Genomic DNA, 112920 nt, shown 5'->3' with positions numbered 1-112920 from the left:
GCCCGCGTCCTGCACCGACCAGCCGCCGACCTGGCTGCCGCCGGAGAGGACCGGCGTCTGGCCGGCGGCGGCCTGCCAGGTGACGGTGTGTCCGTTCTGCCCCGAGTCGGCGCTGGTGAAGCGCAGCGGGGCGGACAGCCGGTAGGTCCCGCCGGCCAGCTGCACGACGACGTCGTTGCCGGCCGACTGGGCGCGGGCCAGCTCCTGGGCCTTCGCCGGGGTGGCGACCGGCTGGTCGGGGGTCCCGGGGTTGGCGTCGTTGCCGTTCGGGGCGACGGCGATGGTGACGGTCGCGGCCTGGGCGGACGGGGTGGCGATGGCGGTCACCACGAGAGCGGTGACGAGCGCGGCGGCGATGCGCGACGGCATGGGCGGGGACCTCTCCGGAACGAGGCGGCGGTCGGGGGCGCCCAACCGTCCACTGTGTACTGATCACCGGCACCGGCACCCGGCACCCGGCGGTCAGCCGCCCGCGGCGCGGTGCCGGGGCCGGCCTCCGTCCGGTGGCGGACCGGGCAGGATGTGTCCGACTCATTCGACGCGGCAAGGCTCGGACCGCGATCGAAAGTTTCGACGTGACTCAGGGAGTTTCCGTTGGTGTGTCGGTGATCCATGAGAACAGTGCGCCTGCCCGGCGTCAAGCGAGGAGGCGGCCCATTGCTCCGTATCGCCCCTGCGCCCGGCGCTGTGGATGTAACTTTCAATCCGCTCTGACAAAGATTGACCGGGTGGTGGGTTGGCGAGGTAAGGTGCTGCCCGGAGTTACTGAGTCATACTCATTGCGTGACCCGTGACGAGGAAGTAGCACCGCCTGTCCCGTACCGCCCCGGCTACGAAGTCGTGGCGGAGCAGATCCTCCGGCTGATCGCCGAACTGGAACTGCGGCCCGGCGACCGGATGCCGACCGAGAACGAGCTGGCGGCGCGGATGGGAACCAGCCGGACCATGGTGCGGGAGGCCGTCAAGATCCTCTCGGCCATCGGCCGGGTGCGAGCGCACAAAGGACGTGGGCTGTATGTCTCCGATGACGAGGGCATGCTCGGCGGATCCCGGTGGGGCGCGTTCTTCATGCCCGCCGATCTCGACCACGTCTACATGCTCTTCGAGTTCCGCCGGATCCAGGAGACCGCGGCGAGCCGCCTGGCGGCGGCCAACGCCACTCCCGCGGAGCTGCGCGCGATCGAGGCCGCCGCCGAAACCTGCCGGCACGGCCACCTGACCGGTCAGTACTCGCTGTTCGACCGGGGCGACGACGACTTCCACGCCGGGATCGCCGCCGCGTCGCACAACCAGTTCCTCGTCGCGTCCGTGCGCGAAGCCCGCCGCCTGCAACGCCAGTCGAACATCATCGGGATGTCCGGCGCGATCGGCGGGCACGCGGCGGGCGCGATCGACGAGCACACCGCGATCTACCGGGCGATCCGGGACGGCGACCCGGACGCGGCGGCCCACGCCGCCGGCGTCCACCTGGACAACACCCTGGAGGACTACCGCCGGGAGATCCAGCGCCGGCTCTTCGGCCGGTGAACGCACTCGCTAGACATTCCATTGTGGACTTATACGCTCCCGGGATCTTCCCCGGCCCGGGAGGACGACGACGACGTCCGTAGACAGAGGGAGCCCCTGTGATGGTGAAGAGATCCCTGTTCGCCTCCGCCGTGATCGGAGCCGTGCTCGCCTTGCTGGCAGGCGGGACAGCGCAGGCCGCCCCGCCCGCCGCGGCGGCCCCGGCCACCGCGGCCGCCGGCACCGCGGGGTGCGGGAAGGCGCCCGGGCTGGCGAGCGGCAACCACACGATCTCCAGCGGCGGCCAGAACCGCAGCTACATCCTGCGGGTCCCGGCCAACTACGACAACAACCACTCCTACCGGTTGTTCGTCGGCCTGCACTGGCGGGGCGGGACGATGAACGACGTCGACTCGGGCGGGACCGACGGCTACAACTGGTCCTACTACGGGCTCCGGCGGCTGGCCGACAGCTCGGGCAACAACACGATCTTCGTGGCCCCGCAGGGCAACGGCAACGGCTGGGCCAACCCCGGCGGCCAGGACGTCACCTTCATCGACGACCTGCTGAAGCAGCTCGAAAGCGCCCTGTGCGTCGACACTTCGCAGGTCTTCGCCGGTGGCTTCAGCTACGGCGCCGCCATGAGCTACGCCCTCGCCTGCGCCCGGCCGACGGTGTTCCGCGCGGTCGCCGTCTACTCCGGCGCGAACCTCAGCGGGTGCAGCGGCGGCACCCAGCCGGTCGCCTACATCGGCATGCACGGCATCGGCGACAACGTCCTGCCCATCTCCTCCGGTCGCCAGCTGCGCGACCAGTTCGTCCGGAACAACGGCTGCACCCCGCAGAACCCGCCGGAGCCCGCCAGTGGCAGCCGCACCCACATCGTCACCGCCTACTCCGGCTGCCGGGCCGGGTACCCGGTCGTCTGGGCCGCCTTCGACGGCGGGCACGACCCGGGCCCGCGCGACGGTGGCGGCAGCGGCTGGCAGACCTGGACCTCCGGTGAGGTGTGGAAGTTCATCACGCAGTTCGACTCCTCCACCCAGCCGCCGAACCCGCCGGTCCAGACCGGCGTGAACTACAAGCTGGTGGCCCAGCACAGCAGCAAGCTCGTCGGGATCACCGGCGCCTCGACGGCGGCCGGCGCGCTCATCGAGCAGGAGTCGGCCAACGGCGGGCTCGGCCAGCAGTTCGACTTCGTCGATTCCGGTGACGGCTACTACCGGGTCCGGGCGCGCAACAGCGGACTCGTGCTGCAGGCGGCGAACGCCAACAGCGGCGCGGACATCAGCCAGCAGGCCGACACCAACTCCACCGCCCAGCAGTGGCGGGTGGTCGACCAGGGCAGCGGCGCGGTGAGCCTGGTGAACCGGTTGAGCGGCCTCGCGATGGACGTCTGGGGAGTTTCGACCGCCGACGGCGCGCGGATCTCGCAGTGGACGTTCACCGGGAACCCCAACCAGCGGTTCCAGCTCCAGCGCGCCTGAGCCCGTGTCCATCGTCGAACCGTCGGGGTTCCGGCCCACCCTGGCCGACGTCGCGCGGGCGGCCGGGGTGTCCATCGCCACGGCCTCCCGCGTGCTCAACGGCTTCCCGAGGGTGAGCCCGGAACGCCGCAAACAGGTGGAATCCGCGATGCAGGCGCTCGGTTACGCGCGGCAGCGGGCGGCGAAGGCGAGCAGTGCGCGGCACACCGGCTCGATCGCCCTGGTGGTCTGCGAGGAAGTGCCGCGGTTGTTCACCGACCCGTACTTCCCGCGGATCGCCGCGGGGGTCGGGCGGGAGCTGACCGCGGTGGGCGTGCAGCTCGTGCTGCTCACCGTGCCGGCCGCCGACGACTACCAGTCGCCGGTGGTGCGGTACCTCGACGGCGGGCACGTCGACGGCGCCCTCGTCGTCGGCATGCACGGCCGCCGCCCGCTCGACCTGGACTGGCTCGGCATCCCGGTGGTGTTCGGCGGCCGGCCGGTCCAGGCCGGCCGCACGGGCCGGCTGCCGTACGTCGACGCCGACAACCAGGGCGGGGCGCGGCTGGCGACCCAGCGGCTGCTCGACGGCGGCCGCCAGGTCGTGGCGACCGTCGCCGGGCCGCAGGACATGACCGCGGGCGCCGACCGGCTGCTCGGGTACCGGCAGGCGATGACCCGGGCCGGCCGGTACGACGAGAGCCTCGTGGTGTGCGGCGACTTCGGGCAGGCCTCCGGCGAGTACGCGGCGGCCCGGCTGCTCAGCCGCCGTCCGGACGTCGACGGGATCTTCGCGGCCTCGGACATGATGGCGGTCGGGGCGTTGCGCGCGCTCCGCCGCGCGGGCCGGAAGGTGCCCGAGGACGTCGCCCTCGTCGGGTTCGACGACCTGCCGATCAGCTGCTGGACGGACCCGCCGCTCACCACCGTGCGCCAGCCGGTCGAGGAGATGGGCGCCCGGATGACCGCCGAACTGCTGGCGATGATCGACGGCGCGGCCCCGCGCCGGAGCACGGTGCTCGACACCGAGCTGGTGCCGCGCAAGTCGGCGTGACGCCGCTGCTGTCTGTACAAGACGAGGAGGAATCGTGCGCGTGTTCGTGGTGGTGGCCGCGATGGTGGTGACGGCGCTGGCCGGGGCGATACCCGCTTCGGCCGCGCCGGCGCCCCTGGTGAGCGCGGCGTCGGGACGGTGCCTGAACGTCAAGGGCGGCGCCGACACCCAGGGAGCGACGCTGGAGATCCAGGACTGCACCGGCGCGGCCGGGCAGGCCTACGAGTTCACCGCGGCGGGCGAGCTGCGGACGATGAACGGCACGCGGTGCGTGGACGCCTCCGGTGGTGGGACGTCGCCCGGCACGGCCGCCATCATCTGGTCGTGCCACGGCGGGGCGAACCAGCAGTGGCGGCAGAACGCCGACGGCACGGTCAGCGGCGTCCAGTCGGGGCTGTGCCTGGACGTGACCGGCGCCGGCACGGCCAACGGCACCGCGGTCGTCCTGTGGACCTGCCACGGCCGCAGCAACCAGCAGTGGACCGGCGGGACGACCCCGCCGGACCCGTCCGGCACGGCGCCGTGCGACATCTACGCTTCCGGCGGCACGCCGTGCGTCGCCGCGCACAGCACGGCCCGGGCGCTCTACGGCACCTACGCCGGCAACCTGTACCAGGTCCGGCGCTCGTCCGACAACACGACCCGGAACATCGGTGTCCGGGCGGCGGGCGGCACCGCCGACGCGGCCGCCCAGGATTCCTTCTGCACCGGCACATCCTGCGTGATCACCGTGGTCTACGACCAGTCCGGGCGCGGGAACGACCTGTGGTACCAGGGATCGACCGTGGTCCCGGGGTCCAACCAGAGCAGTCCGGCGAAGGCCACGTCGGAGTCGCTCACGGTCGGCGGCGCGAAGGCGTACTCGCTGTACATCAACCCCGGCAACAGCTACTGGCGCGACGGCCACGCGACCGGGGTGCCGACCGGCAGCGCTCCCGAGGGCATGTACATGGTGACCAGCGGGACGCACGTCAACAGCGGCTGCTGCTTCGACTACGGCAACAGCGAAACGACCCGGAAGGCCGACGCGGCCGGCGCGATGGACGCGATCAACTTCGGCACGGAGTGCTGGTTCGGCGGCTGCCAGGGTTCGGGCCCGTGGGTACAGGCCGACCTCGAGTGGGGGCTGTACCCCGGCGGCAGCCAGCAGTGGAACCCGAACCAGCGGGCGCTGCCGAGCAAGTTCGTCACCGCGATGCTGAAGAACAACGGCACGTCCCGCTTCGCGCTCAAGGGCAGCAACGCCCAGTCGGGCAGCCTCACGACGATGTGGGACGGCGGCCTCCCCGGCGGCTACAGCCCGATGAAGAAGCAGGGCGCGATCATCCTGGGCAGCGGCGGCGACTGCTGCAAGCCCGGCGGCGGGGCGAACCTGAGCGCGGGGACGTTCTACGAAGGTGCGATGGTCGCGGGCTACCCATCGGACGCGACCGAGAACGCGGTGCAGGCGAACGTCGTGGCCGCCGGGTACCGGTAAGCCGCTGGAGCGGACGGAAGGGGCTTTCCCCGCGGCTTGGCGACGCGGGGAAAGCCCCTTCCGGTGAACCGCCACCCCGAAGCTGGATTGTGACTACGGACGGCGGTGGCGGGGGAGGTCTGGGTGGGTCGTGGGCTACCCGTCGGACGCGACCGAGAGCGCGGTGCAGGCGAACGTGGTGGCCGCCGGGCGCCGCTGAGCCGGCTGCGGCAGGGAGCGAACGTCGCGAATGACTCATTCGGGACCCCCGAGGTCGCGAATGAGTCATTCGCGACCTCGCGGACCGTCGCCGAACCGGTTCGCCTCCATTTGGCCGATTGTCGGTGAATTGCCTGCGGCGTACGTTCCTTGGTGGTCGAACCGGTTCGATGACCGGGGTCGTCCTCCGCACGTCCACCGCCAAAGGAGTCGTCTGTGGACCTCTCGCGTCAGCGGCCCCGCGTTCGCCGTGGCCTGGCCGCCCTCCTGATCACCGGTGCGCTGACCGGTGCTTCCGCCGTGGCCCTCCCCGCGCCGGCCCAGGCCGCGGACGAGTCGGTCTCGGTCGACTTCTCCGCCGTCGGCGGCTCGCCCACGTACCGGGCCTCCGGGTGGATCTACGGCATGACCGAGAACGCGGCGGGTCCGCCCGACCACTTCTACCGGGACGTGAACTTCCAGGCGATGCGGGCCGGGGGTGCGCAGCTCGACAGCCCGGGCGGCTGGGTGTCGGGCAAGTACGACCGGCGGTGGAACGCCACCCGCGCCCAGCTGCTGCGCACCCGCTCGCTCGGCGGGCAGTTCGTCCTGCTCGTGCACGACCTCTGGGGCGCCGACGGCTACCCGATTTCCCGGTTCCCCGGCGACAACGGCGACTGGACCGACTACGACAACTTCCTCACCCGCCTGATCGGCGACGTGCGGGCGACGGGTGCCCCGGTGGAGTGGGACATCTGGAACGAGCCCAACATCTCGCTGTTCTGGAACCGGCCGCAGAGCCAGTACTTCGCCATGTGGCAGCGCGCCTACCAGCGGATCCGGGCGGCCTTCCCGGCGCAGGCGATCGTCGGCCCCAGCCTGGCCGGGGTCCCGTCCACTTCGGGCAGCTGGTGGACGCAGTACCTCGACTTCGTGCGCGGTTCGAACACGGTGCCGGACATCGTCAGCTGGCACTCGCTGCCGGGTGACCCGGTGGCGAACGTCGCCGCGGCCGACGCGTCACTCGGCTCGCGCGGCATCCCGCACCCGAAGCCCTACCAGATCAACGAATACGGGGCGTCGAACGAGCAGAACCCCGGGGACGGCGCCTGGTACATCGCCCGGCTCGAACGCGCCGGCGCCGACGGGCTGCGCGCCAACTGGGCGAGCGGCGGCAACCTGCACAACGACCTCGGCAACCTGCTCGTCCGCAACTCAGCGGGCCGGTACCAGCCCAAGGGCGAGTGGTGGGCCTACCGCTTCTACGCCTCGCAGACCGGTCAGCTCGTGGCCACCAAACCCAGCCCGGGCTACGATCCCTTCGCCACGAAGGCGGCCGGGGTGGCGAAGATCCTGGTCGGCGGCGGGGGCACGACCGGGAACGTCGCGGTCGCCCTGCAGCGGCTGGACACCACCGCCGGCGTCGTCCAGAACAACCAGGTGCGGGTGATCGTCCAGCGGATCCCCTACAACGGCGGGGCCGCGGTCCAGAGCCCCGTCACCATCCAGGACTCCGTGGCCACGGTTTCCGGCAACGCCCTGACCGTGAACCTGCCGCACACCACGGTCGACGACGCGTTGAGCATCACCCTGCTGCCCCCGTCGGACAGCGGCTTCCAGTCCGTCGCGGTCGCCCAGCATTCCCAGCAGTGCCTGGACAACACCGACCTGGGCACCGCCGACGGCAACCGGCAGCAGCAGGACGTCTGCGACGGCGGAGCCCAGCAGCAGTGGAACTTCCGGCCGGTGGCCGGCGCCGCGGGCACCTACACCGTCGTCAACCAGCAGAGCGGCAAGTGCCTCGAAGTCGCCGGTGCCTCGGCCGCCGACGGTGCCGCCGTCCAGCAGCGCACCTGCACCGACGGGGCGACGAACCAGCAGTTCTCGCCGCGGCGGGTCACCTACGGCGGCAACGACTCCCACGACTACCAGCTCGTCGCCCGGCACAGCGGCAAGTGCGTCGACGTCAACGGTGTTTCCACCGCCGCGCGCGCCCAGGTGATCCAGTGGACGTGCAAGCCGGTCACCCAGAACAGCCCGCTCAACCAGACCTGGCGGCTGTGGGGCCGGGGACCGGCCTGACCTCCGGCACCGGGCCGGCGCTTCTCAGGCGCCGGGCCGGTTGCCGGTGGGGATCGTGATGGGCGTGCTCGTCGAAGACGTGCCCTTGTTGAGGAACAGCATGGCGAGCGCGCGGATGAACTGGTCGAAGAGGTAGAAGCCCGCCGGGGCGATGGGCAGCAAGCCTTCCCGGAAGGCGATGTACGCGGGCCACCCGGTGCGGATCAGGGTGGCCGCCGCGTAGTCGCGCGGCAGGCCGAGCCAGTCGCCGACTTCGTTGCTGAGCACGTACCGCACGAACTCGTTCAGGAAGCCGCGGGTGACGCCCAGGTCGATCTGGGCGGTCAGCCCGAGCAGGTCCGCGGCCAGTTCCTTGCCTTCGGGCGTCGGGGCGAGCAGCGGCGTGAGCACCTGGGCCGACTGCGTGTCCGCCTCGGCCCACGTCTTCGGGATGAACTCGTCCCGGACACCGAGCAGGTGGATGGCGACCTGCCACTGGTGCAGGAAGGCGTCCTCGTCCGCGGCGGACATCGGGACGTGCCACTCCTTGAGCTTCCGGTGCACGAAGGTGCCGAGGCTGTGGAAGGTGACCAGGATGTCGCCGTTGCTGATCGGCACCCGCTCGTCGGCGACCGCCCGCCAGTGCGGTGACTGCGGCAGCAGGTGGCGCACGGCGGCGTGCACCAGGCGCGTCTTGTTGGCCGTGACCACGAACTGGCCCGAGGGCTCGAACGCGTGCGCCTCGCTCAGGTCGTAGCCGAAGGTGAACGTCTTGGCCGCGCGGTCCTGCATGGCGGCGCCGCCCGCGGACCAGTAGACCGACCGGGCCTCCCGCGGGATCACCGTGCTCATGATGCCGCTGCCGAGGCCGTAGAGCACGAACAGGTAGGTGTCCTTGCGCCGGTTGAAGTCGGCGGCGCGGCGCAATTTGGCGGGGTCGGCCCAGGACGGCAGCCGGTTGACACCCTGGAGCCAGGCGGCGACGTCGGCGGGCAGGCCGGCGGGCAGCGGGTCGGCGTTGTCCACCCACGACCGCAGGGCGGTGTTGACCGCGGGGACTCGGCCGCCGTCGACGAGCCCCGCCATCAGGCTGTCCACCTCGTCGTCCCAGACCCACCACGGGTCGGCCCCGGCCGCCGAGGCCCAGGCCGGGACGACGCTCGCCGCGCCCACCAGGCCCAGCGCCACGCCGAGCGAAAGGGCATTCCTCCTGCTGAGATTGCTCATTTACTTACCTAGCTTCCTTGGTAGGCAGTAGCCGGTCAGACTGGGTATGAGCGGTGCTTGAGAGGAGATTCCTCATTAACATAGGAGCTGATTTGCGCCTCGGCAAGACCCGGCGGCCCTGTGGTTGACTGACACGCATGGCCCGATGCCCGCGTACCCCGGCTCGGTGGCCGCGGTGACCGCCGAGCCGGCCGCGGCCGTCCGGCCCCGCAACCGGCGGCAGCTCATCGTCGAGGCGGGCGCCGCGGTGTTCAGCGAGCGCGGCTACCACGCGGCGTCCATGGAGGAGATCGCGGCGCGCGTGGGCATCACCGCGGCCGCCCTGTACCGGCACTTCCCGAACAAGTACGCGCTCTTCGCCGAGTGCGCGAACGTCATGGCGGACCGGCTCGTCGCCGCCCTCGCCGAGGTGGCTCCGGACGCGGCCCTCGCGGAGGTCTTCGCCGCCGTCACCCGGGTGACCGTCGCCCACCGGGAAACCGGGGGCGTGTACCGGTGGGAGGCCCGGTACCTCGAGCGCGAAGACCGCCGGCTGCTCGCGGGGAAGTTCGCGCGGGTCGTCGAGCGCGTGGCGGAGGCAGTGCGGCGCGAGCACCCGTGGCCCGGCGAGCACCTGCGGGCCGTGGCGGCGCTCGGGGCCATCGGGTCGGTCACGACCCACCACAACTCGATCGGCCGGCGCCGGGTCGGGGAACTGCTGCAGGCCGCGGCCCGGCGGGTGGCCGCCACCGGCCCCGCCGCGGCGCACGCGCCCTTCGTCGAGATCCCCGCCCCGCCGGTGCCCCGGACCCGGCGTTCGGAGATCCTCGCGGCCGCCGTCCCGCTGTTCGAACGGGACGGGTTCGCCACCGTGACGAACGGCCGGATCGCCGAGGCGGTGGGCCTGGTGCCGTCCGCGCTCTACCGGTACTTCCCGGGCAAGGCCGACATCCTGGCGGCGGCCTGCCTGCAAGCCGCGGGGCTGCTGGCCCAGGCCGTCGAGCACAACCTGCGCGGGACGACCGATCCGCACGGCGCCTTGAGCGCCCTGACGGCGACGTACGTGGCCTACAGCTTCGAGCACAGTGCCCTCAACAGCGTGGCCAACGCGGAAATCGCCGGCTTGCCCGACGCCCTGCGCCGCCCGCTGGTCGCCGCGCAGCGCGAGCACATCGCCGTGTGGGAACAGCACCTGCGCGAAGCCCGCCCGGAACTCGATGCCCGCCAGGCCCGGGTGCTGGTGCACGCGGGCTTCGGCGTGGTCGTCGAGGCCGGCCGCCGGCTGCGGTGGGCGGACAGTCCCGAGCACCGGGCCGCGGTGGCCGCCCTGCTCGTGAGCGCCCTCGGGCTGTGATCTCCGGCCGGCTGACAACTTTCCGCCCCGGGAGCACATCGCGGAGTTCACCGGCGACCAGGCCGTGGCCGACCGTCCGGCGACGTGATCCGGCGCGACGGGTACGTGCCGGGGCGCTGCCGCCGCACGAGCGACCTCGCGTTCCTGCCGCGGACGCCCGACCTGGTGAGAACGGTCAACACCCCGCAGGTCCCGGCCGGGTTCACCAAGGCCGCGGAGGCGAACACCGGCCCGGGACACGGCGGCTGACCATCACCTCGCGGGTTTGGTTTCGCACCGCACCTGCGGTGCCGCCTCGGTCCCGGAGGCCACGCAGTCGACGACCCGGCCGGGTGCGGGAACGGGGTAGCTGAAGACGATCGGCCCGTCGGAGTCCGGCCCGGCCGAGAACTTGACGACCGTGGCCTTCCGGTTTCCGCTGCCGTGCAGGGTCTTCGAGTAGTAGGTGGTGTGCGGCCCGATGGCGGTGGTCATGCCGTCGCCGTCGTCGTCGAGTTCGTGCACGTTGAGCACGTAGTCGCCGGTGGTGTACTTGCCTTCGTTCTCGTGCCCGGCATCGGCGGGGGTCGTGCTGCTGATTTCGGGCGCGACGGGATCGGCGGCGGTGGCGATGACGGTGGCCCCGACGGCGACCACGGCGGCCCCGGCCACGGCCGCGGTGACGACGACTCGCTTGGCGGTGAACTTCATGGTCCCCTCCTCCCCGCCTGACGATCAAGCTAGGGGAGGGAACGGGCAGGTCACCTCGGCCGAAGGGGCGGTTCGACCGCCGCGGGCTCGTCCTTTCGGCCGATGTCCGGCGGCACCTCGCGACCGGAGACTGGCGGAGCGGGTTCTGGGCGTTCCTGATCGCGCCCCTCCTGGCGTGCTCGAGAAGCTCCGCCGGGCTGTTCTCGATGCGGGCTGCCGACGAGTGGAAGGGCTTCCAGCCCGTCAAGCTCCGGCGCGCCCGCGGTGGTGCCCGGCCGGGCTGAGCCCGGTCACGCCCGCGCTCGCCGCCACACCGCCAGCGCCGTCGCGGCCAAGGCACTCCCCGCTGCGGCGAGGGCACCGTGGTGCCGGCTCGCCCACAGCTGCACGCTCCTCGGCGTCGCCTTGTCGTCGAACTGGCCGTGCGCACCGAAATCCCGCGCGCGATCCGCGGGCGACCACAGGTTCTCCGGCTGGTCGGCGGGCTTCTTCGCCCCCGTCTGCTGGGACCGGTACCCGGTCCGGGCGAGGTAGCGATCGAGGACACCCGGCGCGACGGCGTTCGCGATCAACGTTCCGGCGGTGCTGCCGCCGACCCAGTACTCCCGGCGACGCGGGTGATCGGCCGCGTGCAACACCGCGCGGGCCGCCACCTCCGGCTGGTAGATCGGGGGCACCGGCTGGGCCTGGTGCGGCAGCTTGGACCGCACCCAGGAGAACTGCGGCGTGTTGACCGCCGGCATCTGCACCATCGTCGTGCGGACGTGGCTGCCGTCGTGCAGCAGTTCGCAGCGCAGGGCCTCGTTGAACCCCTGGATCGCGTGCTTCGCACCGCAATACGCGCTCTGCAACGGGATTCCGCGGTACGCCAGCGCCGAGCCGACCTGCACGATCGTGCCGCGGTCGCGCGGCTTCATCCGGCGCAGGGCGGCCATCGTGCCGTGGACGTAGCCGAGGTAGCTCACGTCGGTGACGCGGCGGAACTCGTCCGGCTCGATCTCCGCGAACGGTGCGAACACCGACGTGAACGCCACGTTCACCCACACGTCGATCGGGCCGAGTTCCCGCTCGACCCGGGTGGCGGCGGCGTCGACCTGGTCGAAATCGGCGACGTCGGTGGGGATGGCGAGCGCCGTCCCCCCGCTTCGGGTGACGTCTTCCGCGGCGGCTTCGAGGCCTTCCTTCCCGCGGGCCAGCAGGGCGACCCGGGCCTGCCGGGCCCCGAACGCCCGCGCGACGGCGCGGCCGATACCGCCACTGGCTCCGGTCACGACGACGACCTGGTTCATGCTTGCCTCCGTTCTCCGGTACGGGCCGCGCGGGCCCAGGCGGCCGCGACCACCGCGTTCGCCAGCGCCGCGGTCCGCCACCGGCGGGACACCGCGGCCAAGCCGAGCATGCTGGCGCTGTGCGCCACGTCGAGCGTCCAGCCCCAGCGGGCGACCACCCCGTCCGGCCGCCGCAACTCGGCCGTGGCCTGCGCCAGGTGACGGATCCCCAACGCCAGCGCCACTTTCCGCGGAATCGGCAGGGAGCGTGAAGCGGCCAGGATCCCGCCGCCCCACACCGCCCGCGCCGCCGCGACCCCACGCGTCACCGGATCCTCCGCGCCGCCGCCCGGGCACCGACCCGCTCGATCGTGGTCACCGGTTCTTGCCGGGCAGGAACTCCTGCAGCTTCGTCTTGACGCCCTGCGCCACGAGGTGGAAGGCGTCGGGGTCGCCCTTCAGCACCGCCTGAGCGGCCGACTTCACCTGCTCGAAGGTGGCGTGCGGCGGGATCGGCGGCACGTCCGGGTCGCAGCGGACGTCCAGCACCGCCGGCTTGCCCGCGGTGAGCACCGTGTCCCAGGCCGAAGCGAGCTGGTCGGGCTTGTCGACCGTGACGGCGGCGAGGCCGAGGGACAGCGCGAACCCGGCGTAGTCGACGTCCGGCAGGCTCTGGGACTCCTCGAACTTGGGCGCGCCGCCCATCGCGCGCAGCTCCCAGGTCACCTGGTTGAGGTCGTTGTTGTGGAAGACGCAGATCACGCAGGTCGGGTCGTTCCACAGGGTGTGGTAGCGGGCGATGGTGATCAGCTCGGCGAGGCCGTTCATCTGCATGGCGCCGTCGCCGACGAGGGCGATCACCGGCCGGTCGGGGTGGGCGAACTTGGCGCCGATGGCGTACGGCACGGCCGGGCCCATCGTGGCCAGGGTGCCCGACAGCGACCCGCGGATGTCGCCGCGGATCCGGAGGTTGCGGGCGTACCAGTTGGTGGAGGAGCCGGAGTCCGCGGTGACGATGGCGTTCTCCGGGATCCGCTTCGACAGCTCGGACACGATCGCCATCGGGTTCACCGGGTCGGCGTCGACGGCGGCTTCCCTCTCGACGGTCTCCCACCAGGAGGCGACGTTCTTTTCGATCGTCTCGCGCCACGCCCGGTCCGGCTTGCTGGTCAGCTTCGGCAGGAGCGCGCGCAGCGTGGCCGCGCTGTCGCCGACGAGGTTGACCTCGGTCGGGTAGCGCATCCCGATCAGCCGGCCGTCCAGGTCGATCTGCACGGCCCGCGCCTGGCCGAAGTCCGGCAGGAACTGGCTGTACGGGAAGTTCGAGCCGACGATCAGCAGCGTGTCGCAGTCGCGCATCAGCTCGTAGCTCGGGCGGGTGCCGAGCAGCCCGATCGAGCCGGTCACCCACGGCAGGTCGTCGGGCAGGACGTCCTTGCCCAGCAACGCCTTCGCCACGCCCGCGCCGGTGATCCCGGCGACCTCGCGGACCTCCTCGGCCGCGCCGCGCGCGCCCTGCCCGACCAGGATGGCGACCTTCTCGCCGGCGTTGAGCACCTCGGCCGCCGCGTCGATGTCGGCCTCGGCCGGCACCGGCCGCGACCACGACGTGCTCGGCGGGCTGGACGGAACCTGCTTGAACGCGTGCTGCGGCGGCGAGTACGCCTCCTCCTGCAGGTCCGCGGGGATGATCAGGGCGGTCGGACAGCGGGACGACTCGGCCGTCCGGATCGCCCGGTCGAGCGCGTTCGGCAGCTGCTCGGGGACGTTGACCTCGACGAGGTACTCGCTCGCGACGTCCTTGAAGAGCGCCTGCAGGTCGACCTCCTGCTGGTAGCTGCCGCCCATCGCGCTGCGCGCGGTCTGCCCGACGATCGCGACCACCGGCACGTGGTCGAGCTTCGCGTCGTAGAGCCCGTTGAGCAGGTGGATCGCGCCCGGGCCGGAGGTGGCCATGCAGACGCCGACCTTGCCGCTGAACTTCGCGTAGCCGACGGCCGAGAAGGCGGCCATCTCCTCGTGCCGGGCCTGCACGAACCGGGGCTGGTTGTCCGCTTTGCCGAACGAGGCGACGAGCCCGTTGATGCCGTCGCCCGGATAGGCGAAGACCTGGTCCACGCCCCACTCGCGCAGGCGCTGGAGCAGGTAGTCACCGACTGTCTGGCTCATGAGTACTCCCTTTGGCGTGCGGTGCCGCTTCGGTGAGCGCCTCGTGGACCCGGCGGGCGACCACCGCGGGCCGCGGCCGCACCGGTTCGGGCCACCGGACCAGGACCGCGGGCTCTTCGGCGCCGTCCGGTTCCACGGCCAGGCACCACCCGCCGCCGTCGGTCCACGACAACATCAGGAACCGGTCCGCGTGCCGGCCGGCCAGCGCGATGTAGGCGGTGGACGGGCTGCCGTGTTCGCTCCACGACGCGGCCGGTTCGACGCGCAGCAGCTCGGCGACGGTCTCGACGTAGTTGCGCAGGGCGGCGGCCTCGACGTGCCCGGGATCCGGTTTCACGGCGCGGACGCCTCCTTTCGTGGTCCCGTCGGCGCTCACGGAATCGCTGTACCCGCTTTCGCCCGCTATCATACTTGCGTGACGCAAACGTGGCAGGAGCACGACGGCGCCGACGCGGCTTTGGCGGCGTTGCGGGCGATGGTGCTGATCGCCGACTCGACCGTCGAGCGGAACACCGAGCAGCTGACGCTGACCCAGTTCCGCGCGCTGCGGGTGGTGGTCGACCGGACGCCGGTCACGATGGGCCGGGTGGCGCGCGAGCTGGCGATGAACCCGTCGTCGGTCACCCGGGCGTGTGATCGGCTGGTCGCGCTGAACCTGCTGGAAAAGGCCCCCAACCCGCTGAACCGGCGCGAAACGCTGCTCGCGCCGACCGGGCCGGGGCGTCAGCTCGTGGACCGCGTCGACCGCGATCGCCGCCGGGTGCTGACGGGTGTCCTGAGCCGGCTCGACCCCACGACGCGGGCGGCCGCGATCGTCGCGTTCGAGCGGTTCGCCGGAGCGGTCGAAGCGGACGAATCGGATTCGCGCTCACTTTTGCGTCGCGCAAACTAAACCGGACAGAACGAAGTTTGGCCACGGGGATCGCGGGTACCCCCCGCGCCGGCCGGGTCGTGATCGGAGGTCCTTGCGATGCGTAAGCGCGACGGAATCACCGAGCCCTGGGGGACCAGAACGCCGTACGGGCCGGGGGAACCGTGGCCGGTGCGGGTGGACAGCCGCCTCGCCGACGGCCTGCGGCCGGACGACGTCGACCGCTGGGTCCGCAGCGCCGCGGTGCTGCACTCCAACGGCGACGGGCTCGACATCGCGGTGAAGGACGGCCGGATCGCCGGCGTCCGCGGCCGGGCCGACGACCGCGTCAACCACGGCCGGCTCGATCCGAAGGACCTCTTCGGCTGGCAGGCGAACTCTTCGCCGGACCGCCTGACGACGCCGCTGGTGCGCAAGGACGGCGAGCTCGTCGAGGCGAGCTGGGACGAGGCGATGGACCTGGTCGTCCGGCGCAGCAAGGAACTCCTGGACGAACAGGGTCCCGGCGCGCTCGGGTTCTACACCAGCGGCCAGCTGTTCGCCGAGGAGTACTACACGCTCGCCGCGATCGCCCGCGGCGGGCTGGGCACCCACCACCTCGACGGCAACACCCGGCTCTGCACGGCGACCGCGGCCGCGGCGCTGAAGGAATCCTTCGGCTGCGACGGCCAGCCGGCGTCCTACACCGACGTCGACCACGCCGACGTCATCGCCCTCTTCGGGCACAACATGGCCGAAACGCAGGCCGTCCTGTGGTCGCGCGTGCTCGACCGGCTCGCCGGGCCGAACCCGCCCGCGGTGCTGTGCGCCGACCCGCGGGACACCCCGGTCGCCCGGGCGGCGACGCTGCACCTGGCGCCGCTGCCCGGGACCAACCTCGCCCTGATGAACGGGCTGCTGCACGAGATCATCGAGCACGGGTGGGTCGATCGCGAGTACGTCGGCCGCTGCACGGTGGGCTACGACGACCTCGCGGCGGTGGTCGCCGACTACCCGCCCGAGCGCGCCGCGCGGATCTGCGGCGTCGACGCCGGGCAGCTCCGCGAGGCGGCCCGGCTGCTCGGCTCGGCGGAGCGGCTGCTGTGCACGGTGCTGCAGGGTTTCTACCAGTCGCACCAGGCGTCCGCGGCCGCGGTGCAGGTCAACAACCTCGTACTGCTGCGCGGCATGCTGGGCCGTCCCGGCGCCGGCGTGCTGCAGATGAACGGCCAGCCCACCGCGGAGAACACCCGCGAATGTGGCGCCGACGGCGACCTGACCGGGTTCCGGAACTGGGCCAACGACGCGCACGTCGCCGAGCTGGCCTCGCTGTGGAACGTCGACGTCGGCAAGATCCCGCACTACGGGCCGCCGACGCACCTCATGCAGATGCTGCGCTACGCCGAAACCGGCACCTTGCGGTTCTTGTGGGTGTCGGCCACCAATCCGGCGGTCTCCTTGCCCGAGCTGCACCGCATCCGGTCCATCCTGGACTCGTCGCGGCTGTTCCTGGTCGTGCAGGACGCCTTCCGCACCGAGACGGCCGAATTCGCCGACGTCGTGCTGCCCGCGGCGATCTGGGGCGAGAAGACCGGCACGTTCACCAACGCCGACCGTACGGTGCACCTGTCGGAGAAGGCGGTCGACCCGCCCGGGCGGGCGCGTCCCGACCTCGACATCTTCCTCGACTACGCGCGGCGGATGGACTTCCGGGGCAACGACGGCGAACCGTTCCCGCAGTGGCACGACGCCGAAACGGCGTTCGAGGCGTGGAAGCGCGCGTCGGCGGGGCGGCCGTGCGACTACAGCGGCTTGAGTTACGCGAAGCTGCGTGAGGTCAGCGGTGTCCAGTGGCCGTGCACTTCGGACAGTCCGGACGGGACAGAGCGGCTGTACGCCGACGGGAAGTTCTTCGCCCAGCCCGGCTATTGCGAGAGCTACGGCCGCGACCTCGTCACCGGGGCGCCCGTGGAACCCGCCGAGTACCGGGCGATGAACCCGGACGGCAAGGCCATGCTGAAGGCGGCCGAGTACGTTCCGCCGCACGAAGCGCCGAGCGAGGACCACCCGTTCTTCCTGATCAACGGCCGGACGATCCACCACTTCCACACCCGCACGAAGACCGGCCGGGCACCGGAGCTGCGCGCGGCCGCGCCGGAGGTGTGGCTCGAGGTGTCCGAACGCGACGCGGCCGCCGCCGGGCTCGCCGAAGGCGACCTCGCGGAGGTCTCGACACCCCGCGGGGCGGTCCGCGCCCGGGTCCGCGTCGGTGGCATCCGCGACGGCGTGCTGTTCCTGCCGTTCCACTACGGTTACTGGGACGTCGAGCACCCGGCGGACAAGGACGGCGACCGCGCGGCCAACGAGCTGACGTTCACCGACTGGGACCCGGTGTCCAAGCAGCCTCTGTTCAAGACGGCCGCGGCCGCGCTGCGCAAGGTCGCCGCCGTGGCGGCCCCGCGGCCGGAGCCGGTGCCCGCGGCCGTCGACGAGGAGGTCGTCCGATGAAGCTCGGACTGGTGCTGCGCGAACTGCACCGAGCGGAGACCCACCTGGCCAAGGACCTGGTGAAGACGGCCGACCGGCACCACGCGGAGCACGAGGTCCACCACGTCGCCCGCGACCTGGCGGCCTGGTCGGCGGCGCACGTCCGCGACATCGCCCGCGCCGGCCGGGCCCACGACCTGGACCTCGGCGAGGACGTTCCCGGTCCCGGCCCGCTGGAGCCGTTGCGGACGGCACTGGCGGAACTGGGCGGCCGCCGCCCGGAGCCGGGCCTCCTCCTGCTCGCGGACCTGCGCCGCCTTCACCGCCGGGCGGCGGGCGTGTCGCTCGACTGGGAACTGCTCGCCCAGGGCGCCCAGGCGGCGAAGGACGGCGGGCTGCTCGAGCTGGCGACCCGCTGCCACCCGCAGACGCTGCGGCAGCTGAAGTGGACGAACGCGATGCTCAAGGTGCTGTCGCCGCAGATCCTGACCAGCTAGCGGGGCCGGCGGATCGGCGGGAAGCACCGCTGAGGCACGGCCGGACCAAGGCTCGGGTGCCGCCGGCCGGAAGGTGCGGTGAAGGATCGAGCTGCCGGCTTGCCGCCGCTTGCGTCAGCCGCCGGACTCGCTGTTCTTGTCGTCGCCGCCGGGCCGGTGCTGGTCGGCGATTTGCCGCAAGAACGCCACCGGGTCTTCGTCGAGGCTGGTGAGGCTCCGGTGGCGGATCACCGCCGTCACCGCGGCTGTTCCCACCGCCCACACCGCGATCACCAGCACCACCGCCGGGGCCGGCAGCACGCGGTCCAGGAACGCCAGGTTCACCGTCACCGCCAGGGCCGCCACCCGGGCCAGCGCGAAGTACCAGCGGTGCGACCCTGCCGCGAAGACCCTCGTGCCGGCCAGGTACATCGCCAGGCCCGCCGTCGTGAACCACACCGCCGCCTGCGGCGGGGACTCGTGCAGGGACAGGTTCACCCCCGCCGCCATCAGCACCAGCGCGAAGGCCGGCATCAGGTGCCCGCCCGCGTACAGCGAATACGCCAGCGCCGGGTTGCCGCCCGAGAAGCCCAGCATGCGCTCGTAGATCTCCACCGCCGAGGAGAAGTACACCCACCAGAGCGCCCCCGCCAGGACGAGCCCGCCGGCCAGGGCCAGCCAGTACCCGAGGTCGTCGGCCGGCCGCTCCAGCGCCGCCGTGCCCACCGTGATCACCAGCTCGCCGAGCAGCAGGATCATGAACAGCCCGAACCGCTCCGCGAGGTGCGCCGAGTCGATCGCCAGGTTGGGGTCGCGCGGCGGCGCCAGCATGATCCGCCACCGGGCTTCGCGCGTGGGCCGCTCGCCGCGACGCCGTTCGTGCCGGTCGCCGAGCAGCAGGAATCCGGCTTCCTGCAGGAGCGCGACCGCCCACAGCACCCACGAGTGCGGGATGACGGCCGAGACGCCGAACAAGACGGCCGAAACCGTGTAGCCCACGCTGATCCGCCGCTGGTCGATCCCGTCGCGCGGCCACCGGTGCGCGGCCGCCAGGATCAGCCGGACCCCGGCCATCGCCGCGGCGAAGATCGCCGGGTGCCCTTCGAAGACGTGGTGCGCCTGCGTCGCGGCGATCCCGCAGGGGATCGTGCCGGCGAGGACGAACAGCCGGTCGGCGACGCGGCTGTCGTCGCCGCGGCGGTTGTACAGCACGGCGAAGCCGATCCACGTCCACCAGAGCGTCGCGAACAGGCCGAGCGCCGCGGCCGCGCGCGCCCAGTGCGGGTCCGCGACGATGCCGTGCGCCACCTGTCCCACCGCGAACACGAAGACCAGGTCGAAGTACAGCTCGACCCAGCCGACCCGCTTGCCGCCTTCGTCCACATCGGTCACGGGGAATTAATAACACACCGTCCGAACAATGCCGGAATTCGCCCCACCCGTTCCTGTGGGTAATTCTGCCGCCAGCGCGAAGCCGCATCTCGTTTTGCCGCCTCGGTGGGCCCGGAGCTGCGCGAACACGCTTGAACAGTGTGCAAGCAGCGACCGTCGGAACACAATCCGTGAGACGGGGAAATAATTGGATCTCGGCGTTCCGAAACGCCGCCGGGCAGGGTTGACAAGCACGCAGCGGGTGATGTCTTCTGCTGATCGGCTCGATCAACGCCACGTCTTCCCCTGGGGTTCCTCGTCCTGTCCGAGTTCGACATCGGCCGTACCCGCGGCTGGGAATCGAGCGATTCCGCCATGCACGAAAGCAGATCCACGCTCCGCCGCCCGGCGGACGCCGCGTGGTGGCCGGCGCACTGGAGCGTCCGCACCAAGATCAGCGTCGTCCTGCTGCTGCCGGTCCTGGTGGCGGTGGCGCTCGCGGAAGTCCGGATCCAGGGCGAACTCGACCGGGCGACGGCGCTCAGCGCGGCCCGCGACCGGCTGCCGGTGCTGCACGACACGATCGACCTGACCGCCTCGCTGGGCGAGGAAATGGTGGCCGCGGTCGCGGTTCCGGCGGGCGCGCCGGACACGTTGACCGCGGCTGTCGACGCGAAGGTGGCCGCGGTCCAGCGCGACGCCGGTTTCGCGCCGCTGCCGGGCGACACCGGCCGGGCGCTGAACACCGCGCTGGGCAAGCTCGCCGGGATCCGCGCGGCCGGCGCCGGCGGGGGTGACGTCCGCACGAAAGCCGGCGGCTACAACGACATCATCGCCACCCTCGGCGACCTCGTGCCCGCCTTCGTCCCGGCCGACGCCGGTGCCGAAACCGCGGCCGGCGCCGAAACCGCCCGGCTGCTGGTGCACCTGCGGGCCGAGCTGGCCACCGAGGAGACCTACGCGCGGGCGGCCCGGAACAGCCCGGACGACGCTTCGCTGCGCCCGGCCGTCGTGCAGACCGCGGCCGAGCAGGAGGTGCTCGGCGAGCAGGCCGAACACCAGCTCTCGGGGGATCTCCTGGCCCGGTTCAAGGCGGCGGCGAGTTCCGCCGAGGCCCGCCTCGACGCCCTGCAGGAGAGCGGGAGCAATGCGCCGCTCGCGTCGTTCACGCCCTCGATCGCCGCGGAGACGACCGGCGTGACGGCCGTGCTGAACGACGTCGCGGCGAAGCTGGCGGGCGACGTCTCGGCCGCGGCCGACCGGGCCCGCGCGGATTCGCTGCGCGACGCGGCCTTGGTGCTCGGTTCGCTGCTCGGCGCGCTCGCGATCGCGCTGCTGGTGGTGCGCTCGCTGGTCACGCCGGTGCGCCGGCTGCGCGCGGCCGCCCTGCGCGCGGCGAACGAGCAGCTCCCGGAGACCGTCCGGCAGATCCGCGAGGGGCACGAGGTCGACTGGCGCGCGGTGCCCGGCAGCGGGGCCCGGACCGACGAGGAGATCGGGCAGCTGGCGCGCGCGTTCGACGACATGCACCGCCAGGCGGTCCGGCTCGCCGTCGAACAGGCCGAGCTGCGCAAGCAGGTCAGCGAGATGTTCATGACGCTGTCGCGGCGGAGCCAGTCGCTGGTCGAGCAGCAGCTGTCGATCATCGAAGACCTCGAGGCGGGCGAGGACAACCCGCGCCGGCTCGACGAGCTGTTCCGCATCGACCACATCGCGACCCGGCTGCGCCGCAACGGGGAGAACCTGCACGTCCTGGCGGGCGGCCGCCCGGTCCGCCACGGCCGCGAACCGGTGCCGACGCGTGATCTTCTGCGCGCGGCGACGTCGGAGGTCAAGGACTACCGCCGGGTGGCGCTGGGCAACGCGCCGCGCAGTTCGGTCCAGCCCGAGGCGGCGGCGGACGTGGTGCACATCCTCGCCGAGCTGCTGGAGAACGCGACGCGCTTTTCGCCGCCGGAGCACAAGGTGGCGCTGACGGCCGACCGCGGCGCCGACGGCGGGCTGCTCATCGAGGTGGTCGACCAGGGGCTGGGCATGACCCCGGAGGAGCTGGCGACGGTGAACGCCCGGCTGGCGGCGGCCGGCACGGTCGGCCCGGAGACGACGCGCCGGATGGGCCTGTTCGTGGTCGGCAGGCTGGCGGCGTTGCACGGGGTGACGGTGCGCTTGCGGGCTACAGGAGCGGCGGCCCGCCACGCCGGGGTGACGGCGAGCGTCCACGTCCCGGGCGCACTGGTGCTGGCGGACCTGGCCCGCCCGATCGGCGCGGGCCGCCGAGCCCCGGCGGGCCGCAACGGCCACCCGCGGCCGCCGGTGGCCCCGGTGGTGCCGGCCCAGGCTTCGACGCCGATCTTCGAGCAGGTGGTGACGAGCTGGTTCACCGAGCCGCCGGCCAAGCCGGTGGTCCGCCGCAACGGAGCAAAGGGTCCGATCCAGTGGCCGGCGGCGGGGGAGCGGACGGCGGACGCAGAGCCCGAGGAAGGCTCCGAGCGTCCCGCCGCCCACCGGGCACCGGCGGACTCGGCGGACTCGGTGGCCACGGCGGAATCCGCGGCGGACCGGATCGCCTCGCTCGAGGCGGGCCGTGCCGAGGCGGGGTGGGCGGCCCGTGCGGAGACTGCCGCAGCGCATGGCGCCGTTTCGGCGGAGCCGGTGGGCTCGGTGGACGGGATGGCTTCGGTCGAGACGCCCCGTGCCGAGGCTTCCACCGCACGTGGAGCCGAGTCGGTGGACCGGGTGGCTTCGGTTGAGGCTGGACGGGCGGGCCGTGCCGAGGCTGCCGCGGCGCACCGAGCCGATCCGGCGGATCGGATGGCGCCGGTCGAGCCTGGGTGGGCGGGCCATGCTGGAGCTTCTGCGGCGCAGGGAGCGACTTCGGCGGAGCCGGGGGATCGGATCGCTTCAGCCGAGGTGGGCCGCGCCGAGACTCCCGCGGCGCAGGGAGCGGTTTCGGCGGAGCCGGCGGACCGGATCGCCCCAGCCGAGGCAGGGTGGGCGGCCCGTGCCGAAACGACCGCGGCGCACCGGGCCGCTCCGGCCGAGCAGACCTCTTTCGCCGAAGCGGCAAGCCGGCCCAGCCGAGCCGAAACCCATGCCGCCGATCCCGCCACCCGTCCCGCGCCGGCCCCCGTCGGCGACTGGGACACCCCGGCCGATCGCACGCGGCAAGCCGCCGAAAGCGCTCTCAAGCCTCCCGCCGCGCGGAACCTCACCGATGCCGGCCTGCCCACCCGGCGGCCCGGGGCGCAGCTCGCTCCCGGTGCCGTCGTTCCTCGCGCGCGCGAGGAGGCCGGTGGGACTTTCCGCGACGCCGCCGCCGTGCGCAGCAGTCTTTCGCGGCACTACCAAGGCATGCGCGCCGCCCGGATGGAAAGCGCCGCGCGTGCCGAACAATCCGGAAAGGACGAAGTGGATCCGCGATGACGGAACTGCACCCCCGGCGCTCCGCCACCCAGCAGGCGGCCCGCTCCCTCAGCGGGACGCTCCCCGCGCCGCCCGAACGGTCCACGACGCTGAACTGGCTCGTCAACGGGTTCGTCCAGGACGTCTCGGGAGTCGCGCACGCCGTGCTGGTCTCCGCCGACGGCCTGCTCGTGGCGGCCGACGACACCCTGCCCCGGGAACGCGGCGACCAGCTCGCGGCCATCGCGGCCGGCCTGTCCAGCCTGTCCCTCGGCACCGCCGAGCTGTTCACCGCCGGCCGCGTCGTGCAGTCGGTGATCGAGATGGAGCAGGGGTTCCTGCTGCTGATGAGCGTCGGCGACGGCTCGAACCTCGTCGTGCTCGCCTCGACCGGCTGCGACATCGGGCTGGTCGGCTACGAGATGACGATGCTGGTCGAGCGGGTGGGGCAGAAGGTCGACGTGCCCGCGCGCGAGATACCGGTGGCCCAGGACCACCGGTGACCGACGATCCGCCCGGGGACGAGCCGCGCCGCAGCCCGGCGCTGGCCCGCCCCTACGCGTGGACCGAAGGCCGGACGGCCCCGGCCGTCGAAATCGCCGTCGAAGCGCTGGTCGAGACCACCGCCGACGGCCGGGCCGAGGCCGTCTACCAGACGTCGAGCGCGCTGTCGGAAGTGCTCGAGCTGTGCGTCCGGCCGCGGTCGCTGATGGAGATCGCCGCGCTGCTGGGCCTGCCGCTCGGCGTGGTCCGCGTGCTCGTGTCGGACCTGATGCAGGACTACCTGGTGATCGTTCGCGACACGCTGTCGGACACGGCCACCTGGGACGAGCGCCACGACCTGATGGAACGCGTGCTGCACGGGCTGCGCGACCTGTAGAGAGGACTTCGCCATGGAGCATTTCGCGCTGGGGCACTGGCTGCTCGTGCTCGCGTACCTGACGTCGGTGGTCGGCTGCGCGCTCGGGCTGGCGTGCGCGGTCCAAGCCCGCCACGCGGCCGATCCCCGCCACCGCGTGCGGTGGCTGGTGCTGGCCGCCGTTTCGATCGGCGGCGTCGGCATCTGGCTGATGCACTTCGTGGCCATGCTCGGCTTCAGCACCCCGGGCATGCCGGTCCGCTACGACATCTTCCGCACGGTCCTGTCGGCGATCCTGTCGGTGGCGGCGGTGTTCGCGGGGCTCGTGGTGGTGGGCGGCCGCGCGAAGTTCGGCTGGTGGCGCCTGGCCCTCGGCGGCGTCATCACCGGCCTGGCGGTGAATGTCATGCACTACACGGGGATGTCGGCGCTGCGGGTGAAGGGCGACTTCGGCTACGACGGCGGCCTGGTGGCCCTCTCGGTGGTGATCGCGGTGGTGGCGGCGACCGCCGCGCTGTGGTTCGCGGTCTTCCTCGACCGCCTTCCGCTGCGGCTGCTGGCCGGCTTCGTGATGGGCGCGGCGGTGACGGGCATGCACTACACGGGCATGGCGGCGGTCCGGATGACGATGGACCCGAACGCCCCGGACCCGGCGGGCGCGGAGGTGTTCTCCTTCCTGTTCCCGGTCTTCGTGCTGGCGGCGATCGCGATGGCCGTGCCGCTGTGCGCGGTCCTGATGGCGCCGGCGGTCCCGGCGGAAACCGCCGAGACCGTCGTGGAAGACGCCGTCACGGTGTGAGCCGGCCCGCGGAGCACGTCCGCGGGCCGGCGATCTCACCTCCTCACAGGCTGCACAGCAGCGAGCAGGCCTTGGCCGACGACCAGTCCGTCGTGGACGGAGGTGTCCCCGGCGGGACGTTCACCGGTACGTAGGTCACCTTCGCCTTGTTGGTGATCGGGAACAGGTTCAGCAGCGCGTACGTGGCGCAGTACACCTGCTTCGTCTGGCCCGCCGCCAGTGCGAACGGCCCCGTCTGGCACGTCGGCTCGACGGTGTCCACGACCTGCGCGGACGTGATCCCCACCGGACCCTGGTTGGTCACCGTGATCCGCCAGTACGCCGACGCCGCGAGCACCCCGAGCAGGCCCACCGGGGCCTGTTTCGCCCACGGCCCGGCGCCGCCCGGGCCGCACTGGGCCGGGTGGATCGCCGTGCAGATCTCCTTCTCCACGGTCACCTTCGGGGTGCACGACGCGCCCGGGGCGACCGGGAGCGTCACCGTGTTGGAACTGAACGAACCCGTCGAATCCGTGCCCGTCGCCGTGTTCGCCACCGACGTCACCGTGCAGTCCGCCGAGATCGTCGTGCGGAAGCACACCTGGGGTGCGTCGCCGGCGAAGTCCACCACCAGCGAACCGCTGAAGCCCGCCGCGCTGTGGAGCACCAGGGTCGTCGTCACGGTGATCGACGGGTGTGCCGCCACCGAGACGCCGCTGAGGTCGACCGAGCCGTCCGGGGCGAAGCCCGGGGTCGGCACCACCGCGTTGTCCTGGTCGACGACCGTCACCCGCGACGCCGCGAAGTCGACGTTCGCCGGGTCGACGCCCGTCAGCCGCGCGGACGTGTAGCCCTGGACGTGACTTCCGCCGTCACAGTAGAAATCACCCGGCCGCAGGGTCACCTGCCCGCCGGAGCGGACACACGGCGTGGCACCGGTGATCGGGTCCATCGAGAACAGCACACCCGCGTCGCCGAGGCCGATCAGGCAGCCCGACGGCGGGTCGTACGCGTAGCCGTAGTCCCGCGTCGCGCCCCCGTTCACCGACGGGTGGGTGATCCGGGCGGGCAGTCCCGCGCACGCCGCCCCCGTCGTCCAGTCGTGGCACACCGCCGCACCCGCGATACCGCCGTTCCAGACCGGGAGGTAGCTGCGCACGTGGCCGCTCGGGTCGGTGACGACCTCCGGGTTGAAGACGTACGTCCCGTTCGGCAGCGCGGCCGCGCCCGGTGGCGCGGGCAGCGCCGACCCGTCGAGCGCGTAGCACGTCGTGACGTTGCTGCCGCCGGTCGTCGACGAGCACACCCCCACCGGGGCACCGGTCGCGCCGAACGCCGTGTAGGCGTTGTAGGTGAAGTTCCCCGCCGGTCCGGTCGGCCGCCAGGAAGCCCAGCCGGCGCACGCCGCGGTCGTCGCCGGGTCGAAACAGCCGAGTGAGGGCTGCTGACCGGTGTTGGGGTCCGACGACGACGCGAACACCTTGCCCGCCACGACGTCCAGCGCGCCGTAGACGTACGAGTTCACCCCGATGGGCGGCGCGATCGGCGCGTACGGCTGGCCGCCGCAGGCGCTCTGGGTGGCGATGGTCCAGCAGACCACCGCGCCGCTGCTGATCAGGCCGTACAGGTTGCCGCCGGTCTCCACGAGCCCGGTGATGCCGCTGACCGCGGGCGACCCACCGGTGGGGGCCAGCGCCCAGTACCCGCAGTTGGCGGAGGCGGCCATGTCGAGGCAGGCGACGCCGACGGAAGCCGCCGTGACGGCGGGGTAGTAGACCTTTGCCGGCGACGCGGGATCGCGGACGTACTGCTCGACCATGGTGGTGGCGATGTCCCCGCCCCCCAGCGTGCCGAGCGGGCCGGGCGCGGTGTTGAGCACCTTCGGCCACGGGCCGCCCGGGCACCGCGTGCCGGTGGCGAGCTCGGTGCAGACCACCTTCGGCGACGTGGCCCCCAGGTGGTGGTAGATGTTCCAGGCCTGCAGCGAGCCGCTCGGCGTGCGGTACAGGATCGGCGAGAAGCCGTCGCCGCCGGTCGCGGTGGTGACCGCCTGCACGGGCGGGGTGAGGGCGCCGGTCAGCTGGGTCGCGTCGGGACCGACGGCGGGGTTCGTCGCGCGGACGGCGGTGACGCCGGACGCCGGTTCGGCACCGGTGAACGTGCTGCCGTCGGTGGACCACTCCGGCGTCCAGCCGGGCGGGACGTGCAGCGACCCGGACTGGTAGGCCAGGCCGGCGCCGACGGCGTCGGTGATGGCGGCGGCGCCGGTCGTGGTCGCGTGGTCTTCGTAGCCGACGACCCAGTTCGCGGTCGCGCCGTGGGCGGCCGGGGAACCGGTGCCCTGCACGGACTTCGTCAGCGCCGAGACCGCCGGGGCGGGGTCGGCGGCCGCGGGCAGCGGGACGACGGTGGCCGTCGCGAGCGCCAGGGGCAGGACCGCCCCCAGCATGCGTCTTCGCATGGTTGGTCCTCGATTCCGGAAAGGGGTGAAATGCGTCAGGAAACGTTTTCCTGGCCGAAGGAAAATCCTATGCCGCTCCGGCAGTGTGGTTGAAGCACTCTCACCCGGGCGCCGAAAAGGCGATGCGAACAGCGCAATTGCTGGGCCGTCTGCCGTGGTGGGCATCTGCCGTGACGAGGGGTTTCGCTGTGGTCGTCACCCGAACGCCGTCCGGCGTTCACTCGTTCGAGTAACGAGGGTGGGCTAAGAAACGACGTTTTCCGAAGTGGCCGATGATTTATTCACCGGAAGCCCGATCCTGCGGCCCATCATCAGCTGTGAGCGAATTCGCTGGCCCGGTGGTGATCTCGGTGCTTGGGTGTCGGTATGGAGATCTTGGTGCTGGGCGGAACGGCGTGGGTGGCTCGCGAGCTGTCGCGGCAGGCGATCGAACGCGGCCACCGGGTGACCTGCCTCGCGCGCGGCGAGAGCGGAAAAGCCGCGGACGGCGCGACCCTGGTCGCCGCCGACCGGCGCGACCGATCGGCGTACGAGCCCCTGCTCGACCGGGTGTGGGACGCGGTCGTCGAGGTCTCGTGGCAGCCGGGTTTCGTTCGCGGAGCGCTCGACGCACTGGGCGGCAAGGCCGGGCACTGGGTGTACGTCTCGTCCGGCAACGTCTACGCCTCCCACGCCACCCCGGGAGCCGACGAGTCCGCGGCCTTGCTCGCCCCGACGGACCGGAACGAGGTCGACCGCGCGCTGTACGGCGAAGCGAAGGTCGCCTGCGAGCAGGCGTCGGCGGCCGCGGTGGGCGAGCGCCTCCTCATCGCCCGGGCCGGGCTCATCGGCGGCCCGGGTGATCACACCGGGCGCTCCGGCTACTGGGTCGCCCGCGCGGCCCGCGATCCGCGGGGGCCGATGCTGGTCCCCGGCACCCCGGCCGTGCCCACCCAGGTGGTCGACGTGCGGGACCTCACCGCCTGGCTGCTGGACTCCGCGGAGACCGGCACCACCGGCACCTACAACGCGGTGGGCCCGGTCGTTCCGTTCGGGGAGTGGATCGAGCTGTCCCGCGCGGCCGGCGGGCACACCGGCCCGGTGGTCACCGCCGGGTCCGAGTGGCTGCGCGCCCACGGCGTGGCCGAGTACATGGGGCCCGAATCGCTGGCGATGTGGCTGGTCGAGCCGGGCTGGGAAGGGTGGTCGGCCCGGGACGGGTCCGCGGCGCGTGCCGCGGGGTTGCGGCACCGGCCCCGGGCGGAGTTGCTGGCGGACACGTTGCGTTGGGAGCGTGAGCAGGGGCTGGGTCGGGAGCGGGGCGCGGGTCTGAGCGCGCGGCGTGAGCATGAGTTGCTCGACGCCCTCGGCTGAAGCCGGGGCGCTAACCGGATTCGGCGTCGAAGCGGAGGTTCGACGTGATGCGGTAACGGTCGCCGCGGTAGACCGAGCGGGTCAGCTCGACTATCCGGCCCGTGGTGTCCCGGGTGAGCCGCTCGATGTGCAGGATCGGGGCGTACACGGCGATTTCGAGGAGCTCGGCCTGGCCGGGGTCGGTGACCGCGGGTTCGATCGTCTGCACCGCGTCCTGCACGGCGATGCCGAAGCGTTCCCGCAGCAGCCGGTAGAAGTTGCCCGCCTCCAGGTCCGCCGGGCGCAGGCCGGGGACCAGGGAAGCGGGCAGTGCCAGGCCTTCGATCGCGATCGGTTCGTCGTCGACGTACCGGACCCGGGTGACGCGCAGCACCGGCGTGCCCGGCTCGAGCTCCAGCTCCCCGGCCAGGGACCGCGGGGCGGGGGAGACCGCGAACGCGACCACCCGGCTGGTCCAGTGGCCTTCCGCCGGCGGCACCGCGAGCCCGGTCGCCAGTTCCTGGGTGACCTTGTGCGGGCTGGTGAACGTGCCCCGGCCGCGCTGGCGCACCAGCAGCCCGGTGCGGGTCAGCTCGTCGATGGCGGCCCGGACGGTCGGGCGCGAGACGCCCAGCTCCGCGGCCAGGTCCCGTTCGGAGGCGAGCCCGGTGCCGGGGCCGGCGTTCTCGATCACCTTCAGCAGGTGCCGCCGGACGCGGTCGCGCTTCACGGTGGGCGGCCGGTCGGCCGGCTCGCCGGCTTCGTTGCGGGGGTTCCGGGTGGCGGAGCCCCCGGCCTGGGGCGGAGCCCCGGATGTCACGGCTTCTTTTCGGGGGCTCCGGGTGGCGGATCCCCCGGGCGCATCCCCGGATGGCACAGCGGTCAAGGCACCGTCTTCCCGGATACTCCGAGCGCGCCGGCGAACCGGACGCGCTCCTTCGGCAGGGCACCCAGCGCGCGTAGCCGGTCGAGGTGGCCGGCCAGGCGCTGGCGGAAATCAGCATAACCGCGGCTCGGCGGCGACCACGCCCGCTCGGCCAGGGCGCACAGCCGCGGGAATGCCAGGTGCCGCACGTGCTCGGGGGTCGGCGCGTGCTCGGTCCACAGCTGGGCCTGGGTGCCGAGCACCCCGGGCGCCGTCCCGTCGCTGACGGGCAGCCCGCCCGCCAGGGGATCGAAGCGGTAGACGTCCTCGAGCGTTGTCACGGGCTCGCGCGGCGGCTCGCCGGGGTCCTCGCTCTGCCGGTAGTCGAAGTACGTCGACGTGTGCGGCGCCATGACGACCTGGTGGCCGCGGGCGACGGCGAGCGCGCCGTGGGCGGGGTCGCGCCACGCGGTCACGACCAAGTCCGCCGGCAGCCCTCCCGCGGCGTGGCCGGTCTCGTCCCAGCACACGGCCCGGCGGCCCAGCTCCGCGACGATGTCGTGCAGCCGGCCGAGGAACCACGGGTGGAGTTCGGCGGGACGCACCCCGAGGCCCGCCGCGGTGGCCTGCGCGTCCGGGCTGGTCTCCCACTGCGTGGTCGGGCATTCGTCGCCGCCGATGTGCAGGTACGGCGAAGGGAACACCTCGGCGACCTGCGTGAGGACGTCCCGGCAGAAGGCGAAGGCCTCGTCGTGGACGCCGAGGATGTCCGGGCTGATGCCCCACTCCGTCCACACCGGCAGCGCCACTTCAGGCCGGTTGCCCAGCGAAGGGTAGGCGGCCAGTGCCGCGCGCACGTGCCCGGGCAGGTCGATCTCCGGCACGATCCGCACGCCGCGTTCGGCGGCGAAGGCGACCAGGTCGCGGAGCTCCCGCTGGGTGTAGAAGCCGCCGTGCGGGACGCCGTCGAAGACGCCGCTGCCCGCGGGCCCGACCATCGATTCGGCCCGCCAGGCCCCGACCTCGGTGAGCCGGGGCCATCCGCCGATCTCGATCCGCCAGCCCTGGTCGTCGGTGAGGTGCAGGTGCAGGACGTTGAACTTGTGCAGCGCCACGAGGTCGACGAACTCGCGCAGGAACGAAAGCGGCATGAAGTGCCGGGCGACGTCGAGCAGCACGCCGCGCCACGGCAGGCGGGGCGCGTCGCGGATCGTCAGGCACGGCAACCGCGGGTGCAGTTGGCGGATCGTCTGCACCCCGGCGAGCAGGCCCGCGTCCGTGGACGCGGTGAGCAGCGCGCGGCCGGGGGTGACTTCCAGGGTGTACTCCTCCGGCCCCAGCCCCGGCTTCCGCGCCAGCCGGACGGCGGGGCCGTCGGGGACCAGCGGGAGCCCCGTGTACGCGGCGAGCAGCCGGGCCGGGCCGTGGGTGCCGGGGCCCGCCAGGATCCCGGTGGGCACGCAGGAACCGGCGCGGCGGGTCAGCCGCGCGGGGCGGGGGATGAGCATCAGCCCTTCACCGCGCCCGCGGTCATGCCTTCGACCAGGTGGCGCTGCACGAGCGCGAAGAAGATGACGACGGGCAGTGCGAACAGCGTCGACGCGGCGATCAGGCCGCCGTAGTCGGTGCCGGTGCTGGTGCTGAACGAAACCAGCCAGACCGGCAGCGTGTAGCCCGAGCTGTCCTTCATGATCACGTAGGCGAAGAGGAAGTCGTTCCACGCGGTGATGAAGGCGAACACGCTGGTCGCGATCAGCCCGGGCAGCACGAGCGGCAGCAGGACCGAACGCATGACCCGCCCGCGCGTCGCGCCGTCGACCATCGCCGCCTCCTCCAGCTCGACCGGGATGCCGTGCAGGAAGCCGCGCAGCGTCCAGATCGTGAACGGCAGCACGAGCGCCACGTAGGTCAGGATCAGCCCGGGCAGCGTGTCGAGCAGGTGCGCGCTCTTGAGGCCGAGGAACAGCGGGATGACCAGCGCGGGCACCGGCACCATCTGCAGCACGAGCACGCCGACGAGGAAGCTGCGGCGCCCGAAGAACCGGAAGCGCGTCAACGCCGTCGCGGCCAGGAAGGCGACCACAATGGACAGCAGGACGACCGCGACGACGACCACGACGCTGTTGGCGAGGTCCTGGACGAACCCGGGTTTGGCGAGCGCGCCGGCGAAGTTGCCCAGGGTGACGTCGACGGGCAGGAACTCGGGCGTGGGCTGGAGGATCTTGCCCGCCGGCTTGAACGCCGTGAGCACCATCCAGTAGACCGGGAAGATCCACACGAGGCAGAACACCGCCGCGATCGCGTTGCGGCCGAACCGCCGGATCACAGGTCCTCCCCGGACCGGACGAGCCGCCGCACGTACACGGCGGTCAGGCCGACCAGCAGCACGACCGAGACGACGGCGATCGCCGCGCCCTGGCCGAAGTCGTTGCGGCTGAAGGCGCGCGTGAAGGTCCAGATGCCGAGCGTCGTGGTGCCGCCGCCCGGGCCGCCCTGGGTGAGGATCCAGATCTGGTTGAACACGGTGAAGTCCCAGATGACCGAGAGGATGGTGACCAGGCCGAGGATCGGCTGCAGGAAGGGGACGGTGATCGTGCGGTGCACCCGCCACGGCCCGGCGCCGTCCAGCGCCGCGGCTTCGTAGTAGGAGCGCGGGATCTGGGAGAGGCCGGCGTGCAGGGTGAGCGCGGCGAACGGGACCGACTGCCACACGACCAGCAGCCAGACGAGGGTGAACGCCGACGCCGGGGTCGTGGTCCAGTCGTGCTGGGTGAGGTCCCCGAACCCGAGCCGGGTCAGCAGCCAGTTCACCACTCCGTAGCCGGGCTGGAAGAGCCACTGCCAGACCAGGGTGGACGCCACGTTCGGCAGGGCCCACGCCGCGATCAGGCAGAGGGTGACCGCCGTGCGCATCCGGCGGCCCAGGCCACGCAGCAGCAGCGCGACGCCGGAGGCGATCACCAGCGTGCCGGCCACCAGCGCGGCGCAGAACCCGAGGCTGCGCCCGAGGACTCCGAGCAGCTCGGGATCGGCGAGGACGGCGGCGTAGTTGTCCCAGCCGGCGAAGCGGGTCGTGCCGGTGAACAGCGACCGCAGCCCGTAGTCCTGCAGCGAAATGACGACCAGCCGCACCAGCGGGTAGCCGAGCACGAGCCCGAGCAGCGTGGCCGCGGGCAGAAGCAGGCCGTAGGGCAGCAGGGAGCGGCGACGGGGCGCCGCCGTTCTTTCCCGGGTGGGTGCCTTCTCGAGCAGCACGGGGGACTCCTTCGCGGAACAGGGGCGGGGTGGCTCGGCGGGGACGGCGGTCGGCCGGGCCACCCCGCCGGTCAGCGGGCGCCCAGCGCCTCGGTCAGGTGGGCGTCGAACTCCCGGGCCGCGTCGGCGATCGGCCGGCGTCCGGTGGCGATGTCGGCGAAGAACGTGTTGATGGACTTGTCGCTCTCGATGGTCGCCCAGCCGGGGGCGGCCGGAGTGGCGACGCTGGTCTTCGCCGCGGTGGCGAACGCGACGTTGAGCGGCGGCAGCGCCGGTGTGATCCGGTCGATCAGCTCGGTCGAGATCGGCGTCCAGCCGTCGATGCCGGCGATGGCGTCACGCTGCACGGCCGGGTCCGTGGCCGCCTTCAGGTAGGCCAGCGCGAGGTCCTGGTTGCGGCTCTTGGCGGCGACGACGAGGTCCGAGCCGCCGAGGAACACCGGCTGCGTCTTCCCGGGCGTGCCGCTCGGGAAGGGGAACGTGCCCAGCCGGTCCTTCAGCTCCGGCTTGTTCTTGAGCACGGTGTTGACGCTCGTGTCGAGGATGGCCGCGGCCCCGCCGGCGGAGAAGATCGCGGCCTGGTCCGGGGCCTTGGTGTCGACGTTGCGGGACGCGGGGGAGGAGTAGGCGTTCTGGAAGTCCTTCCACGCCTGCAGGCCCTTGAGCGCTTCGGGGCTTTCCAGCGCACCGGTCCACTTCCCGTCCTTCCGGGTGGCCAGCTGCCCGCCCGCGTCCCAGACGAACTGCAGCGCGCCGAACCAGTACCGGCCGGGGAAGTGGAAGGCCGAGTAGTCCGGCGCCGGGTGCTTCGCCTTGATCTTGTCCAGGGCGGCGGTGAGCTCCGGCAGGGTCTTCGGCGGGTCGGTGACGCCGGCGTCGGCCCAGACCTGCTTGTCGTAGATCACCGCGCGGTTGCCGGCGAACAGCGGCGCGCCGTAGAGGTGTCCGTCCACAGTGGCCGGTCCGGCCAGGCCGGGCAGCCAGGTCTGGCCCGCGGCGAGCTCGTCGTGGTGCGGGGTGAGGTCGGTCAGCGCGCCGTTGGCGGCGAACAGCGGGACGTCGGTGTTGCCGATTTCGATGACGTCCGGCGTGGTGTCCTGGGCCAGCGCGGTGCTGATCTTCGTGTTGATGTTGTCCCATTCCTGGATCTGCACGGTGACCTTCGCGCCGGTGGCCTTCTCGAACGCGGCGCCGATCGCCGCGGCGGCCTTGTCGCTGAGATCGCCGTTCATCAGCCAGACGGTCAGCCCGCCGCCGCGAGCGGCGGGAGCGGGGGTGTCGGTGCCGCAGGCGGTGGCGGTCACGGTGGCGACGGCCAGTACGGCGGCGAGGATGCGTCTGCGCACGGGGAGCTCCTGAGTGGTCAGCAGTGGCCGAGGTCGCGCCACTGGGCGGTGAGGCCGGGCTCCGAACCCTGCGTCCACCAGTTCGCCTGCCAGAGGTGGGCGCTGTGCTTCACCCGCTGGCCCTCGAGGTACACGGTGCCCCAGTCCCATTCCGCTGCCGACGAGCAGTTCGCGGGCTGGGTCGGGGTGGTGGGGGTCGTCGGCGTGGTGGGCGTGGTCGGCTGGGTGGTCGCCGGCGGGGTGGTCGGCGTGCTGCAGCCATTGACACTGTCCACATGGGACGTTCCGGCGGAGCGGTACTGCCCGGCCTGGGCGACGGCGTCGGCCGGGGAGACGACCTGGTTGCCCGCGTAGTAGGTCCAGTCGACCTGTTCGGTGTAGGCGCTGGTGCCGCTGGTGTGGCCGGCGGTGTCGATGAACCACATGTTGTAGTTGATCGACATCGGGGTGCGCGGGTACACCGGGTTGCCCTGCGCGTCGGTGGTGTGGTCCGCGGTGAGCACGCCGTCGATGTAGTACTTCACGTGCCCGCCGGAGACCTGCGTGACGACGTCGTGCCAGCCGGCGAAGCTGCGGTTCTGCGCGGTGGACGTGCGCAGGCCGTCCCACGTGGGGTTGTTCCAGTAGGTGTACCAGCTGGTCTGGTAGTTCGCCGTCGAGCCGCCCCAGCCGCCGTTGGGCAGGTACTCCGAGAAGTCCAGTTCGCTGTAGAGCGGGTCGCGGTCGTACCGCAGCGGGGAAATCGTGAAGTAGGTTTCGTTGACGTGGTCGCCGTCGGGGCCGCTGTCCGGCGCGTCGGTGAAGCGGACGCGGCTGGCGTACGTGCCTTCGAAGAACCGCAGCTGGTTCTGGTACAGCTCCGCGTGGGTCGTGCCGGCGGCGCTGCCGTCGGTGGTGGCGGTGAGCTGGGCGACGCGCTCGCCGTTCACGGCCGGGAAGCTGATGTTGCTCGTGAGCCAGCGCGCGCCCGGCACCCCGGGGCTGCCGACGTCGTTGCGCGTGGTCCACCCGGCGCCGCCGAAGGCGCCGTCACCGGGCGAGGAGTAGTGGAAGTCGTCGAAGAGCACACCGCAGCCGGCGGCGGCGGACGCCGGGCTGGCGTCGGCCCCGCCGGAGAGGACAAGGGCGGCCGTGGCCGCGGTGGCGAGGCTCGTCAAGGCTGCGGTGGTGGTCCGGATGCTGCTGCGGGACATGGGTCTCCTCCTGGGGATGGCCTGCCGCGGGGAGCGCCGATTGGTCTAGACGAATCAGGTGGCCAGTACCTTCCTCCCTGACCATTGGTAAAGTCAAGGAGGCGGCAAAACTTACCTTTGGTAATTTCCGTGACCGTCAGCGCACCCAGTCGCGGTAGGCGCTCAGGTCCACGTTGCCGCCGCACACGACGGTCACCACGTGCCGCCCGGCGAACCGGTCCCGGTCTTCGAGGACCGCCGCGATGCCCAGCGCGGCCGAGGGTTCCACCACCAAGCCGGCGTGCTCGAAGAGCAGCCGCATCCCGGCGATGATCGACGCCTCGGTGACGAGAACGGCGTCGTGCGCGACGACGAGGAGGTCGGCCAGGACCGCCGGGATCGGCCGCCGCCCGGCGACGCCGTCGGCGATCGTGTTCGTCGGGCCGGTGGTGACGACGCGCCGGGCGTGCCAGGAGCGCGTCATCGCCGGAGCGCCCGCCGGCTGGACGCCGAGCACCTCGGTGCCGGGCGCCAGGGACCGCACCACGTGCCCCACGCCGGTCGCGAGAGCCCCGCCGCCGAGGGCGAGCAGGACGGCGTCGAACGACGTTGCGGCGTCCACCAGTTCCAGGCCGATGGTCGCCGCGCCCTCGCAGGTTTCCAGGTCCAGGCTGTCTTCGACCAGCCGGATGCGGTCGCGGCGAGCGATGGCCGCCGCGCGCTCGCGGGCCAATTCGTGGTCACCGTCCACCAGTTCGAGCCGGGCGCCCAGCGCGCGGATGCGGTCGAGCTTGGCCGCCGTCGCATGTCGGGACGCGACGACCGTGACGGCAAGCCCCCGGCCGCGCCCCGACCACGCGAGGGCTTGACCGAGGTTGCCCGCGCTGGCGCACACCACCGCCCCCGCGAGCCCGCTCGCGACCACTTCGGTGCCGCGGCCCTTGAAGCTCCGCACCGGATTCGCCGTCTCGAGCTTGATGCTCACCGCACACCCCAGCACCGGTTCCAGCGCCTCGCAGCGGTACAGCGGCGTGTCCAGGAAGACCGGATCGATCACCTCGCGGGCCGCCCGGATCCGGGCGAGGTCGAGGCGCGTTTCCGGCACGGTGCGCAGCTTAGTGCGCGGGCTGGAACAGCTCCACGAGGTTTCCGGCCGGATCGGCCAGGAGGACCTGGCGTCCGCCGGGGCCGGACACCACTTCGGTGCGGAACGCCACTCCGGCGCCGGTCAGCCGGGCGATCTCCGCGTCGAGGTCCGCGACGACCAGGTGGATGCGGTTCCGGCCGGCGGCGGCGGACTCCGCGGGGGTGGCGCGGGCGCCCGAGCTCGCCGGGCCGGAGAGCAGCAGCCGCAGCGGACCGCGGACGACGTCCGCGAAGGCGGGAGCCGCGCTCATCCGCACCGTGAAGCCCAAATGGGTCGTGTAGAAGTCGATGGCCGCCGGGACGTCGTCGACGACGTACCGGACGCCGGCGTACTGCTCGCTCATGGCCGGACCTCCTTCTTCCGTGGGGTAACGAGCTCCGGCAGCAGGTGCCGGACGCGCGTGTCGAGCTCCGCGGCCGTCTCGGAAAAGGAGCCCGGCTCGGGGATGCTCCAGTGGCGGCGCCGCGGGCGGTGCGGGAACTCGGGGCAGACCTCGCGGACCTTGTCGCACACCGTGATGACGTGGTCGAACCGCTGCCCGGCGACCGCGTCCAGGTGCCGCGGCCGCTGCCCGCCGACGTCGATGCCGAACTCCCCGAGCGCCCGGATCGCGCCGGGGTGCAGGGCGGCCTTCGGGTGGCTGCCCGCGCTGGTCACCGTCACCTCCCCGGCGGACCGCCGTCTCAGCAGGGCTTCGGCGATCGGGGACCGGGCGCTGTTGCCGGTGCAGAGGAACAGCACCGCGACCCGCACCGGCGGCGGCGGGACCTCCGGGCGCAGCGCGGGATGCAGGGCCGCGCCGGTCTCGGCGAGCGCGCCCGCGCAGCGGTCGAGATCGAGGTGGTAGTAGCTGTCCCGGCCGTCGAAGCTGCTGCGGGTGGCCGTGACGAGCCCGCCGTCCCGCAGCAGCCGCAGGTGGTAGGAGACCAGGTTCTGCGGCTCGCCGACGCGCTCCACCAGCTCCCGGACCCGCAGGTCGCCGCCGGCGAGCGCGGTCAGCAGCGACCACCGCAGCGGGTGGGCGGCGAGGCGGACGAACACGGGCGGCTCCGAGGCCATCCCCGGACGATACATCAACTGGATTTGATGGAAAAGAGCGTCATGATGGAGGCGCGAGCCGAGCGAGAGGAGGAGCGGATGGACGGGCTGACCGAAGAGGAGGCCGCGATCGTCGCGGTGGTGAAGGACTTCGTCGACCACGACGTCCGCCCGGTGGTGCGGGACCTGGAGCACACCGACACCTATCCGGAAGCGCTCATCGAGCGGATGAAGGAGCTCGGCGTCTTCGGGCTCGCCGTCCCCGAAGCCTGGGGCGGCACGCCGGTCTCGGCCCGGTGCTACGCCGAGGTCACCGAGGAACTGGCGTGCGGGTGGACGAGCCTCGCCGGCGCGATGGGCGGCCACACCGTCGTCGCGAAGCTGATCTCCACCTACGGCACCCGCGAGCAGCAGGAGCACTACCTGCCGCGGATGGCCGGCGGCGAGGTCCGCGCGACGATGGCGCTGACCGAGCCCGGCGGCGGGTCCGACCTGCAGGCCCTGCGCACCACCGCCCGCCGCGACGGGGAGTCCTACGTGGTCGACGGTGCGAAGACCTGGATCACCAACGCCCGCCGCTCGCAGCTGGTCGCCCTGCTGTGCAAGACCGACCCGCACGCCGACCCCGCGCACGCGGGCATCAGCATCCTCCTGGCCGAGAAGGGCGCGGGCTTCCACGTGTCACGCGATCTTCCGAAGCTGGGGTACAAAGGCGTCGAAAGCTGCGAACTGTCCTTTTCGGACTTACGGGTTCCGGCCACCGCGCTGCTGGGCGGGGAAGAGGGCCGGGGGTTCGCGCAGATGATGCGCGGGCTGGAGATCGGCCGCATCCAGGTCGCCGCCCGCGCCCTCGGCGTCGGCCGGGCCGCGCTGGCGGATTCGCTGCGGTACGCCCAGGAACGCGAGACGTTCGGCAAGCCGATCTGGCAGCACCAGTCGGTCGGCAACCTCCTCGCCGACATGGCCACGAAGCTGGAGGCGGCCCGCCAGCTGGTGCACCACGCCGCCCGCCGCTACGACTCCGGTGAGCGCGCGGACCTCGAGGCGGGCATGGCGAAGCTCTTCGCCTCCGAGACGGCGATGGAAATCGCCCTGAACGCGGTCCGCGTCCACGGGGGCTACGGCTATTCCACGGAGTTCGACGTCGAACGGTACTTCCGCGACGCGCCGCTGATGATCGTCGGCGAGGGCACCAACGAAATCCAGCGCACGGTGATCACCCGGCAGCTGATCCGGCGCCATCGCCTCGGCTGATCCGGGGCGGAGTGAGCGTGGTGGGGCCGTGCCGACTTGGGGGGAGGGGAAGGCACGGCCCCACCACGCTCTGCCGGGCGACGCGAGGTGGCGCCGCGCGCCCGGCTGGTCCGAACTGGCCTACCCGGCGGTCCGTGTCCGGCTTGGTGCCGAATGGACCGTCCAGGGCGGATTGCCACATTGTGGGCGCCAAGTACCGACGTGCACCCATTGCCGGCCCCAGGCGTGGGACATCAGGACCGTGGGCCGACGGCACCGGGGACAGGTCTGCGGCGCCGAATCGATGGACACCTCGTCCTCCTCCGGGCGGTGAGTGGTCGCGGGGAAGAGGATCGTCCACAGGGGACGCCGAGCGGACCGGGGAAACTACCCGGATGGCTACGCGGGTTGCCCGGGCTGCCCCACCAGCCACGAAGCCACCTGGGTGCGGGAGGTGAGACCGAGCTTCACCAGGATGTTCTCGACGTGCCCTTCCACGGTCCGTCCGCTGAGGACCAGGGCGGCCGCGATCTCCTTGTTGCTCATCCCGCGCGCCACCAGCTCGGCGATCTCCCGCTGCCGCCGGGTCAGCCCGCCGGGCTCGGCCGCCTTGCCCGCCACCCGCGTGGCGGGCCGCTCCCGCAGCGCGTAACGGACCACTTCGTCGAGGCCGAAGCCGGCCGCTTCGGCGAACGCCGTGGCGAAGGCGTCGTCCCCGAGCGCCGTGCGGGCCAGTGCGGCGCACTGCTCGTCGACGCCCTGGTAGGGACTCATCTCGCCGACGCGGGCGCCGCTGAGCCGCCAGACCGCGCCGGCGCCGCCGAGCAGCCGGGCCGCCCGGTCGTGCTCGCCTTCGGCGGAGTGGCACCACGCGAGCGCCTCGACGAGGAACGCGAGCAGCGTCCGGTCGGGCAGCCGCAGGGCGACGGCCTCGTGCAGCAGGTCGGCGGCCTGCCGGGGCTCGCCGGCGCGCCAGCGGTGGATCGCGACGGCCCACAACGCGTAGCCGCGGGACCAGCGCGCCTCGTGCCGGTCGGTCAGGGCGAGCGCCTCCTCCGCGGCGGCCGCACCTCGCGGATCGCCGAGGAAGAAGCGCGCCGCAGCCAGCAGGATCAGCGTGTCGAACACCAGCAGCGCGTCCCCGGCCGTGCGGTACCCGGCCAGCGCCCGCTCCAGCAGTTCTTCACCGCCGGTCAGGTCACCGGTGAAGAAGGTGGCCATGCCGGCGCACTCCGCGTGGCCGGCCCGGAGCCGTTCGTCGTCGAACTCCTCGGCGAGCTCGCCCAGCTCCGCCAGCAGCTCCGCGTGCGGCGCGCCGGTCTGGATCGCGAGGAACGCCATCGCGTACAGCGCCCTGGCCCGGACCAGGGTGTGCTCGCCGCACTGCTCGAGACCGCGGCGCAGGTACCCGCAGCCCTCCGGCACCAGGCCACCGCCGAACCAGAAGTTCCACAGCGAAGCTGCGATGTCCAGCGCCTGATTCGCCCGCCCGGAGCCGGACAGGCAGTGTTCCAGCACGGCCCGGAGGTTGGCGTGCTCGCGGCGGAGCCGGCCGAGCCACTCCGACTGCCGCGGGCCGAACCCCTCGGTCCGGTAGCGCCGTGCGAGGTCCGCGTAGTACCCGGCCTGCCGGGCCCGCACGCCGGCCTCGTCGCCCTCGGCCAGCCGGGCGCTGCCGTATTCGCGGACGGTCTCCAGCATGCGGTACCAGGCGTGCCGCCCGAAGGTGCCGTTCTGCCGGCTGAGGACCGATTTGTCCACCAGGCCGGTCACGACGTCCAGCGCGCTGCCGCCGTCGTCCTCGGTGGGGGAGCAGACGTGCTCGGCGGCGTCGAGGTCGAATCCGCCGGGGAACACCGACGCCTGCGCCCACAGCCGCTGTTCCGCGGGGGTGCACAGCTCGAAGCTCCAGTCGATCGCCGCTTCCAGGGTCCGGCGGCGGGACTGCACGGCGGCGGGCCGCGAAGTGAGCAGGCCGAGCCGGTCGTCGAGCCGCTCCAGCACCTGGTCGACCGCCAGCACACGGACGCGGACCGCGGCCAGCTCGATGGCCAGCGGGATGCCCTCCAGCCGGCGGCAGATCCGGCTCACCGTCCCGCGGTTGTCCGGGGTGAGCTCGAAGCCGGGCGAGACGGCGGCCGCCCGATCGGCGAACAGCGTGACCGCTTCGACCGGGCCGCCGCCGGAGTCCTCGTCACCGGGGACGGGCAGCGGGTCGACGTGCAGCAGGTGCTCGCCCTCCACGTGCAGCGTGTGCCGGCTGGTGGCGACGACCCGGAGCCCGCCGGAGACCGCGAGCAGCTTCGCGACCAGCGTCGCGCACTCGTCGGCGACGTGCTCGCAGTTGTCCAGCACCAGCAGCAGCTGCTTGTCCTCGAGGTACTCGGCGAGCCCGGCGGCCTGGTCGCTCGTGCCGCGCAGGCCGAAGGCGGTCGCCACGGTGTTCGGCACCAGGTGCGGATCACCCACGTCGGCCAGCTCGACCAGCCACACGCCGTCCGGGAACGCCCGCCGCACGTCGGCGGCGACCCGCAGCGCCAGCCGCGTCTTGCCGACACCGCCGGCCCCGGTCAGCGTGACCAGCCGGGCCGTGGCCAGCAGCCGTTTCGCTTCCCCGAGCTCGTGGCGCCGGCCGACGAAGCTGGTCAGCTCGGCCGGCAGGTTGCCGGCGCTTCGGCGGGAACGGGCACCCATGCGCCAGAGTCTAGGTCCGCTCCCCCGTGTCGTCCCTCCGATCACGCGTGATGCCCCTCCAATCACGCGAGATGCCTCTCTGATCACGCGAGATGCCTCAACCGACGAGTTTCGTCGTAGATATTGTTAACAATCTCATCGACGATTAGGGTGCCGGTATCGAGACCCGAAGCGACGAGGACCCACCTTGATCATCGACTGCCACGGCCACTACACCACCGCCCCGCCCGCGCTCGCGGCGTGGCGCGAGCGGCAAGTCTCCGCGCTGGACGGCTCCGGTGCCGCGCCCACCGCGGCCGGCCCGCGGATCAGCGACGACAAACTGCGCGAGACGATCGAGCCGAACCAGCTGCGGCTGATGGACGAACGCGGCATCGACCTGACGATCTTCTCGCCCCGCGCCTCCTTCATGGCCCACCACGTCGGCGGGTTCGAGACCTCGGCCGCGTGGGCGGCGATCTGCAACGAGCTCTGCCACCGCGTCAGCACGCTGTACCCGGAGCGGTTCGTCCCGGCCGCGATGCTGCCGCAGTCCCCGGGCGTCGACCCCGCGACCTGCCTCCCGGAGCTGACCCGCTGCGTCGAGGAGTACGGCGCCGTGGCGCTCAACCTCAACCCCGACCCGAGCGGCGGCCACTGGACGGCCCCGCCGCTCACCGACCGGTCGTGGTACCCCATCTACGAGAAGATGGTGGAGTACGACGTCCCGGCGATGGTGCACGTCAGCACCAGCGTCAACCCCGCCTTCCACACCACCGGCGCGCACTACCTCAACGCCGACACGACCGCGTTCATGCAGCTCGTGCAGGGCGACCTGTTCACCGACTTCCCCACGCTGCGGCTGATCATCCCGCACGGCGGCGGCGCGGTGCCCTACCACTGGGGCCGGTTCCGCGGCCTCGCCATGGCGCTGGGCAAGCCGGAGCTGGAGGAGCACGTGCTGAACAACGTCTTCTTCGACACCTGCGTCTACCACCAGCCGGGTTCGGACCTGCTCTTCGACGTCATCCCGGCGCGCAACATCCTCTTCGCGTCGGAGATGATCGGCGCGGTCCGCAGCGTCGACCCGCGGACCGGGCACCACTTCGACGACACCCGCCGGTACGCCGAAGCCGCCGCTCTGTCCGAAGAGGACTGGGCGGCCATCCGGGAGCACAACGCCCGCGCCGTCTACCCGCGGCTGGACGCGCTCCTGAAGGGGCAGGGCCGGTGACCGCGCCCAAGACGCCCGGCTGGCTGGACTGGTGCCCGGCACCGTCCACACCGGACTTCCGGCTGCCGCCCGGGGCGGTGGACGCCCACTGCCACGTGTTCGGCCCGCAGGCGGACTTCCCCTTCGCGCCCGGGCGCAAGTACACGCCGTGCGACGCGGGCAAGGACGCCCTGTTCGCCCTGCGCGACCACCTCGGCGTCGCCCGGAACGTCATCGTGCAGGCCACCTGCCACGGCGCGGACAACTCCGCGATGGTCGACGCCGTCCGGGCCTCCGGCGGCCGGGCGCGCGGGGTCGCGACCGTCCGGCCCGACGTCGGTGCCGCCGAACTGCGGGCGCTGCACGCGGCGGGAGTGCGGGGGGTGCGGTTCAACTTCGTCAAGCGGCTGGTCGACGCTTCGCCCCGCGAAGACCTGAGCGCGATCGCGAAGAAGATCGCCCCGCTCGGCTGGCACATCGTGCTCTACTTCGAGGCCGCCGACCTGGCCGAGCTGGCAACCTTCTTCGGCGGCTTGCCCGCGCCGCTGGTGATCGACCACCTGGGCCGCCCCGACGTGACCCAGCCGGTGGACGGCCCGGAATTCCGCCGGTTCCTCGACTTCGCCGGGGCCCACGACGTCTGGGTGAAGGTGAGCTGCCCCGAGCGGCTCACCGTGACCGGGCCCCCGGCGCTGGCCGGCGAACGCCACGCCTACACCGACGTCGTGCCGTTCGCCCGCCGCGTCGTCGAGGAGTTCCCGGACCGGGTGCTGTGGGGCACCGACTGGCCGCACCCGAACCTGAAGCACCACATGCCCGACGACGGCCTGCTCGTCGACCACGTCCGCCACCTCGCGGACACCCCCGGACGGCAGCGGCAGCTGCTCGTCGACAACCCGATGCGCCTCTACTGGCCCGGCGAAACCGCCTGAACCCCCGAAGGGCATGCAATGCAGCACGCCAACGCGCTCAACCGGCTGAACCGCCTGCCGGTTTCCCGGTTCCACAAGGTCACCCTGTTCGCCGTCTCGTTCGCCTACTTCTTCGAGTTCGCCGACATCAACAGTTTCGCCACCACCGCGCCCAAGCTGATCAAGCTCTGGGGCGTCACGGTCAACCAGGTCGCGTACGTGACTTCGCTGTCGTTCGTCGGCATGTTCTTCGGCTCGGTCATCGCGAGCACGATCGCCGACCGCTGGGGCCGGAAGAACGCGCTCGTGCTGACGACCGTCTGGTTCGGCGTCTTCTCGTTCGCGGCGGTGTTCTCGTGGGACATCGTGTCCCTCGGCGTGTTCCGGGTCCTGACCTCGGCGGGCCTGTCCGCGATGACCGTGGTCGCGGTGATCTACGTCAACGAGCTGTACCCCGCGGCGAACCGCGGCAAGTACCAGGCCTACGCGATCGTGATCGGCATCTGCGGCACGCCGGTGACCAACCTGATCGCCAGTGTCGTGGTCCCGCTCGGCGACTGGGCGTGGCGGCTGGTCTACCTGTGGGGCGCGCTCGGGGTCCTGCTCGTGCTGTTCACCCGGCGGCTCAAGGAGTCGCCCCGCTGGTACGAAAGCCGCGGCGAGCACGGACGCGCCGACGCGGTGCTGCGGGAGATCGAGGCGCAGGTGGCGGCCGAGAAGGGCCCGCTGCCGGAGCCGGCGCCGCCGGTCGGGGAGGCCGCGGTGGCGAAGGCGCCGCTGCGGCTGTTGCTGCGCAAGAAGTACCTGCTGCCGACGCTGCTGCTCACCGTTCTGTGGGTGACGCAGACGATCGGGTTCTTCGGCTATTCGAGCTGGGCGCCGACGCTGCTGGCCAAGGAGGGCTTCAGCGTCGAGAAGTCCGTGTTCTACGTGGCGCTCACGACGGTCGGCGCACCGCTGGGCTCGTACCTGGCGGCCCTGGTCACCGACCGCTTCGAGCGCAAGTGGTGCCTGGTCGCGTTCGGCACGGTGATCGCGCTGTGCGGGCTGCTCTACGGGCTGACGTTCGACCCGGTCCTGATCGTGGTGTTCGGCTTCCTGGTCAACATGTTCGAGCGCGGCTACACGGCGCTGGGGTACGCGTATTCGCCGGAGCTGTTCGACACGCGCGGCCGGTCATTGGGCACCGGCGTGTCGTACGGCCTGGGCCGGCTCTCGAACGCGGCGGGCCCGCTCATCGTGGCCGGGCTGTACAACGGCAGCGGCTACCGGAGCGTATTCTTCTTCATCGCCGGCACGTGGCTCGCCGGTGCGCTGGTGCTGGCGGCGTTCGGGCCGCGGACCCGGCAGGCGCGGCTCGGCCGCGTCACCGCGACGACGGCCGGCGCGTCAACGATCCGGTGAATCGGCGAGGTGCGCCAGCTGGTCACGGGCCGCGGCGGCGACGTCGGCCCGGACGCCGAGCTCGCCGAGCATCTCGGCGGCGGCCGCCATCTCGGCGGTGCGGCGGACGGCGTGCCGGTACGAGCCGTCGACCATCCTGTCCACAGTGGACGCGTCCGCGGCGGTGAGCTCGGCGGCGACGATCTTCCGCAGCCAGTCTTCGCAGCCGGCGGCCCGGGCGGCGTGCAGCGCCTCGACCACGGCGGCGGACATCCCCTTGAAGAACACGCTGCGCAGCAGCTTGCGTTCGGCGGCGAGCCCGGCCTCGCCGGGCATCGTCTCGACGGCCGCGCCGAGCGGGTTGAGCGCCGCGGCGACCACGTCGGCGGCGGGCCCGGTGGCCAGCATCGGCACCCGCAGCCCCCGGCCGGGAACCGGGGCCATGATCGCCACGTCGGCGAAGGGAATCCGGCGCTCGGTGGCGAGGGCGGCGAGTTCGCGTTTGGTGCCGGGCGAAGCGGTGTTCAGGTCGGCCCAGGCGGCGCTCTCGGCCAGCCCGGCCAGGCCGGCTTCGAACGCCCGCCGGGCGGCCGACGCGCTGTTGACGCTCAGGACGAGGTCGGCGCCCCGGGCGGCGTCGGCTTCCGAGCCGGTGGGCACGACCCCTCCGGTGGCGGGAACCGCCGGGTCGTAGCCGCGCACGACGGCGCCGGCGGCCACCAGGTCGCGGGCCAGTGCGCCGCCCGCTTCGCCCAGGCCGAGTACGGCGATGGTTCCGGTCATAGCAAAATCCTCCTCGCCAGCTACGATCGAGTACACGATGTGCTCGACAAAATTGTCAACAAACGGAGCCGAGGCTATGACGGAGACTGCGCCGGACCCGCAGCCGGGGGAGCGGTCCGCGGTGGCGGCCATCCGCGACGCGATCGTCCGCGGCGAGTTCGTGCCCAACCAGCGGCTGGTCGAGGCGGACCTGTCGGACCGGTTCGGGGCGAGCCGGGCGACGGTCCGGGCGGCGCTGATCGAGCTGACCAACGAGGGGCTCATCGAACGCGTCCAGAACCGCGGCGCCCGGGTGCGCGCGGTGTCGCTCGAGGAGGCTGTCGAGATCTCCGAAGTGCGCATGATGCTGGAGTCGCTGTGCGCGGCGAAGGCGGCGGAGCGCGTTTCGGACGCCGAGGTGGGCGAGCTGCGCGAACTGGGCGAGCGGATGCGGGCGGCCGTGGCGGGCGGGGACGTCGTCGGGTACTCGGGTCTCAACCAGCGGCTGCACCGCCGCATCCGCGAGATCAGCGGCCAGCGGACGGCCGCGCAGGTGCTGGAACGGCTTCGCGGGCAGAGCGTCCGGCACCAGTTCCGGCTGGCGATGCGCCCGGGCCGGCCGCAGGTCTCGCTCCCGGAGCACCTGGCGATCATCGACGCGATCTGCGCCCACCGGCCGGAACAGGCGGCCGAGGCCGCCCGGACCCATCTGGGGAGCGTGATCGAGGCGCTGAAGGCGGCCGAGGCCGAGGTCTCGCCGCTCCACCCCTGACCTGCGGCGATCTCGGCCATCTCAACCTGTGCGCCAAGATTGTTGACAATTTCGTCAACCGAATCGTACGGTGGTGGCATGAACCCGGTCATCGTCACCGATCCGCCGCGCGCCGACCTCGACGAGGTGACGCGGCTGGCCGGCTACGGCGTCGCCACCGTGCACGAGGCTCTCGGCCGTTCCGGCCTGCTTTCCGCCGAGCTCCGGCCGATCCAGGACGGCGCCCGCGTCGGCGGCACCGCCGTCACCGCCCTGTGCTGGCCCGGGGACAACCTGATGATCCACGCCGCCGTCGAGCAGTGCCGCGAAGGCGACCTCCTGGTCGTCACCACCACCTCGCCGTGCCGGGACGGCCTCTTCGGCGAGCTCTTCGCCACCGCGCTGCGCCGCCGCGGGGTCCGCGGGCTGGTCACCACCACCGGCGTCCGCGACGTCGCCGAGCTGCGCGCACTCGGCTTTCCCGTCTGGTCGGCCGCGGTGAGCGCGCAGGGCACGGTCAAGGCGACCGCGGGCGCGGTCAACGTCCCCGTCGTCGTCGGCGGGCAGCTCGTCCGCCCCGGTGACGCCGTCCTGGCCGACGACGACGGCGTCCTGCGCGTCCGCCGCGAAGACGTCCGAAGTGGACTTGAGAAGGCGCAAGCCAGGCTGGACAAGGAAGCCGTCGCCCGGGAAGCCTTCGAGAACGGCCAGCTCGGCCTGGACCGCTACGGCCTGCGCGAAAAACTCGAAGCGCTCGGCGTCCGGTACCTGACGGCCGAGGAGTACGCGAAGGAGCAGGCATGACCGGCGTGCGCTGCATGCTCATGCGCGGAGGCACGTCGAAGGGCGCCTACTTCCTCGCCGAAGACCTCCCGGCCGACCCGGCCGCCCGCGACGACCTGCTGCTGCGGATCATGGGCACCCCCGACCCACGCCAGATCGACGGCCTCGGCGGCGCGCACCCGGTCACCAGCAAGGTCGCCGTCGTCTCGCCGGCCACCGACGCCGGCCACGACGTCGACTACCTGTTCCTGCAACTCGGCGTGGAGGAGCCCACCGTCTCCGATCGCCAGACGTGCGGCAACCTCCTCGCCGGCGTCGGGCAGTTCGCCGTCGAGCGCGGGCTCGTCCCCGCCGGGCCCGAGCGCACCACCGTCCGCGTGCGGCTGCTCAACACCGGCTCCATCGCGATCGCCGGCTTCGCCACCCCCGGCGGCGAAGTCGACTACCGCGGTGGCACGGCCATCTCCGGTGTGCCGGGCACCGCCGCCCCGGTCGAGCTCGACTTCACCGGCACCGAAGGGTCGACGTGCGGCAGCCTGCTGCCCACCGGCCACGTCCGCGACGACATCGGCGGTATCACCGTCACCTGCGTGGACAACGGGATGCCGGTCGTCGTCGCGCGCGCCGAAGACCTCGGCGACGGGCCGGACCTGAGCAAGCGGATCGACGCGCTGCGCATCGAGGCCGGGAAGCTGATGGGGCTCGGCGACGTCCGCGGCTCGTCCGTCCCGAAGACCACGCTGGTCGCCGCGCCTCGCGACGGCGGCGCTGTCGCCACCCGTACCTTCATCCCGGTCAAGCCGCACCCGTCGATCGGGGTGCTCGGCGGCGTCAGCGTCGTGACGGCGTTGCTGCTCGACGGCGCCGTCGGCGCCGAGCTCCTCCGGAAGCCGCCGGCAGGCGAGCCGATCGAGATCGAGCACCCGAGCGGCAAGCTCGCCGTCGGCATCGAGTTCGACACGACGGTCACCCCGCCCCGGATCCGCCGGTCCACAGTGGTCCGCACGGCCCGGAAGCTGTTCGACGGCACCGTTTTCCCCCGGTCCTGAGGACCACGTCGAGCGGTTCACCCCCGAGCCGGCCGGCACGCCGCCGGTGCTCTGAGCGCGTTCAGCGCGCTTGCCAGCGGAAGAACCCGGCGCCCTGCGCGTAGGCGAGGTGCCCGCCGAGGGCGCCGCCGGCGCTCGTCACCGCCAAGCCGAGTGCGCCCAGGACCCGGCCGCGAGCGACCCGGCCGCGCGTGCGGGCGGTGTAGGACGCGCCGAAGAGGGCGATCGCGACCGCGTTGCCCGCGGCGTGCGCGAGACCGACCCGGCGCTGCCGTTCATCGAGATCGGCGTAGTCGAACAGGCCGAGGAGCACCGCCGCCGGTGCGGCCAGCAGGCCGGTCGCGACCAGCCGGCGGGCCGCCTCTTCCTGGCCGGGCAGCAGGTCGAACAGCGCCGAGCACACCCACGCGCCGATCGGCACGGTGACGGCGAGAGGGTGCAGCGGGTGGCCCAGCCACCGCCCGCGCAGCAGCCGGCCCGGGACGCTCGTGGCGGCACGGCGCAACCGGTACGCAAGGGCGGTGGCCGGCACATCGAGAACGTCGGCTTCCTCGACGGCCATCAGCGCACGGTGCGGCGGGGCAGGGGTCTCACGGTCGGCTCTCTGCATGCCGTCCCGGCTACCCGGCCGGGCGCGGTCCAACCGCCTCCGCCGCGTGTGGTCCGGCCGGGCGGTCAGCCATCCCTCTGCCGGGGCGGTCTTGCCGCCGCCGGGCGGCGTGGTTGGTCTTTGCGCCGGGTGTGGTCCAACCGTCCCCACTCGGCATGGTCGATTCGCCTGCACCGGGTGTCCGGCCAGGCGGCCGAGCGGCTCCCACCGACCGTGGTTCGGCCGGCCCGGCGCCCCACCGACCGTCGTTCGGCCGGCCAGGCGACCCAACCGCCCGCACCCCACTTCCGCCGATGGTGGCAAACCCCGTCACGCGCTACCGTGAGCGTCTCGGGCAACGCTCTGCGTGACACAGGGTGGGCCGGCCTGGGGGTGGGGGATGGGTGTGACGCGGTCCGCGCTCGCGGTACGCGGCTTCCGGCTGCTCTGGCTGGCGGGCCTGCTCTCCGTGGCCGGTGACCAGCTGGCCCGGGTCGCCTTGTCGATACTCGTCTTCCAGCGCACCGGTTCCGCCGCACTGAGCGCGGCGACCTACGCGCTGTCGATGCTGCCCGCCCTCGTGTCCGGCGCGCTGCTGTCGTGGCTGGCCGACCGGTACCCGCGCCGCCGGGTGATGGTGGCCTGCGACGTGATCCGGGCGGCGCTGGTCGCCGTGATGGCCGTGCCCGCGGTGCCGTTGCCGCTGATGGCCGTGCTGCTCGTGCTCGTGCAGCTGGCGGAAGCGCCGTTCTCGGCCGCCCAAGGGGCGGTGCTGCCCGAGCTGCTGGGCGGCCGGTACGAGGCCGGGCAGGCCGTTCAGCAGGTCACCACGCAGCTGTGCCTGGTACTCGGGTTCGCGGCGGCCGCGTTCGTGGTCACCGGGGTCGGCGCGCACGCCGCCCTGGCCGTCGACGCCGCCACCTTCGCCGCCTCCGGCCTGCTGATCCGGGCCGGCCTCGGGCGCCACCCGCCGCCCGCCGCCGCGGAACACGAGGCGACCTGGTGGCGGCGGATCGCCGCCGGCGCGGTGGCCGTGAGCCGGGATCGCACCCTGGGGACGCTGGTGTGGCTGGGCTGGCTGGCGTTGTTCACCGTCGTCCCCGAGGGGCTCGCCGTTCCGTTCGCCCAGCAGGCCGGGGTGGGCGGCGAATGGATCGGGGTGCTGCTCGCCGCGGAGCCGGCGGGCGCGGTCGTCGGCGCGCTGCTGCTGCGGCGGGTCGCCCGGCCGGTGCGGGTCCGCGCACTGGGCGTGCTGGCGGTCGGGACGGCGGCGCCGCTGGTGGCCTTCTGGGGCCGGCCGACCCTGGGCACGGCACTGGCGCTGCTGTTCCTCTCCGGGTTGTGCTCGGCCTACCAGGTCACCGCGGGCGCGACGTTCGTCCAGCTGTCGCCGCCGCGGGTGCGCGGGCGGACCCTCGGGTTCGCCCGCACCGGCATGATCGCCGGGCAGGGGCTCGGGATCGTGGCCGGCGGCGTCCTCGCCCAGCTGGTCGGGCCGGCCGCGGCGATCGCCTGGGCGGGAACCGCGGGAGCGCTCGTCGCGCTCGCCGCGGCCGCGGCCTGGGCACGCCGCCGGCCGGACGCCGTTTCGGCCGCGCTCCCGGCCGAGGCCTGATTTCGTCACCAGCCTTTGTCGCTCATCGCGGGCTCCTTCCCGGTGGCAGGGGAGTGGGACTCGGTTCACCAGCCCTTGTCGCTCATCGGCTCGCCTTTCCGTGCGGTTCCTCCGGTGCCGGATACCCGGGAATGGTCTCAGCCGCCCGGTCGGGTCGCGATGGCGGGAAACACCTGACATCCGGCCGTGACGCGACTACCCTGGGCGATCGGGGCATCACCGGCGCGGGGGAGGCGCTGCGATGGGGGCAGCTGCGATGGGGGAAAGCGTGGCCACCGGCGGGGGCCGGTCGCCATCGGGGTGGAAGCTGTGGTCGTTGCCGGGGCGGGTGCGGTTCCTCGTCCTGGGCGTGGACCTGCTGGCGTTCGGCGTGCTGGTGCTCTCGGCCCGCGCGGCGCCGACACCGGAGCAGTGGGTGACGGCGGGCTGGCTCGCGGCGGCGGCCTTGCCGCACCTGCACGCCTCCCACCTCATCGAACGGCGGCGGCGCGATCGCGAGGGCACGCCGTACGTCGACCTCTGCAGCGTCTGGATCTTCGCCGGGGCGATCGCGGTGCCCCTGGTGCTCGAACTGGTGCTGGTGGCGGTGATCTACGCCCACCGCTGGGCGCTGGTCAACCGGTTCGACGCGGTCCGGCCGCCGCACCGCACCGTGTACACCGCCGCCACGCTCGCGCTGGCCGCGGCCGCCGCGGCGGCCGTGCTGCGCTCGAGCGGCGTCCACGAGCACCTCGCCGGCGGCGCGCGGCCCGGCTGGGCCGACCTGGCCGCCGTGGTCGCCGCGGCGGCGGTGCAGTGGGCGGTCAACACCGGGCTCGTCGGCACGGCCATCGCCTGGACGGTCACCGTCGAGCACCCGCGCCGGCTGATCGGCAGCGCGTCGGACAACCTGCTGGAGGTCAGCCAGCTCGCGCTGGGCGTGTTCGTCGCGCTCGCCCTGCTCTGGTGGCCGCCGGCCGCGCTGCTGATGATCATCCCGACGTTCGCGCTGCACCAGTGCGTCCAGCTCGACCAGCTCAAGCTCGCCGCCCGCACCGACCAGCGCACCGGGCTGCTCAACGCGATCGCCTGGCACGAGCAGGCCGAGCTCGCGCTCGAGCGCACCCGCGGCCGGATCGGGGTGCTGATGATCGACCTCGACTGGTTCAAGCGCATCAACGACACCCACGGCCACCCGGTCGGCGACGACGTCCTCGCCGAGGTGGCCACCGTGCTCACCCGGACCGTCCGGCGCGGGGACACGGTCGGCCGGTACGGCGGCGAGGAGTTCGCGGTCCTGCTGCCCGACGTCGACGAGGCCGAGGTCCGCGCGATCGCCGAGCGGATCCGCGTCCGGATCCGGGCGCTGCGCATCACCGCGCCGACGGGCGAGGCGGTGACGCTGTCGGCGACCATCGGCGCGGCGCTGGACCCGTCCGCGCCGGGAGCCGGCCTCGACGAGATGATCCGCGCGGCCGACGACGCGCTGTACGCGGGCAAGAAGGCCGGCCGCGACCGGGTGGCGGTCGCCGGCTGCTGACACCGCTCAGCTCGATTCGCGCACTTCGAGGTGGTGCGGAGCGACGATCGACCGCGGGGGTTCCGGGTCGGCCGCCTGCCGGGCCAGCCGGTCGAGGGCGAGTTCGGCGATGCGGTCCTTGTCCGGCGAAACCGTCGTCAGGGCCGGCACGCTGTAGCGGCCGTCTTCGATGTCGTCGAACCCCACCAGGGCCACGGATCCGGGCACCGCGACACCGCGGTCGGCGGCGGCCCGCACCGCGCCCAGTGCCAGTTCGTCGGTGAAGCAGAAGACCGCGTCGGGCGGGTGGGACAGCTCCAGCAGGCCCAGCATCGCCCGGTGGCCGTCGGCCCGGTGCAGGCGCCGCACCGGGACCTCGAGCTCCGGCTCGGCGGGCAGGCCCGCCTCGGCCAGGGCCTGCCGGTAGCCGGCGAGACGCTGCCGCGCGGTCGCGTTCAGCGAGCGCGGCTGGATGCCCAGCGCCGCGACGCGGCGGCGGCCCGAGGCCAGCAGGTGCCGGGTGGCCTCGCGCGCGGCCGCGACGTTGTCGATGGCGACGTGGTCGACGCCGGCGGTGCCGTCGTGCTCGCCGAGCAGCACCAGCGGGACGGTGTCGGTGCGCGCGGCCAGTTCCGCGGGGGCCACCGCCCACGGGCTGAACAGGACCCCGTCGACCAGCTGGCTGCGCCGGCCGTGCAGCAGCTCCTTCTCGCGCTCGGCGTCCCCGTCGGTCTGGTCGATGAGCACGGTCAGCCCCCGGGCACCGGCGATCCGGACCGTCCGCGCGGCGAGCTCGGCGAAGTACGGCGAGTCGATCTCGGGGATCACCAGCGCCACCAGCCCGGTGCGGCCGCGCCGCAGGGTGCGCGCGGCCAGGTTGGGCCGGTAGCCGAGCGCGTCGATGCTCGCCTGCACGCGTTCCCGGGTCGCCGGGGCCACGTACCGGAACCCGTTGACCACGTTGGACACCGTGCGCACCGAGACACCGGCGTGCTCGGCCACGTCACGCAGTTTCGGGTTCACCGGCGCAGCGTACCTCTTGCAACGTGGCATGCCACGTTGCAAACTGAGCTGCCACGCCGTCGTGCTCGTCAGGAGGCCCGGATGACCGCGCACCAGACCGCCCCCGCTCCGCTGCCCGCCGCCGAACTCGCGGCGCTGACCGAGCGCCTCGGCTCGGACGGCATCATCGGCCTGCCCGGGGCGTTCCCCCGTGACTGGGTGCGGCGGCTCGGCGAAGACCTCGACACGGCGTTCGCCGAGGCCCGTGCCCGCCCGGGCGGGGCCGTCGGCCGCGGGCCGAACCGCTTCTACGTCGAGATCCACCCGGAGCAGCTGCGCGGGTTCACCGAACTGGCCGGCCACCCGTGGATCACGGCCGGCGCCGAGGCGGTGCTGGGGCCGGCGTACCGGATCGTCGAGGTGGGCTTCGACGTCCCGCTCGAAGGCGCGGTGGACCAGCCCTGGCACCGGGACTTCCCGATGCCCGCCGAAACCGCGCGCGAAGGGCGGCTGACGTCGCTGGCGGTGAACGTGACCGCCGTCGACACCGAGCCGGACATGGGGCCGTTCGAGATCGCGCCCGGCACGCACCGGGACGACGGCAGCGCGTTCGACCACGGCATGTTCCCGCCCCGGGAGGCCTGGCCGCGGTACCGCGAACTCGCGACCCGCAAGTTCCCGCGGATGGGCGACATCTCGATCCGGTCGGCCCTCACGGTCCACCGCGGCACGGCGAACCACTCCGCGAAGGCCCGTCCGGTTCTGGTGCTGGGCCTCGACGCGCCGGGGGCGGGCAACGACGCCCGCCACGACACGGCGGTCACCCGCGAGTTCTGGGCGTCCCTGCCGGAATCCGTGCGTGCGCACCTGCACTGCCCGGTCGTCGACGTCCTGCGGCCGATCACCCAGAAGCACACGATCGAGGGGCTCGTGATGGGGGCCTGATGTTTGGCCGCCCCGGCCGCGGGCACCTGGTGGCCATGGCTGATGCGGGAATCACCGAAATGACGGGCCGGGCCGGCGTCGTCGCGGCGCTGCGCCGCGTGTTGCTCGCTTTCGGGGTCGGTGGTGCGCTGGCGTGCCTCGCCTGGATGGCGTTGTGGCTGGCCATGCACGTCTAGGTCGGCCGGCTCCGGCCACGCGCGGCGCGTCGTGGCCGGAGCCTGACCTCACTGGCAGGCTTCGCAGTCCGGGTCGTCGATGCGGCAGGCGGCGCCGTCGGTGAGCGGGAAGTCGAAGTCCTCCAGCTCGGGCACGGCGACGGACTCTTCCGGGGTGGTGGTGGCGGACATGGGCCCTCCCTTGTGGACGAACGGGTTCTCCTGGGTGTAGCGCCGAAGATCGCGGTGCATTCCGTGACGCGCACCACACCGGCGAGGCCGCGGCAACCGGCTCGGCCGGATGCCCGCGCACCTCAGGACCATGGTTGTGTCCGCGACGGCCGTCGTGGGTAGTCCCTTCCCGGACGATCACGGACTCGGCGGAAGGTGGCTCTCGTGCCGCAGTGGGTGGAGGCGGGGCTGTGGGGCCTCGTCGGCGGGGTCGCACTGGTGCTCGGCGCCGCCGTGGCCTGGTGGGTGCGGGTGTCGCGGCGGGTCGTCGCCGGCATCATGGCCTTCGGGGCCGGTGTGCTCATCTCCGCGCTCGCGTTCGACCTCGTCGACGAAGCCCAGCGGGCCGGCGGGCTCTGGCCGACCGCCGGCGGCTTCCTCGGCGGCGCCGCCGTGTACGTCCTGATCAACGTGCTCCTCGCCCGGCGGGGTGCCCGGCACCGCAAGCGTTCCGGCGGGCAGCAACCGTCCGAACAGGACACCGCGGGCAGCGGGGCCGCCATCGCCGTCGGTGCCCTGCTCGACGGGATCCCGGAATCCGTCGTGCTCGGCGTGTCGCTGCTCGGCGGCGGGGGAGTCGGGGTCACCGTGCTCGCCGCCGTGTTCATTTCGAACGTCCCCGAAGGCCTGTCCAGCGCCGCCGGCATGAAGACCGCCGGCCGGGGGGCCCGGTACGTCTTCGGCGTCTGGAGCGGCATCGCGATCGCCAGCGGCGTCGCGGCCCTCGCCGGCAACCTGCTGCTGCGGACCGCGTCCCCCGCGACCGTCGCCGCCATCACGGCGGTGGCCGCGGGGGCGATCCTCGCCATGATCGCCGACACCATGATCCCCGAGGCGTTCGAACGCACCGAGCTCTACACCGGCCTGCTCGCCACCATCGGCTTCCTCACCGCGTTCGTCATCGGGCACGCCGGCTGAGGGCGACCGCGACCACGACGCCCGCCGCGGTGAACAACGCGGCGGCCACGGGGCTCAGGAACTTCGACAGGCTCGGTGCGCTGCTCGGCCCGGCCAGCCACGCCGTCAGCGCACCGGCGTAGACCACGGCGAGGGCGGCGGCCCACCGGCGCCGCGCCCGCCGCCGCAGCGCACCGATCAGCACGACGGCGATGGGCACGCCCGACAGCAGCGCGAACTGGCCGGCCACCAGGACCGGGACGGACCAGGCCGCGACGAGAACGGCCTTCGAGGTGCGGGGCGGGGCGGTGGTGGTCATCGTCTTCTCCTCCCGGGGAACGAAGCTCAGCGGGCTTCGGCGGTGGTCTTGAGGTCGGCGAGCCAGGCGTCGAGCCCGGCGGCCAGGTAGCGGATGGCGGTGGCGGGGTCGGCCTCGATCTGCTCACCCGTCCAGCTCTCCTCGGTGCGGACGAGCACGCCGCCCCGCACCGGCGTGAACGTCCAGACGTGCACGCCGCGGTCGATGCGCAGGCCGTCGCCGATCGCCGGGCCGGTCCAGCGGACGCACCGGCCCGGCTGCAGCTGCCCGACCGTCGAGGTGATGACCAGGGTGGTCGCCGGGGTCGTGGGGGTGGGCGGTGTCGGCGTGGTCCAGCGGAACCGCGAACCCGGCCGTAGCGGCCCGGGGTCGAGCCGTCGTGCGCTGGTGACGGCCGGCTGCCAGGCGGGCCAGCCCGCCACGTCGGTGTGCAGCTTCCAGACCGCGGCGGCCGGCGCCTTGATCAGCGATTCGGTCCGGTAGTGGAGCCGCGCCGCCGGATCGATGCCCACGCCGCGGCAGCTCAGGGCCGTCGCCGGGGTGGCTCCGGCCGGGGCGGCGGTACCCACCAGCCCCGCGGTGGCCGAAAGGGCGAGCAGGGTGGAACGGAGCCGGGTGCCGAGCATGGTGTCCTCCGGTTGGTTAGCGCTTGTTTGGATAGTTAGAACCTATAACCAGAGTGGTGTGAGCGTCAATAGGAAAAGTGATAGCCTCTAACAGTGATGAGCGAGAGCCCGCGAGAGCGTTATCGAGCCCAGGTGCGCGAGGAGATCAAGCGCCACGCGTGGGAGCAGATCGCCGCGGCCGGGGTGCCCGCGCTGTCGCTCAACGCGATCGCGAAGCAGGTGGGCATGAGCGGGCCCGCGCTGTACCGGTACTTCGCGAGCCGGGACGAGCTGATCACCGCCCTGATCCGGGACGCGTACCGCAGCCTCGCCGACACCGTCCGCGCCGCCCGCGAAGGCGGGGCCGGCCTGCCCGGCCTGGCGGACACCATCCGCGACTGGGCGCGCAGCGATCCGCAGCGGTACTTCCTGATCTACGGCACGCCCGTGCCCGGCTACCACGCACCGGGCGACACCACCGCGATCTCGTTCGAGGTCATGGCGGTGCTGATCGAAGCCTGCGCCGAAGAGCCGGCCGGCGAGCCGCCGACGCCGTTCGACGCGCACCTCGAGACCCACCGCGAGTGGGCGGGCGGCCACCCCGCGCCGGCCGCGGCCCTGCACCGCGCGCTGTCCTTCTGGATCCGCCTGCACGGGGTGCTGTCACTCGAGCTGGCGGGCCACTTCGCCGGCATGAAGTTCGACCCGGACCTGCTGATCACCGAGGAACTGGCCGCGCTGCGGGCGCGCTGACCGCCGGGGTCAGCCCGTCTGTTCGCGGATCCAGTCCGCCACGACGTCCACCCGGGCGATCGTCTCGGCACCGGGCTGCGGGCACGGCGGCCCGGTGTTGACGATGGCCACCAGCGTCCCGGTGCGGTCGTCGTCCGACACGAAGAACGGACCGCCCGAGTCCTCCGGGCACGGGCCGTTTTCGACCGTGCGCTTGCCGACCGGCTGGGCTTCCAGGGTGGCCTGGCCGATGCCCGACACCGTGAACCGCCCGCGTTTGAGGTGGTCGGACGGGCCGAGCACGGTCGCCGAGAGGGAACCCCACCCGGCGAACTCGAGCTGCTTCCCGACCGACGGCCGGCTCGTGGCCAGCGCCACCGGGACGATGTCGTCGATCGGGCGGCCGAGCTTGGCCACCGCCAGGTCGTTCACCGGCGACTGCCGGACGTCGACGACCTCGGTCGTGTACCCGCCGGGATCGGTGTCCTTCAGCCGTCCGACGGTGACGGTCATGGTGTAGGGCGGCCGCCCGCCGATCCGGGCGTCCTTCAGGTCGTGGAAGCAGTGCCCGGCGGTGACGATCCACTGCGGCGCGACCAGCGCCCCGCTGCAGGCGCCGTTGCGCACCCCGCCGCCCGGGACGGGGATGTCGCCGGACGTCAGCTTCGCGTTGAACGGCAGCGTCGGGTTCGGGGCCGGCCGGGCGGACGTCGTCACCGGTTCCCTGGCCGGGGCCGGGGCCGCGGTGTCGGGCAGGCTGTGCCCGCCGGCCGCCGCGGCCAGGATCGGGCCCACGGCCGTCACCCCGGTCACGGCGTGGGCGAACGCGAGGCCGGCTCCGGTCAGCACCGAGACCGCCACCGCTCGTGCCCGGAACTGCCGTCGTCGATCCGAAGAGGTCCTCACACTCTGATGCACGGGTGGGAGCCCGGAATGGTTGCGAGAACCGGGCGGTACTTGCATCCGCGCCGGTCAGCCGCGTCGGCGGCGGGCCGGCTTCCGCGCCGCGATCGCCGGCCACAGCACCGAAACGACCGCTTCGGGGATTTCGTCCCGGCTCTCGCCGCGGTAGAAGGCGGCGAAGTAGCTGCCGAAGCACAGCGTCGCGATGGTGTGCTTGTCGATGTCGCCGGTGACATCGCCGCTCTCCTGCAGCTGGGTCAGCACGTTTTCGACGAGCGTGACCCGCGGTTCGACGGCGTGCTCGCGGAGGATGCCGAGCAGCTCCGGGGTGCGGATCGCTTCGCCGGCGAAGTTGCCCATGAGCACCATGGCGTCCGGGTTGAAGTACGCGGGATCGAGCCGCCGGACGGCTTCGGTGAACGCCTCGCGCGGGGCCATTTCGGTCAGGTCGACGGCGTAGGAGTCGCGCTGCTTGCGGAAGCCGTAGTCGAGTGCGTCGACGACGAGCTCGAACTTGGTGCGCCACCGCCGGTACAGCGTCGGACGGCTGACCCCGGCGTCCGACGCGATGTCGCCGATGGTCATGAGGGAGTAGCCGTCGCGGACGAGGCGCTCGCGGGTGGCCAGGATGATGGCTTCGTCGAGCGCGGCGTCGCGGGGACGGCCGCCGGGCCGCGGCGCTTCCGGGTTCGTCTCGCGTGCCGACGGCATGGGGGAGAGCCTAGTCGATCCGTTACGGCGCATGGCCGTAACGGACCGCCCGCCGGGACCCGGTGCGGGCCCCGGCGGGCGGGTGGTCAGGGGCGCTGCCCCACCTCGTCGACGTAGGCTTTCACCGTCTCCGCGCTGTCGGTCGTGCCCAGGAACTGGTACGTGGTGGCGTCGAAGACCAGCACGATCGCCTGCGCCTTCGGTGAGCCCGGGGACACCGGAAACCTGATCCCGACGCCGGGGCGGCCGGCGCCGTCGGTGACGTGGTCCAGGGCCGTCAGGCCGGGCACCCTCGCCGCGGCCTCGAACAGCGCCGCGTAGGACGCCGGCTGGAGGACCTGCTCGCTGGCGAGGGTGTAGACGGCCTTGCCGATGTAGGTGGCGCGGCCGTCGCGGTCGGCCTCCTTCGCGTAGAGGTAGGCCAGCATCGCGTCGGCCGTCGTCGGCAGGTCCGTCCGGTAGACCGACTTGGGTGTGCAGTCCTCGAGCTTCCCTTCCGCGCGGGGGTCGTTCGTGCCGTACATCGGCGCCTTGCCGTTGCGACAGCCACCTTGCTTGAAGCTGCCGATCAGGCTGTCGCGGGTGCCGTCGACCGAAAGCCAGACCTCGCGGTTGGGGGGAATGGCGTATTCGGTCTTCACGTACAGGAACTGGTCGGGCCGGGGCGGCTTGGCCGGCTCCTTCAGTGCGGTGTTCGCCGCTGCGGTCAGCACCTTGACCGGGTCGGCGTGCGCCACGCCCGCCCCGACGCCGACCTGGTCGGCGGGGGTCAGTGCGACCACGGCGGTGATCGCCGCGGCCAGGCCGACCGAGGCGCCGGCGAGCCAGAACCAGCGGCGCGGGCGGTGCCGCCGTTCGCCGCGCGCGGCGGCCAGCAGCCGCTCGCGGGCCGGAGCGAGGTGCTCCGCCGGCGCGAAGCCGACGGTTTCCGCGCGGCGGCGGATCAGGTCCAGTTCATCCATGACCCGAGGTCTCCTTCACGAGGTCGAAGGCGCCGAGCGCGGCGCGGACGCGGCCGCGAGCCCGGCTGAGGCGGGATTTGACGGTGCCGACGGGAATGCCGAGTGCTTCGGCGACTTCCTGGTAGGCCAGGCCTTCCGCGGCGACGAGCAGCAGGACGTCCCGCTCGCGGGGACGCAGGGCGGCCAGGGCCCGGTCGAGCCGCGTGGCGAGGGCCTGCGCGGTGACCTGGTCGGCGACCCGGTCGGCGTGCCCTTCGTCGGCGGCCGGAGGTCCGACGGCCAGCCGGAGCTTCAGCTCGCGCACTTCCGTCCGCCGCTGCCGGGAAATGAGGTTCGTGGCGATGCCGTAGAGCCACGGCCGCGCGTCGGACCGGGCCGGATCGAACTTCGCCCGCTTGTCGAAGGCGATCAGGAACGTGTCGGCCAGGACGTCGTCGGCGGTCGCCGGGCCGAGGCGCCGGGCCACGTAGCGGTGGATGTGCCGCGAGTGGCGGTCGAAGATGACCGCGAACAGGCTCGGCTCGTGCCGCGACCGCGCGATCACGCTCGCGTCGTCGTCGGCATCGGTGTCTTCCGGGGTCATCGCCCGCCTTTCGATCCAGCCAGTGTCATGAGCTGTTCTCAGGCGGGGTGCGGCGGGTTCCGGAATCAGCGCGGTTCGGCGGTGAGAGTGACGCGCGTCACAAGTCCTCGTCTTCGGGCGGTGGGCGCCGGTTCCGCTCGTCGTCGCGCCGGGCCGACCACCTGCGCAGCAGCTCGTCCCAGTTCTCGCGGTACCGCGTGAACCACGCGTACGCCAGGAACGCGACCAGACCGGCCAGCAGGACGAGGTAGACCGCCAAGGCGGCGGGACTCGAAGCGATCGCACCCACGGCGGTCCTCCGATCGAAAGGTCAAGGGCAGCCGTCGGCGGCGTCTCCGGCCGCGAGCATGCGGCGGTTCGCCTCGCTCAAGCCGTCGGCCAGCGCGTGCAGCTGGTCCGGGGTGAGGACGTCGATCAGCAGTTCGCGGACCAGCCCGACGTGGCCGGGCGCGGCCTGCTCGAGCAAGGTCATGCCGTCGTCGGTGAGCACCGCGTAGACCGCGCGCGGATCGCTCTCGCACGCGCGGCGGCGCACCAGGCCGGCCCGCTCCAGCTGGCCGATCTGGTAAGTCAGCCCGCTCTTGGAGTTCGAGACCGCGCAGGCGAGCTCGGCCATCCGCAGTTCGCGGTCCGGCGCCGCGCTGAGCCGCGCGAGGATCACGTACTGGAGGTGGGAAATTCCGGAATCCTGCTTGAGCTGCTGGTCCAGCCGCCGGTTGAGCAGCTCGTAGGTGCCGAGGAACGTGTTCCAGGCGCGCTTCTCCTCGGCGTTCAGCCACCGTGGACGACCCATGTCACAACGGTACCTGTTGTTCAAATTCGAACTCAAGGGGTACGGTCGGCTCAGAGTTCAAATTTGAACGAGCAACCTGGAGTCACCATGATCCCCGCCGCCACCGTCCGCACCCGCGTGCGGGTCCCGCTGCGCTTCGCCGACGGCTTCTCCGCTTCGGCCGACGTCGTCACCTTCGACGGCTTGGCGGACGGCGCCGAACACCTCGCCCTGGTCTTCGGCGACCCCGTCCGGCCGCTGGTGCGCCTGCACTCGGAGTGCCTGACCGGCGACGTGTTCGGTTCCGCCCGCTGCGACTGCGGGCCGCAGCTGCGCGAGGCGGTGGAACGGATCGACGCGGCCGGCGGGGTCCTGCTCTACCTGCGTCAGGAGGGCCGGGGCATCGGCCTCTACGCCAAGCTGGACGGCTACGCCCTGCAGGACGCCGGGCTCGACACCTACCAGGCGAACACCGCGCTGGGCCTGCCCGAGGACGCCCGCGACTACACCGCGGCGGCCCAGATGCTCGCCGCGCTGGGCCGCACCGAGGTGGACCTGCTCACCAACAACCCCGACAAGGTCCGGCAGCTGCGCGAGCGGGGCGTCACGGTCGCCGGGACGGTGCCCACCGGCGTGCACGCCACCCCGGACAACCTGCGGTACCTCGACGCCAAGGTCCGGCACACGAACCACACCCTGGCCCTGCCCGAACTGGCCGGGTGAGGGGGCGCTTCAGCGCCGGGAAGCCACGGTCGCCAGCTGCTCGGTGAGCTCCGCCAGCAGCTCGGTGGCCGCGTCGCCGAGCGCGGCCAGGTCGGCCAGGGTCGTTTCCTCCGTCGTCACGGGCACAGGTCCTCCTCCAGGGCGTCGTGGCGGGCGACGACGGCTTCGGCGAACGCGGTGTGCACGCGGAGGTATTCGTCGCGGCCGACCGCCGTGTCGGCCCATTCGTGCCAGCGGATGTGTGCTTCGGCGACGTCGACCTGCGCGGCCGCCGCCACCGTGAGGGGGGACGTGCCGGCGAGGATCGCGTGGTGCATGAGCGACGGCGAGGAGCGCCGGGCGAGCTCGGCCAGGGCGGCGAGGCGGGCGAGCTCCGCGAGCGTGTCGGACGTGACCGGCCGAGGGCGCGGCCGGGGGACCGGACGCGTGTTCCCGAGGTTGTCGGTCAAGACGCTGGTCATCAAATGACTCCCGAGGCGGAGAGCAGTTGGAGCAACCCGAACGGCGGAGGTTTACCCCGGCCATGCCGGGGTAAACGCGTACGCTCGTGATCTCCGTCTCACCGCATCGGGTGGGCCACCCCGACGAGTGGCCCACCCGCCGGTCAGCTCGCCCGGACGGCCCCGCAGTGCCACGGGATCCGCTGCGGCCGCACGCTTTCCAGCGTGGGGACGACCGGGGCGATCGTGCCGTCGCGGCGGAACGTCAGCTTGTCGATCGTCGTCTCGCGGTGGGTGCCGTCGCCGCCCGGGATGCCGAAGCGGTGGTACGCGAGGTACCAGTCGTCGGTGCCGGGGACCTGCAGCATCGAGCTGTGCCCGGTGCCGAGGACACCCAGGTGGGCGTCCTTGCTCAGGAGCACGCCGCGGTTGGTGAACGGCCCGGCCGGGCTCGGCGCGGTGGCGTAGCCGACGCGGTAGTCCGGGCTGCGGGTGTCGTCGATGGACCAGCTGAGGTAGTAGGTGCCCTTCCGCTCAACCATGAACAGCCCCTCGCGGAAGTCGGCCAGGCCGTCCAGCCGGGTGATCTTCGCCGGGTCGTAGGACACCATGTCGTCGTTCAGCGGGACGACGTAGGCGTTGCCGTTGCCCCAGTACAGGTACGGCTTTCCGGTGTGGTCGAGGAACACGGCGGGGTCGATCGCCTGGCCGCCGTCGGGGTTCTTCGCGATCAGCGGCCTGCCGGAGTCGGCGAACGGGCCGGTCGGCGAGTCGCTCACCGCGACGCCGATCTTGGCCTCGGCGCAGAAGTAGAAGTAGTACTTCCCGTTGTGCTTCGCGATCGTCGGCGCCCAGGCGTTCTTGTCGGCCCAGCTGACGTCCTTGCCCAGGTCGAGGATGACCCCCTCGTCCTTCCAGTCGACGAGGTTCTTCGACGACCACGCCGAGAACTTCGTCCCGCTCCAGCCGTCGAACCCGTCGGTGGTCGGGTACAGGTAGTAGGTGTCGCCGAACGCGACGATGTTCGGGTCGGCGTTGAAGCCGGGCAGGACGGGGCTGCGCACCTCGTGCGCCTCGACCGTCCACACGCGACGCTCACCCCCGGCGCCGGTCACCGTGAACTGCTTCGGCGAGCTGAGGTTCACCGGCTTCCCGTTGTCCGGCTTGACGGTCGCGCCCGGCGCCAGGCCGAACTTCGGCGCGAGCCGGCGCAGGTCGGTGCCCGGCTTGACCGGCAGCACGACCGTCCCGGCGCCGGCGTCGATGACGGCCGGCGTCTTGAGCGCGTCGAGCTGCACCGATCGGATCGCGGTGCTGTTCGACGGGAGCGTGGCGACGTCGAGCCCGGACAGCGCCCGGTTGTAGAGCCGCACGTCCTTCATCTTGCCGGTGAAGGTCTTGTCACCGGCGTACACCGAGCGGCCGAGGTAGTTCGCCGCCGTGACGCCGCCGCCGAGGTCCGCCGGCTTGATGGTGGCGTTCGCGTTGCGGCCCACTTCGACGCCGTCCAGGTAGAGCACCTCGACGCCGTTGCCGACGGTGAGCGTCACGTTCTTCCACACCCCGCGCGGCAGCCCGCCGCCGGAGTCCGCCGCCTGTTCGGTGGTCCAGTTGCCGGTCGCGATGGCGCCGCGGAAGCCGCCGCTCGCGGTGCCGCCGGTGGTGAAGAGGTAGCCGTTGCCGGTGCCGTCCTTCGCCGTGTTGCCCAGGCCCCAGAGGAAGTACGGCGTCTGCTGGTTCGGATCGACCAGGACGTCGGCCGACACGGTGGCCGCGGCGGCGCCGGTGAGCAGGTTGTCCGGCAGCTGCACGTGGCCGTTCTTGCCGCCGAAGGCCAGCGCGCCGCCGGCCCAGGAGACGTCACCGGCGAGGGCGCCGTCGTACCCGTGCCCGGTGGTGTCGGTCGCGACCGTGCCCGACTTCGCGTCGAGCGGCCAGTGCGCGACCAGGCCCTTCGCGTCGGCCTTCACCGGTGCCGGGGGAGCGCTCAGCCGGTCCATCTCGGCCTGGGTGACCGGCAGGACGGTGCCGTGCCGCGGCGACGCGGGCAGGTGCGCGCCGGCCGACATCGTCCACTTGCCCGAGTTCAGGTCGGTGGTCTCGAACGGGACGTAGCCGCGGCCGCCGAACTCGTCGATGAACAGGTACCACTTGTTCTCGGTGTTGGACTTGAACCCGGTCGGCCCTTCGCCCGCGGACAGGCCGGGGCTGGTCGCCGTGGCCTTGCCGATGCAGTCGGCGACGAAGCCGTAGTGCGGGTCGAGCAGGTCGGTGGCCTTCTCCTCGGTGATGAACTTGCTGCACGGCGTCGAGGAGGTGTTGTTGCGCTCGTCCTTGGTGAACCGGTAGTAGGTGTCCTGGTTCTTGATGACCGTCGAGTCGATCACCGAGTAGCCCGGGTCGATCCACACCTGCGGCGCGCTGAAGGTGCGGAAGTCGCGCGTGGTCGCGTACATCATGCGGTTGTAGCTGTCACCGGTGTGGTTCGGGTCGTTCTCCGCGTAGAGCTTCGACGCCCAGTAGACGACGTACGTGCCGCGCTTGGCGTCCCAGAAGGCTTCCGGGGCCCACGTGTTGCCCGCGGTCGGCGGGGACACCTGGACGCTGCGCTGGCGCGACCAGTGCGCGAGGTCGGTCGACTCCCAGACCATGATCGACCGGCTGCCGGTGCGCTGGGCGGCGTCCCAGCCGCGGCCGGCGTAGATCCGCAGGTCGGTGGCGAGCAGGTAGAACTTGTCGCCGTCGGGGGAGCGCAGGATGAACGGGTCGCGCACGCCCAGCTCGCCGAGGCTCGACTTGAGCACCGGCTGGCCGTTGTTGAGCTCGCTCCAGTTCAGCGGGTCGTTGCCCCGGCTGAGGGCGGAGTAGATCTGCTCGCCGTCGGAGGTGCCTTCGCCGGTGAAGTAGAAGAAGCTGTAGCCCGCCAGCGGTTGCGGGGCCGGCTTGGGGACCACGGTGGCGGTGAACCGCCGCGTGGTGCTCTCGCGGCCCTGGCTGACCTTCGCGGTCAGGACGACCTTCGCGGGTGCCGCACCGGTCGCCGGCCGGGTGACCTCACCGGTCGGCGTGATCACCGACGGCGCGGACGACGTCCAGGCGACGCTCGTCCCGTCCGGGCCGCTCGCCGGCAGCGTGAGGTTGCCGCGGACGTCGTCGAGGTCGGGTACGGAAAGCGTGCTCGCGGCGGCGCGGACGCCGGTGCCGGTGTCGGTGGACGGCGTCGCGCCGGCGCCGGCGCTGCCGAGGGGGACTAGTGCGGCCGCGACGGCCAGCACGACGCCGAAACGGCGCGGGGAGAACAACTTCATCGTTGTCGGTTCCTTCGGGGCACGTCGGGACCAGCGCATGTTAACGTTAACATGATCCGGGGTACGCTGACTCTAGGTCGGTGTGGTCCGGTGGTCAAGAGCCGGACGGCCGGCGCGCCAGCTGTTCGGCGATCGCCTTCCGCGGATACGGCGTCTTCCGGCTCTCGGTGTGGAGCGCGAAGTAGAAGTCGTTGACGACCGCGGCCAGCGGGGCGTACCGGCGGAGCAGTGAAGCTTGGTGCGGCACTTCCCCGGCGGCGCACGCGCGGACGAAGTCGTTGCGGCTGCGGGCATCCGGCCACGCGCGCAGCCCGCGGACGTGCCGGTTGACCAGGTGGGTCAGCACGTAGGCCCGGTCGTGGCCGTCGTGCTCGGCGAGGAACTCCGCTTCGGCGTCCGAAAGGTCGAACTCCGGGGACACGGTCAGGCCGAAGTCCGTGAGGTAGAGCCGTTCGCCGTCGGTGACGATGTTGGCGAAGTGCGCGTCGAAGTGCTGGACGCCGCGCGAGGCCAGGAATTCGGTGATGTGCCGCAGCTCTTCCTCGAGCGGCAGGTCGTCGCCCGGCCATTCCGCCAGGCTGTGCGGCAAGTACTCGAGGAACAGCACGAGGTCGGTGGTGGCTCCGGCCAGCGCTTCCAGCCGCCGCCGCACCCCGGCGTCGCCGTGCCAGAAAGCGACGTCGGCCTCGATGCCGGCGTGCGGCCGGGGCAGGCCGGGCACGAGACGCCAATGGTGCAGGAGCGGGAAGTGCGGGCATTCCCCGCCGAGGACCCACGCGGTCGTCACGAGGTGCGCTTCCAGTTCGCGCCACGCCCCGCCGCCCGCGGAGCCGACCCCGTAGTGCGACCACGGCGGCAGCCCGTAGAGGTCGGCCGTCGAGCGGGGGTTCGCCAGTTCGACGTCGGTGAGCGGGACCCGCTTGACGAACACGGGTTCGCCGCCGGCCCGCAGCAGCCAGGACGACCCGCCGATGCCGGTGCCGAGCGGGCGGGCCGCGGCCAGGAGCTCGTCGCCGGCGTCCGCCAGGGCGGCGGCGATCTTCTCGTGGCGAGCGAGCCGGGGCGTCACGCGCGCACCAGCGGCAGGTAGACCTCGTCGACGATCTCGACGAGCACGCCATCGTCCACTGTGGTCAGTCCGCGGGTGAGGTATTCGTTGCGCAGCAGGACGAGGGCCACGGTGGCGACGCGCGGGTGCAGCGCGCCCGGCCGGGCCTCGCCCCGGGCCACGGCCCGGCCTACGAGCGTGACCCAGGCGGCGGCGCCCCCTTCGGCGGCCTGTTCGTGCAGCTGTTCGCGCAGTTCCGGTTCGTCGCCGACGCCGGTGAGGAGGCCGCGGAGGGCGCGTGCGGCCGGCGAGGTCTGGCCGCAGTTGATCGCCCGCAACAGGGTCAGCGCGTCTTCCCGGAGGTTGCCGGTGTCGGGCGGCTTGAGCGTTTCCCCGGCCAGGTGGCGGTAGGCGGCGACGCCGAGCGCGGCGCGGTTCGGCCAGCGGCGGTAGATCGCGTTCTTGTTGGTGCCGGCGCGCTGGGCGACACCTTCCATGGTCAGGCCGGGGTAGCCGGCTTCGGCGAGTTCGGCCGCCGCCGCGCGCAGGATCGCCTCTTCCAGTTCGGTACCCCGGCGCCGGGACTTCGGTGCGGCCACGAGCGTCAGCCTAGCCTATTAGGGTACGGTACGGTCCGTACCCTAACGATGGGAGTGAGCATGCGGGCCAAGGGCATCGGCTACGACACCGGCTTCGAGCGGGCCGGGCGGTTCAACCGGCCGTTCGAACCCGACCTCGTGCGGCGGGAGCTGACGATCATCCGCGACGACCTGCACTGCACCGCCGTGCGGCTGATCGGCACCGACCTGGACCGGATCGAGTTCGCCGCCCGCGAGGCGGCCGCGCTGGGACTGGAGGTGTGGTTTTCGCCGTTCCCGTGGGACCGCACCCCGGACGAGATCCTGGCCCTCCTCGCCGACGGGGCGGCCCGGGCCGAACGCCTCCGCGAGGCGGGCGCCGCGATCGTGTTCGTCACCGGTGCCGAGCTGAGCCTGTTCTGCCACGGCTTCCTGCCGGGCGACAGCATTACCGAGCGCCTGGAAAACGTGCTGGCCTCGCGGGAACTGCTCGTCGGGCTGCCGGACCGGATCAACGCGTTCCTGGCCCGCGCGGCCGAAGCGGTCCGGGCCCGGTTCGGCGGCCGTGTCACCTACGCGGCGATTCCCTTGGAGCGCGTCGATTGGGCGCCGTTCGACATCGTCTCGGTGGACGCGCACCGCTCGAAGGAGGTCGAGCACCTCTACCGCGAGGGCGTCCGGAGCCTGGTCGCGGCGGGCAAACCGGTCGCTATCACGGAGTTCGGCGTGACGCCGTACCGGGGCGCGGCCGACCTGGGGGCCCGCTGCGGCGAAATCCTCGAGTACGAAGGCGACGTCCCGGTCCGGCTGACGGGCGACTACGTCCGGGACGAACAGGAGCAGGCTCGCTACCTGCGCCAACTGGTGGAGATCTTCGCGGCGGAGGGCGTCGACGCGGCGTTCGCCTGCACGTTCGTGTGCTACGGGCTGGTGCACCGCGCCGATCCCCGGACCGACCTGGACATGGCGAGCTGGGGCGTCGTGAAGGTGCTGGAGGAGGGGACCGGCGAGACGTACCCGGACGTGCCCTGGGAACCGAAGGCGGCGTTCGGCGCACTGGCCGATTGCTACGCCTGAGCCAGGAATTCCACCATCGCCGTCGTCAGTTCCGGGCCGGTCATCGCCGTGAAGTGGTTCCCCGGCACGCGGGCGAACCGGCCGTTCGGCAGGGCCGCGGCGAGGGCGTCGGCCGTGGTGTGGCCGTCGTCCTCGTCACCGACGACGACCAGGGTGGGTGTGGTGATCCGGTCCAGGTCCGTCGTCGGCACGTGGGTGCCGAGGACGTATCGCAGCGCCACCGGATCGCCGCCGGCCTGTCGCATCCAGTACGCCGGTGACCCGGGCTCGACGGGCTCGCCGTCGATCAACGCGGTCAGGGCGGCGTGGTAGGTGCCGGTCCGGGACGTCGCTTTCCGTACGGCGTCGAGGCCCTGGCCGGCCACGACGGCGCGCCCCGGGCGGGCACCGCGGGCCAGCAGGCGCAGCACGATCCGGCCGCCGTACGAATAGCCGCCCAGGTCGTAGCCGTCGAGGCCGAGGTGGTCGAGCAGCGCGAACCCGTCGTCGGCCAGGACGTCCGGCGGGTACGCCGTGGGGTCGTGCGGGGCGGCGCTCGCCCCGTGGCCGCGCAGGTCCGGGAGGATCACCCGGTGCCCGTGCTCGGCGAGCACCGCCGCCGGGCCGAGCCAGTCGCGTCCCGAACCGGTGAATCCGTGGAACAGCACCAGCGGCCGTCCGTGCCCGAGGGTGCGGCAGGCGAGTTCCCGGCCGTCGCGGGCGCGGAAGTACTCCATACCGCGAACCTACAGCAGTCCGATGAATTCTTGGCCAACCACCGCGGCAGTCGGGTCGGCGTTGACAGAAAGCGCTGTCTCTTCTAGCTTCATAGCGCAAGACATCGGATGTCCAGCCCGGTTTCCGGGCCCGTCCGCCGGCCGATGTGCACCCCTGCCGAACTGCTCGTCAGGAAGGACACACCGACGATGCCCGAATTCCCCCGCCGGACGGCCCTGCGTTCGCTCGCCGTCTCGGCTCTCGCCGTCCCGCTCATCCTGGGTACGGCCGTTCCCGCCCACGCGGCCCCGCTGTGGCACCCGGATCCCGCCACCGACGGCCTGAAGGCCTTCGAAGGCATCGAGGCCGACCGCGGCAACCACCACCCCGACCGCAAGTACGTCGTCGTCGAGGGTGACCACTACCGCTTCAACATCTGGAAGGACGACCGCGACACCACCGGCGGTGGCGACCGCCAGCGCACCGAGTCGAAGGGCATGGTGCAGAACGGCACCACGCTGAAGATGCACAACGGCGAGACGTGGACCCTGTCCTACGAGATGTACATCCCCGCGTCCCTGCACGGCACCAGCAAGTTCACCCACATCTTCCAGACGAAGACGCCCTCGACCAACGGCGGCCCGTGGGTGACGCTCGACCTGACCCGCAGCGGCGGCAAGGAAGTGCTCAACGCCCGCGCGTACGCCAACTCGGGTTCGCCGAGCATCGCGGCCACCGACCTGGCGCCCCTGCGGAACAAGTGGATCACCATCGAGTGGACGTTCACGCCGGGCTCGAAAGGCAAGGCGGCCTGCGTCATCCGCAACGGCACCGGGTCCGGCGCGGCGATCGCCGCGCAGGGCAGCATGAGCAACGTCAACCTCCCTGACCAGGGCGACTACGTCCGGCCCAAGTGGGGGATCTACCGGTCGGTGGAGAGCGCGTCGTCCGACATCCTCGACACCTACCTGCTGTTCCGGAACTACACGGCGGCCCGCAAGTAGGTGCGCGTTCGCGCGACCAGGGTGACACTGGCGGCATGAAGGTCGTCGACGGGCAGCGTGGTGGGTACCGTCCGCCGACGACCTCGCCGGCCGCGCTGCGGCGCGGTCCGCTGCTGGTCACGGCCGTGTTCGCGGCCCTCGGCGGGGCGGTGATCCCGGCGGCCGCGCTGCCCGCGCTGTGGCGGGTCTGGCAGCTGTACGCGATGCTGTTCGGCTTGGTGGCCGCCGTCGGGATCGTCGCCGCCGTCGCGGTGCTCGGGTGGCCGACGCGCAAGACCGCCCACTTCGGCGCGCTCGCGGCGGCCGGAGCGCTCGTCCTGTGGGTGGTCAGCCGGCCGCTCGGGCTGCTGACGCGGTTCGACCCCTGGCAGCCGGCCGACACGGTCGCCGGCTTCACCGACTACGTGGCCGCAGGGCTGCAGGTCATCGCCGTGCTCGGGTTCCTCTTCGTGGCCCGGCGGCGGGCGCACCCGTGGCCGTCCGCGGCGCGGCGGGCCACGGCCTGGGTGGCGCTGTTCCCGGTGCTCGTGGCGGTGCTCGCGACCGGCGTGGCGGGCGCCGTCGCGGCCGGCGACAGCAGCACCGGGCCCGCCGCTTCGACGTTGCTCGACGCCGGCCCGGGCACGGTCGAATACTGCCGCCCCGACGGCGTCCCGCTGGCGATGGACCTCTACCGGCGGAGTGCGGGCGGCCCGCCGGTCCCGGTGGTGCTCCTCCTGCACGGCGGCGGGCTGGTGCTGGGCAACCGCAAGCCCACCGGCCCCGGGGCGCTGCTCGCCGGCTCGCGGTTCGGGCCGCTGCGGGACGAGCTGACGGCCCGCGGGTTCGCGGTCGCCGTGATCGACTTCCGGCCGGCGCCCGCGGCGCCGTGGCCGGCCCCGCTCGCCGACGCCCGGTGCGCGGTCCGGTTCCTCAAGGCCAACGCGGCCGCGCTGGCCGTCGACCCGGCCCGGATCGCGGTGGCGGGCACCGGCACGGGCGGCACGCTGGCGTCGCTGCTCGGCGTCGCGCGTGGTCAGGACACCGGCCAGTACCGCGGCCAGGACAGCACGGTCCGCGCGGTGGCGGCGCTGTCGGCCCCGGCCGCGTTCGACCTCGCCGGCCTGGATCCGCTCACCCGCGCGTCGGTGCTCATGGCGCTGGGCCGTGCACCGTCGGCGCTGCGCGCGGCGAGCCCGCTGACCTACGCCGGTCCGGGCGCACCGCCGTTCCTGCTCGGCAACGGCGGCCGGAATTCGGCCGAGTTCGCGGCCCGCCTGCGCGCGGCGGGGGTGCCGGTGACCGAGGGTGCGGTCTCCGAACGCGCGGTCGCGGAGTTCTTCGCCGCGGCCGTGGGTTGAGGCTTGCGCTGGAGCGCACTCCAGGTCCTAGCGTGGGGCCCACACCGACCACCACAGGAGCGCGTTACATGGAACTCGGCTTCCACCTGCCCATTTTCGACATCGACGGCGGAACGTCCGCCATCGCGGGCGAGCTCGCCCGCGTGGGCGCCGCGGCGGAGGAAGCGGGGGCGACCTGGCTGTCCTTCATGGACCACTACTTCCAGATCGAGCCGACCGGCCTGCCCGCCGAGTCGAACATGCTGGAGGGCTACACCACGCTCGGCTACCTCGCCGCGCACACGTCCCGGATCGACCTCGGCCTGCTGGTCACCGGGGTGACCTACCGGCACCCCGGGCTGCTGGCGAAGATCGTCACCACGCTCGACGTCCTCTCGGGCGGCCGGGCCACCCTCGGCATCGGGGCGGCCTGGTTCGAGCGCGAGCACCGGGGGATGGGCGTGCCGTTCCCGCCGATCGCCGAACGGTTCGAGCGGCTGGAGGAGACGCTGCGCATCTGCGCGCAGATGTGGGACCCGGCGGACAACGGCCCGTTCGAGGGCAAGCACTACCAGCTGGCCGAAACGCTGTGCTCGCCGCAGCCGATCAACCGCCCGAAGGTCCTCGTCGGCGGCGGCGGGGAACGCAAGACGCTGCGGCTGGTCGCCCAGTACGGCGACGCGTGCAACCTCTTCGGCTCCTCGCCCGAAGACGTCGCGCACAAGCTCGACGTGCTGCGCCGCCACTGCGACGACGTCGGGCGTGACTACGACACGATCCGCAAGACGATCCTGGCCAACAACCCGCGCCCCACGCCGGAAACCCGTGACGAGTTCGTCCGCTCGATGGAGGGGTACGCGAAACTCGGTGTGCGGACGGCGATCGTCACCCCGACGACGGGTTCGCCCGCCGCGTGGATCGAGGGCATGGCCCCGGCGGTGCCGCAGCTGGCGGAACTCGGCTAGCCGGTCAGGATCCGCGCGGTGACCAGCTCCGGCCGCTGCAGCGGCAGGGCGTGCGTCGCGCGCGGCACGATTTCGACGTCGAACAGCGGGTTGAGCGCTTTCACCCGCTGTTCGACCTCGCGCGCGGAGTGGATCACGCTGCGCTCGCCCAGCACCAGCCGGACGGGGACGGTCACCGCGCGCAGCTGGTCATCGGTGAACAGGTACTCCGATGGGTGGTGCGCGCGGTACTTCAGGCCGCCGAACAGCAGCGGCCGGAGAGTGCGCCGCACCGCCGCGCGGGGGCGGGGGTCGAACCAGGTAGCGACTTCCCGCACGCTCCAGAAGAGGAAGCGCCGGCCGATCGGCGCGAAGCCGGGTGGCTCGAAGGCGACCACCCCGGCGATCCGGCCGGGGGTGCGGGCGGCCAGGGCGAGCGCGAGCCACCCGCCCCGCGAAACCCCGGCCAGCAGGAACTTTTCGGGCCCGAGACCGTCGAGGACGTCGGCCAGCCAGTCCGCGCACTCCTCGGCGGTGGGCATCGGCCGCGTCTGGCGCGAGCGCCCCGGTTCGCCGAGTGTGTCGACGGCGAAGACGCGGTGCCGCTCGGCCAGCTCGGCGACGTGCGGGTACCAGGACAGCGACGTCCCCATGAGGCCGGGCAGCAGCACGATCGGTGGCCCGGCCGCGCCGCTCGCCCGGACGCGGGTCGGGCCGTACCGCGTGCCGATGTCCAGATCCCGCACCGGAACGGGCCAGCGTGTGGCGATTTCGTCGTAGGCGGCCAGATATCGCTCTTCGCTGCGGGCGTTCTTGAACTCGCCGATCATGAACCCTCCCCAGGTTTCATGGTGCGGACACGGTAACACACTTCCGCTGCCGGTGTTTTGTCCATAGTGGACGGTCGAACTCCCGGTGAACCGCCTCGCCGTTTTGTCCGTGTGCCCTGGTGAGGTGGCGACCCGAGAGGAGGGGCTGATGCCCCACGTGCGCACGACAGGACGACACCGCAAACCCGCGACGATCGGACTAGCGGCACTGGTGGGCGTAGCCGGCGCAACGGCGGCGGCGATCGCGTTGACCAGCCCGGCGAGCAACGCGGCGACGGAGCAGTGCAGCGGCCTGGACACGGCGTTGCAGAACAACCTGACGTACATCGCGAGCCAGCGCACGGCCCCGGACGCCCAGTCGAAGGCCCGAATCGCCGACAGCCAGGCGGCGGCCGACCGGCTCGGCCAGCAGCGCAAGGCCGCGGGCTGCGCGAACCAGGTGGCGGCGAACGAAGTGGCGGCCCAGTGCGCGGCGATCGCGGCGGCCGGCCAGGACGCCATGGCGGCGGAGAAGGAAGCGGCGGCTGGGAAAAAGGCGGCCGGCCAGGACAAGGCCGCCGCCGGAAGCGGCAAGGCCCAGCACAAGGGCATGGCGGCGGGCAACGGTGCTGCTGACGAGAACGGGATGGCGGCGGAGAACGGTGCCGCCGACGAGAACGGGATGGCCGGAAAGAAAGCCGCGGCCGCGGAGAACGGTGCGGCCGACGAGAACGGCATGGCGGCCGGGAACGGCATGGCCGACCAGAACGGCATGGCGGCACAGAAGGGCGCGGCGGCCGGCAAGAAGGGCGCGGGCAAGAAGGCCGACGAGAACGGCATGGCCGGTCAGAAGGCCGCCGAGCAGGATGCCGCTGCCGTCCAGGCCTGTGAGGTGGTCCAGAAGTGCCTGGCCCAGGCCGCCGGCGTGGCCGACGCCAACGCCATGGCGAACGAGAACGGCAAGGCCGAGGAAAACGGTGCCGCCGCCCAGAACGGCATGGCGGATCAGAACGGCATGGCCGGCGAGAAGGGCATGGCCGATCAGAACGGGATGGCCGGCCAGAAGGGCATGGCCGATCAGAACGGGATGGGCGCTCAGCAGGGCGCGGCCGATCAGAACGGCATGGCCGCGGACGACAGCGCGGCCGACCAGAACGGCATGGCGGCGGAAAACGGCGCCGACGGCAAGGCCGCCAAGCAGGAAGCCGCCGGTCAGAAGGATGCGGCGAAGCAGAACGGCATGGCCGGTGAGCAGCAGAACGCCGGCCGGATCGTGCTCTCCGCGCAGGACTGCGCGGGCATCCTGAACTGCGTTGGCCAGGCCGCCGATCCCGCTGCCGCTGCGCAGCAGCAGGGGATGGCCGCCGAAGAGAGCCAGAAGGCCGAGAACCAGAAGGCTCAGAACCAGAAGGCTCAGGACCAGAAGGCTCAGGACCAGAAGGCTCAGGACAAGCAGAAGGCCAAGAACGACAAGGCCGGTAAGAAGGCCGACGAAAAGGCCGATGCCGCCGGCGCGGCCGCGGTCAAGTGCGTCGCCGCCGCGGTGGCCGCGGCCGGGAAGGCGCCCGCGGGACGTTGAGCAGCACCGGACCCGGACCGGCGGCCCACGCCCCGGTCCGGGCCCGGACCCGCGAAGCACCCGTGCCGGCGGACCCCCCCCAGGCTCGCGGAGCACCCGCACTGGCGAAACACCCCCTCCGGCGAAACACCCGAACCGGTGACCGGCGGGAACTCCGGCCCGTCGCCGGTCGTTGACCGGACGGAGCGCAGTAGTCTGGCGCTCGGAAAACGACCGACGACAGCACGAGGCTTCAGTGACCACCGACCCGGCGGCCGAGGACCTGCGCGAGGCGGCCGACGAGCTCGCCGTCGCCGGGCAGCTCCCGCGATTTCTGCTGATGTACAAGTTCGCCATCGAAGAGCTGATGACGAAGCTGCGGATCCTCAGCGAGGAGTTCGACTTCGTCCACCAGCACGACCCGATCGAGCACATCACGAGCCGGGTGAAGCGGCCCGAAGCCATCAAGGAAAAAGTGCGCCGCCGCGGCCTGGGCGGCGACTGGGTCTCCGCCGCCGCCGCGCTCGACGACATCGCCGGCATTCGGGTCGTCTGCCCGTTCGTTTCCGACGTCTACGAGGTCGCGCGCATGCTCACCGCGCAGGACGACGTCGAACTGCTGCGCACCAAGGACTACATCACCAGCCCGAAGGCGAACGGCTACCGCAGCCTGCACCTCATCGTCCGCATCCCGGTCTTCCTGTCCGACCGGGTGGAAAAGGTCAAGGTCGAGGTGCAGCTGCGCACCATCGCCATGGACTTCTGGGCGGCCGTGGAGCACAAGCTCTCCTACAAGTACCGCGACAGCGTCCCGCCGGACTTCGCGGGCGAGCTCGCGGCGGCGGCCCGGACAGCGGCCGACCTCGACAGCCGGATGGCCGCTCTGCACGAACGGATCCGCTAGGGCTCGCCCAGGGCGTCGAGCATGATCCGCAGGCCGAATTCGAACTCCGCTTCGTGGTCGCACACCGCCAGGTAGGGCGCGGCCACGGACACCGCGGGCAGCCCGGCCGCCGAAAGGTCCGCGAGCCGCTGGACACTCCCGCCGAACGTCGGTGCGGACTCGACCTCGCGCATCAGCGTGCCGGTGAGGAACGCCAGCACGGCCCGCAGCCCGTGCACCGCGCGGTCCGGCGGGTAGCCCGCCGCGAGCAGCGGGCCGAGCACCGCCTCCACCGGGGCCAGCGCCGTCATCGACGCGAGCCGGCGGGTCAGCACGAGCGGCGCCGCCCGCGGGTGATCGAGCATCGCGGCCCGGAACCCGTGCGCCAGCGCCGACATCGTCCCCCGCAGGTCCGCATCGGGTGGCGGCGCGGGGATGGCGGCGAGCAGGATCTCGGCGATCCCGTCCAGCAGCGCGTCCTTGCCGTCGACGTGGTTGTACAGGCTCATCGGGTCGACGCCGAGCCGGTGCGCCAGCTTGCGCATGCTCACCTCGGCCAAGCCCGCTTCGTCGACCAGGGCCAGCCCGGCGAGCAGGATCCGTTCGCGCGTCAAGACACCCTTGGGTGGCCGGCCACGCCGGCCGGTCACGGGACGAGCACCGCGGGCAGAGTCTCGTAGCCACGCAGGATGCGCGTCGTCCGCCGGCGGCCGCCGGGCAGCACGCGCAGGCCGGGGAACCGGTCGAAGATCGTCCGCAGGCCGATCTCGCCCTCCATGCGCGCCAGCGACGCGCCCAGGCAGTGGTGGCGGCCGGCGCCGAACGACACGTGGTCGCGCGCGCCGGCCCGGGTGACGTCGAAGACGGCCGGATCGGTGAACACGCCGGGGTCACGGTTGGCGCCCGCCAGCACGGTCGTGACCAGCGCCCCGCGGGGCAGCGGCACCCCGGCGACCTCGGTCGCGCGGGTGGCCAGCCGGCCGGTCAGCAGGACCGGCGGGTCGTACCGCAGCACCTCCTCGACGGCGTTGCCCCACAGCTCCGGCCGTTCGCGCAGCACGGCGAGCTGCCCGGGGTCGCCCGCGAGCAGCGCGATGCCGCTGCCGAGCAGGTTGACGGTCGTCTCGAAGCCGGCCGCCAGCACCAAGCCCGCGGTGGACTTCAGTTCCGTCTCGGTGAGGCCGACGCCGCCGTCGCGGGCCGCGACGAGCTTGCTGAACAGGTCTTTCCCGGGATTCCGGCGCAGGTGGCGGAGGTGCTCGCCGAGCCAGGTGTCGAACTCGGCCAGCGCCGTTTCGACGTGGCGGAACGTGCGCCAGCCGAGCCCGAGGTCGAGGCTGGGCGCCGCCGCGGCGCCCAAGGACAGCACCTTGCCGAGGTCGGCCGGTGGCACGCCGAGGATCTCGCTGATGACCGTCACCGGCAGCAGGCCGCAGTAGGACTCGACGAGGTCGAGCGGGCGGCCGGGGTCCAGCCCGTCGAGCAGGCCGTCCGCGATCTCCTGCACCCGGCCGCGCAGCTGCTCGACCGCGCGCACGGTGAACACGCCGGTGACCAGCTTGCGGTAGCGGGTGTGCTCGGGCGGGTTGACGGCGAGCAGCGACGGCGGCCGCACCGGGTGCAGGTGCTCGCCGGCCGACCACTCGACCAGGCGGCCGAGCGCCGACCCGTCCGACCCGATGACGCCGACGCGGAAGTCCTCGCTGGCGAGTACCTCCCGGACCGCGGCGTGCGTGGTGGTCATCCAGCCGAAGCGGGTGCGGGCGAGCGGGCCGGTGTCGCGGATCTCCTCGAACAGGCCGGTCAGGTCGCGGCCGTCGGCCGCGGCGACCACCATCCGCCCCTGGAGGTCCCCGCGCCGGGCCTCGCGGCGCAGCACGGTCCGGGGGAGCGCGTGGCCGAGGCCCCAGCGGACGACGGGTTTCGCGCGGGCCAGGGCTCCTTCGAGCACGGCTTCCCCCTTCGGTCGGCGTGCCTACAGTGTAGGTTATTGCCGCCCGCCCGCGGGCTCATCGCGGTTGTCCGGGCCTCTGCCCGACCGGCGCCAGGAGCACTCCCAGCGCGAGCAGTTCCGTCAGCGCCATCCCGCGTTCCACCAGGCCCAGCGGGATGAGCGTCCACCAGCGGCCGTCTTCCGCCGCGGCGACCACCACCGCGCCCAGGATCACCGCGAACCAGCCCAGTGACACGATCGCCAGCACGCGCGCCAGCCGGCGGCGGAGCGGCGCCGAGGGGAACGCCGTGCGCGCCGCGACCAGGACCGCCAGCGGCAGGGCCACGAACGCCACCACGCTGGCGATCCGGTGCAGCGTGCCGCCGAAGTCCGCGCGGGAGACCGTCGCCCAGTCCGGCTTGGGGAACGCCACGATGACCAGCAGCCCGACTGTCCACAGTGTCCCCAGGATGGCCGCGGGCACCGGGAGCCGCCGCTGGCCGCGCAGGACCGCCAGGCCGGCCGCCGAGCCGAGGGCGACCAGGACCACCGCGAGGTCGAAGACCCACTTGTGATCGGACAACCCGTATTCGCTGATCGTGCGGCGGGTGACGCTGATCCGGTCGGTGGGCGGGATGACCTGCAGCAGCAGCACCAGGCCGGCGCCGAGCACCATGGCCGCGATGCCCGTCAGCGAGACCGCGACCGACAATCGTCGCGCAGGGACGGTGACCATGGACGCACAGTAGCCGACCAGTGGTTGAACTCCCGGTGAAAGGCGCCGCCGCGTTGAACGCTGTACGACTTACGGCGGTGTCCGCGGCCGGATTTCCTCCATTATGGTCCTCCGCTACCGGTACGTCCGTGCGTGCCGGCCTCGGTCAAGGAGGTCTCTTCCTGTGGGGAATTCACCAAGACGGCTGGTGATGCTGGCTTCGGCCGTCGCGCTGGCCGGAACGTTCGTCGTGTTGCCGTCCGGCACCGCGGGCGCGGCGCAGAACATCCTGCGCGCCGACAAGCCGGTCGCCCGCTCGTGCTTCGCGAAAGTGCTGCCCAAGGGCACCTCGGGCACCGATCGCCGCGAGCTGACGTCCACCGTGGACGGTCTCGTCCAGGCGCGGCTCAAGCCGGCGCAGGGCGCGGAGGGTGACTGGGACGTCGCCGTCTTCGACAAGGCCACCGGCGCGGTGGTCGCCGCTTCGGCGGCGTTGCGCACCCACGAACTCGCCGAGAGCTTCGTGAAGAAGGGCCAGGAACTCGTCGTCCAGGGCTGCCGTTACGGCGGCTCGGCCGGTCAGGCCCAGCTGGGTGTCGACTTCCTGGCGCTGACGCCGCAGGGCACGCCGACCGGTGCGGCCGCGGCCGCCCAGCGCGCGGAGCTCGTCCGCGTCGAGACGCCGACGCGCGCCGACAAGAACAAGCTGACCGGGCTCGGCCTCGACGTCACGGAAAAGGGTGACGCGACCGGGGTCGAGGTCGTCCTCGCCGGCGACGCCGACCGCAAGACGCTGAAGGACAGCGGCTTCAAGTCGAAGGTCATCGAGGCGGACCTGTCGGCCAAGTCCGTCCAGGACGCGAAGACCGATCGCCAGTACGCCGCGAAGACGGCCGCTTCGGCGCTGCCGTCCGGGCGCACGAGCTACCGGCACCTCTACGAGTACAACTTCGAGATGAAGGAACTCGCCCGCAAGAACCCGAACCTGGTTTCGGCGTTCACCATGCCGGAGTCGACCTGGGAAGGCCGGGACGTCGTCGGCGTCGAAATCGCCACGGACGTCAAGAACCTGACCGACGGCAAGCCGGTGAACTTCACCATGGGCGTGCACCACGCCCGGGAGTGGCCGGCCGGCGAGCACGTCATGGAGTGGGCGTACGAGCTGGTCAACGGCTACTCCCACGACGCCGCCATCCGGTCCATGGTGGGCAAGACGCGCAACATCGTCGTGCCGATCATCAACCCGGACGGCTTCGAGATCTCCCGCGAGGCCGAGCCCAAGGGCGACTTCACCCGGTTCGACTACGAGATGAAGCGCAAGAACTGCAACGTCAACGACTCGCCGCCGCAGTACGCGACCGGCGTCTGCAAGGCGAACCCGGGCGGCCGCCTGCGCGGCACCGACCCCAACCGCAACTACGGCGGCTTCTGGGGCGGCAACGGCGCCGAGGTGGCCTGGAGCGGCGACACCTACCGCGGGTCCGCGCCGTTCAGCGAGCCCGAGGTCCGGAACGTGCGCTCGATCGTGTCCTCGCGCCAGGTGACGAACCTGATCACGATGCACACCGTCGCCGCGCTGGTGCTGCGCCCGCCGGGCGTGGCGGACGTCCGGCCGCCGCTGGAGGAGCCGCAGTACAAGGCCCTCGGCGACAAGCTGGCGTCGCGCAACGGCTACACGAGCGAGCCGAGCTGGGCGCTCTACGACACCACCGGCACCACCGAGGACTGGTCGTACTGGGCCACCGGCGGCTGGGGCTTCACCATCGAGGTCGGCGGCAACGGCTTCCACGGCCCCTACGCCGACAGCGTCGTGGCCGAGTACGAGGGCCTGGCCCCGGCGACCGGCGCCGGCAAGGGCGGCAACCGCCAGGCGTTCCTGGACATGCTGGGCAACGCGGCCGACCCGCAGCAGCACTCGACGCTGATCGGCTCGGCGCCGAAGAACTACCAGCTCAAGCTGCACAAGACGTTCCAGACGCCGACGTCGCCGGTGATCCAGCCCGACGGCTCCACCAAGCCGCCGATCTACATCACCGACGACCTGAACTCGAAGTTCACCGCCACCGGCGGGCGCTTCGCGTGGTCGGTCAACCCGTCGACGCGGCCGTACGTGGCCGGCCGGTACGGGCGCGACCCGCAGGGCCCGGCGCAGCAGGGCTTCGCGGTCGCCAACCCGGCCGGGGTGCCGCCGATCAACCAGAACTACCCGGTGGACCCGGCGGGTGACTCGTTCACCTTTCACGTCGACGGCCTGCCGAAGGTCGACAACGGGAAGTTCAGCGTCAACATCAACTGGGCGAACACCACGACCGACTGGGACCTGTACATCTACGACTCGGCGGGCAACCTGGTCAGCTCGTCGGCGAACGGTGGCACGACGTCCGAGCACGCCGTGCTGTTCGACCCGCCGGCCGGCGACTACAAGGCCGTGGTGGTCAACTACGACCAGACCAACCCGGCCGCGGTCGACGACTGGGCCGGCGACGTGTCGTTCTCGTCGCCGATCCCGCCGACGTACGGGACGAAGGAGGCCTACCAGCTGACCTGCTCGGCCCCGAACGGCAAGCTCGTCGGCGTGGCGGACGTCTTCGCCGACCGCGGCCAGACGGTCGACGTCGGCGAGGTCTGCACCCGTTCCGCGCACGCGCAGAAGCAGCGCGCTTCGGGCGGCGTCCGGTAGTTCGGTTCGGTAGTTCGCTTCGGTTCGTTCGTGAAGGCCTCCTCGCTCGCGCGGGGAGGCCTTCACGGCGTTAGGGCGAGGGCGAGGCCGAGGACGACGAGAACGGTGCCCACGACGCGGTTGAGGGCCGGCTCGGCGCGGGCGTACCACCGCTGGGTGGCGGGGGAGGAGAACAGCAGGGCCACGAGCAGGTGCCAGCCGGCCGAGGCGGCGACGATCAGCGCGACGGCGGCGGCGCGCACGGCGGCGGGTTCGGTGGGCGGCAGGGCCGCGGTGAGGACGCTGCCGAAGAACGCGGCGGCCTTGGGGTTGGTGAGGTTGCTGACGACGCCGCGGCGGAAGGCGCTGCCGCCCCGGGCAGGCGCGCTTTCCTGGTTCGGCGGGGTGGGCGCAACTTCGTTCTGGTGTGGTGGCGCCACCGGATCGCCGGGACTGCCGGGGCTGCCGGGATCGCGGGACATGTCGGGACTGCCGGGCGCGCTGGGGCTGCCGGGCGAGCCGGAAACACCGGGATCGCCGGTACTGCGGGGATCGTGGGGCATGTCGGGACCGCCGAGACCGCCGAGACCGCCGGGCGCGGTGGGGCTGCTGGGATCGTGGGACGCGCTGGAAATACCGGGCGCGCTGGCCGTGCCGGGACCGCCGGGATCGTGGGCCGCGCCAGGACCGCCGAGCGCGCGGGGATCGCCGGGATCGTGGGGCGCGCCGGAACCGCGGGGATCGTGGGGCGCGCCAGGACTGCCAGGACTGCCAGGACCGCCAAGACCGCCAAGACCGCCAAGACCGCCAAGACCGCCAGGACCGCCAGGACCGCCAGGACCGCCGGGACCGCCGGGACCGTGGGAACCGCCGGGCCCGCGGGCGTGCCACCACAGCCGCGCACCCAGCCACGCCAGATAGCCGCCGCACGCCACGCGCAGAGCCGTCGCCAGCCACGGTGTGCGGGCGAGCACGCCACCGAGCCCGAAGACGGCGACCGCGGCCAGCAGCCCGCCCGCGGCGACCACCCCGAGCGCGATCGCCACCGCGGCCCGGCGCGTCCCGGTGGCGGCCGTGTGCGCGATGAGGACGAAGTTGGGGCCGGGGGTGATCGCGGCCGGGAGGTAGGCCAGCAGGACGGTGCCCAGGGTCGCGGCGGGACTCACGCCGCGGGGCCGCCGTCGCGGGCGCCGGGGTGAAGCCGAAGGCCAGCACGCGAAGCCCCCGGAACTGTCGGTGCCCTCGGGTAGCGTGGAAAACGGGGGCTGCTCATGCCGCCCGACCGCCGCCGACCACCTGGTCGCGCATCGTCCGCAGCGTCTCGTGGTCCACTGTGGACGGCTCGGCGGCCAGCCATTCGCCGATCTCGTGCAGGAACTCTTCCGGTGTCATCGGTGCGACCGCCAGCTCGCCCGGGTCCGCCGTGGTCAGGTCGCCGCTGCGGCTCGGGTACACGATCATCGCGCCCCGCAGCGCCACCCCCGGGAGCAGCTCGCGGTAGGCCGCCAGGCTCTCGGCCAACCGGCTGCCGCCGCCGCGGAACGGGCGGCCGTTGCGCAGCAGCCGGCCGTCCTCCGCCGTCTCGTAGTGGCCCGGCAGCCACAGCTTCGACTCGATCAGCACCAGCCGCTTCCCGCACAGCACGGCGTGGTCGACGTCGGCGAACACCGAGCCCGGCCAAGCGAGCCCGTGGAAGATGCGGGCGCCCGGCAGCCGGGTCAGGTACCCCTCGAGCAGGTCGGCGGTGAGCCGCTCGGCCAGCTCGTCACGCTCGGTGCCGGGCGCGCCGAACACCGTGCGGCCGCCGAACTCCTCGGCGTACGCCTCGCGCGCCTTCGCCGCCCGCAGGTACCCGCGCGCCAGCCGCTGGACCAGCAACGCCGTGCCGGCGGTGAGCAGCAGCCAGACGATGAGCACCGGCGTGCTGAACCCGACACCCGTGACCAGCGGCAGCAGCACGAGCACCATCCCGGCCACCGCGACGACCACCGGCGTGTGCCCCGGCTCGCGGCGGCGGCCGTGCCGCATGCGGGTGTCCTCGCCGGCGAAGTGCCACCAGCTCAGGTCCTCGGCGTCCAGCTCGGGCAGGTCGGGGACGAAGCCGGGCTCGTCGCCGAAGCGCCGCCGGGGACGCGGCCGGACCGGCACCGGCACCACGGTCGCGCCGCCGGAGTCGTAGCGGGCGCGGGCCTTCGGGTCGCTCAGGACGTCGTAGGCCTCGCGGAGCAGCCGGAACGTGCCGACCGTGCCGCCGCCGTCCGGGTGCATGGTCTTGGCCAGCCGGCGGTAGGCCGCCTTGACGTCGGCCGCCGTGGCGTCGCGGCGGAGGCCGAGCACCTCGTAGTAGTCGACGTCGGGCACGCGGGTGGTCACCTCCGATGGCTGCGCGAAGACTTTATGGGGTCCGGTCGCGGGGCCTGTCACCGCCTCGGCGGCGCGCCGGAGTGATTGTCCTCGGTGCAGGTCAGGGCGGTGTGAGCGGTTTTGCCGGTGACGGCCCGGAAACGGCCCCTCCGGGGTGGCGCGGCCGGCGGATCCGGTGACGGCGTCCCGCATGGTGGTGGCGACTTTGTCTTCCGTGGTCAGGTAGTGTCCATTGAGGACTGATTGTCACCCGGAAGTGTTGCCGCGCCCAAGAAAGTCGGGCCCGCCGTGACTTTTCGTAGTCGGAAGCCACCCGAATGGCCGTGAACATGTGTTCGAATCTTCGGCTAGTCTTGAGGCATGTCCTCGACACCTCTCAGACGTGACGGGCCCACCGCCACCCCACCTCGGCAGCGGGCCCGTCACCCCCGTCAGCGCTCGCGCAGCAGGTACCGCTGCAGCTTGCCGCTGGCATTGCGCGGCAGTGCGTCGAGGAAGCGCACCCGGCGCGGGTACTTGTACGGCGCGGCAACGGCTTTGGCGTGCTCCTGCAGGGCGTGCACGACGTCCGGGCCCGGGGCGGCGCCGGGCCGGAGCACGACGAAGGCCGTCACCACCGCGCCCCGATCCGGGTCGGGTGTGCCGACGACCGCGCACTCCTCGACGTCCGGGTGCGTCAGGAGCACCTCTTCGACCTCGGGGGCCGCGATGTTGTAACCGGAAGAGACGATCATGTCGTCGCTGCGCGCCACGAAGCGGAAGTAGCCGTCCGGCTCGCGGACGTAGGTGTCGCCCGTGATGTTCCAGCCGTCGCGGACGTAGCCGGCCTGCCGGGGATCGCCGAGGTAGCGGCAGCCGGTGGGGCCCTGGACGGCGAGCAGCCCGGGAGTGCCGTCCGGGACGGGCCGGCCGTCGGCGTCCAGGACGGCGGCGCGGAAGCCGGGGACGACCTTGCCGGTCCGGCCGGGGCTGGCGTCGTCGCCGGCGGCGGAGATGAACACGTGCAGCATCTCCGTGCTGCCGATGCCGTCGATCAACGGCGATCCGACGACCTCGCGGTACCGCTCGGCCACGGCGGCGGGCAGTGCTTCCCCGGCGGAGACGGCGCGGCGGACCCCGGCCAGCAGGGGCCCGTCGCCGGCGCCGAGGATCGCGCGGTAGGCGGTCGGGGCGGTGAACAGCACCGTCACCGCCTGCTCGGCGACGATCGACGCCAGCTCCTTGGGCGTCGCGCGTTCCAGCAGGAGCACCGACGCGCCGGCGTGCAGCGGGAACACCAGGAGGCCGCCCAGGCCGAAGGTGAAGGCCAGGGGCGGGGTGCCGCAGAAGACGTCGTCCGGGGTGGGCCGGAGGACGTGCCGGGAGAACGTGTCGGCGATGGCGAGCAGGTCGCGGTGGAAGTGCATGGTGGCCTTCGGCGTCCCGGTCGTGCCGGAGGTGAAGGCGAGCAGGGCGACGTCGTCGGCGGCCGTCGGCACGTCGGCGAAGGTCGCCGGGTGCCGGGCGCAGCGTTCGGCCAGTCCGGCGCGCCCCGTGCCGCCGGACCCGGTGCTGCTGGACCCGGTGCTGTAGGGCACCACGGGCAGCGTGGGCGGCAGTTCGTCGAGCAGGCGCTCGTCGCACAGGGCCACCGTTGGCTGCGCCCGGTCGGTGATCTTGTCCAGCTCGCCGCGGCGCAGCATCGGCATGGTCGTCACGGCGACGGCTCCGGCCTTCAGGACGCCGAGCCAGCACGCCGCGAGCCACGGCGTGTTGGTGCCGCGCAGCAGCACGCGGTTGCCGGGCACGACGCCGAGCTCGGCGGTGAGGACGTGCGCGATCCGGTTGGCGCGGGCGAGGACGTCGCCGTAGGTCCACGTCTCGTGCGGGGTGCGCAGGCAGGGGCGGTCCGGGCCGAGGCGGGCGGCGGTCTCGTCGAGCAACGCCGTCGCGGCGTTGAGGCGGTCCGGGTAGTGCAGCTCCGGCAGGTCGAACACCAGCCGCGGCCACTGGTCGCCGGGTGGCAGCCCGTCGCGGCAGAACGAGTCCGTGTGAGCGCTGGGAGAAAGCCTCATCGCCGCTCCTCGGTCTCGGCCGGCCCGCCACCAGGAACGTAGCACTCGTTGCGACCGTCGAGAAGACGCAATGTCGTATCGATGACGACGGCAACCGGCGAGCCATGCTCCGCTCCGAGGGGGCGACGGGCGCCGAGTCACCCCGTCGTGGGCGCGCGGGATCACCGCGTCGCGGGCTGCCGCACAGTAGCTTTTCGATCATGGTCGAGACGCCCGAACCGCCTCCCACGCTGGCCGATCCGCGCGCGCTGCTGGTGGGCTACCTCGACCACAGTGCCGCCGTCATCCTGCGCAAGCTCGACGGCCTCTCCGAACGTGACCTGCGCCGGAGCGTGCTGCCGTCGGGCTGGACGCCGCTGGGCATGGTCAAGCACCTCGCCTGCACCGAACGCTTCTGGATCCGGTACCTGTTCGCCGGCGAGGACGTCGACTTCTCCTGGCCCCGCACCGCCGAGCAGGAGTGGTTCGTCGCGCCGGCGGAACCGTCGGCGGACATCACCGCGTTCTTCCTGGCGGAGCGCGAAAACTGTGCCCGGCTCGCCGCGGTCACCCCGCTCGACGGCCGGGCCGTCCGCACGACCCGCCGCGGCGGTGCCGAAGAGCACCCCACGTTCGCGTGGATCCTGTGCCACCTGGTGCAGAGCTTCGCCCGGCACGCCGGGCACGTGGACGTCGGCCGCGAGCTGATCGACGGCGTGACCGGCAAATAGCGCGTCAGGCGGGCGGCGCGACCGTGGCGTCCTGGTTCGCGCGGCGCAGCGCGTCGGCGACGAAGCCGGTGGCCTTCAGCTCTTCGACCAGGTCGTGCAGGAACGCGATCGTCTCCGGGCGGCGGTCCGGGGTGGTGCAGACCGCCTGCCGGATCTCCATGAAGCGTCCCGGAAGCACGCTGGTCCCGGGGTGGGCGGCGACGTAGGCGGTCATCGGCTGGCGGATCCCGGCGGCGACCTCGAGGCCTTGGTCCTCGAACGCCGTGACACCGTCCTCGCCGCGCACGATGGTGGCCTGCCGGAGGGGCCGCGTCAGGTAGAGGTCGTACGCGGACCCTTGCTTGACGCCGATCCGGACGTCCGGCCGGTCGACGTCGGACGGCGTGGTGAAGGGCGAGCCGTCCGGCACGACGTACACACCTTCGATGACGACGTACGGCGCGGTGAACGCCACCTCGGCCGCGCGGGCGGGCTCGATCGCCAGGAAGCCCAGGTCGGCCGCACCCGAGGTCAGCGCCTCGAACGACTTCCGGGCCGCGTCGAAGCAGGCGAACTCCACCGGGACGGCCAGCCGCGCCGCCACCTCGCGCGCGAGGTCGACCGTGACCCCGCCCGGTTCCGCTGGCGTGCCGTGCGCGAGCACGGGATTGCCGAGGTTGACGGCGGCGCGCAGCGCCCCGGTGGGCGCGAGGTCCCGGGCGACGGCGGACAGATCTCCCATGACCGGCGAGGCTATCGGCGGGACTCCGCGTGCGCCCCGCGATTGTCGCTCACGCCACCGGCGGCTCGTCCGCGGTGGTCAGGGCGAACACCGTCTCCTGGTGGTAGACCTCGCCGGGGCGCAGCACCGTGCTGGGGAAGTCCGGGCGGTTGGGGGAGTCCGGGAAGTGCTGGGCCTCCAGCGCGAAGCCGGCGCCGCGGTGGTACGGGCGGCCGCCGGTGCCGGTGAGGGCCGAGGTCAGGTAGTTGCCCGAGTAGAACTGCAGGCCCGGCTCGGTCGTCCACATGGTGAGCAGGCGCCCGGACGCCGGGTCCCACGCGCGGGCGGCGAACGGCGCGCCGTCGTCGAGCACCCAGTTGTGGTCGTAGCCCTGGCCGATCACCAGCTGGGGGTCGGGTTCGCCGACGCGGGCCCCGATCGGCGCCCCGCGGCGGAAGTCGAAGGGCGTGCCCTCGACCGGGACCGGGTCGCCGGCCGGGATCAGGTCGTCCCCGGTCGGGCAGAACCGGCTCGCGGCGATCTCCAGCCGGTGCTCGTGGACGTCGCCCGCCCCTTCGCCGGCCAGGTTCCAGTAGGTGTGGTTGGTCAGGTTGACCACCGTCGGCGCGTCGGTGGTCGCGCGGTAGGTGATGCGCAGCCGGTCGCGCGCGTCGACGCGGTAGGTGACCTCGGTGGTGAGCCGGCCGGGGTAGCCCTGGTCGCCGTCCGGGCTGACCAGCGTGAGCCGCAGGGCGACGCCGTCGCCGTCGCGGATTTCGGCCGCCGCCCAGACCCGCGTGTCGAACCCGGCGGGGCCGCCGTGCAGGCTGTTCTTGCCGTTGTTGAGGGGCACTCGGTACTGGACGCCGTCGAGGGTGAAGGTGCCGCCGGCGATCCGGTTGGCGAATCGGCCGATCACCGCGCCCAGGAACACCCGGTCCGCCCCGGGCCGGTTGTTGGCGACGTAGGTTTCGAGATCGGCGAAGCCGAGGACGACGTTGCCGGGGTGACCGTCGCGGTCCGGCGCTTCCAGCGACTGCAGCACGCCGCCGTAGTCGAGCACGCGCACGACCGGCCCGCCGGGCCGCCCCAGCGTGTACCGGTGGACGTCGGTGCCGCCGGCCTGGCCGAACAACTCCCGGGTGAGTTCGGGTGCGGTCATCGGTGCGTCCTCCAACCGACTGTTAGCGCTAACAGCCTGGAACGACTTTAGATTCGAGGCCGCGCACGGTCAAGGACCGAGGCTGCCTCCAGGGAAGGCAGCGGCCTGGCAAGGGTGCGGTGGTCCGGCCGGCGGCGGCTCGGCTCACGCCATGAATGACTCATTCATGGCATCCCACGCAAGGAATGAGTCATTCATGACCTCGCATGCCGTCAGCGGCCGTCCGTCGGCGGGCGGGTGCCCAGCAGCCGGTGGGCGCACAGCGCCATCTGGATCTCCAGGCGCTTCGCCGGATCCGCCAGCCGGTCGCCGAACAGCTCGCTCAGCTGGCTCACGCGGTAGCGGACCGTCTGGGGGTGGATCCGCAGGGCCTGGGCGATCTCCGGCGTGTTCCCGTTGTGCTCCAGCCAGCTCAGCAACGTTTCGGCCAGCCGGGTCTGCTGCTTCACCGTCAGGCCCGCGAAGGGGGCGAGCGCTTTCGCCGACAGCTCGTCCAGCAGGAAGCGGTCGAGCAGCAGCCAGTGCGTCGCCAGGTGGTCGGCCGTGTGCGTGACCGGGCCGTCGCCGGCCAGGCCGCGGCGGAGGAGGTCGAGCGTGCGGCGGGCCCACAGCAGCGACGTCGCCGCGTCGGCCGGGCGGACCCGGGGGCCGATCGCGGCGCGCCAGCCCGGTAGCCGGCCTTCGAGGCCCCGCAGGTCGCGGTCCGGGTTCGGGGTCAGCAGGCACGGCTCGGGGCCGTCCAGATCGAGCAGCACGTCGTCGGCCAGCCGCGGCGACGGCGGCGGGTGCCGCTCGGTGCGCGGGTCGAGCGCGACAACCGTGACCCACTCCGGCACCGTCCACTGCGCCGCCTTGGCCATGGTCGCCAGCGTGGCCGGGGACGTGGGCGGGGTGGCCAGCAGCAGTTCGAACAGCCGGCGCCGCCGTCGTTCGAGCGTGCCGCTCGCCATCGCCTGCGCCAAGGTGTACCCCTCGACCGAGTACGAGGAAATCTCGTCCACGTAAGCGAAAACGGCTTCCGCGCCGACGCACAGCACGGCCGCCGGGAACCGGTGCGCCTGGCCCAGTTCGGCTATGTAGTGCCACGCCGCGCGGCCACCCGCGCGGTAGGCGGCCTGCAGGGAATTGAGGCTGCCGCCGTCGTGGTGCACGCGCTTGCCGACCTCCACGAACAGCTTCGCCCCAATGTCCTGTGTGGACGCCAGGTCCTCGATGCTGTCGATGCAGCCGAGCACCGCCTGCTCGATCGCGAGCACGATCATCTTGCCGAACTCGCCCTCGAGGGGCTTGGCGTACTCGGGGACGGCCCGCTGGACCTCCTCGAGGATCCGCCGGGCGAGCTGGTCGGCGTGCGGCCGGAACCGCCGCCCCAGTTCGGTCGGCAGCGAACACCACAGCTGCCGCGCGCGGCCGGTGCCCCGCGGGTGCGGAATCGCCGCCTGCGTGATCGTCCGGGTCATGGCTCACACCCCTTGCCGCGCTTCGTGGAGAGTCCGCGCCGTGCTCGGCGCGGACGTCATGTACTCACACGGGATCGGACTTGGCAACCGCCGCCCCTGCGTCCGGAGCGGGTTCTGTCACGCCGGGCTCAACGGCCACACCGGAGTTTGTCACCTCCCGGACAAAGTGGGAACACTAACCACGGCAAAGGTTTCCGGAATCCGATTTGTGAACCGAGACGGTATCTTCGCGCCCCTTCCCGTTGTTAGCGTGATCAACCGGCACGCGGGAGGAGAACACCGATGACGGCGCTCGTTTCCTGGTGCTTCCGCCGGGCCGGCGTCGTGATCGCGCTGTGGCTGGTGGCGCTGGGCGGGCTGGTGGCCGCCGCGGCGCACACCGGCGCGGCCTTCCGCGACACGGTGGACCTGCCCGCCGCGGACAGCACGGCGGCGGCGAACCTGCTGCGCGCTTTCGGTGCCGGTAACGCCGGGGAACGTGTCGTCGTCCGCTCGGAGGACGGCCCGGCCGACAGCGGCGCGGGCCGCGTCCGGCTCGACGCGCTCGCCGCCCGGCTGGCAGCGGTGCCGCACGTCGTGTCCGTCGATCCGCCGCCCGGCCGGCTGTCCGCCGACCGGCGGATCGCGGTGCTCACCGTGCGCTTCGACGCCCCGGCCGCCGACCTCGGGCAGGGGACGGCCGACGCGCTGGCCGCCACCGTCCGTGACGCCGAGGGCCTCACCGCCGGCGTTTCCGGAGAGCTCGCCGCGATGACGGCCGCCGCGCCCGACCTGGGCAACGCCGGGATCGGCCTGCTCGCCGCGGCCGTCGTGCTGCTGGTGGCCTTCGGTTCGCTGGCCTGCGTCCTGCTCCCGGTCCTGACCGCGGCGGTTTCGGTCGGCTGCGCCCTGGCCGCGGTGACGCTGGTGTCGCACGTCATGACCATGCCGAAGATCAGCACCGAGATCGCCGCGCTGCTAGGGCTCGGTGTCGGCGTCGACTACGCGCTGTTCGTGCTGACCCGCTACCGGCAGGGCCGCCGGGACGGTGCCGGGCCGGCGGCGGCGCTGGCCGTCGCGGCCGCGACCTCCGGCCGCAGCGTGGTCTTCGCCGGCGTCACCGTGTGCGTCTCGCTCGCCGGGATGCTCACCGTCGGCCTGCCGTTCCTGGACGGGATCGCGGTCGCCGCCGCGGTTTCGGTGCTGCTGACCGCGTTCGCCGCCCTCACCCTGCTGCCGGCGCTGCTGCGGCTCCTGGGCCGCCGGATGCGCCTGCGCCCGGACGGCAGCGCGGGCCGGTGGGCCCGGCTCGCGGGGTCGGTGACCGCGCGGCCCGGCCCGTACACCCTGGCCGCCCTGCTGGTCGTGGCCGTGCTCGCGCTGCCGATGACCGGCCTGCGGCTCGGCGTGCCGGACGCCGCGTCCGACCCGCCCGGCAGCGTCACGCGGACCGCGGCCGAGCTGCTCGAGGAGGGCTTCGGCCCGGGCGCCGACACGCCGTTGCTGGTGGTCGGGACCGGCGGCGGCGATGCGGTGGGCGCGCTGCGGGAAGCGCTGCTCGCGAGCGCGGACGTCGGCCCGCCCGCCGCCCTGCCCGGCGGAACGTGGCTGCTGACGGTGCTCCCGCGGACGGGCCCGAGCGATCCGGCCACCGGCGATCTGCTCGCGTCGACGCGGGTGATGGCCAGGGTCATCGGCAGCCCGGACGCGCACGTCGGCGGGGTCGTCGCGGCCCGGGCCGACTTCGCGAAAGCGATCACCGCGCGGCTGCCGTTGTTCCTCGCCGCCGTCGTCGGGATTTCGGTCCTGCTGCTGGCCTGGGTGTTCCGCAGCGTGCTGATCCCGCTCACCGCGGCGGTGATGAACCTGCTGACCGCGGCCGCCACGACCGGCGCGGTGGTGTTCGCCTTCGGCGGCCCGATCGAGCCCTACCTGCCCGTGTTCCTGTTCGCCGGGCTGTTCGGGCTGTCGATGGACTACGAGGTCTTCCTCATCGCCCGGATCCAGGAGGCGTGGCGCCGCCACGGCGATCCGCGGGCCGCCATCGTCGACGGCGTCGCGGCGACCGGCCGGACCATCACCGCGGCCGCGCTGATCATGGCGCTGGTGTTCGTCTCGTTCGCCTTCGTGGACGCCCGGGTGGTGCGCGAGGCGGGGGTCGGGCTGACCGTCGCCGTGCTCCTGGACGCGGTCGTGGTCCGGTGCGTGCTCGTCCCCGCGGTGATGGCCCGGCTCGGGGCGGCGAACTGGTGGTTCCCGCGCCGGAAGGCCGTGGCCGGCGGCGAGCTGGTGGGGAGCACGCGATGACGCGGCGCACCCTGTTCGTGCTCGCGCTCGGCGCGTTCGTCACGACGCTGGACAACACGATCGTCGCCGCGGGCGCGCCGTCCATCGCCCGCGACCTCTCGCTCGACGTCGGGGCGTTGCAGTGGATCGCGCTGGGGTACATGCTCCCGTTCGCCGGGCTCCTGCCGGTGGCCGGCGCACTGATCGACCGCTGGGGCCGGCGCCCGGCCCTGACCGGTGCCCTCCTCGCGTTCGGGCTCGGCGCGACGGCGGGTGGCCTGGCGGGTTCGGCGTGGCTGCTGGTCGCCGCCCGGGTGCTCCAGGGGCTGGCCGCCGCGTTTCTGGTGCCGGGCCTGCTGAGCCTGCTGCGGACCAACCTCGACGCGCGCGGCCGGACGCTCGGCGCGGCGGTCTGGACCGCCTGCCTGGCGGCCGCGCTGGCCCTCGGCCCCGCGCTGGGCGGTGTCCTGAGCGAATACTGCGGCTGGGCCTGGATCTTCTTCGTCAACCTCCCGTTCGTGGCCGTGATGCTGGGCCTGCTGCCGGGGACCGTGCCGCCCGGCCGCGGGGGCGGGACCCGCGCGCCACCGGCGTCGGCGATGTTCCTGGTGACGGCGAGCCTGGTGCTGCTCACCACCGCGCTGGCCGAACCCCGGCTCCGGATCCCGCTGCTCGCCGCGGGGACCGCGGTCGGGGTGGCGTTCCTCGTGCGGGAACGGCGGGCGGCCGACCGGCTGGTCCCGCCGGCGCTGACCGGCAACCGGGTGTTCCTGGGCTCGCTCGGCCTGCAGCTGCTGTGGGGACTGGGGATCTCCGGGATCTTCTTCTTCACGCCGTTGCTGCACCAGGAGTTCCTGGGCCTCGGCCCGGCCGGCGCCGGGCTGCCCCTGGTGCTGGTCGCGGTGGCGGTCGTGGCCGCGACGCCGCTGGTGCCGGCGGCCGTCGCCCGCCACGGTCCACTTCGGACGGTGGCGGCGGGGCTGGCCGTGGTCGGTGCGGGACTGCTCGCCCTCGCCGCGGTGAACCACGTCCCCGCGCTGTGGCCGCGCGTGCCCGGCCTGGTCCTGATCGGCGCGGGCTCGGCCTTCACCGTCCCGATGACGTCGCACGCGCTGGAGGTGGTGGAGCGGCGGTATTCCGGCACGGCGTCGGGATTGCTCACCGCGGGCCGGGAATTGTCGAGCGCGCTCGGCGTGGCGCTGATCGGCGCGGTGCTGACGTCGGTGCGCGCGGCGCGGCTCGAAGCGGGCGTCCCCGCCGGAGCGGCACTGGCCGGCGGGTACACCGCGGGCCTGCTCGTCGCGGCCGGGCTGACGTTCGCCGGCGCGCTGCTGGCCGTGCGCGTGCCGGGCACCCGGCCCGCCGAGACCTCGTCGCCGCGTGACAAACGTGCGGTGCCCTGACCCGTTTCCCCGTGAGTATCGGAGATTGAATCGTTGACAACCGCACCGGCGCGGTTATTCACTGCGCCGGTAAACGCTCTCTGCGAGGATGCATGGAAACCATTTCCCGGCCGGTTCCCGTCACCGGTGCGCCCGTCGACGGCGGCGAGTCCTTCGCGACCCTGCTGGGTCACTGGGCGCGCCGGCTCGGCGATCGGATCGCCGTGACCCACCTCGACCACCGCGACGGCGGCGACGGCCGGGCGGTCACGCTCACCTGGCGCGAGCTCGACCAGCGGGTCGAGGCGGTCGCGGCCCGGCTGTCCGAAGTGGCCGGTCCGGGGGAGCGGGCGGCGGTGCTGGCCGGGCAGTCCGCCGGCTACGTCGTCGCGTTCCTCGGCGCGCTGCGGGCGGGACTGGTCGCCGTGCCCCTGTTCGCACCCGGCCTGCCCGGGCACGCGGGCCGGCTGGCCGCGGCACTCGCCGACTGCGGCCCGCGGGTCGTGCTGACCACGGCCGGGGAAGGCGAGGCGGTCACGAGGTTCCTCTCCGGTTGCGCGGTCGACCCGGCGGTGGTCGACGTCGACGCCGTGCCGCCGGTCGAGCCCGGGGCGCACGACTGGCCCGAGCCCGATCCCGACGCCCCGGCCTACCTGCAGTACACGTCCGGCTCGACGCGCTCGCCCGCCGGGGTCGTGCTGACCCACCGCAACGTGCTCGCCAACGCCCGTCAGGCGTGCGCGGCCTACGGCGCCGAGAGCGGGACCACGTCGGCGGTCAGCTGGCTGCCGCTCTTCCACGACATGGGCCTGATCCTCGGCATCGGCGCGCCGATGGCCGGCGGGCTGGAAGCGGTCCTGATGGACCCGCTGGCGTTCCTCGAACGGCCCGCGCGCTGGCTGCGCGCCCTCTCGGCCAGTCCCGGCGCGATCAGCGCGGCGCCCAACTTCGCCTACGCCTACTGCGCTTCCCGCGTCACCGAGGACGAGAAGCTCTACCTCGAGCTGAGCCGGGTCGTCTCGCTGATCAACGGCAGCGAACCGGTGCTGCCGGCCACGATCGCCAAGTTCCACGCCGCCTTCGCCGGCTGCGGGCTGCGGCCGGAGGTGCACCGCTCCTCCTACGGCCTGGCCGAGGCCACCGTGCTGGTTTCCGTGACGGACGCGGGAAAACCGCCCCGGCAGGTCACGTTCGACCGGGCCCGGCTCGCCGCCGGATCCGCCGTGCCGGCCGCCGCGGGCGCGGCCGCCACGACGCTCGTCTCGTGCGGTCACCCGGTCGGCCAGCGGGTGCGGATCGCCGACCGGGTGACCGGGGAGCCCGCCGAGCCCGGCGAGGTCGGCGAAATCCGGGTCAGCGGCCCGAACGTCGGCCGCGGCTACTGGGGCCGGGCCGAAGCGTCGGTGGCCGCCTTCGGCCTGCCCCCGCTCGATCCGGACACCGGTGAGGGCTGGCTGGCGACCGGCGACCTCGGCGTGGTGTTCGACGGCGAGCTGTTCGTGACGGGCCGGCTGAAGGACCTGGTCGTCGTCGACGGCCGCAACCACTACCCGCAGGACATCGAGCAGACCGCCGAGGAACACCCGGCCGTGCGGCCGCACTCGGCCGCGGCCTTCGCGATCGACGGCGGCGACGGGGAAGCCGCGGTCGTCGTCCTGGAACGGGCGAAGAACACCGAAGCCGACGTCACCGAGGCCGCTGCGGCCCTGCGGGCGGCGGTTTCGGCCGGACACGGGCTACGCCTGCACGACGTCGTCTTCCTGGCGCCGGGCGAGGTGCCCCGCACCTCCAGCGGCAAGATCAGCCGGGCCCGGTGCCGGGAGTCCTATCTGGACGGTGTGCTCACCGCCCGGCGGCTCGGATGAGCGCGCCGGACGCCGCGGCGATCCGCGCCTGGCTGCTCGCGCGCCTCGGCGACGTGGACGTCGACCGGCCGCTGCACGAAACCGGACTGTCCTCGAGGGACGCGGCGAGCCTGGCGGCCGACCTGGGCGAGTTCACCGGGCGCCCGCTGTCGCCGACCCTGGTGTGGCAGTACCCGACGATCGCCGCGCTCGCCGGCCACTTGTCCACTGTGGATTCCGAGGTGGCGTACGTGCCGCTACCGGAGGACGGCGAGCCGATCGCGGTCGTCGGCCTCGGCTGCCGGCTGCCCGGCGGGATCGAATCCCCGGAAGCGTTCTGGCGCTTCCTCGACTCCGGCGGCGACGGCATCGGCGACGTCCCCGAAGGCCGCTGGGAGACCTTCGCCCCGGTGGAAGACCTCGCCGGCGTGCCGTCGCGCGGCGGGTTCCTCGACGACGTCGCCGGGTTCGACGCGGCGTTCTTCGGCATCACCCCGCGCGAAGCCGAGGCGATGGACCCGCAGCAGCGGATCCTCCTCGAGGTCGTCTGGGCGGCGCTGGAGCACGCGGGGATCCCGCCGGCCACGCTGCGCGGTACCCGGACCGGGGTGTTCGTCGGGCTGTCGGCCACCGAGTACGGCTCGCTGACGATGACCGACGTCGCGGGGGTCGACGTCTGGTCCGGGACCGGCGCGGCGGCGAGCATCGCGGCGAACCGGCTGTCGTACCTGCTCGACCTGCGCGGGCCCAGCCTCACCCTGGACACCGCGTGCTCGTCGTCGCTGGTCGCGGTGCACCAGGCGGTGCAGAGCCTGCGCCGCGGCGAGAGCGAGACGGCGCTCGCCGCCGGGGTGAACGTCCTGCTCTCGCCGGGCATCACCGCCGGTTTTCACCGGGCGGGGGTGCTGGCCGCGGACGGCCGCTGCAAGCCGTTCGACGCCGGCGCCGACGGGATCGCCCGCGGCGAAGGCTGCGGCGTGGTCGTGCTGAAGACGCTGCGGGCGGCGCGGCGGGCCGGGGACCGGGTGCTGGCGCTGATCCGCGGCAGTGCGGTGAACTCCGACGGCCGGTCCAACGGCCTGACGGCCCCCAACCCGGACGCTCAGGCGGCGTTGCTGCGCGACGCGTACGCCACGGCCGGCGTCGATCCGTCCTCTGTGGACTACGTCGAGGCGCACGGGACCGGCACGCCGCTGGGCGATCCGCTGGAGGCGGGTGCGCTGGCGACGGTGCTCGGGGCGGGGCGTTCGCCGGGACGTCCGCTGCTGCTGGGGTCGGTGAAGAGCAACCTGGGCCACCTCGAAGGCGCGGCCGGCATCACCGGGCTGGTGAAGGTGGTGCTGGCGATGACGCACCGGCGGCTGCCGCCGAGCCTGCACTTCCGCGAGCCGAACCCGCACATCGACTTCACCGGGTTGCGGGTGGTGGCGTCGGGGACGGACTGGCCGCGGTATTCGGGAACGGCGCGGGCCGGGGTCTCGGCGTTCGGGTTCGGCGGGACGAACGCGCACGTCGTGCTGGAGGAGTGGCCGGCGGCGTCGTTCCCGCCCCGGGCCGGTGCCGGTGGGCCGCGGGTGTTCGCGCTTTCGGCCCGGTCGGCGGAGGTGCTGCGGGCACGGGCGGGTGAGCTGGCGGACTGGCTGGCGGACGGTGCGGTGCCGCTCGACGCGGTCGCCTCGACGTTGGCGCACCGGCGGGAGCACCTGCCGGTGCGCGGGGCGGTGGTCGGGGATAGCCGGGGTGAGGTGGTCGAGGCCCTGCGGGGCTTGGCCGACGGGCGCGGTATCGCGGGCGGGGCCGGTGGTGCGGATGGGCCGGTCGACGTGGCCGGGGGAATCGGCACGGCCGGTGGCTTGTCCGGTGGCCCGGGTGGGGTCGGCGGGGCTGGTGGCGCGGCCGGTGCGGGCGGTGGTGCAGGTGGGTCGGTCGGCGTGGCCCGTGGGATCGGTGCGGCCGGTGGCCCGGGCGGGAGCGGTGGCGCGGCCGGTGAGCGGGGGGTCGTCTTCGTCTTCTCCGGCTATGGCTCGCAGTGGTCCGGCATGGGCCGCCTGCTGCTGCGCTCCGAACCGGCCTTCCGGGCCGAAATCGAGGCGCTCGATCCCGTCTTCCGGGCCGAAGCCGGGTTCTCGCTGCGCGAAGCCCTCGAACACGAGCTTCCCGACCTCGCCGCGACCCAGCTCGCGCTGTTCGGCGTGCAACTCGCTTTGGCCGCTCTCTGGCGCGCGCACGCGGTGACTCCCGCCGCCGTGCTCGGGCATTCGATGGGGGAGGTCGCCGCCGCGGTCGAGGCCGGGGCGCTCGATGTCGCCGGTGGCCTGCGGGTCATGGCCGCCCGGGCGCGGCTGCTCGCCGAGCTCGACGAACGCGGGGGCGGGGCGATGGCGCTCGTCGAGCTTTCGCCGGCCGAGCTCGCGGAATTCCCCGACGTCACCATCGCCGTGTACGCCTCGCCGACCCAGTGCACCATCAGCGGGGCCGCGGACCGCGTCGAGGCCGTGGTCGCGCACGCCGAACACCTCGGCCGGCTCGCGAAACGGCTGCCGGTCGGGGGTGCCGGGCACTCCGCCGCCGTCGAGCCGCTGCTCGGCCCGTTCCGCGCCGCGGTAGCGGGGCTGACCCCGGCCACGCCCGGAATCCGGTGCTACAGCAGCGTCCACGACGAGCCGCCCGCCTTCGACGTCGAGTACTGGGCGGCGAACCTGCGCCGGCCCGTGCGGTTCAGCCAGGCACTGGCCGCGGCCGCCGACGACGGGCACACCGTCTTCGTCGAGATCTCGCCGCACCCCGTCGCGCTGGCCGCGATCGAGCAGTCCGGCGGGCTCGGCCTGCCCTCGGCGAGCCGCCGGATCGACGAGCGGACGGCGTTCCTGACCAGCCTCGCCCGGCTGCACGTGCTCGGCGGTGACAACCGGAGCTTCGCTCCGAGCCGGAGTGGCCATCCCGGCGTGCTGGCCGCCCGGCCGCAGCTGCCGCCGGTCGAGCTGCCCGGCCCGGTCTGGCGGCACGAACGCTTCTGGCCGCGCCGGACCGTCCGCACCGGCGGCGCCCATCCCCTGCTCGGGGTCCACATCGAAGACCCCGGCGGCGGCCACCTGTGGCGGGGCGACATCGGCATCGCCGCGGTGCCGTGGCTGGCCGGCCACACCGTCCGGGACGTCCCGGTGTTCCCGGCCACCGGTTTCCTGGAACTCGCGCTCGCCGCCGCCGGTCCGGGTGGTCGCGTCCACGACCTCGAACTGCGGGAAGTCCTGCCGCTCGGCGACCACACCGAGGTGACCACGACGCTCCGCGGCACCGAATTGAGTGTCCACACGAGATCCGGGCGGTGGGTCCGGCACGCCACCGCGCGGATCGGCACCGGCGGCACACCGTCGGCGCCCTTCGGGGAAACCGCCGGGGAGCCGGTCGACGTCTACCGGGCGCTGGCCGAGCTGGGGCAGTCCTACGGCCCGGCCTTCCGCGGCCTGCGCCGGGTGACGGCCTCGCCCGGCCGCGCGTCGGCGTCGATCGCGCAACCGGAAGCCGACCATCTCGCGTACGTGCTGCACCCGGCGCTCGCCGACGCCTGCCTGCACGCGCTGGCCGCGGCCGTCGGCGACGCGGATGCCCTCTACCTGCCGCTCAGCGTGGCCGAGGTGGTGGTCGCCGGCGACCCGCGACGGGGCGTGCGGGTGGACGCCGTCCTGCGGGAGTCCGGCGACGGCGTGCTCGGCAGCGTCCAGCTGGTCGACGCCGGCGACGTCGTCCTGGTCGAATTCCGCGACGTCTACTGCCGCCCCTACCGCGACGCGGCGCTGACGCGGCTGCTGTTCGAGGCGGCCTGGCAGCCGGCGCCGCTGCCCGCCGCACCGGAATTGTCGGTGCCGGCCGGTAGTGTGGAAAACGGGGGGCGCCCCCGCGGGCCAAGGCGGGCGCATCGCTGGATCGTGCTGTCCGACGGCGATCTCGGCGAGCAGTTCGCGGGTGAGGACGTCCGCACCGCCCGCCTCGGCGACCGGCCCGAGCTGGCGAAACTGCTGCGCGACGGTGAACCGACCGCGGTCCTCGCCCTGCTCGGCGGTGAGACCGAGCCGGATCCGGCTCGCGGGGCGCGGCTGGTCGAGACCCTGGCCGGCGTCGTCGCCGAACTGGCCGAACTGCCGGTGGCGCCCAGGTTGTGGCTGGCGAGCGCCGGAGCGCACGCCGTCGAGCCCGGCGAGCGGGGCGATCCCGGGGTGGCCGCCTTGCGCGGGCTCGTGCGCGTGCTGGCCTTCGAGCACCCCGAGCTGCGGGTGAGCCAGGTCGACGGCGGAGCGGACCGGCTGCGGGACGAGGTCCGCGCGGACGGCCCGGACGACGAAATCGCCTGGCGTGGCGGCGTGCGGTACACGCGGCGCCTGATCCGGCCCGCCGTGGGTGACCCGGTCCGCGAGCCGGTCCGCGACGGCGCGTACATCGTCACCGGCGGCCTCGGCGGCCTGGGCCTGGCCGCGGCGAAGTGGCTGGCGGCGCGGGGCGCGACGCGGCTGGTGCTGAACAGCCGGCACGCCGCCGACCCCGGGCCCGGTGAACCGGGCGTCGACATCCGGGTGGTACCGGGCGACGTCGCCGCTCCGGGCACGGCCGAGACCCTGGTCGCGGCGGCCGTCGAAGGGGGCGTGCCGCTTCGCGGGGTGCTGCATGCCGCCGGCGTCCTGGCCGACGGCGCCGCGATCAGCCTCGACGGCGACGCGCTCGAAGCGGTCTGGCGGCCGAAGGCGCTGGGCGCGTGGCGGCTGCACGAAGCGACGGCCGGCCACGACCTCGACTGGTGGCTGGTGTACTCGTCGGCGGCCGCGCTGTTCGGATCGCCGGGCCAGGCCGCGTACGCGACGGCGAACGCGTGGGCCGACGCGCTGGTCGCGTGGCGCCGCGCCCAGGGCCTCCCGGCCGCGACGATCGGCTGGGGCGCGTGGGGCGAGGTGGGCGCGGTGGCCGGTTCGGCCAACCCGGTGCTCGAGCCGCTCGGCACCGAGGAAGCGTTGTCGGCATTGGACTTCGTGCTGGCGCGCGACCGCGCCGCGACCGGGGTGGCGCGGGTGGACCCGGGGACGGTGCTGGAGCTCTTCCCCAGGCTGGGGGAGCGGCCGTTCTTCACGCTGTTCGGACCGCGGGCCGCATCGTCCACATGGGACGGACTGGACGCGCTGCGCGGCGCCTCACCGGAGGCCGCCCACGCGGCGATCGCTTCGCACCTGGCGGGGTTGGTCGCGGACCTGCTGGGGTTGCCGGAGATCGACCGGACGGTGCCGCTCACCCGGCTGGGGCTGGATTCGCTGTCGGCGATGCGGGCGCGCGGCGCGGTGGAACGGGACTTCGGCCTGCCGCTGCCGATTCCCCTGCTGCTGCGGGGGGCCAGCTTGACGGAGCTTGCCGGGAACCTGGCCGAGCAGGCGGGTTTCGGGCCTGCTGCGTTGGCGGCTGGTGATCCACGGGGCCTCGCCGGACCCGCTGTGTCGGCGGTTGCCGGGCAGGCGGCCTCCGCCGGACCCGCTGCGCCGGCGGAGGCCGGTCCCCGGCACCTCCTCGGCCGGACAGCGCCTGCTGCGCCAGCAGTCACCGGGCCGCGGGATCCCGCCGAACGCTGGGTGGCCCGGCACTGGCGGACCGTCCTCGGCGGCGCCGAACCCGGCGTCCACGAGCACTTCGGCGGCGACCCCGCGCAGGCCCGGCAGCTGCGGGCGATCTTCGCCGCGCACCTCACCGCCGTCCCGGAGCAACACCGGCTCTTCGCCACCCCGACCGTCGCCGGGATGGCCGATCTCCTGCGGGCCGAGCTCGAAGGGCACGGTGGCGGCCCCGTGCGGCTCCTGCGCGATGGTGTCACCGGGCCGCCCGTCTTCCTCTTCCACCCGGCCGGCGGCACCGCGAGCGTCTACCGGGAACTCGCCCGGCTGCTCCCCGAAGGGCCGCCGGTCTACGCGTTCGAACGCCTCGACGAGCAGCACACCGTCGAAGGCAAAGCGGCCCGGTACGCCGAGCTGATCCGGGACATCCAGCCGGCGGGCCCCTACCGGCTGGGCGGCTGGTCGTTCGGCGGCTGTCTCGCTTACGAGACCGCACGTCACCTGAAAAACGCCGAACTCGTCTTCCTCATCGACACCATCCTGCCGCTGCCCGCCACGGGCACCGCGGCCGACGCACTGCTCGACCGCTTCGACCGGTTCGCCGGCCACATCTCGCGGACCTACGGCGTCCCCTTCGACGTGCCCCGCGAAGAACTGGCGAGGCTGGACGAGGACGCGCAGATCCGCTGGGTCATGGCCAAGCTCGCCGAGCAGGTGCCGGACCTGGGCGCCGGCGTCCTCAAGCACCAGTACGAGTCCTATGTGGACGCGCGGGTGGCCGAGCGGTACACGCCGGAGCGCTACGACGGGCGGGTGGTCCTGCTGCGCGCCCAGGATCCGCATCCACTCACCACCGCGCTGGACCCGCGGTACCTGCGCACCGACGACGCCCTCGGCTGGGACGCCCACTGCGGCGCCCTCGAAGTCGTGCGCGTTCCCGGCGACCACGTGTCGATGATCGATCCACCGCACGTGGCCGTGCTGGCCGAGCGGCTCGGGGCGGTGGTGCGGTGATGGACGAGCTGACCCCGACCACCGCCTTCCGGATCGCCGATCTCGCCGCCCGGCAGGACGAAGCCGTGCGGATCGCCGAAAAGCGGGCCGTCGACCGGCAGCACGCCAAGGGGAAGCTGACCGCGCGCGAACGGATCGGGCTGCTGCTGGACCCCGGGTCCTTCGTGGAGGTCGACCAGTTCGCGCGGCACCGGTGCGCGGAGTTCGGGATGGACGCGAACCGGCCGTGGGGTGACGGTGTCGTCACCGGGCACGGCACCGTCGACGGGCGGCAGATCTGCGTGTTCTCCCAGGATTTCAGCGTCTTCGGCGGCAGCCTCGGCGAGGTCTCCGGGGAAAAGGTCCTCAAGCTGATGGACCTGGCCATGACCATCGGCTGCCCGGTCGTCGGGATCAACGACTCCGGCGGCGCCCGGATCCAGGAAGGCGTCGTCTCGCTGGCGTACTACGCCGAACTCGGCCGCCGCAACGCCCATGCGTCCGGCGTCGTCCCGCAGATCTCGATGATCATGGGCCCGTGCGCCGGCGGCGCGGTCTACGCGCCGGCCATCACCGACTTCACCGTGATGGTCGACGACACCTCGCACATGTTCGTCACCGGCCCGGACGTCGTGCACGCCGTCACCGGTGAGCGCGTCACCGCGCAGGAACTCGGCGGGGCGGCCGTGCAGAGCGAGGTCGCCGGCAACGCCCACCACCGCGCCGCCGACGAACAGGACGCCGTCGACTGGGTGCAGACGCTGCTCGGGTACCTGCCCGCGAACAACCTCGACCCCAGGCCCGCGTACGCCGACGAAACCAGCCCCGGGCTCACCGCCGCCGACCTCGAGCTCGACCGGCTGGTGCCCGACTCGCCGCACCAGACCTACGACATGGCCGAGCTGATCCGCCGGCTGGTCGACGACGGCGAGTTCACCGAAGTGCACAGCGCCTTCGCGCCCAACATGATCTGCGCCTTCGCGCGGGTGCAGGGTCACACGGTCGGCGTCGTGGCCAACCAGCCGCGGCACCAGGCCGGCGTGCTGGACATCGACGCGTCGGAGAAGGCCGCGCGGTTCGTGCGCTTCTGCGACGCCTTCTCGATCCCGCTGCTCACCCTGGCCGACGTGCCCGGCTACCTGCCGGGCACCGAGCAGGAACGCGGCGGCATCATCCGCCGCGGGGCCAAGCTGATCTACGCCTATTCCGAGGCGACCGTGCCGAAGGTGACCGTGGTGGTCCGCAAGGCCTACGGCGGCGGCTACGCGGTGATGGGCTCGAAGCACCTCGGCGCCGACGTCGTGCTGGCCTGGCCCACCGCGGAGATCGCGGTGATGGGTGCCGAAGGCGCGGTCCGGGTGCTTTACCGGCGCGAGCTGGCCGGGCTGCCGCCGGAGGAACGCGAGCCGGCCCGCCGGCGGCTCACCGACGAGTACCGCAAACGCCACGGCGGCCCGTACCTGGCCGCCGAGCGCGGTTACGTCGACCAAGTCGTCACGCCGTCGCAGACCCGCCTCCAGGTGGCGCGGGCCCTGCGGATGCTGCGCACCAAACGCCAGAGCCTGCCGGCCCGGAAACACGGGAACATCCCCCTCTGAGGAGTCCATATGAAGCGGATCGCCTTGCTGGCGCTGTCCGTCGTCCTCCTGACCGCCGGTGCCGGCGTGGCGCCCGCCCAGGCGAGCCCGGCCGTGGCCGACGACGGCGCGAAGGTCGTCCAGGAGACCTGGGTGGACGCCCGGACCGTCGACCTGCAGATCAGCTCGCCGGCCCTGGGCACCACCGGGATGGTGCGGCTGATCGTGCCCTCCGGCTGGGCCGCGCAGCCCACGCGGACCTGGCCCGTGCTGTACCTGCTGCACGGCTGCTGCGAGCCGGTCGACTACCGCTCGTGGGACCAGTTCACCGACGTCAAGGCGTTCACCGCGGCCAAGGACGCCCTGGTCGTGATGCCGACGGACGGGGCGGCGGGGATGTACACGAAGTGGTGGAACTTCGGCCTCTGGAACACCCCCGACTGGGACACCTTCCACACCGCCGAAGTGCGCCAGATCGTCGAGCGCGGCTATCGCGGCGGCACGCGCCGCGCGGTCGCCGGGCTGTCGATCGGCGGGTACGGCGCGATGGCGTACGCGTTCAAGCACCCGGGGATGTTCGGTGCGGCCGCGTCCTACAGCGGGGTGCCGAACACGCTCTACCCGGGGCTGCCGGTCTGGATCATCGGCATCCTGGCGCGCGCCGGGGTCTACAACTACCTCAACCTCTGGGGTGATGCGTTCGGCCTGCCGGCGATCTGGTCGGCGAACAACCCCTACGACCACGTCGACCAGCTGCGCGGCACCGCGCTCTACGTCTCCTGCGGCAACGGGCAGACCGGGCCGCTCGACCCGCCGGGGCAGGCGGACTTCCTGGAGTCGACGGCGGAGATGTCGTCCCGCAGCTTCACCGACCGCCTGCGGACCGCCGGGATCCCGGCGACCGTCGACTACTACGGGGCCGGCACCCACAGCTGGCCGTACTGGCAGCGGGCCCTGCACCAGTCCTGGCCGGTCCTGGCCGGCGCACTCGGCCTCCCGGCCTGAGCGCATTCCCTTTCCCCGATGGAGGTTGTGGTGAAGCATGCCCGATGTCGCGCCGTGCTTTCGGCGCTCCTGACCTGCTGCCTGGTGGCACTGGGCGTCGCGGCCGCGAGCCCGCCCGCCGGCGCGGCACCCCTGCTGCCCGGACCGTTCGACGACTCCTTCTACACCCCGCCGTCGCCACTGCCGGCCGGGAAACCGGGTGACGTCATCCGGTGGCGTCCGGCGGTGCCGCTGCTGAACGCGCTCAACGCCGACGCCTGGCAGGTCATGTACCTGTCGACCAACGCGCTGGGGAACCGGAACGCGGTCACCGGGACGATCCTCGTGCCGAAGGGCGTGGACCCGGCCAAGGCGCCGATCGTCGGCTACGCGGTCGGCACGCAGGGCCCGGCGTTCAAGTGCACGGCGTCCAAGGCGATGGAACGCGGCACGCTGTACGACCAGCCCGCCATCAACGACTCGCTCTCCAGCGGCTACGCGGTCGCGGTGACCGACTACGAGGGCTATTCGCCGGCGACCGTGCCCACCTACATCACCGGGCAGTCCATGGGACCCGCGGTGATCGACTCGGTGCGGGCGGCGCAGGAGCTGCCGGCCACCCGGCTTTCCCAGGGCGCCAAGGTGATCTTCCAGGGTTACTCGCAGGGCGGCGGTGGATCGATGTGGGCCGGGGAGAAACAGCCCACCTACGCTCCCGAACTGAACGCCGTCGGCGTCGTCGCGGGTGGGGTGCCGGCCGACCTGACCGAAGTCGCGAAGGGCCTCGACGGCTACCTCGGCTTCGGGTTCCTGGCCTTCGCCGCGGTCGGGCTCGATGCCGCGTACCCGGAGCTGAGGCTGGATTCGTTCCTCAACGACACCGGTCGCCGGCAACTGGCCGACGCGAAGAAGAACGCGTGCACGGCGGAACTGCTGCTGAACTACTCCTTCAAGAAGATCAGCGACTTCACGACGTCGAACCCGCTCGGGACACCGCAGTGGCAGGCGCGGCTGGCGCAGAACAAGCTGGGCGCCCACCCGCCGCGGGTGCCGGTGTTCCAGTACCACGCGAGCACCGACGAGATCGTCAACACCCCGCAGGCGGAGGCGCTGCACCGGGCGTACTGCGCGGCCGGGGTGCGGGAGCAGTGGACCACCTATCTCGCCGAACACGCCACCGGAATCCTGGCCGGCAACGCGGATGCGCACCAGTGGATCGTGAAGCGGTTCAACGGCGAAACCGCGCCTGCGAACTGCTGATCCGGACGCAGTGAATGACTCATTCCTGACGTCCGACGCCAGGAATGAGTCATTCACTGCAGCGGGCCGGGATCAGACCTTGCCCGCGACGAACCCGGCCGCGTCGTTGGCCTGGTTGCCGTAGCTGAGGTGGGCCAGGATGTTGGTGCCGCCGAACTGGCAGATCGGGTCGCCGAGGGCGCAGTAGTCCTTGGTGCGGCTCTGGTAGGTGCCGGTGACCGAACGGCCGATCGCGCGGATCGGGTTGCCGAACAACACGATGGCCGCGATCCGCGGCGCCAGGTCCGCGGGGATGGTGGCGACGATCGGGCCGCCGACGACGGCGCCGTCGCTGCTGATGCCGATCGAGTTGTCGACGACGTTGGCGCCCTGGGAGTAGCCGACGAGGACGAACCGCTGGGACGGGCAGGCCGCGGCCTGCGACCGCACGTGGTTGACCAGGTCGGTGTTGCCGCGCTGCACCGACGCCGGTTCGCCGAGGTCGGCCGGGTAGTCGACGCGGTAGCTGCTCACCGAGCGCGGGCGCAGCCGGCTCTGCACGGCCGAGAAGACCGGGTCGCCGACGATGAGACCCAGCGTGCCGGGTTCGCCCGTGCCGCGAGCCACCGGGACGTCGATGTCGGTGCACGGCGCCGCCGAAGCGACCGGCGCGGCGGCCACGGTGAGCCCGGCGACGGCGAAGCCCACCGCGGCGGCGGCGGAAAGCAGGCGTTTCTGGGGGACGCGAATCATGGCTGATCACACCTCATTGTGGGAAAAGGGGTCGGCAAGCGCTTTCCGTGGGGGACGGAAATGCATGCGGCGCTTGCGGTGATCGCAGCGTCGCAGTGGTTGCCGAACCCGGCAAGAGGTGATTTCCCGGTGCGCCGGGAATTGTTCAGCCGGTGACAAACGGTCCGGTGTGGACGCTCAGATGGCGCACTGCCCGGCCGGGTGCTGGCGGTCGAGGCGCTCCAGCAGCGCGGGGTCCAGCCCGCGCAGCGCGGCCATCACGAACCCGGCCGCCAGCTCGCCCGCGGCGATCGGGTCGAGCCCGGGGGAGTGGGACACGTGCATCGCGGCCCGCCCGACCAGGCCGACCATCATCGCCCCCAGCAGGTCCGCGCCGGGGCCGACCGGGCGCCCGTGGGCGAGCAGGTGGTCCCGGACCTGGCCGACCACGTGGGTGGCGATGGAGTCGGCCAGCGCGCGGCGCTCGTTCGACATCTCGTCGACGGCCGAGTCGAACAGCAGCCGGAAACTCTCCGGGTGGGCGCCGGCGTAGGCGAACATGGCCATCACCGACAGCCGGACGCGCTCCTCCAGGGGGCGGTTGTTCGCCGTTTCGTACGCGCTGATCACCCAGGCCCGCAGCGCGGCGACCTCGCGCCGGACGGTGGTGCGGAACAGGGCCGCCTTGTCGCCGAAATGCGCGTAGAGGGTGGGCTTGGTGGAGTCGGCGCGGTCCGCGATCAGCCCCATGGTGGCCTGGGCGTACCCCCGCTCGGCGAACACCGCGCGGGCGGCGTCGAGCAGCTCGTCGTCGGTGGGCCGGGCGGCCGGGCTGCGGCGAGCGCTGGATCGATCAGGAGGACTCTGCCGGCTCATGGAGGTGTACTGTAACGGCTCCTTGCTTTACTGTCCGGTAAAGCACGCTCCGTGAGATCCGGGGCTTCGCCCCGGGCCGGGGGCTCCGCCACCCGGACCCCCGAAAGAGTTGCGATCGCCGTCCCCCGGTGGAGGAACCCTGGTGTCCCGCGACAGTGCCCGTCAACCCGTCCCCGCTCCCCGGGACGCCGGCGACGAGGTTCTCCGGCGCAAAGAGCTCGCCGCACTGATGCGTCCGGCGCTCCCGGCGCTGGTGGACGGAATCGTCCGGGAGGTGCTGCGGGCCGTCCCCGTCTACGCCCGGCCGGGCGACGGGACCTACGGCCGCAAGACCCGGCACGGCGTCGAGTGCGCCGTCGCGCTCTTCGTCGACCTCGTCGAGGATCCACTGGCCTCGCGCGACCGGCTGTACGAGACGTGCCGCCGGCTCGGCGCGGGCGAGGCACGCGAAGGCCGCACCCTCGACGACCTGCAGGCGGCCTATCGCGTGGGTACCCGGGTCGGCTGGCGCTGGATCATGCGGCTGGGCCGGCGGCACCGGCTGTCCTCCGCGGTCATGGCGCAGCTGGCCGAGATGCTGTTCGGCTACGCGGACGAGCTCGCCCGGATGCCGAGCCGAGGGCACCGCGAGGCGTGGGCGGAGCTCGAGGGCACCCGGGCGGGCCTGCGGCGGCGGTTGCTGCGGCTGCTGACCGGCCCGGGCACGATCCCGGACGCGGTCCTCGCCGAGCTCGCGTCGGCGGCGGGCTGGCCGGTGCCCCGTGAGGTGGCGGCGGTGGCCGCCGAGACGACGGTGAGCACTTCCTGGGGCTCCGACGTCCTCGCCGACCTCGACTCCGCGCAGCCGTACCTGCTGGTGCCCGCCCCGGTCGACGCGCGGACCCTGACGCGGCTCGGCACCCGTGTCGCGGTCGGGCCGCCGACGGACCTCGGCGCGGCGGCGCACTCCCTGCGCTGGGCGCGCACCGCGCTGCGGCTGGTGGCGGACGGCGCGCTCCCGGACGCGCCCGTGACCTGGTGCACCGACCACCTCACGGACCTGTGGCTGCTGTCGGACTCGCCCCTGGCCGAGCAGGTCGCCCGGCTGGAACTAACCCCGCTCGGGCAGTTCCCGGAGCGGACCCGCCGCCGGCTGGGCGAGACCCTGCTGTCCTGGCTGCAGAACGGCGGCAACTCCGAGAAGATCGCGGTCGACCTTTCGGTGCACCCGCAGACCGTCCGCTACCGCGTGCGTCAGCTCAAGCAGGCCTTCGGTGCGCGCCTCGACGACCCGGACGCGCGGTTCGCCATGCAGGCCGCGCTGCGGGCGTCGGGCCTGCGGGTCACCCGGAACGAGTTCTCCTCTCCCGACGAGTAGCCGGCTTCCCGGCTCGGCTCCCGACCTTGTCCCCAGCGAGAACATGTTCTAGTTTTGGGGACGGAAGGTGGTGTGCCGGTGAAGACGGAGCTGGGCTTGGCCGGGACGGTGGTCCTGGTCACCGGGGGCGTCCGCGGCGTGGGCCGGGGGATCGCCGACGTGTTCCTCGCCCACGGTGCCCGGGTCGTGGTCTGTGCGCGGCGGGAAGCACCCACCGAGGCGGAGTTCGCCGCGTGCGACGTCCGCGACGAGACGCAGGTGGCCGCCCTGGTCGAGGGGATCGTCGAGCGGCACGGCCGCCTGGACGTGGTGGTGAACAACGCCGGCGGGGCGCCGTACGTGTCGGCCGCGGCGGCGTCGCCGAGGCTGCACGAGAAGATCGTGCAGCTGAACCTGCTGGCCCCGCTGCTGGTCGCGCAGCACGCCAACGCGGTGATGCAGCGCCAGGACGCCGGCGGTTCCATCGTGATGATCTCCAGCGTGAGCGGCACCCGCCCGTCGCCCGGAACAGCCGCCTACGGCGCCGCGAAGGCCGGGCTGGACAACCTGACCGCGAGCCTGGCGGTCGAGTGGGCGCCGAAGGTGCGCGTGAACGCCCTGGACGTCGGGATGGTGCGGACCGAGCAGGCGCACCTGCACTACGGCAGCGAGGCGGCGGTCGAGGCGGTCGGGAAGACCGTCCCGCTCGGCCGGCTCGCCGAGCCGGCGGAAATCGGGCACTGCGCCGCGTTCCTCGCCTCCGGCCTGGCTTCCTACGTGTCCGGCGCGACCTTGCGCGTGCACGGCGGAGGTGAGGTCCCGGCGTTCCTCGCCGCGGCCGACGTCAACCATCGGGAGGATTCGTGAGCGGGTTGTGCCAGGACCGCGTGGTCGTGGTGACCGGCGCCGGCCGCGGCATCGGACGGGCGCACGCGCTGGCGTTCGCGGCCGAGGGCGCGCCGGTGGTGGTGAACGACGTCGACGGGGACGCGGCCGCCGGGGTCGTCGCCGAGATCGGGGCACTCGGCGGGAAAGCGGTGGCCGACACCTCGGACGTGGCCGACTGGGCCGGGGCCCGCGAGCTGATCGGCGCGGCGCTGGCGAACTTCGGCCGCTTGGACGTGCTGGTCAACAACGCGGGGTTCGTCCGGGACCGGATGCTGGTCAACCTCGCCGAGGACGAGTGGGACGCGGTGGTCCGCGTGCACCTGAAGGGGCATTTCGCGCCGTTGCGGCACGCTGCGGACCATTGGCGGGCCGAGGCGAAGGCCGGGCGGACGCCGAGTGCACGGGTGATCAACACGAGTTCGGGTGCCGGGTTGCTGGGCAGCGTGGGGCAGGGCAACTACTCGGCGGCGAAGGCGGGGATCGCCGGGCTGACCGTGGTGGCGGCCGCGGAACTGGCGCGGTACGGGGTGACGGTGAACGCGATCGCGCCGGCCGCGCGGACCCGGATGACCGAAGCGGTGTTCGCGTCGATGGCGCGTCCGGACACCGGCTTCGATGCGATGGCGCCGGAGAACGTCTCGCCGCTGGTCGTGTGGCTGGGCAGTGCGGAGTCCGGGCACGTCACCGGCCGGGTCTTCGAGGTCGAGGGCGGGAAGGTTTCCCTGGCGCAGGCGTGGCGGCACGGCCCGGCCGTGGACAAGGGCGAGCGGTGGGATCCGGCGGAGCTCGGCCCGGTCGTGAAGGAACTGCTCGAGCGAGCGCCCGAGCCCGAACCGGTCTACGGAGCGAGCTGATGGGCATCCTGACCAAGCGCGACGGCCACGTCGAGGTCGTCACGGTCGACTTCCCGCCGGTGAACGCCCTGCCCGTGCAGGCCTGGTTCGACCTCGCCGACGCCATCACGCAGGCGGGTCGTGACGCGGGAGTGCACGTCGTGATCCTCCGTGCGGAGGGCCGGGGGTTCAACGCGGGCGTGGACATCAAGGAGATCCAGCGCAGTGCCGGTTATGACGCTCTGGTCGGCGCCAATCGAGGGTGCTACGCGGCTTTCGGTGCCGTCTACGACTGCGCGGTGCCGGTGGTCGCGGCGGTGCACGGCTTCTGTCTCGGCGGCGGGATCGGCCTGGTCGGCAACGCCGACGTGATCATCGCTTCGGACGACGCCACCTTCGGGGTCCCGGAAGTCGAGCGCGGCGCCCTCGGCGCGGCGACGCACCTCGCGCGGCTGGTGCCGCAGCACCTGACGCGCACGCTGTACTTCACCGCCCGCAAGATCACCGCGGCCGAACTGCATGCCCACGGTTCGGTCTACCGGGTCGTGCCGCGCGCGGAGCTGGACGAAGCCGCCCTCGACGTCGCCCGGGACATCGCGAAGAAGGACCCGCGGGTGATCCGGGCGGCGAAGGAGGCCCTGAACGGCATCGACACCCAGCAGGTGCACCGCAGCTACCGCTTCGAGCAGGGCTTCACCTTCGAACTGAACCTGCTCGGCGCGTCCGACGAAGCCCGCGAGGAGTTCTTGAATGGCCGATAAGCGCACGACCGCCGACGACGTGGCGGCCGAGCTGAAGGACGGCATGACCATCGGGATCGGCGGCTGGGGTTCCCGGCGCAAGCCGATGGCGCTCGTGCGGGCGATCCTGCGCACCCCGGTCAAGGACCTGACCGTCGTCTCCTACGGCGGCCCGGACGTCGGCCTGCTCTGCGCCGCGGGCAAGGTGAAGCGGGTCGTGTTCGGGTTCGTCACCCTGGATTCGATCCCGTACGACCCGTGGTTCGGCCGCGCCCGCGAGACCGGCGCGATCGAGGTCACCGAGTACGACGAAGGTATGTTCGGCACGGCGCTGTCGGCGGCGATGCAGCGGCTGCCGTTCCTGCCGACACGGGCGGGCCTGGGGTCGGAGGTGATGCGGGCCAACCCCGGTCTGCGCACCGTGCGTTCACCCTACGACGACGCCGAAGAGCTCGTCGCGGTGCCCGCGCAGCGGCTCGATGTCGCGCTCGTGCACCTCAACCGCGCCGATGCCCGGGGCAACGCCCAGTACCTCGGCCCCGACCCCTACTTCGACGACCTGTTCGCCCTGGCCGCGGACAGGTGCTTCGTGTCGGTGGAGAAGGTGGTGGAGACGGCCGAGCTGACCGCGGGTGGGCCGGTGCAGTCGCTGCTGCTCAACCGCGGCGCCGTCGACGGCGTTGTGGAGGCGCCGCGCGGAGCGCACTTCACCACGGCGGTGCCGGACTACGGGCGGGACGAGCGGTTCCAGCGTCATTACGCGGCCTGTGCCAAGGACCTCGACGCCTGGCCGGGCTTCGTGGACCGGTTCCTCTCCGGCGGCGACGAGCAGTATCTGTCCGAAGTGGACAAGTTCGAGGCGGAGGCGGCATGAACGCGACCCGGGCCGAGATCGCCGTGGTGGCGGTGGCCGAGCTGTTCCGCGGCGACGGCGAGATCGTGGCCAGCCCGATGGGCTTGATCCCGCAGCTGGGCGCGAAGCTCGCGCGGCTGACGTTCGAGCCGGATCTGCTGATGTCCGACGGCGAGGCCTATCTGATGACCACCGACGGCGTCGTCGAAGGCTGGCAGCCCTTCCGCAAGATGCTGGACACGATCGTGCCGCACGGGCGCCGGCACGTCGTGATGGGCGCGAACCAGATCGACCGGTACGGCAACCAGAACATCTCCGCCATCGGTGACCACGCCCGCCCCGCCAAGCAACTGCTGGGCGTGCGAGGGGCACCGGGCAACACCGTCAACCACCGCACCAGCTACTGGGTGCCCCGCCACTCCACCCGCGTGTTCGTGGACGCGGTCGACGTGGTGTCGGGCGTGGGATATGACAGTGCGGCGAAGGCGGGGCCGTCGGCCGAGAAGTACCACGACGTGTACCGGGTCGTTTCGAACCTGGGTGTGTTCGACTTCGCCACGCCCGATCACTCGATGCGGGCGGTGTCGCTGCACCCGGGCGTCACCCGTGACGAGGTCACCGCCGCGTCCGCCTTCGAGGTCGATCTGTCCACAGTGGAGACGAGCCGGGCACCCGCCGCGGAAGAGCTGCGCCTGATCCGGGAAGTGCTGGACCCGAAGAGCCTGCGGGACAAGGAAGTACCGGCGTGAAGACGGCCCTGACCCGGCTGGTGGGGGTCGAGCACCCGATCGTGCAGACCGGGATGGGCTGGGTCGCCGGGCCGCGGCTGGTCTCGGCCACCGCGGAAGCCGGGGCGCTGGGCATCCTGGCGTCGGCCACGATGACGTACGGCGAGCTGGAAGCGGCGATCGCCGAGGTCAAGAAGCGGACGGAGAAGCCGTTCGGCGTGAACCTCCGCGCCGACGCGGCCGACGCCGGCGAACGCGTCGACCTGCTGATCCGCGAAGGCGTGAAGGTCGCTTCCTTCGCGCTGGCCCCGCGGAAGGAGATGATCGCGAAACTGCGGGACCACGGGATCGTCGTCATCCCGTCGGTCGGCGCCGCCCGGCACGCCGAGAAGGTCGCCGCCTGGGGGGCCGACGCCGTCATCGTCCAGGGCGGCGAAGGCGGCGGGCACACCGGGGGCGTGGCCACCACCCTGCTGCTGCCTTCGGTCCTGGACACCGTCGACATCCCGGTCGTCGCCGCCGGCGGCTTCTTCGACGGCCGCGGGCTCGCCGCCGCGCTCGCCTACGGCGCGGCCGGCGTCGCGATGGGCACCCGGTTCCTGCTGAGCAAGGAGAGCACGGTTCCCGACGAAGTCAAGCGCCTCTACCTCGAGCAGGGGCTCACCGGCACGGTCGTCACCAAGCGTGTCGACGGCCTCCCGCACCGGGTGCTGCGCACCGGCCTCGTCGAGCAGCTCGAACGCACCGGCCGGATCCGCGGCCTGGCGCAAGCGGTCCGCAACGCGCTGCGGTTCCGGAATATCACCGGACTGTCCCCGGTTGCCATGGTCAAAGAAGGCCTGGCGATGAAGCACGGCAACGATCTGACGTGGAGCCAGCTGGTCATGGCGGCCAACACCCCGATGCTGCTGCGGGCGGGGCTGGTCGAAGGCCGGACGGACGCGGGAGTGCTAGCGTCGGGGCAGGTGGTGGGCATGATCCACGACCTGCCCACGGTGGCGCAGATCGTCGAAGGCGCAGTGGCCGAGGCGGGTGAGATCCTGCGGCGGCTCGGCCGGCAAACGGGAGGATGAGAGAGCGGTGTTGAAGGTCGGATACAAGGCTTCGGCGGAGCAGTTCGGGCCGAGGGACTTGGTCGAGTACGCCGTCCGCGCCGAAGAGGTCGGTCTTGATTCGGTGTGGGTGTCCGATCACTTCCTGCCGTGGCGGCACGAAGGCGGCCACGCTCCGTGGGCGCTGGCGTGGATGCCGGCGGTGGCCGAGCGGACGAAGCGGGTGCAGATCGGCACCAGCGTGCTGACCCCGACGTTCCGGTACAACCCGGCGGTGATCGCCCAGGCGTTCGCCACGATGTCGCTGCTGTCGAACGGCCGCGTG

Annotated in this window: 100 protein-coding genes (2 of these 100 only partly in view); 52 read left to right on the top strand and 48 right to left on the bottom strand. The window is 72.8% G+C overall.

Features of this window, described 5'->3' with window-relative positions; all coding sequences use genetic code 11:
- A protein-coding gene (locus tag AB0F52_RS18360) for a ricin-type beta-trefoil lectin domain protein (RefSeq protein ID WP_360171831.1) crosses the window boundary here: on the bottom strand, window positions 1–369 show its start. The gene continues 1995 nt to the left of window position 1, outside the view; only the first 369 of its 2364 coding nucleotides appear in the window; its start codon is at window positions 367–369; its stop codon lies beyond the left edge, outside the window.
- 414 nt (window positions 370–783) lie between these two features.
- Between AB0F52_RS18360 and AB0F52_RS18355 the strand changes: the two genes are divergently transcribed.
- The 5 genes from AB0F52_RS18355 to AB0F52_RS18335 all read left to right on the top strand — a co-directional run bounded on the left by AB0F52_RS18355 (window position 784) and on the right by AB0F52_RS18335 (window position 7762).
- On the top strand, window positions 784–1527 hold the full coding sequence (locus AB0F52_RS18355) for an FCD domain-containing protein (RefSeq protein ID WP_360171828.1): 744 nt from the start codon (window positions 784–786) through the stop codon (window positions 1525–1527).
- Between the two features lie 101 nt (window positions 1528–1628).
- Entirely contained in the window at window positions 1629–2993 is a 1365-nt protein-coding gene (locus AB0F52_RS18350; RefSeq protein WP_360171825.1) for an RICIN domain-containing protein, read from the top strand.
- A 4-nt stretch (window positions 2994–2997) separates the two neighbouring features.
- Window positions 2998–4026 carry a LacI family DNA-binding transcriptional regulator gene (locus AB0F52_RS18345; RefSeq protein ID WP_360171822.1) on the top strand — a complete coding sequence of 343 codons (1029 nt, stop codon included), beginning with the start codon at window positions 2998–3000 and terminating at the stop codon, window positions 4024–4026.
- 34 nt (window positions 4027–4060) lie between these two features.
- Window positions 4061–5503, top strand: coding sequence for an arabinofuranosidase catalytic domain-containing protein (locus tag AB0F52_RS18340; RefSeq protein WP_360171819.1), 1443 nt, complete (start codon window positions 4061–4063; stop codon window positions 5501–5503).
- Window positions 5504–5917: 414 nt separating this feature from the next.
- On the top strand, window positions 5918–7762 hold the full coding sequence (locus AB0F52_RS18335) for an RICIN domain-containing protein (protein WP_360171816.1): 1845 nt from the start codon (window positions 5918–5920) through the stop codon (window positions 7760–7762).
- A 24-nt stretch (window positions 7763–7786) separates the two neighbouring features.
- On the opposite strand, the gene AB0F52_RS18330 is transcribed toward AB0F52_RS18335, so the two are convergent.
- Window positions 7787–8968 (bottom strand): oxygenase MpaB family protein, encoded by a 1182-nt coding sequence (locus tag AB0F52_RS18330; RefSeq protein WP_360171813.1) that lies wholly within the window; start codon window positions 8966–8968, stop codon window positions 7787–7789.
- A gap of 175 nt (window positions 8969–9143) precedes the next feature.
- Here AB0F52_RS18330 and AB0F52_RS18325 point away from each other — a divergent pair, with 175 nt between their 5' ends.
- Window positions 9144–10301, top strand: coding sequence for a helix-turn-helix domain-containing protein (locus AB0F52_RS18325; protein ID WP_360172061.1), 1158 nt, complete (start codon window positions 9144–9146; stop codon window positions 10299–10301).
- Between the two features lie 84 nt (window positions 10302–10385).
- Window positions 10386–10550 (top strand): hypothetical protein, encoded by a 165-nt coding sequence (locus AB0F52_RS18320; protein ID WP_360171810.1) that lies wholly within the window; start codon window positions 10386–10388, stop codon window positions 10548–10550.
- A 3-nt stretch (window positions 10551–10553) separates the two neighbouring features.
- Here AB0F52_RS18320 and AB0F52_RS18315 read toward each other — a convergent pair whose 3' ends face one another.
- The 5 genes from AB0F52_RS18315 to AB0F52_RS18295 all read right to left on the bottom strand — a co-directional run bounded on the left by AB0F52_RS18315 (window position 10554) and on the right by AB0F52_RS18295 (window position 14765).
- A complete protein-coding gene (locus AB0F52_RS18315; RefSeq protein WP_360171807.1) occupies window positions 10554–10991 on the bottom strand; it encodes a hypothetical protein in 438 nt (145 codons plus the stop codon).
- Window positions 10992–11281: 290 nt separating this feature from the next.
- Entirely contained in the window at window positions 11282–12280 is a 999-nt protein-coding gene (locus tag AB0F52_RS18310; RefSeq protein ID WP_360171804.1) for an SDR family oxidoreductase, read from the bottom strand.
- Window positions 12277–12588, bottom strand: a complete 312-nt coding sequence (locus tag AB0F52_RS18305) for a hypothetical protein (RefSeq protein ID WP_360171801.1) — start codon at window positions 12586–12588, stop codon at window positions 12277–12279. The genes AB0F52_RS18310 and AB0F52_RS18305 overlap by 4 nt, the downstream gene beginning before the upstream one ends.
- A gap of 46 nt (window positions 12589–12634) precedes the next feature.
- Window positions 12635–14428: a thiamine pyrophosphate-requiring protein gene (locus tag AB0F52_RS18300; protein ID WP_360171798.1), complete on the bottom strand. Its 1794-nt coding sequence runs from the start codon at window positions 14426–14428 to the stop codon at window positions 12635–12637.
- Complete coding sequence (locus AB0F52_RS18295; RefSeq protein WP_360171795.1) at window positions 14409–14765, bottom strand: DUF6292 family protein; 357 nt, start codon at window positions 14763–14765, stop codon at window positions 14409–14411. Before AB0F52_RS18295 ends, AB0F52_RS18300 begins: the two co-directional genes overlap by 20 nt.
- 78 nt (window positions 14766–14843) lie before the next feature.
- On the opposite strand from AB0F52_RS18295, the gene AB0F52_RS18290 reads away from it, so the two are divergent.
- The 3 genes from AB0F52_RS18290 (at window position 14844) to AB0F52_RS18280 (ending at window position 18262) form a co-directional block, all read left to right on the top strand.
- Complete coding sequence (locus AB0F52_RS18290; RefSeq protein ID WP_360171792.1) at window positions 14844–15320, top strand: MarR family transcriptional regulator; 477 nt, start codon at window positions 14844–14846, stop codon at window positions 15318–15320.
- 78 nt (window positions 15321–15398) lie between these two features.
- Window positions 15399–17786 carry a nitrate reductase gene (locus tag AB0F52_RS18285; RefSeq protein ID WP_360171789.1) on the top strand — a complete coding sequence of 796 codons (2388 nt, stop codon included), beginning with the start codon at window positions 15399–15401 and terminating at the stop codon, window positions 17784–17786.
- Window positions 17783–18262, top strand: a complete 480-nt coding sequence (locus AB0F52_RS18280; RefSeq protein WP_360171786.1) for a hypothetical protein — start codon at window positions 17783–17785, stop codon at window positions 18260–18262. The genes AB0F52_RS18285 and AB0F52_RS18280 overlap by 4 nt, the downstream gene beginning before the upstream one ends.
- A 114-nt stretch (window positions 18263–18376) precedes the next feature.
- Here the strand turns inward: AB0F52_RS18280 and AB0F52_RS18275 are convergent, their stop codons facing one another.
- Window positions 18377–19633, bottom strand: a complete 1257-nt coding sequence (locus AB0F52_RS18275) for a low temperature requirement protein A (protein ID WP_360171782.1) — start codon at window positions 19631–19633, stop codon at window positions 18377–18379.
- Window positions 19634–19987: 354 nt separating this feature from the next.
- On the opposite strand from AB0F52_RS18275, the gene AB0F52_RS18270 reads away from it, so the two are divergent.
- From AB0F52_RS18270 to AB0F52_RS18255, 4 genes are read left to right on the top strand one after another with little or no spacing between them, the layout of a single operon-like run.
- Window positions 19988–23035, top strand: a complete 3048-nt coding sequence (locus AB0F52_RS18270; RefSeq protein WP_360171779.1) for an ATP-binding protein — start codon at window positions 19988–19990, stop codon at window positions 23033–23035.
- On the top strand, window positions 23032–23517 hold the full coding sequence (locus AB0F52_RS18265; RefSeq protein ID WP_360171776.1) for a roadblock/LC7 domain-containing protein: 486 nt from the start codon (window positions 23032–23034) through the stop codon (window positions 23515–23517). Before AB0F52_RS18270 ends, AB0F52_RS18265 begins: the two co-directional genes overlap by 4 nt.
- Window positions 23514–23894, top strand: a complete 381-nt coding sequence (locus AB0F52_RS18260) for a DUF742 domain-containing protein (RefSeq protein WP_360171773.1) — start codon at window positions 23514–23516, stop codon at window positions 23892–23894. Before AB0F52_RS18265 ends, AB0F52_RS18260 begins: the two co-directional genes overlap by 4 nt.
- Before the next feature lie 13 nt (window positions 23895–23907).
- Complete coding sequence (locus AB0F52_RS18255; protein WP_360171770.1) at window positions 23908–24672, top strand: MHYT domain-containing protein; 765 nt, start codon at window positions 23908–23910, stop codon at window positions 24670–24672.
- A 43-nt stretch (window positions 24673–24715) separates the two neighbouring features.
- Here the strand turns inward: AB0F52_RS18255 and AB0F52_RS18250 are convergent, their stop codons facing one another.
- Entirely contained in the window at window positions 24716–27112 is a 2397-nt protein-coding gene (locus tag AB0F52_RS18250; protein WP_360171767.1) for a hypothetical protein, read from the bottom strand.
- Between the two features lie 366 nt (window positions 27113–27478).
- Here AB0F52_RS18250 and AB0F52_RS18245 point away from each other — a divergent pair, with 366 nt between their 5' ends.
- Window positions 27479–28465 carry an NAD-dependent epimerase/dehydratase family protein gene (locus AB0F52_RS18245; RefSeq protein ID WP_360171764.1) on the top strand — a complete coding sequence of 329 codons (987 nt, stop codon included), beginning with the start codon at window positions 27479–27481 and terminating at the stop codon, window positions 28463–28465.
- Between the two features lie 10 nt (window positions 28466–28475).
- On the opposite strand, the gene AB0F52_RS18240 is transcribed toward AB0F52_RS18245, so the two are convergent.
- The 9 genes from AB0F52_RS18240 to AB0F52_RS18200 all read right to left on the bottom strand — a co-directional run bounded on the left by AB0F52_RS18240 (window position 28476) and on the right by AB0F52_RS18200 (window position 37288).
- The gene (locus tag AB0F52_RS18240) at window positions 28476–29264 is read right to left on the bottom strand and encodes a GntR family transcriptional regulator (protein WP_360171761.1); all 789 of its coding nucleotides are present in this window, start codon (window positions 29262–29264) and stop codon (window positions 28476–28478) included.
- A 62-nt stretch (window positions 29265–29326) separates the two neighbouring features.
- On the bottom strand, window positions 29327–30817 hold the full coding sequence (locus AB0F52_RS18235; RefSeq protein ID WP_360171758.1) for a beta-N-acetylhexosaminidase: 1491 nt from the start codon (window positions 30815–30817) through the stop codon (window positions 29327–29329).
- Window positions 30817–31635 (bottom strand): carbohydrate ABC transporter permease, encoded by an 819-nt coding sequence (locus tag AB0F52_RS18230; protein ID WP_360171755.1) that lies wholly within the window; start codon window positions 31633–31635, stop codon window positions 30817–30819. Before AB0F52_RS18230 ends, AB0F52_RS18235 begins: the two co-directional genes overlap by 1 nt.
- Complete coding sequence (locus AB0F52_RS18225) at window positions 31632–32564, bottom strand: sugar ABC transporter permease (RefSeq protein ID WP_360171752.1); 933 nt, start codon at window positions 32562–32564, stop codon at window positions 31632–31634. The genes AB0F52_RS18230 and AB0F52_RS18225 overlap by 4 nt, the downstream gene beginning before the upstream one ends.
- Window positions 32565–32635: 71 nt before the next feature.
- Entirely contained in the window at window positions 32636–33910 is a 1275-nt protein-coding gene (locus AB0F52_RS18220) for an extracellular solute-binding protein (protein ID WP_360171749.1), read from the bottom strand.
- A gap of 17 nt (window positions 33911–33927) precedes the next feature.
- Entirely contained in the window at window positions 33928–35103 is a 1176-nt protein-coding gene (locus AB0F52_RS18215) for a carbohydrate-binding protein (RefSeq protein WP_360171746.1), read from the bottom strand.
- A 136-nt stretch (window positions 35104–35239) separates the two neighbouring features.
- Window positions 35240–36187, bottom strand: a complete 948-nt coding sequence (locus AB0F52_RS18210; RefSeq protein WP_360171743.1) for a pyridoxal-phosphate dependent enzyme — start codon at window positions 36185–36187, stop codon at window positions 35240–35242.
- A 10-nt stretch (window positions 36188–36197) separates the two neighbouring features.
- Complete coding sequence (locus AB0F52_RS18205) at window positions 36198–36572, bottom strand: VOC family protein (protein ID WP_360171740.1); 375 nt, start codon at window positions 36570–36572, stop codon at window positions 36198–36200.
- Window positions 36569–37288 carry an ArsR family transcriptional regulator gene (locus tag AB0F52_RS18200; protein WP_360171737.1) on the bottom strand — a complete coding sequence of 240 codons (720 nt, stop codon included), beginning with the start codon at window positions 37286–37288 and terminating at the stop codon, window positions 36569–36571. Before AB0F52_RS18200 ends, AB0F52_RS18205 begins: the two co-directional genes overlap by 4 nt.
- A gap of 78 nt (window positions 37289–37366) precedes the next feature.
- Between AB0F52_RS18200 and AB0F52_RS18195 the strand changes: the two genes are divergently transcribed.
- Complete coding sequence (locus tag AB0F52_RS18195; protein WP_360172058.1) at window positions 37367–38521, top strand: acyl-CoA dehydrogenase family protein; 1155 nt, start codon at window positions 37367–37369, stop codon at window positions 38519–38521.
- A 378-nt stretch (window positions 38522–38899) separates the two neighbouring features.
- On the opposite strand, the gene AB0F52_RS18190 is transcribed toward AB0F52_RS18195, so the two are convergent.
- A complete protein-coding gene (locus tag AB0F52_RS18190) occupies window positions 38900–41194 on the bottom strand; it encodes a LuxR C-terminal-related transcriptional regulator (RefSeq protein WP_360171734.1) in 2295 nt (764 codons plus the stop codon).
- A 187-nt stretch (window positions 41195–41381) separates the two neighbouring features.
- Between AB0F52_RS18190 and AB0F52_RS18185 the strand changes: the two genes are divergently transcribed.
- Genes AB0F52_RS18185 through AB0F52_RS18175 form a run of 3 tightly spaced genes read left to right on the top strand, consistent with a single transcriptional unit; the run spans window position 41382 to window position 44701 of the window.
- Complete coding sequence (locus tag AB0F52_RS18185) at window positions 41382–42407, top strand: amidohydrolase family protein (protein WP_360171731.1); 1026 nt, start codon at window positions 41382–41384, stop codon at window positions 42405–42407.
- A complete protein-coding gene (locus AB0F52_RS18180; protein ID WP_360171728.1) occupies window positions 42404–43318 on the top strand; it encodes an amidohydrolase family protein in 915 nt (304 codons plus the stop codon). The genes AB0F52_RS18185 and AB0F52_RS18180 overlap by 4 nt, the downstream gene beginning before the upstream one ends.
- 18 nt (window positions 43319–43336) lie before the next feature.
- On the top strand, window positions 43337–44701 hold the full coding sequence (locus tag AB0F52_RS18175) for an MFS transporter (protein WP_360171725.1): 1365 nt from the start codon (window positions 43337–43339) through the stop codon (window positions 44699–44701).
- On the opposite strand, the gene AB0F52_RS18170 is transcribed toward AB0F52_RS18175, so the two are convergent.
- Entirely contained in the window at window positions 44687–45463 is a 777-nt protein-coding gene (locus tag AB0F52_RS18170; protein ID WP_360171722.1) for a DUF1932 domain-containing protein, read from the bottom strand. The genes AB0F52_RS18175 and AB0F52_RS18170 overlap by 15 nt on opposite strands.
- A 76-nt stretch (window positions 45464–45539) precedes the next feature.
- On the opposite strand from AB0F52_RS18170, the gene AB0F52_RS18165 reads away from it, so the two are divergent.
- The 3 genes from AB0F52_RS18165 (at window position 45540) to AB0F52_RS18155 (ending at window position 48025) form a co-directional block, all read left to right on the top strand.
- A complete protein-coding gene (locus AB0F52_RS18165) occupies window positions 45540–46214 on the top strand; it encodes a GntR family transcriptional regulator (protein WP_360171719.1) in 675 nt (224 codons plus the stop codon).
- Between the two features lie 78 nt (window positions 46215–46292).
- A complete protein-coding gene (locus AB0F52_RS18160; RefSeq protein ID WP_360171716.1) occupies window positions 46293–46997 on the top strand; it encodes a 4-carboxy-4-hydroxy-2-oxoadipate aldolase/oxaloacetate decarboxylase in 705 nt (234 codons plus the stop codon).
- Window positions 46994–48025: a 4-oxalomesaconate tautomerase gene (locus AB0F52_RS18155; protein WP_360171713.1), complete on the top strand. Its 1032-nt coding sequence runs from the start codon at window positions 46994–46996 to the stop codon at window positions 48023–48025. Before AB0F52_RS18160 ends, AB0F52_RS18155 begins: the two co-directional genes overlap by 4 nt.
- A gap of 61 nt (window positions 48026–48086) precedes the next feature.
- Here AB0F52_RS18155 and AB0F52_RS18150 read toward each other — a convergent pair whose 3' ends face one another.
- Complete coding sequence (locus tag AB0F52_RS18150) at window positions 48087–48635, bottom strand: DUF2231 domain-containing protein (protein WP_360171710.1); 549 nt, start codon at window positions 48633–48635, stop codon at window positions 48087–48089.
- A gap of 379 nt (window positions 48636–49014) precedes the next feature.
- On the opposite strand from AB0F52_RS18150, the gene AB0F52_RS18145 reads away from it, so the two are divergent.
- Window positions 49015–50229: an MFS transporter gene (locus AB0F52_RS18145; RefSeq protein ID WP_360171707.1), complete on the top strand. Its 1215-nt coding sequence runs from the start codon at window positions 49015–49017 to the stop codon at window positions 50227–50229.
- Window positions 50230–50470: 241 nt separating this feature from the next.
- Window positions 50471–51748 carry a GGDEF domain-containing protein gene (locus AB0F52_RS18140; protein ID WP_360171704.1) on the top strand — a complete coding sequence of 426 codons (1278 nt, stop codon included), beginning with the start codon at window positions 50471–50473 and terminating at the stop codon, window positions 51746–51748.
- Between the two features lie 6 nt (window positions 51749–51754).
- Here AB0F52_RS18140 and AB0F52_RS18135 read toward each other — a convergent pair whose 3' ends face one another.
- A complete protein-coding gene (locus tag AB0F52_RS18135; RefSeq protein ID WP_360171701.1) occupies window positions 51755–52750 on the bottom strand; it encodes a LacI family DNA-binding transcriptional regulator in 996 nt (331 codons plus the stop codon).
- Window positions 52751–52831: 81 nt separating this feature from the next.
- Between AB0F52_RS18135 and AB0F52_RS18130 the strand changes: the two genes are divergently transcribed.
- Both AB0F52_RS18130 and AB0F52_RS18125 read left to right on the top strand, forming a co-directional pair.
- On the top strand, window positions 52832–53674 hold the full coding sequence (locus tag AB0F52_RS18130) for a phytanoyl-CoA dioxygenase family protein (protein WP_360171698.1): 843 nt from the start codon (window positions 52832–52834) through the stop codon (window positions 53672–53674).
- Between the two features lie 35 nt (window positions 53675–53709).
- Window positions 53710–53850 (top strand): hypothetical protein, encoded by a 141-nt coding sequence (locus tag AB0F52_RS18125; protein ID WP_199191080.1) that lies wholly within the window; start codon window positions 53710–53712, stop codon window positions 53848–53850.
- Between the two features lie 48 nt (window positions 53851–53898).
- On the opposite strand, the gene AB0F52_RS18120 is transcribed toward AB0F52_RS18125, so the two are convergent.
- The gene (locus AB0F52_RS18120) at window positions 53899–54021 is read right to left on the bottom strand and encodes a hypothetical protein (RefSeq protein WP_255410490.1); all 123 of its coding nucleotides are present in this window, start codon (window positions 54019–54021) and stop codon (window positions 53899–53901) included.
- A gap of 204 nt (window positions 54022–54225) precedes the next feature.
- On the opposite strand from AB0F52_RS18120, the gene AB0F52_RS18115 reads away from it, so the two are divergent.
- Entirely contained in the window at window positions 54226–54978 is a 753-nt protein-coding gene (locus tag AB0F52_RS18115; protein ID WP_360171693.1) for a ZIP family zinc transporter, read from the top strand.
- Here AB0F52_RS18115 and AB0F52_RS18110 read toward each other — a convergent pair.
- Together AB0F52_RS18110 and AB0F52_RS18105 are read right to left on the bottom strand one after the other, a co-directional pair.
- Window positions 54959–55276 carry a hypothetical protein gene (locus AB0F52_RS18110; protein WP_360171690.1) on the bottom strand — a complete coding sequence of 106 codons (318 nt, stop codon included), beginning with the start codon at window positions 55274–55276 and terminating at the stop codon, window positions 54959–54961. The genes AB0F52_RS18115 and AB0F52_RS18110 overlap by 20 nt on opposite strands.
- 26 nt (window positions 55277–55302) lie before the next feature.
- A complete protein-coding gene (locus AB0F52_RS18105) occupies window positions 55303–55902 on the bottom strand; it encodes an SRPBCC family protein (RefSeq protein WP_360171687.1) in 600 nt (199 codons plus the stop codon).
- Between the two features lie 96 nt (window positions 55903–55998).
- Between AB0F52_RS18105 and AB0F52_RS18100 the strand changes: the two genes are divergently transcribed.
- A complete protein-coding gene (locus AB0F52_RS18100) occupies window positions 55999–56634 on the top strand; it encodes a TetR/AcrR family transcriptional regulator (RefSeq protein ID WP_360171684.1) in 636 nt (211 codons plus the stop codon).
- Between the two features lie 9 nt (window positions 56635–56643).
- Here AB0F52_RS18100 and AB0F52_RS18095 read toward each other — a convergent pair whose 3' ends face one another.
- From AB0F52_RS18095 to AB0F52_RS18070, 6 genes are all read right to left on the bottom strand, one after another.
- The gene (locus AB0F52_RS18095) at window positions 56644–57474 is read right to left on the bottom strand and encodes a trypsin-like serine protease (protein WP_360171681.1); all 831 of its coding nucleotides are present in this window, start codon (window positions 57472–57474) and stop codon (window positions 56644–56646) included.
- Between the two features lie 111 nt (window positions 57475–57585).
- A complete protein-coding gene (locus tag AB0F52_RS18090; RefSeq protein ID WP_360171678.1) occupies window positions 57586–58227 on the bottom strand; it encodes a TetR/AcrR family transcriptional regulator in 642 nt (213 codons plus the stop codon).
- A gap of 86 nt (window positions 58228–58313) precedes the next feature.
- Window positions 58314–59189, bottom strand: coding sequence for a CU044_5270 family protein (locus AB0F52_RS18085; RefSeq protein ID WP_360171675.1), 876 nt, complete (start codon window positions 59187–59189; stop codon window positions 58314–58316).
- Window positions 59182–59772, bottom strand: coding sequence for an RNA polymerase sigma factor (locus AB0F52_RS18080; protein WP_360171672.1), 591 nt, complete (start codon window positions 59770–59772; stop codon window positions 59182–59184). Before AB0F52_RS18080 ends, AB0F52_RS18085 begins: the two co-directional genes overlap by 8 nt.
- A gap of 97 nt (window positions 59773–59869) precedes the next feature.
- Window positions 59870–60061 carry a hypothetical protein gene (locus AB0F52_RS18075; protein ID WP_360171669.1) on the bottom strand — a complete coding sequence of 64 codons (192 nt, stop codon included), beginning with the start codon at window positions 60059–60061 and terminating at the stop codon, window positions 59870–59872.
- Window positions 60062–60082: 21 nt separating this feature from the next.
- Window positions 60083–60565, bottom strand: coding sequence for a MarR family transcriptional regulator (locus tag AB0F52_RS18070; RefSeq protein ID WP_360171666.1), 483 nt, complete (start codon window positions 60563–60565; stop codon window positions 60083–60085).
- A gap of 87 nt (window positions 60566–60652) precedes the next feature.
- Between AB0F52_RS18070 and ribA the strand changes: the two genes are divergently transcribed.
- Window positions 60653–61267, top strand: coding sequence for a GTP cyclohydrolase II (ribA, locus tag AB0F52_RS18065; protein ID WP_360171663.1), 615 nt, complete (start codon window positions 60653–60655; stop codon window positions 61265–61267).
- Window positions 61268–61383: 116 nt separating this feature from the next.
- Here the strand turns inward: ribA and AB0F52_RS18060 are convergent, their stop codons facing one another.
- From AB0F52_RS18060 to AB0F52_RS18045, 4 genes are all read right to left on the bottom strand, one after another.
- The gene (locus AB0F52_RS18060) at window positions 61384–61728 is read right to left on the bottom strand and encodes a hypothetical protein (protein WP_360171660.1); all 345 of its coding nucleotides are present in this window, start codon (window positions 61726–61728) and stop codon (window positions 61384–61386) included.
- 143 nt (window positions 61729–61871) lie between these two features.
- A complete protein-coding gene (locus AB0F52_RS18055) occupies window positions 61872–65015 on the bottom strand; it encodes a family 43 glycosylhydrolase (RefSeq protein ID WP_360171657.1) in 3144 nt (1047 codons plus the stop codon).
- A gap of 94 nt (window positions 65016–65109) precedes the next feature.
- Window positions 65110–66084, bottom strand: a complete 975-nt coding sequence (locus AB0F52_RS18050; protein ID WP_360171654.1) for a hypothetical protein — start codon at window positions 66082–66084, stop codon at window positions 65110–65112.
- A complete protein-coding gene (locus tag AB0F52_RS18045) occupies window positions 66081–66662 on the bottom strand; it encodes a TetR/AcrR family transcriptional regulator (protein WP_360171651.1) in 582 nt (193 codons plus the stop codon). The genes AB0F52_RS18050 and AB0F52_RS18045 overlap by 4 nt, the downstream gene beginning before the upstream one ends.
- A gap of 60 nt (window positions 66663–66722) precedes the next feature.
- Between AB0F52_RS18045 and AB0F52_RS18040 the strand changes: the two genes are divergently transcribed.
- Window positions 66723–67718, top strand: a complete 996-nt coding sequence (locus tag AB0F52_RS18040) for a hypothetical protein (protein WP_360172055.1) — start codon at window positions 66723–66725, stop codon at window positions 67716–67718.
- On the opposite strand, the gene AB0F52_RS18035 is transcribed toward AB0F52_RS18040, so the two are convergent.
- Window positions 67709–68434, bottom strand: coding sequence for an alpha/beta fold hydrolase (locus tag AB0F52_RS18035; RefSeq protein WP_360171648.1), 726 nt, complete (start codon window positions 68432–68434; stop codon window positions 67709–67711). The genes AB0F52_RS18040 and AB0F52_RS18035 overlap by 10 nt on opposite strands.
- A 189-nt stretch (window positions 68435–68623) precedes the next feature.
- Here AB0F52_RS18035 and AB0F52_RS18030 point away from each other — a divergent pair, with 189 nt between their 5' ends.
- The 3 genes from AB0F52_RS18030 (at window position 68624) to AB0F52_RS18020 (ending at window position 71702) form a co-directional block, all read left to right on the top strand.
- On the top strand, window positions 68624–69418 hold the full coding sequence (locus tag AB0F52_RS18030; RefSeq protein ID WP_360171645.1) for a hypothetical protein: 795 nt from the start codon (window positions 68624–68626) through the stop codon (window positions 69416–69418).
- A 35-nt stretch (window positions 69419–69453) separates the two neighbouring features.
- A complete protein-coding gene (locus AB0F52_RS18025) occupies window positions 69454–70758 on the top strand; it encodes an alpha/beta hydrolase (protein ID WP_360171642.1) in 1305 nt (434 codons plus the stop codon).
- Between the two features lie 68 nt (window positions 70759–70826).
- Entirely contained in the window at window positions 70827–71702 is an 876-nt protein-coding gene (locus tag AB0F52_RS18020; protein WP_360171639.1) for an LLM class F420-dependent oxidoreductase, read from the top strand.
- Here AB0F52_RS18020 and AB0F52_RS18015 read toward each other — a convergent pair.
- Window positions 71699–72511: an alpha/beta hydrolase gene (locus tag AB0F52_RS18015; protein ID WP_360171636.1), complete on the bottom strand. Its 813-nt coding sequence runs from the start codon at window positions 72509–72511 to the stop codon at window positions 71699–71701. The genes AB0F52_RS18020 and AB0F52_RS18015 overlap by 4 nt on opposite strands.
- A gap of 148 nt (window positions 72512–72659) precedes the next feature.
- On the opposite strand from AB0F52_RS18015, the gene AB0F52_RS18010 reads away from it, so the two are divergent.
- A complete protein-coding gene (locus tag AB0F52_RS18010) occupies window positions 72660–74069 on the top strand; it encodes a hypothetical protein (protein ID WP_360171633.1) in 1410 nt (469 codons plus the stop codon).
- Window positions 74070–74304: 235 nt separating this feature from the next.
- The gene (locus AB0F52_RS18005; protein WP_360171630.1) at window positions 74305–74952 is read left to right on the top strand and encodes a GTP pyrophosphokinase family protein; all 648 of its coding nucleotides are present in this window, start codon (window positions 74305–74307) and stop codon (window positions 74950–74952) included.
- Here the strand turns inward: AB0F52_RS18005 and AB0F52_RS18000 are convergent.
- From AB0F52_RS18000 to AB0F52_RS17990, 3 genes are read right to left on the bottom strand one after another with little or no spacing between them, the layout of a single operon-like run.
- Complete coding sequence (locus AB0F52_RS18000; RefSeq protein ID WP_360171627.1) at window positions 74949–75545, bottom strand: TetR/AcrR family transcriptional regulator C-terminal domain-containing protein; 597 nt, start codon at window positions 75543–75545, stop codon at window positions 74949–74951. The genes AB0F52_RS18005 and AB0F52_RS18000 overlap by 4 nt on opposite strands.
- Window positions 75546–75577: 32 nt before the next feature.
- The gene (locus AB0F52_RS17995) at window positions 75578–76882 is read right to left on the bottom strand and encodes a cytochrome P450 (protein WP_360171624.1); all 1305 of its coding nucleotides are present in this window, start codon (window positions 76880–76882) and stop codon (window positions 75578–75580) included.
- 58 nt (window positions 76883–76940) lie between these two features.
- Window positions 76941–77600, bottom strand: coding sequence for a DUF998 domain-containing protein (locus tag AB0F52_RS17990; RefSeq protein ID WP_360171621.1), 660 nt, complete (start codon window positions 77598–77600; stop codon window positions 76941–76943).
- A 190-nt stretch (window positions 77601–77790) separates the two neighbouring features.
- Between AB0F52_RS17990 and AB0F52_RS17985 the strand changes: the two genes are divergently transcribed.
- A complete protein-coding gene (locus AB0F52_RS17985; protein ID WP_360172052.1) occupies window positions 77791–80259 on the top strand; it encodes a M14 family zinc carboxypeptidase in 2469 nt (822 codons plus the stop codon).
- 62 nt (window positions 80260–80321) lie between these two features.
- Here the strand turns inward: AB0F52_RS17985 and AB0F52_RS17980 are convergent, their stop codons facing one another.
- From AB0F52_RS17980 to AB0F52_RS17970, 3 genes are all read right to left on the bottom strand, one after another.
- On the bottom strand, window positions 80322–81404 hold the full coding sequence (locus AB0F52_RS17980; RefSeq protein ID WP_360171618.1) for a LysE family transporter: 1083 nt from the start codon (window positions 81402–81404) through the stop codon (window positions 80322–80324).
- Window positions 81405–81507: 103 nt separating this feature from the next.
- Window positions 81508–82599, bottom strand: coding sequence for a DnaJ domain-containing protein (locus AB0F52_RS17975; RefSeq protein ID WP_360172049.1), 1092 nt, complete (start codon window positions 82597–82599; stop codon window positions 81508–81510).
- Window positions 82600–83033: 434 nt separating this feature from the next.
- Window positions 83034–84656 carry an AMP-binding protein gene (locus AB0F52_RS17970; protein ID WP_360171615.1) on the bottom strand — a complete coding sequence of 541 codons (1623 nt, stop codon included), beginning with the start codon at window positions 84654–84656 and terminating at the stop codon, window positions 83034–83036.
- Window positions 84657–84856: 200 nt separating this feature from the next.
- Between AB0F52_RS17970 and AB0F52_RS17965 the strand changes: the two genes are divergently transcribed.
- Complete coding sequence (locus tag AB0F52_RS17965; protein ID WP_360171612.1) at window positions 84857–85366, top strand: DinB family protein; 510 nt, start codon at window positions 84857–84859, stop codon at window positions 85364–85366.
- Window positions 85367–85370: 4 nt separating this feature from the next.
- Here the strand turns inward: AB0F52_RS17965 and AB0F52_RS17960 are convergent, their stop codons facing one another.
- The 3 genes from AB0F52_RS17960 to AB0F52_RS17950 all read right to left on the bottom strand — a co-directional run bounded on the left by AB0F52_RS17960 (window position 85371) and on the right by AB0F52_RS17950 (window position 88688).
- Window positions 85371–86087: a transporter substrate-binding domain-containing protein gene (locus AB0F52_RS17960; RefSeq protein WP_360171609.1), complete on the bottom strand. Its 717-nt coding sequence runs from the start codon at window positions 86085–86087 to the stop codon at window positions 85371–85373.
- Between the two features lie 49 nt (window positions 86088–86136).
- Window positions 86137–87228 (bottom strand): aldose epimerase family protein, encoded by a 1092-nt coding sequence (locus AB0F52_RS17955; RefSeq protein ID WP_360171606.1) that lies wholly within the window; start codon window positions 87226–87228, stop codon window positions 86137–86139.
- 212 nt (window positions 87229–87440) lie between these two features.
- Window positions 87441–88688 (bottom strand): helix-turn-helix domain-containing protein, encoded by a 1248-nt coding sequence (locus AB0F52_RS17950; protein ID WP_360171603.1) that lies wholly within the window; start codon window positions 88686–88688, stop codon window positions 87441–87443.
- A 282-nt stretch (window positions 88689–88970) separates the two neighbouring features.
- On the opposite strand from AB0F52_RS17950, the gene AB0F52_RS17945 reads away from it, so the two are divergent.
- From AB0F52_RS17945 to AB0F52_RS17915, 7 genes are all read left to right on the top strand, one after another.
- Window positions 88971–90974, top strand: coding sequence for an MMPL family transporter (locus tag AB0F52_RS17945; protein ID WP_360171600.1), 2004 nt, complete (start codon window positions 88971–88973; stop codon window positions 90972–90974).
- The gene (locus tag AB0F52_RS17940; RefSeq protein WP_360171597.1) at window positions 90971–92356 is read left to right on the top strand and encodes an MFS transporter; all 1386 of its coding nucleotides are present in this window, start codon (window positions 90971–90973) and stop codon (window positions 92354–92356) included. Before AB0F52_RS17945 ends, AB0F52_RS17940 begins: the two co-directional genes overlap by 4 nt.
- A 92-nt stretch (window positions 92357–92448) precedes the next feature.
- Window positions 92449–94200, top strand: a complete 1752-nt coding sequence (locus AB0F52_RS17935; protein ID WP_360171594.1) for a fatty acyl-AMP ligase — start codon at window positions 92449–92451, stop codon at window positions 94198–94200.
- Window positions 94197–100778: an SDR family NAD(P)-dependent oxidoreductase gene (locus AB0F52_RS17930; RefSeq protein WP_360171591.1), complete on the top strand. Its 6582-nt coding sequence runs from the start codon at window positions 94197–94199 to the stop codon at window positions 100776–100778. The genes AB0F52_RS17935 and AB0F52_RS17930 overlap by 4 nt, the downstream gene beginning before the upstream one ends.
- The gene (locus AB0F52_RS17925; protein WP_360171588.1) at window positions 100778–102355 is read left to right on the top strand and encodes an acyl-CoA carboxylase subunit beta; all 1578 of its coding nucleotides are present in this window, start codon (window positions 100778–100780) and stop codon (window positions 102353–102355) included. The genes AB0F52_RS17930 and AB0F52_RS17925 overlap by 1 nt, the downstream gene beginning before the upstream one ends.
- Window positions 102356–102364: 9 nt before the next feature.
- A complete protein-coding gene (locus tag AB0F52_RS17920; RefSeq protein ID WP_360171585.1) occupies window positions 102365–103339 on the top strand; it encodes an alpha/beta hydrolase family protein in 975 nt (324 codons plus the stop codon).
- Window positions 103340–103369: 30 nt separating this feature from the next.
- Entirely contained in the window at window positions 103370–104578 is a 1209-nt protein-coding gene (locus AB0F52_RS17915) for a lipase family protein (protein ID WP_360171582.1), read from the top strand.
- A 72-nt stretch (window positions 104579–104650) separates the two neighbouring features.
- On the opposite strand, the gene AB0F52_RS17910 is transcribed toward AB0F52_RS17915, so the two are convergent.
- Both AB0F52_RS17910 and AB0F52_RS17905 read right to left on the bottom strand, forming a co-directional pair.
- Window positions 104651–105310, bottom strand: a complete 660-nt coding sequence (locus AB0F52_RS17910) for a cutinase family protein (RefSeq protein WP_360171579.1) — start codon at window positions 105308–105310, stop codon at window positions 104651–104653.
- A gap of 177 nt (window positions 105311–105487) precedes the next feature.
- Window positions 105488–106165: a TetR/AcrR family transcriptional regulator gene (locus tag AB0F52_RS17905; protein ID WP_360171576.1), complete on the bottom strand. Its 678-nt coding sequence runs from the start codon at window positions 106163–106165 to the stop codon at window positions 105488–105490.
- 142 nt (window positions 106166–106307) lie between these two features.
- On the opposite strand from AB0F52_RS17905, the gene AB0F52_RS17900 reads away from it, so the two are divergent.
- The 8 genes from AB0F52_RS17900 to fgd all read left to right on the top strand — a co-directional run.
- A complete protein-coding gene (locus tag AB0F52_RS17900) occupies window positions 106308–107522 on the top strand; it encodes a helix-turn-helix domain-containing protein (protein ID WP_360171573.1) in 1215 nt (404 codons plus the stop codon).
- Window positions 107523–107600: 78 nt separating this feature from the next.
- Window positions 107601–108368, top strand: coding sequence for an SDR family oxidoreductase (locus tag AB0F52_RS17895; protein WP_360171570.1), 768 nt, complete (start codon window positions 107601–107603; stop codon window positions 108366–108368).
- Window positions 108365–109243: an SDR family oxidoreductase gene (locus tag AB0F52_RS17890; protein ID WP_360171567.1), complete on the top strand. Its 879-nt coding sequence runs from the start codon at window positions 108365–108367 to the stop codon at window positions 109241–109243. The genes AB0F52_RS17895 and AB0F52_RS17890 overlap by 4 nt, the downstream gene beginning before the upstream one ends.
- A complete protein-coding gene (locus AB0F52_RS17885; RefSeq protein ID WP_360171564.1) occupies window positions 109243–109983 on the top strand; it encodes an enoyl-CoA hydratase family protein in 741 nt (246 codons plus the stop codon). Before AB0F52_RS17890 ends, AB0F52_RS17885 begins: the two co-directional genes overlap by 1 nt.
- Window positions 109973–110836 (top strand): CoA-transferase, encoded by an 864-nt coding sequence (locus AB0F52_RS17880; RefSeq protein WP_360171561.1) that lies wholly within the window; start codon window positions 109973–109975, stop codon window positions 110834–110836. Before AB0F52_RS17885 ends, AB0F52_RS17880 begins: the two co-directional genes overlap by 11 nt.
- Window positions 110833–111564 carry a CoA-transferase gene (locus AB0F52_RS17875; protein ID WP_360171558.1) on the top strand — a complete coding sequence of 244 codons (732 nt, stop codon included), beginning with the start codon at window positions 110833–110835 and terminating at the stop codon, window positions 111562–111564. Before AB0F52_RS17880 ends, AB0F52_RS17875 begins: the two co-directional genes overlap by 4 nt.
- Complete coding sequence (locus tag AB0F52_RS17870) at window positions 111561–112616, top strand: nitronate monooxygenase (protein ID WP_360171555.1); 1056 nt, start codon at window positions 111561–111563, stop codon at window positions 112614–112616. The genes AB0F52_RS17875 and AB0F52_RS17870 overlap by 4 nt, the downstream gene beginning before the upstream one ends.
- A gap of 7 nt (window positions 112617–112623) precedes the next feature.
- Window positions 112624–112920 carry the 5' portion of a glucose-6-phosphate dehydrogenase (coenzyme-F420) gene (gene fgd, locus AB0F52_RS17865; RefSeq protein WP_360171552.1) on the top strand. It continues 705 nt past the right edge of the window, so the window shows 297 of its 1002 coding nt (coding positions 1–297); the start codon lies at window positions 112624–112626; its stop codon lies off the right edge, out of view.

It is taken from the genome of Amycolatopsis sp. NPDC024027, assembly GCF_040638975.1.
GTDB lineage: Bacteria > Actinomycetota > Actinomycetes > Mycobacteriales > Pseudonocardiaceae > Amycolatopsis.
Note: the sequence above shows the minus strand (reverse complement) of the source record. Positions and strands in the feature narration are given on the sequence as shown.

What these genes read in the sequence shown, in the direction of transcription:
- AB0F52_RS18245 (WP_360171764.1), top strand. Translation starts at nt 27,479, where the DNA reads ATGGAGATCTTGGTGCTGGGCGGAACGGCGTGGGTGGCTCGCGAGCTG.
- AB0F52_RS17990 (WP_360171621.1), bottom strand. Translation starts at nt 77,600, where the DNA reads ATGGTCACCGTCCCTGCGCGACGATTGTCGGTCGCGGTCTCGCTGACG.
- AB0F52_RS18085 (WP_360171675.1), bottom strand. Translation starts at nt 59,189, where the DNA reads ATGGATGAACTGGACCTGATCCGCCGCCGCGCGGAAACCGTCGGCTTC.
- AB0F52_RS18350 (WP_360171825.1), top strand. Translation starts at nt 1,629, where the DNA reads ATGGTGAAGAGATCCCTGTTCGCCTCCGCCGTGATCGGAGCCGTGCTC.
- AB0F52_RS18150 (WP_360171710.1), bottom strand. Translation starts at nt 48,635, where the DNA reads ATGCAGAGAGCCGACCGTGAGACCCCTGCCCCGCCGCACCGTGCGCTG.
- AB0F52_RS18190 (WP_360171734.1), bottom strand. Translation starts at nt 41,194, where the DNA reads ATGGGTGCCCGTTCCCGCCGAAGCGCCGGCAACCTGCCGGCCGAGCTG.
- AB0F52_RS18215 (WP_360171746.1), bottom strand. Translation starts at nt 35,103, where the DNA reads ATGTCCCGCAGCAGCATCCGGACCACCACCGCAGCCTTGACGAGCCTC.
- AB0F52_RS18030 (WP_360171645.1), top strand. Translation starts at nt 68,624, where the DNA reads ATGCCCGAATTCCCCCGCCGGACGGCCCTGCGTTCGCTCGCCGTCTCG.
- AB0F52_RS18265 (WP_360171776.1), top strand. Translation starts at nt 23,032, where the DNA reads ATGACGGAACTGCACCCCCGGCGCTCCGCCACCCAGCAGGCGGCCCGC.
- AB0F52_RS18310 (WP_360171804.1), bottom strand. Translation starts at nt 12,280, where the DNA reads ATGAACCAGGTCGTCGTCGTGACCGGAGCCAGTGGCGGTATCGGCCGC.
- AB0F52_RS18080 (WP_360171672.1), bottom strand. Translation starts at nt 59,772, where the DNA reads ATGACCCCGGAAGACACCGATGCCGACGACGACGCGAGCGTGATCGCG.
- AB0F52_RS18010 (WP_360171633.1), top strand. Translation starts at nt 72,660, where the DNA reads ATGCCCCACGTGCGCACGACAGGACGACACCGCAAACCCGCGACGATC.
- AB0F52_RS18130 (WP_360171698.1), top strand. Translation starts at nt 52,832, where the DNA reads ATGACCGCGCACCAGACCGCCCCCGCTCCGCTGCCCGCCGCCGAACTC.
- AB0F52_RS18250 (WP_360171767.1), bottom strand. Translation starts at nt 27,112, where the DNA reads ATGCGAAGACGCATGCTGGGGGCGGTCCTGCCCCTGGCGCTCGCGACG.
- AB0F52_RS17910 (WP_360171579.1), bottom strand. Translation starts at nt 105,310, where the DNA reads ATGATTCGCGTCCCCCAGAAACGCCTGCTTTCCGCCGCCGCCGCGGTG.
- AB0F52_RS18200 (WP_360171737.1), bottom strand. Translation starts at nt 37,288, where the DNA reads ATGGCCTCGGAGCCGCCCGTGTTCGTCCGCCTCGCCGCCCACCCGCTG.
- AB0F52_RS17875 (WP_360171558.1), top strand. Translation starts at nt 110,833, where the DNA reads ATGAACGCGACCCGGGCCGAGATCGCCGTGGTGGCGGTGGCCGAGCTG.
- AB0F52_RS18020 (WP_360171639.1), top strand. Translation starts at nt 70,827, where the DNA reads ATGGAACTCGGCTTCCACCTGCCCATTTTCGACATCGACGGCGGAACG.
- AB0F52_RS18060 (WP_360171660.1), bottom strand. Translation starts at nt 61,728, where the DNA reads ATGACCAGCGTCTTGACCGACAACCTCGGGAACACGCGTCCGGTCCCC.
- AB0F52_RS18280 (WP_360171786.1), top strand. Translation starts at nt 17,783, where the DNA reads ATGAAGCTCGGACTGGTGCTGCGCGAACTGCACCGAGCGGAGACCCAC.
- AB0F52_RS17970 (WP_360171615.1), bottom strand. Translation starts at nt 84,656, where the DNA reads ATGAGGCTTTCTCCCAGCGCTCACACGGACTCGTTCTGCCGCGACGGG.
- AB0F52_RS17950 (WP_360171603.1), bottom strand. Translation starts at nt 88,688, where the DNA reads ATGACCCGGACGATCACGCAGGCGGCGATTCCGCACCCGCGGGGCACC.
- AB0F52_RS17965 (WP_360171612.1), top strand. Translation starts at nt 84,857, where the DNA reads ATGGTCGAGACGCCCGAACCGCCTCCCACGCTGGCCGATCCGCGCGCG.
- AB0F52_RS18170 (WP_360171722.1), bottom strand. Translation starts at nt 45,463, where the DNA reads ATGACCGGAACCATCGCCGTACTCGGCCTGGGCGAAGCGGGCGGCGCA.
- AB0F52_RS18270 (WP_360171779.1), top strand. Translation starts at nt 19,988, where the DNA reads ATGCACGAAAGCAGATCCACGCTCCGCCGCCCGGCGGACGCCGCGTGG.
- AB0F52_RS18090 (WP_360171678.1), bottom strand. Translation starts at nt 58,227, where the DNA reads ATGCCGTCGGCACGCGAGACGAACCCGGAAGCGCCGCGGCCCGGCGGC.
- AB0F52_RS18040 (WP_360172055.1), top strand. Translation starts at nt 66,723, where the DNA reads ATGCGGGCCAAGGGCATCGGCTACGACACCGGCTTCGAGCGGGCCGGG.
- AB0F52_RS18160 (WP_360171716.1), top strand. Translation starts at nt 46,293, where the DNA reads ATGAACCCGGTCATCGTCACCGATCCGCCGCGCGCCGACCTCGACGAG.
- AB0F52_RS18035 (WP_360171648.1), bottom strand. Translation starts at nt 68,434, where the DNA reads ATGGAGTACTTCCGCGCCCGCGACGGCCGGGAACTCGCCTGCCGCACC.
- AB0F52_RS18055 (WP_360171657.1), bottom strand. Translation starts at nt 65,015, where the DNA reads ATGAAGTTGTTCTCCCCGCGCCGTTTCGGCGTCGTGCTGGCCGTCGCG.
- AB0F52_RS18145 (WP_360171707.1), top strand. Translation starts at nt 49,015, where the DNA reads ATGGGTGTGACGCGGTCCGCGCTCGCGGTACGCGGCTTCCGGCTGCTC.
- AB0F52_RS18025 (WP_360171642.1), top strand. Translation starts at nt 69,454, where the DNA reads ATGAAGGTCGTCGACGGGCAGCGTGGTGGGTACCGTCCGCCGACGACC.
- AB0F52_RS17985 (WP_360172052.1), top strand. Translation starts at nt 77,791, where the DNA reads ATGCTGGCTTCGGCCGTCGCGCTGGCCGGAACGTTCGTCGTGTTGCCG.
- AB0F52_RS17880 (WP_360171561.1), top strand. Translation starts at nt 109,973, where the DNA reads ATGGCCGATAAGCGCACGACCGCCGACGACGTGGCGGCCGAGCTGAAG.
- AB0F52_RS18110 (WP_360171690.1), bottom strand. Translation starts at nt 55,276, where the DNA reads ATGACCACCACCGCCCCGCCCCGCACCTCGAAGGCCGTTCTCGTCGCG.
- AB0F52_RS18070 (WP_360171666.1), bottom strand. Translation starts at nt 60,565, where the DNA reads ATGGGTCGTCCACGGTGGCTGAACGCCGAGGAGAAGCGCGCCTGGAAC.
- AB0F52_RS18100 (WP_360171684.1), top strand. Translation starts at nt 55,999, where the DNA reads ATGAGCGAGAGCCCGCGAGAGCGTTATCGAGCCCAGGTGCGCGAGGAG.
- AB0F52_RS17925 (WP_360171588.1), top strand. Translation starts at nt 100,778, where the DNA reads ATGGACGAGCTGACCCCGACCACCGCCTTCCGGATCGCCGATCTCGCC.
- AB0F52_RS18285 (WP_360171789.1), top strand. Translation starts at nt 15,399, where the DNA reads ATGCGTAAGCGCGACGGAATCACCGAGCCCTGGGGGACCAGAACGCCG.
- AB0F52_RS18105 (WP_360171687.1), bottom strand. Translation starts at nt 55,902, where the DNA reads ATGCTCGGCACCCGGCTCCGTTCCACCCTGCTCGCCCTTTCGGCCACC.
- AB0F52_RS18120 (WP_255410490.1), bottom strand. Translation starts at nt 54,021, where the DNA reads ATGTCCGCCACCACCACCCCGGAAGAGTCCGTCGCCGTGCCCGAGCTG.
- AB0F52_RS18330 (WP_360171813.1), bottom strand. Translation starts at nt 8,968, where the DNA reads ATGAGCAATCTCAGCAGGAGGAATGCCCTTTCGCTCGGCGTGGCGCTG.
- AB0F52_RS18255 (WP_360171770.1), top strand. Translation starts at nt 23,908, where the DNA reads ATGGAGCATTTCGCGCTGGGGCACTGGCTGCTCGTGCTCGCGTACCTG.
- AB0F52_RS18315 (WP_360171807.1), bottom strand. Translation starts at nt 10,991, where the DNA reads ATGAAGTTCACCGCCAAGCGAGTCGTCGTCACCGCGGCCGTGGCCGGG.
- AB0F52_RS17945 (WP_360171600.1), top strand. Translation starts at nt 88,971, where the DNA reads ATGACGGCGCTCGTTTCCTGGTGCTTCCGCCGGGCCGGCGTCGTGATC.
- AB0F52_RS17920 (WP_360171585.1), top strand. Translation starts at nt 102,365, where the DNA reads ATGAAGCGGATCGCCTTGCTGGCGCTGTCCGTCGTCCTCCTGACCGCC.
- AB0F52_RS17930 (WP_360171591.1), top strand. Translation starts at nt 94,197, where the DNA reads ATGAGCGCGCCGGACGCCGCGGCGATCCGCGCCTGGCTGCTCGCGCGC.
- AB0F52_RS18205 (WP_360171740.1), bottom strand. Translation starts at nt 36,572, where the DNA reads ATGAGCGAGCAGTACGCCGGCGTCCGGTACGTCGTCGACGACGTCCCG.
- AB0F52_RS18155 (WP_360171713.1), top strand. Translation starts at nt 46,994, where the DNA reads ATGACCGGCGTGCGCTGCATGCTCATGCGCGGAGGCACGTCGAAGGGC.
- AB0F52_RS17960 (WP_360171609.1), bottom strand. Translation starts at nt 86,087, where the DNA reads ATGGGAGATCTGTCCGCCGTCGCCCGGGACCTCGCGCCCACCGGGGCG.
- AB0F52_RS17935 (WP_360171594.1), top strand. Translation starts at nt 92,449, where the DNA reads ATGGAAACCATTTCCCGGCCGGTTCCCGTCACCGGTGCGCCCGTCGAC.
- AB0F52_RS18195 (WP_360172058.1), top strand. Translation starts at nt 37,367, where the DNA reads ATGGACGGGCTGACCGAAGAGGAGGCCGCGATCGTCGCGGTGGTGAAG.
- AB0F52_RS18165 (WP_360171719.1), top strand. Translation starts at nt 45,540, where the DNA reads ATGACGGAGACTGCGCCGGACCCGCAGCCGGGGGAGCGGTCCGCGGTG.
- AB0F52_RS18140 (WP_360171704.1), top strand. Translation starts at nt 50,471, where the DNA reads ATGGGGGCAGCTGCGATGGGGGAAAGCGTGGCCACCGGCGGGGGCCGG.
- AB0F52_RS18300 (WP_360171798.1), bottom strand. Translation starts at nt 14,428, where the DNA reads ATGAGCCAGACAGTCGGTGACTACCTGCTCCAGCGCCTGCGCGAGTGG.
- AB0F52_RS18175 (WP_360171725.1), top strand. Translation starts at nt 43,337, where the DNA reads ATGCAGCACGCCAACGCGCTCAACCGGCTGAACCGCCTGCCGGTTTCC.
- AB0F52_RS17940 (WP_360171597.1), top strand. Translation starts at nt 90,971, where the DNA reads ATGACGCGGCGCACCCTGTTCGTGCTCGCGCTCGGCGCGTTCGTCACG.
- AB0F52_RS17885 (WP_360171564.1), top strand. Translation starts at nt 109,243, where the DNA reads ATGGGCATCCTGACCAAGCGCGACGGCCACGTCGAGGTCGTCACGGTC.
- AB0F52_RS17905 (WP_360171576.1), bottom strand. Translation starts at nt 106,165, where the DNA reads ATGAGCCGGCAGAGTCCTCCTGATCGATCCAGCGCTCGCCGCAGCCCG.
- AB0F52_RS17955 (WP_360171606.1), bottom strand. Translation starts at nt 87,228, where the DNA reads ATGACCGCACCCGAACTCACCCGGGAGTTGTTCGGCCAGGCCGGCGGC.
- AB0F52_RS18125 (WP_199191080.1), top strand. Translation starts at nt 53,710, where the DNA reads ATGGCTGATGCGGGAATCACCGAAATGACGGGCCGGGCCGGCGTCGTC.
- ribA (WP_360171663.1), top strand. Translation starts at nt 60,653, where the DNA reads ATGATCCCCGCCGCCACCGTCCGCACCCGCGTGCGGGTCCCGCTGCGC.
- AB0F52_RS18235 (WP_360171758.1), bottom strand. Translation starts at nt 30,817, where the DNA reads ATGCTCATCCCCCGCCCCGCGCGGCTGACCCGCCGCGCCGGTTCCTGC.
- AB0F52_RS18015 (WP_360171636.1), bottom strand. Translation starts at nt 72,511, where the DNA reads ATGATCGGCGAGTTCAAGAACGCCCGCAGCGAAGAGCGATATCTGGCC.